Annotated in this window: 99 protein-coding genes and 2 pseudogenes (2 of these 101 running past the window's edge); 23 read left to right on the plus strand and 78 right to left on the minus strand. The window is 73.9% G+C overall.

Going from position 1 to position 115,343, the window contains the following annotated elements:
- On the plus strand, positions 1-1,005 hold the 3' portion of the coding sequence (locus KZX60_RS03045; protein ID WP_248115560.1) for a cytochrome bc complex cytochrome b subunit. 693 nt of this gene lie to the left of the window's left edge; only the last 1,005 of its 1,698 coding nucleotides appear in the window; the start codon falls outside the window, past its left edge; its stop codon occupies positions 1,003-1,005.
- Positions 1,006-1,307: 302 nt separating this feature from the next.
- Here the strand turns inward: KZX60_RS03045 and KZX60_RS03050 are convergent.
- The 6 genes and pseudogenes from KZX60_RS03050 to KZX60_RS03075 all read right to left on the minus strand — a co-directional run.
- A pseudogene (locus KZX60_RS03050) lies at positions 1,308-1,586 on the minus strand (integrase core domain-containing protein); the annotation flags it as partial.
- Positions 1,587-1,978: 392 nt separating this feature from the next.
- Complete coding sequence (locus KZX60_RS03055; RefSeq protein ID WP_248115561.1) at positions 1,979-2,380, minus strand: cytochrome c oxidase subunit 4; 402 nt, start codon at positions 2,378-2,380, stop codon at positions 1,979-1,981.
- Positions 2,377-4,089: a cytochrome c oxidase subunit I gene (gene ctaD / locus KZX60_RS03060; RefSeq protein WP_248115562.1), complete on the minus strand. Its 1,713-nt coding sequence runs from the start codon at positions 4,087-4,089 to the stop codon at positions 2,377-2,379. Before ctaD ends, KZX60_RS03055 begins: the two co-directional genes overlap by 4 nt.
- Positions 4,089-4,991, minus strand: a complete 903-nt coding sequence (gene coxB / locus KZX60_RS03065) for a cytochrome c oxidase subunit II (protein WP_248115563.1) — start codon at positions 4,989-4,991, stop codon at positions 4,089-4,091. The genes ctaD and coxB overlap by 1 nt, the downstream gene beginning before the upstream one ends.
- A gap of 300 nt (positions 4,992-5,291) precedes the next feature.
- Positions 5,292-5,684 carry an iron-sulfur cluster insertion protein ErpA gene (gene erpA / locus KZX60_RS03070; protein WP_248115564.1) on the minus strand — a complete coding sequence of 131 codons (393 nt, stop codon included), beginning with the start codon at positions 5,682-5,684 and terminating at the stop codon, positions 5,292-5,294.
- 101 nt (positions 5,685-5,785) lie between these two features.
- Complete coding sequence (locus KZX60_RS03075) at positions 5,786-7,210, minus strand: dipeptidase (RefSeq protein WP_248115565.1); 1,425 nt, start codon at positions 7,208-7,210, stop codon at positions 5,786-5,788.
- Positions 7,211-7,252: 42 nt separating this feature from the next.
- On the opposite strand from KZX60_RS03075, the gene KZX60_RS03080 reads away from it, so the two are divergent.
- Entirely contained in the window at positions 7,253-7,846 is a 594-nt protein-coding gene (locus KZX60_RS03080; RefSeq protein WP_248115566.1) for a DUF3043 domain-containing protein, read from the plus strand.
- Positions 7,847-7,970: 124 nt separating this feature from the next.
- On the opposite strand, the gene KZX60_RS03085 is transcribed toward KZX60_RS03080, so the two are convergent.
- Positions 7,971-9,098, minus strand: a complete 1,128-nt coding sequence (locus KZX60_RS03085; protein WP_248115567.1) for a quinone-dependent dihydroorotate dehydrogenase — start codon at positions 9,096-9,098, stop codon at positions 7,971-7,973.
- 79 nt (positions 9,099-9,177) lie between these two features.
- Here KZX60_RS03085 and KZX60_RS03090 point away from each other — a divergent pair, with 79 nt between their 5' ends.
- Complete coding sequence (locus KZX60_RS03090) at positions 9,178-10,242, plus strand: alpha/beta hydrolase (protein WP_282442532.1); 1,065 nt, start codon at positions 9,178-9,180, stop codon at positions 10,240-10,242.
- A 10-nt stretch (positions 10,243-10,252) separates the two neighbouring features.
- Here the strand turns inward: KZX60_RS03090 and KZX60_RS03095 are convergent, their stop codons facing one another.
- From KZX60_RS03095 to hrcA, 11 genes are all read right to left on the minus strand, one after another.
- Positions 10,253-11,074 carry an isoprenyl transferase gene (locus tag KZX60_RS03095; RefSeq protein WP_248115568.1) on the minus strand — a complete coding sequence of 274 codons (822 nt, stop codon included), beginning with the start codon at positions 11,072-11,074 and terminating at the stop codon, positions 10,253-10,255.
- A complete protein-coding gene (gene recO, locus KZX60_RS03100) occupies positions 11,071-11,910 on the minus strand; it encodes a DNA repair protein RecO (protein ID WP_248115569.1) in 840 nt (279 codons plus the stop codon). Before recO ends, KZX60_RS03095 begins: the two co-directional genes overlap by 4 nt.
- Before the next feature lie 7 nt (positions 11,911-11,917).
- Entirely contained in the window at positions 11,918-13,648 is a 1,731-nt protein-coding gene (gene leuA, locus KZX60_RS03105) for a 2-isopropylmalate synthase (protein ID WP_248115570.1), read from the minus strand.
- A 148-nt stretch (positions 13,649-13,796) separates the two neighbouring features.
- A complete protein-coding gene (locus KZX60_RS03110; protein ID WP_248115571.1) occupies positions 13,797-14,189 on the minus strand; it encodes a hypothetical protein in 393 nt (130 codons plus the stop codon).
- A 170-nt stretch (positions 14,190-14,359) separates the two neighbouring features.
- On the minus strand, positions 14,360-15,322 hold the full coding sequence (era, locus tag KZX60_RS03115) for a GTPase Era (protein ID WP_248115572.1): 963 nt from the start codon (positions 15,320-15,322) through the stop codon (positions 14,360-14,362).
- Positions 15,323-15,394: 72 nt separating this feature from the next.
- Entirely contained in the window at positions 15,395-16,729 is a 1,335-nt protein-coding gene (locus tag KZX60_RS03120) for a hemolysin family protein (protein ID WP_248115573.1), read from the minus strand.
- An 11-nt stretch (positions 16,730-16,740) separates the two neighbouring features.
- A complete protein-coding gene (gene ybeY / locus KZX60_RS03125; protein WP_248115574.1) occupies positions 16,741-17,214 on the minus strand; it encodes an rRNA maturation RNase YbeY in 474 nt (157 codons plus the stop codon).
- Entirely contained in the window at positions 17,204-18,226 is a 1,023-nt protein-coding gene (locus KZX60_RS03130) for a PhoH family protein (protein ID WP_248115575.1), read from the minus strand. The genes ybeY and KZX60_RS03130 overlap by 11 nt, the downstream gene beginning before the upstream one ends.
- 80 nt (positions 18,227-18,306) lie before the next feature.
- Positions 18,307-19,059, minus strand: coding sequence for a 16S rRNA (uracil(1498)-N(3))-methyltransferase (locus KZX60_RS03135; protein WP_248115576.1), 753 nt, complete (start codon positions 19,057-19,059; stop codon positions 18,307-18,309).
- Positions 19,056-20,183 carry a molecular chaperone DnaJ gene (gene dnaJ, locus KZX60_RS03140; protein ID WP_248115577.1) on the minus strand — a complete coding sequence of 376 codons (1,128 nt, stop codon included), beginning with the start codon at positions 20,181-20,183 and terminating at the stop codon, positions 19,056-19,058. Before dnaJ ends, KZX60_RS03135 begins: the two co-directional genes overlap by 4 nt.
- A 49-nt stretch (positions 20,184-20,232) precedes the next feature.
- Positions 20,233-21,246, minus strand: coding sequence for a heat-inducible transcriptional repressor HrcA (hrcA, locus tag KZX60_RS03145; RefSeq protein WP_248115578.1), 1,014 nt, complete (start codon positions 21,244-21,246; stop codon positions 20,233-20,235).
- 78 nt (positions 21,247-21,324) lie between these two features.
- On the opposite strand from hrcA, the gene KZX60_RS03150 reads away from it, so the two are divergent.
- Positions 21,325-22,185: a DUF3097 domain-containing protein gene (locus tag KZX60_RS03150; protein WP_248115579.1), complete on the plus strand. Its 861-nt coding sequence runs from the start codon at positions 21,325-21,327 to the stop codon at positions 22,183-22,185.
- A gap of 105 nt (positions 22,186-22,290) precedes the next feature.
- Positions 22,291-22,701: a DUF4870 domain-containing protein gene (locus KZX60_RS03155; RefSeq protein ID WP_248115580.1), complete on the plus strand. Its 411-nt coding sequence runs from the start codon at positions 22,291-22,293 to the stop codon at positions 22,699-22,701.
- Positions 22,702-22,719: 18 nt separating this feature from the next.
- On the opposite strand, the gene hemW is transcribed toward KZX60_RS03155, so the two are convergent.
- Together hemW and lepA are read right to left on the minus strand one after the other, a co-directional pair.
- Positions 22,720-24,009: a radical SAM family heme chaperone HemW gene (hemW, locus tag KZX60_RS03160; RefSeq protein WP_248115581.1), complete on the minus strand. Its 1,290-nt coding sequence runs from the start codon at positions 24,007-24,009 to the stop codon at positions 22,720-22,722.
- Positions 24,010-25,860: a translation elongation factor 4 gene (lepA, locus tag KZX60_RS03165; protein WP_248115582.1), complete on the minus strand. Its 1,851-nt coding sequence runs from the start codon at positions 25,858-25,860 to the stop codon at positions 24,010-24,012.
- A 90-nt stretch (positions 25,861-25,950) separates the two neighbouring features.
- Here lepA and KZX60_RS12065 point away from each other — a divergent pair, with 90 nt between their 5' ends.
- Positions 25,951-26,718: a type II toxin-antitoxin system PemK/MazF family toxin gene (locus KZX60_RS12065; RefSeq protein ID WP_348983731.1), complete on the plus strand. Its 768-nt coding sequence runs from the start codon at positions 25,951-25,953 to the stop codon at positions 26,716-26,718.
- A gap of 213 nt (positions 26,719-26,931) precedes the next feature.
- Positions 26,932-27,198 (plus strand): 30S ribosomal protein S20, encoded by a 267-nt coding sequence (gene rpsT, locus KZX60_RS03175; protein ID WP_248115583.1) that lies wholly within the window; start codon positions 26,932-26,934, stop codon positions 27,196-27,198.
- Between the two features lie 84 nt (positions 27,199-27,282).
- Here the strand turns inward: rpsT and holA are convergent, their stop codons facing one another.
- The 8 genes and pseudogenes from holA to KZX60_RS03215 form a co-directional block, all read right to left on the minus strand.
- Positions 27,283-28,302, minus strand: coding sequence for a DNA polymerase III subunit delta (gene holA / locus KZX60_RS03180; protein ID WP_248115584.1), 1,020 nt, complete (start codon positions 28,300-28,302; stop codon positions 27,283-27,285).
- Between the two features lie 10 nt (positions 28,303-28,312).
- The gene (locus KZX60_RS03185; RefSeq protein WP_248115585.1) at positions 28,313-30,910 is read right to left on the minus strand and encodes a ComEC/Rec2 family competence protein; all 2,598 of its coding nucleotides are present in this window, start codon (positions 30,908-30,910) and stop codon (positions 28,313-28,315) included.
- Positions 30,911-30,914: 4 nt separating this feature from the next.
- Complete coding sequence (locus KZX60_RS03190; protein ID WP_248115586.1) at positions 30,915-31,850, minus strand: ComEA family DNA-binding protein; 936 nt, start codon at positions 31,848-31,850, stop codon at positions 30,915-30,917.
- A 138-nt stretch (positions 31,851-31,988) separates the two neighbouring features.
- Positions 31,989-32,951, minus strand: coding sequence for a DegV family protein (locus tag KZX60_RS03195; protein ID WP_248115587.1), 963 nt, complete (start codon positions 32,949-32,951; stop codon positions 31,989-31,991).
- A gap of 54 nt (positions 32,952-33,005) precedes the next feature.
- Positions 33,006-35,510, minus strand: a complete 2,505-nt coding sequence (leuS, locus tag KZX60_RS03200; protein ID WP_248115588.1) for a leucine--tRNA ligase — start codon at positions 35,508-35,510, stop codon at positions 33,006-33,008.
- 126 nt (positions 35,511-35,636) lie between these two features.
- Positions 35,637-36,926 carry a hypothetical protein gene (locus tag KZX60_RS03205; protein WP_248115589.1) on the minus strand — a complete coding sequence of 430 codons (1,290 nt, stop codon included), beginning with the start codon at positions 36,924-36,926 and terminating at the stop codon, positions 35,637-35,639.
- Positions 36,927-37,059: 133 nt separating this feature from the next.
- Positions 37,060-38,413, minus strand: a pseudogene (locus KZX60_RS03210) (FGGY family carbohydrate kinase).
- Between the two features lie 66 nt (positions 38,414-38,479).
- Positions 38,480-39,739 carry an alkaline phosphatase PhoX gene (locus KZX60_RS03215; protein WP_248115590.1) on the minus strand — a complete coding sequence of 420 codons (1,260 nt, stop codon included), beginning with the start codon at positions 39,737-39,739 and terminating at the stop codon, positions 38,480-38,482.
- A 159-nt stretch (positions 39,740-39,898) separates the two neighbouring features.
- Here KZX60_RS03215 and KZX60_RS03220 point away from each other — a divergent pair, with 159 nt between their 5' ends.
- On the plus strand, positions 39,899-40,954 hold the full coding sequence (locus KZX60_RS03220; protein WP_248115591.1) for an alpha/beta hydrolase: 1,056 nt from the start codon (positions 39,899-39,901) through the stop codon (positions 40,952-40,954).
- A gap of 45 nt (positions 40,955-40,999) precedes the next feature.
- Here the strand turns inward: KZX60_RS03220 and KZX60_RS03225 are convergent, their stop codons facing one another.
- From KZX60_RS03225 to KZX60_RS03345, 25 genes are all read right to left on the minus strand, one after another.
- Entirely contained in the window at positions 41,000-43,078 is a 2,079-nt protein-coding gene (locus KZX60_RS03225) for a primosomal protein N' (protein WP_248115592.1), read from the minus strand.
- Positions 43,079-43,176: 98 nt separating this feature from the next.
- Positions 43,177-44,439, minus strand: coding sequence for a methionine adenosyltransferase (gene metK / locus KZX60_RS03230; RefSeq protein WP_248115593.1), 1,263 nt, complete (start codon positions 44,437-44,439; stop codon positions 43,177-43,179).
- A gap of 107 nt (positions 44,440-44,546) precedes the next feature.
- Positions 44,547-45,839 (minus strand): bifunctional phosphopantothenoylcysteine decarboxylase/phosphopantothenate synthase, encoded by a 1,293-nt coding sequence (locus KZX60_RS03235; protein WP_248115594.1) that lies wholly within the window; start codon positions 45,837-45,839, stop codon positions 44,547-44,549.
- Between the two features lie 7 nt (positions 45,840-45,846).
- Entirely contained in the window at positions 45,847-46,317 is a 471-nt protein-coding gene (rpoZ, locus tag KZX60_RS11945; RefSeq protein WP_348983732.1) for a DNA-directed RNA polymerase subunit omega, read from the minus strand.
- A 62-nt stretch (positions 46,318-46,379) separates the two neighbouring features.
- Positions 46,380-47,024, minus strand: a complete 645-nt coding sequence (gene gmk, locus KZX60_RS03245) for a guanylate kinase (protein ID WP_248115595.1) — start codon at positions 47,022-47,024, stop codon at positions 46,380-46,382.
- Positions 47,025-47,093: 69 nt separating this feature from the next.
- Entirely contained in the window at positions 47,094-47,408 is a 315-nt protein-coding gene (mihF, locus tag KZX60_RS03250; RefSeq protein WP_248115596.1) for an integration host factor, actinobacterial type, read from the minus strand.
- 136 nt (positions 47,409-47,544) lie between these two features.
- Complete coding sequence (pyrF, locus tag KZX60_RS03255; RefSeq protein ID WP_348983733.1) at positions 47,545-48,432, minus strand: orotidine-5'-phosphate decarboxylase; 888 nt, start codon at positions 48,430-48,432, stop codon at positions 47,545-47,547.
- Entirely contained in the window at positions 48,429-51,731 is a 3,303-nt protein-coding gene (gene carB, locus KZX60_RS03260; protein ID WP_248115597.1) for a carbamoyl-phosphate synthase large subunit, read from the minus strand. The genes pyrF and carB overlap by 4 nt, the downstream gene beginning before the upstream one ends.
- 3 nt (positions 51,732-51,734) lie before the next feature.
- Positions 51,735-52,961 (minus strand): glutamine-hydrolyzing carbamoyl-phosphate synthase small subunit, encoded by a 1,227-nt coding sequence (gene carA / locus KZX60_RS03265; RefSeq protein WP_248115598.1) that lies wholly within the window; start codon positions 52,959-52,961, stop codon positions 51,735-51,737.
- Positions 52,958-53,602, minus strand: a complete 645-nt coding sequence (locus KZX60_RS03270; RefSeq protein ID WP_248115599.1) for a hypothetical protein — start codon at positions 53,600-53,602, stop codon at positions 52,958-52,960. The genes carA and KZX60_RS03270 overlap by 4 nt, the downstream gene beginning before the upstream one ends.
- Positions 53,599-54,981, minus strand: coding sequence for a dihydroorotase (locus tag KZX60_RS03275; protein ID WP_248115600.1), 1,383 nt, complete (start codon positions 54,979-54,981; stop codon positions 53,599-53,601). The genes KZX60_RS03270 and KZX60_RS03275 overlap by 4 nt, the downstream gene beginning before the upstream one ends.
- Positions 54,978-56,000, minus strand: a complete 1,023-nt coding sequence (locus KZX60_RS03280; protein ID WP_248115601.1) for an aspartate carbamoyltransferase catalytic subunit — start codon at positions 55,998-56,000, stop codon at positions 54,978-54,980. Before KZX60_RS03280 ends, KZX60_RS03275 begins: the two co-directional genes overlap by 4 nt.
- A gap of 3 nt (positions 56,001-56,003) precedes the next feature.
- Positions 56,004-56,621 (minus strand): bifunctional pyr operon transcriptional regulator/uracil phosphoribosyltransferase PyrR, encoded by a 618-nt coding sequence (gene pyrR, locus KZX60_RS03285; RefSeq protein ID WP_248115602.1) that lies wholly within the window; start codon positions 56,619-56,621, stop codon positions 56,004-56,006.
- Positions 56,622-56,792: 171 nt separating this feature from the next.
- Entirely contained in the window at positions 56,793-57,242 is a 450-nt protein-coding gene (gene nusB / locus KZX60_RS03290) for a transcription antitermination factor NusB (protein WP_248115603.1), read from the minus strand.
- A complete protein-coding gene (gene efp / locus KZX60_RS03295; RefSeq protein ID WP_248115604.1) occupies positions 57,235-57,798 on the minus strand; it encodes an elongation factor P in 564 nt (187 codons plus the stop codon). The genes nusB and efp overlap by 8 nt, the downstream gene beginning before the upstream one ends.
- A 123-nt stretch (positions 57,799-57,921) precedes the next feature.
- Complete coding sequence (aroB, locus tag KZX60_RS03300; protein ID WP_248115605.1) at positions 57,922-59,097, minus strand: 3-dehydroquinate synthase; 1,176 nt, start codon at positions 59,095-59,097, stop codon at positions 57,922-57,924.
- 17 nt (positions 59,098-59,114) lie between these two features.
- Positions 59,115-59,687: a shikimate kinase gene (locus KZX60_RS03305; RefSeq protein ID WP_248115606.1), complete on the minus strand. Its 573-nt coding sequence runs from the start codon at positions 59,685-59,687 to the stop codon at positions 59,115-59,117.
- 76 nt (positions 59,688-59,763) lie between these two features.
- Positions 59,764-60,999 carry a chorismate synthase gene (gene aroC, locus KZX60_RS03310; RefSeq protein WP_248115607.1) on the minus strand — a complete coding sequence of 412 codons (1,236 nt, stop codon included), beginning with the start codon at positions 60,997-60,999 and terminating at the stop codon, positions 59,764-59,766.
- Between the two features lie 81 nt (positions 61,000-61,080).
- Positions 61,081-62,025: a shikimate dehydrogenase gene (locus tag KZX60_RS03315; protein ID WP_248115608.1), complete on the minus strand. Its 945-nt coding sequence runs from the start codon at positions 62,023-62,025 to the stop codon at positions 61,081-61,083.
- On the minus strand, positions 62,022-63,380 hold the full coding sequence (locus KZX60_RS03320) for an endolytic transglycosylase MltG (protein WP_248115609.1): 1,359 nt from the start codon (positions 63,378-63,380) through the stop codon (positions 62,022-62,024). Before KZX60_RS03320 ends, KZX60_RS03315 begins: the two co-directional genes overlap by 4 nt.
- Complete coding sequence (gene ruvX, locus KZX60_RS03325) at positions 63,377-63,877, minus strand: Holliday junction resolvase RuvX (RefSeq protein WP_248115610.1); 501 nt, start codon at positions 63,875-63,877, stop codon at positions 63,377-63,379. Before ruvX ends, KZX60_RS03320 begins: the two co-directional genes overlap by 4 nt.
- A complete protein-coding gene (gene alaS, locus KZX60_RS03330) occupies positions 63,874-66,585 on the minus strand; it encodes an alanine--tRNA ligase (RefSeq protein ID WP_248115611.1) in 2,712 nt (903 codons plus the stop codon). Before alaS ends, ruvX begins: the two co-directional genes overlap by 4 nt.
- Positions 66,582-66,992, minus strand: a complete 411-nt coding sequence (locus tag KZX60_RS03335; protein ID WP_248115612.1) for a hypothetical protein — start codon at positions 66,990-66,992, stop codon at positions 66,582-66,584. Before KZX60_RS03335 ends, alaS begins: the two co-directional genes overlap by 4 nt.
- A 158-nt stretch (positions 66,993-67,150) precedes the next feature.
- Positions 67,151-67,801 carry a 30S ribosomal protein S4 gene (gene rpsD, locus KZX60_RS03340; RefSeq protein ID WP_319074221.1) on the minus strand — a complete coding sequence of 217 codons (651 nt, stop codon included), beginning with the start codon at positions 67,799-67,801 and terminating at the stop codon, positions 67,151-67,153.
- A 252-nt stretch (positions 67,802-68,053) separates the two neighbouring features.
- Positions 68,054-69,520: a replication-associated recombination protein A gene (locus tag KZX60_RS03345; protein WP_248115614.1), complete on the minus strand. Its 1,467-nt coding sequence runs from the start codon at positions 69,518-69,520 to the stop codon at positions 68,054-68,056.
- A 129-nt stretch (positions 69,521-69,649) separates the two neighbouring features.
- Here KZX60_RS03345 and KZX60_RS03350 point away from each other — a divergent pair, with 129 nt between their 5' ends.
- Together KZX60_RS03350 and dtd are read left to right on the plus strand one after the other, a co-directional pair.
- Entirely contained in the window at positions 69,650-71,395 is a 1,746-nt protein-coding gene (locus KZX60_RS03350; protein ID WP_248115615.1) for a choice-of-anchor I family protein, read from the plus strand.
- 73 nt (positions 71,396-71,468) lie between these two features.
- Positions 71,469-71,939: a D-aminoacyl-tRNA deacylase gene (gene dtd / locus KZX60_RS03355; protein ID WP_248115616.1), complete on the plus strand. Its 471-nt coding sequence runs from the start codon at positions 71,469-71,471 to the stop codon at positions 71,937-71,939.
- 25 nt (positions 71,940-71,964) lie between these two features.
- Here the strand turns inward: dtd and aspS are convergent, their stop codons facing one another.
- Positions 71,965-73,791 carry an aspartate--tRNA ligase gene (gene aspS, locus KZX60_RS03360; RefSeq protein WP_248115617.1) on the minus strand — a complete coding sequence of 609 codons (1,827 nt, stop codon included), beginning with the start codon at positions 73,789-73,791 and terminating at the stop codon, positions 71,965-71,967.
- A 165-nt stretch (positions 73,792-73,956) separates the two neighbouring features.
- Between aspS and KZX60_RS03365 the strand changes: the two genes are divergently transcribed.
- Positions 73,957-75,249 carry an APC family permease gene (locus KZX60_RS03365; RefSeq protein WP_348983734.1) on the plus strand — a complete coding sequence of 431 codons (1,293 nt, stop codon included), beginning with the start codon at positions 73,957-73,959 and terminating at the stop codon, positions 75,247-75,249.
- A 12-nt stretch (positions 75,250-75,261) separates the two neighbouring features.
- On the opposite strand, the gene KZX60_RS03370 is transcribed toward KZX60_RS03365, so the two are convergent.
- Together KZX60_RS03370 and hisS are read right to left on the minus strand one after the other, a co-directional pair.
- The gene (locus tag KZX60_RS03370) at positions 75,262-75,438 is read right to left on the minus strand and encodes a hypothetical protein (protein WP_248115618.1); all 177 of its coding nucleotides are present in this window, start codon (positions 75,436-75,438) and stop codon (positions 75,262-75,264) included.
- Positions 75,439-75,500: 62 nt separating this feature from the next.
- Entirely contained in the window at positions 75,501-76,877 is a 1,377-nt protein-coding gene (hisS, locus tag KZX60_RS03375) for a histidine--tRNA ligase (RefSeq protein ID WP_248115619.1), read from the minus strand.
- A gap of 176 nt (positions 76,878-77,053) precedes the next feature.
- Between hisS and KZX60_RS03380 the strand changes: the two genes are divergently transcribed.
- A complete protein-coding gene (locus KZX60_RS03380; protein ID WP_248115620.1) occupies positions 77,054-78,727 on the plus strand; it encodes a DUF349 domain-containing protein in 1,674 nt (557 codons plus the stop codon).
- Positions 78,728-78,829: 102 nt separating this feature from the next.
- A complete protein-coding gene (locus tag KZX60_RS03385) occupies positions 78,830-79,504 on the plus strand; it encodes a hypothetical protein (RefSeq protein WP_248115621.1) in 675 nt (224 codons plus the stop codon).
- 7 nt (positions 79,505-79,511) lie between these two features.
- On the opposite strand, the gene KZX60_RS03390 is transcribed toward KZX60_RS03385, so the two are convergent.
- The 8 genes from KZX60_RS03390 to KZX60_RS03425 form a co-directional block, all read right to left on the minus strand.
- Entirely contained in the window at positions 79,512-81,749 is a 2,238-nt protein-coding gene (locus KZX60_RS03390; RefSeq protein ID WP_248115690.1) for a bifunctional (p)ppGpp synthetase/guanosine-3',5'-bis(diphosphate) 3'-pyrophosphohydrolase, read from the minus strand.
- Between the two features lie 215 nt (positions 81,750-81,964).
- Positions 81,965-82,978: a protein translocase subunit SecF gene (gene secF, locus KZX60_RS03395; RefSeq protein WP_248115622.1), complete on the minus strand. Its 1,014-nt coding sequence runs from the start codon at positions 82,976-82,978 to the stop codon at positions 81,965-81,967.
- A complete protein-coding gene (gene secD / locus KZX60_RS03400) occupies positions 82,975-84,759 on the minus strand; it encodes a protein translocase subunit SecD (RefSeq protein ID WP_248115623.1) in 1,785 nt (594 codons plus the stop codon). Before secD ends, secF begins: the two co-directional genes overlap by 4 nt.
- Before the next feature lie 58 nt (positions 84,760-84,817).
- Complete coding sequence (yajC, locus tag KZX60_RS03405; protein WP_248115624.1) at positions 84,818-85,309, minus strand: preprotein translocase subunit YajC; 492 nt, start codon at positions 85,307-85,309, stop codon at positions 84,818-84,820.
- Positions 85,310-85,375: 66 nt separating this feature from the next.
- Entirely contained in the window at positions 85,376-86,392 is a 1,017-nt protein-coding gene (gene ruvB, locus KZX60_RS03410; protein WP_248115625.1) for a Holliday junction branch migration DNA helicase RuvB, read from the minus strand.
- Positions 86,393-86,394: 2 nt separating this feature from the next.
- Complete coding sequence (ruvA, locus tag KZX60_RS03415) at positions 86,395-87,036, minus strand: Holliday junction branch migration protein RuvA (protein WP_248115626.1); 642 nt, start codon at positions 87,034-87,036, stop codon at positions 86,395-86,397.
- 95 nt (positions 87,037-87,131) lie between these two features.
- Positions 87,132-87,797 (minus strand): crossover junction endodeoxyribonuclease RuvC, encoded by a 666-nt coding sequence (gene ruvC / locus KZX60_RS03420; RefSeq protein ID WP_248115627.1) that lies wholly within the window; start codon positions 87,795-87,797, stop codon positions 87,132-87,134.
- A gap of 11 nt (positions 87,798-87,808) precedes the next feature.
- Positions 87,809-88,573 carry a YebC/PmpR family DNA-binding transcriptional regulator gene (locus KZX60_RS03425; RefSeq protein WP_248115628.1) on the minus strand — a complete coding sequence of 255 codons (765 nt, stop codon included), beginning with the start codon at positions 88,571-88,573 and terminating at the stop codon, positions 87,809-87,811.
- A 93-nt stretch (positions 88,574-88,666) separates the two neighbouring features.
- Here KZX60_RS03425 and KZX60_RS03430 point away from each other — a divergent pair, with 93 nt between their 5' ends.
- The gene (locus KZX60_RS03430; RefSeq protein ID WP_248115629.1) at positions 88,667-90,751 is read left to right on the plus strand and encodes a M3 family metallopeptidase; all 2,085 of its coding nucleotides are present in this window, start codon (positions 88,667-88,669) and stop codon (positions 90,749-90,751) included.
- Positions 90,752-90,889: 138 nt separating this feature from the next.
- On the opposite strand, the gene KZX60_RS03435 is transcribed toward KZX60_RS03430, so the two are convergent.
- Together KZX60_RS03435 and KZX60_RS03440 are read right to left on the minus strand one after the other, a co-directional pair.
- Positions 90,890-91,159, minus strand: coding sequence for a hypothetical protein (locus tag KZX60_RS03435; protein WP_248115630.1), 270 nt, complete (start codon positions 91,157-91,159; stop codon positions 90,890-90,892).
- A 228-nt stretch (positions 91,160-91,387) separates the two neighbouring features.
- Positions 91,388-92,731, minus strand: a complete 1,344-nt coding sequence (locus KZX60_RS03440; RefSeq protein WP_248115631.1) for an alpha/beta fold hydrolase — start codon at positions 92,729-92,731, stop codon at positions 91,388-91,390.
- A gap of 108 nt (positions 92,732-92,839) precedes the next feature.
- Here KZX60_RS03440 and msrB point away from each other — a divergent pair, with 108 nt between their 5' ends.
- The 5 genes from msrB to KZX60_RS03465 are packed head-to-tail and all read left to right on the plus strand — an operon-like array spanning position 92,840 to position 98,665.
- Complete coding sequence (gene msrB / locus KZX60_RS03445) at positions 92,840-93,343, plus strand: peptide-methionine (R)-S-oxide reductase MsrB (RefSeq protein WP_248115632.1); 504 nt, start codon at positions 92,840-92,842, stop codon at positions 93,341-93,343.
- Complete coding sequence (locus tag KZX60_RS03450; protein ID WP_248115633.1) at positions 93,340-94,479, plus strand: beta-eliminating lyase-related protein; 1,140 nt, start codon at positions 93,340-93,342, stop codon at positions 94,477-94,479. Before msrB ends, KZX60_RS03450 begins: the two co-directional genes overlap by 4 nt.
- A gap of 59 nt (positions 94,480-94,538) precedes the next feature.
- Positions 94,539-95,138, plus strand: coding sequence for a DUF3000 domain-containing protein (locus tag KZX60_RS03455; protein WP_248115634.1), 600 nt, complete (start codon positions 94,539-94,541; stop codon positions 95,136-95,138).
- Positions 95,139-95,161: 23 nt separating this feature from the next.
- Positions 95,162-96,439, plus strand: coding sequence for a ribonuclease D (locus KZX60_RS03460; RefSeq protein WP_248115635.1), 1,278 nt, complete (start codon positions 95,162-95,164; stop codon positions 96,437-96,439).
- Positions 96,440-96,481: 42 nt separating this feature from the next.
- Complete coding sequence (locus KZX60_RS03465) at positions 96,482-98,665, plus strand: 3-hydroxyacyl-CoA dehydrogenase NAD-binding domain-containing protein (RefSeq protein ID WP_248115636.1); 2,184 nt, start codon at positions 96,482-96,484, stop codon at positions 98,663-98,665.
- 166 nt (positions 98,666-98,831) lie between these two features.
- Here the strand turns inward: KZX60_RS03465 and KZX60_RS03470 are convergent, their stop codons facing one another.
- Entirely contained in the window at positions 98,832-99,485 is a 654-nt protein-coding gene (locus KZX60_RS03470) for a hypothetical protein (RefSeq protein WP_248115637.1), read from the minus strand.
- A gap of 136 nt (positions 99,486-99,621) precedes the next feature.
- Here KZX60_RS03470 and KZX60_RS03475 point away from each other — a divergent pair, with 136 nt between their 5' ends.
- Entirely contained in the window at positions 99,622-100,152 is a 531-nt protein-coding gene (locus tag KZX60_RS03475; RefSeq protein ID WP_248115638.1) for a Rieske (2Fe-2S) protein, read from the plus strand.
- Between the two features lie 45 nt (positions 100,153-100,197).
- Here KZX60_RS03475 and KZX60_RS03480 read toward each other — a convergent pair whose 3' ends face one another.
- The 7 genes from KZX60_RS03480 to KZX60_RS03510 form a co-directional block, all read right to left on the minus strand.
- A complete protein-coding gene (locus KZX60_RS03480) occupies positions 100,198-100,623 on the minus strand; it encodes a PLD nuclease N-terminal domain-containing protein (protein ID WP_248115639.1) in 426 nt (141 codons plus the stop codon).
- Positions 100,623-101,597: an aldo/keto reductase gene (locus KZX60_RS03485; RefSeq protein ID WP_248115640.1), complete on the minus strand. Its 975-nt coding sequence runs from the start codon at positions 101,595-101,597 to the stop codon at positions 100,623-100,625. The genes KZX60_RS03480 and KZX60_RS03485 overlap by 1 nt, the downstream gene beginning before the upstream one ends.
- Positions 101,598-101,600: 3 nt before the next feature.
- The gene (locus KZX60_RS03490) at positions 101,601-102,200 is read right to left on the minus strand and encodes a hypothetical protein (RefSeq protein ID WP_248115641.1); all 600 of its coding nucleotides are present in this window, start codon (positions 102,198-102,200) and stop codon (positions 101,601-101,603) included.
- Positions 102,201-102,258: 58 nt separating this feature from the next.
- Positions 102,259-104,325 (minus strand): 1-deoxy-D-xylulose-5-phosphate synthase, encoded by a 2,067-nt coding sequence (gene dxs / locus KZX60_RS03495; RefSeq protein ID WP_248115642.1) that lies wholly within the window; start codon positions 104,323-104,325, stop codon positions 102,259-102,261.
- 128 nt (positions 104,326-104,453) lie between these two features.
- Positions 104,454-107,156: an aconitate hydratase AcnA gene (acnA, locus tag KZX60_RS03500; protein WP_248115643.1), complete on the minus strand. Its 2,703-nt coding sequence runs from the start codon at positions 107,154-107,156 to the stop codon at positions 104,454-104,456.
- A 338-nt stretch (positions 107,157-107,494) separates the two neighbouring features.
- Positions 107,495-108,979, minus strand: coding sequence for a TRAM domain-containing protein (locus KZX60_RS03505; protein WP_248115644.1), 1,485 nt, complete (start codon positions 108,977-108,979; stop codon positions 107,495-107,497).
- Between the two features lie 60 nt (positions 108,980-109,039).
- Positions 109,040-111,022 (minus strand): amino acid permease, encoded by a 1,983-nt coding sequence (locus tag KZX60_RS03510; RefSeq protein ID WP_248115645.1) that lies wholly within the window; start codon positions 111,020-111,022, stop codon positions 109,040-109,042.
- A gap of 124 nt (positions 111,023-111,146) precedes the next feature.
- Between KZX60_RS03510 and KZX60_RS03515 the strand changes: the two genes are divergently transcribed.
- Both KZX60_RS03515 and KZX60_RS03520 read left to right on the plus strand, forming a co-directional pair.
- Positions 111,147-111,839 (plus strand): TrkA family potassium uptake protein, encoded by a 693-nt coding sequence (locus KZX60_RS03515; RefSeq protein ID WP_248115646.1) that lies wholly within the window; start codon positions 111,147-111,149, stop codon positions 111,837-111,839.
- Complete coding sequence (locus KZX60_RS03520; RefSeq protein WP_248115647.1) at positions 111,836-112,618, plus strand: TrkA family potassium uptake protein; 783 nt, start codon at positions 111,836-111,838, stop codon at positions 112,616-112,618. The genes KZX60_RS03515 and KZX60_RS03520 overlap by 4 nt, the downstream gene beginning before the upstream one ends.
- Here KZX60_RS03520 and KZX60_RS03525 read toward each other — a convergent pair.
- Genes KZX60_RS03525 through dut form a run of 4 tightly spaced genes read right to left on the minus strand, consistent with a single transcriptional unit; the run spans position 112,504 to position 114,846 of the window.
- Complete coding sequence (locus tag KZX60_RS03525; RefSeq protein ID WP_248115648.1) at positions 112,504-113,232, minus strand: DUF3159 domain-containing protein; 729 nt, start codon at positions 113,230-113,232, stop codon at positions 112,504-112,506. The two genes, KZX60_RS03520 and KZX60_RS03525, sit on opposite strands and share 115 nt — an antisense overlap.
- A gap of 14 nt (positions 113,233-113,246) precedes the next feature.
- Positions 113,247-113,570 carry a hypothetical protein gene (locus KZX60_RS03530; protein ID WP_248115649.1) on the minus strand — a complete coding sequence of 108 codons (324 nt, stop codon included), beginning with the start codon at positions 113,568-113,570 and terminating at the stop codon, positions 113,247-113,249.
- Positions 113,567-114,343, minus strand: coding sequence for a DUF3710 domain-containing protein (locus KZX60_RS03535; RefSeq protein WP_248115650.1), 777 nt, complete (start codon positions 114,341-114,343; stop codon positions 113,567-113,569). Before KZX60_RS03535 ends, KZX60_RS03530 begins: the two co-directional genes overlap by 4 nt.
- Positions 114,340-114,846, minus strand: a complete 507-nt coding sequence (gene dut / locus KZX60_RS03540; RefSeq protein ID WP_248115651.1) for a dUTP diphosphatase — start codon at positions 114,844-114,846, stop codon at positions 114,340-114,342. Before dut ends, KZX60_RS03535 begins: the two co-directional genes overlap by 4 nt.
- A 65-nt stretch (positions 114,847-114,911) precedes the next feature.
- Here dut and KZX60_RS03545 point away from each other — a divergent pair, with 65 nt between their 5' ends.
- A protein-coding gene (locus KZX60_RS03545; protein ID WP_248115652.1) for a DUF3093 domain-containing protein crosses the window boundary here: on the plus strand, positions 114,912-115,343 show its 5' portion. Its footprint extends 96 nt past the window's final position; the window shows 432 of its 528 coding nt (coding positions 1-432); it begins with the start codon at positions 114,912-114,914; its stop codon lies beyond the right edge, outside the window.

Below are 115,343 nucleotides of genomic sequence, written 5' to 3' on the forward strand. Positions count from 1 at the left end.
TTCATGGTGGTCGTGCACAAGCACACGCAGTACCCCGGCCCCGGCCGCACCGAGAACAACGTGGTCGGCTACCCCGTCGGCCCCGTGTACGCGGCCAAGGCCGGCGGCTTCTTCTTCATCGTGTTCGGCGTGCTGGCCCTCATCGCCGGCACCGTGACAATCAACGCCATCTGGACCTACGGTCCGTACGATCCCTCCCCCGTGTCCGCGGGTACCCAGCCGGACTGGTACATCGGCCCGTTCGACGGTGCCCTGCGCCTGATGCCCGGCATGCTCGGCGACTATTCGTTCCTCTGGAACGTCCCGATGCCGTGGGGCTCCTCCGTGTCCCTCCCGATGGGCGTCCTGGCGCCGCTGATCCCGGTCGGCGTGATCCTCGTGGGCCTCATCCTGTGGCCCTGGATCGAGCGCTGGATCACCCGTGACGACCGCGAGCACCACATCCTGGACCGCCCGCGCAACGCCCCGGCGCGCACCGCGTTCGGCGTCGCCGTCATGACCATGTGGTGCACGATGTGGGCCGCGGCCTCCTCGGACCTCATCGCGACGCACTTCCACCTGTCGCTGAACGACGTCGCGTACTTCCTGCGCGCGCTGTTCTTCCTCGGCCCGGTGGTCGCCTACCTCATCACGCGCCGCGTCTGCCTGTCCCTGCAGCGCAAGGACCGGGAGACCGTCCTGCACGGCCACGAGGCCGGCGTCATCGAGATGTCCCCCGACGGCGGCTTCCACGAGCGTCACCGCCAGCTGACGGACTACGAGATGTACCGCATGGTCGCGTTCGACGAGCACCGCCCGGTCCCGGCCACCCCGGGCCGCAACGGCAAGGTCTCCGGCATGGAGAAGATGCGCTCCGGCCTGAACCGCGCGTTCTACCAGGACCGCGTCGCTCCCGTCTCCCGCGCGGAGCTTGTCGAGGCCCGCCTGCACGGCGGCCACGGCGATGCGGACCAGATCGAGGGCGCCGGGCACGACGGCGGCGCCAACCCGGAGATCAGCCGCTGAGCAGTCTGAGCTGACCCCCTCAGGAGGGGCCCCGCGCACCGATCGGTGTGCGGGGCCCTTCGTCATGCCTTGCACTGCTCGCTGGCGCCTGGCGGACGACGTCAGGCGGCCTGCCGCCGCGTCTGCCCGGCTCGACGAGGGGCGCCCGTCGTGACGGACGACGCGGGCGCAGGACGGATCACCGAGGGCGCATGGATGGGCGACCGCGTCGACGGTGCGTGCCGAGGTCGACCCTCGTGCGCTGCGGACGGGCCTGAGAGGCGGCGACGTGGTCGCTCGTTGTCCTGACCGGGGCCGTTGATCAATTCTGAGAAGGGCGGATGGCTGCCGCAGGCGATGTGAGGGCGGCGGTGGTCGTACTGGCGCAGCCGTTCGGGAAGTGCGTCGCGTCGTTCTTGCACGCTGGTGCAGCAGCGGGCGTAGGCCCATCCGTCGGGCATGGTGCGGTGGAAGCGCACTGCCGTCCCGTTGGTCTGCGGACGGTACGGGCGGGTCCGCTCCGGGGTGATCGACAGGGCCCCGCAGGTGCCACGCCACAGGTGCGAGCGGTAAGCGCCGCCGTTGTACGACAGGACGCGTTGTCCGGCGACGTCCTCGGCCGCGACGACCGGTCATGCCGAGACGTCTATGCGGCATTGTCGTGCTGACCCCGTGTCATGGAGCCAGAGCCACGAGGAGCGCCGCCGCGATGAAGACGCCCAGCATCGCTGTTCGCCGCGGCAGAGGGGCGTCGGGTGAGTGTGCGGATCTGACGACCTCGCCCGCCGCGCTGCGCGCCGACGCTTCGCCTGAGTCCTCGAACAACGTGTCCCGTCAGGACAGCTGGCCGCGTGGCCTCACGGCTGGGGGTGGGAGTGCATCAGGAGGACGAACTGCAGGGGAATGCTCCCTGGTGCGACCGGGACGCGAAAAAGCCGCGGGCCGGACCTCCCTGAGGAGATCCGGCCCGCGGCCAGTGCCGGCGTCGGCGAGCTCAGTGGGCGTACTTGCCCTTGGAGAACTCGTAGACCCAGCCGTAGAGGAAGAAGATCGACAGGCCGGCGCCGATGAAGAACACCCACCAGCCGACCGCGAGGCCGGTCACGACGATCGCGCAGGCGATGCCGAGGCCCAGCGGCCACCAGCTCCAGGGGGCGAAGGTGCCGTAGGTGCCGGCGAAGTCGGCGATCTCGCCGTCCTCGTCATCCGCGGGACCCAGGCCGTACTTCCGGTCGGTGGACCGGAGGTACCAGGCGATCATCCAGCTCATCGCGCCGAGGGCGTAGAAGGCGGGGATGCCTGCCCACTCGGTCCACTCGGTCCAGAAGGCGTAGAGGGTGGCGACGGCGATCAGGAATGCGCCGATGATCCAGAAGATGTTCGCGCTGACCTTCACTGGTGTGCCCTCTCTCCGAATGCCGTGTCCGTGTCGTGCTGCGGCGAGTGCGCCGACAGCTCCGGGTGGTGCAGGTCCAGCGCCGGACGCTCCGAGCGGATGCGCGGCAGCGAGTGGAAGTTGTGGCGCGGCGGGGGGCACGAGGTCGCCCACTCGAGCGAGGCGCCGAAGCCCCACGGATCGTCCACGGTGATCTTCTTGCCGAAGCGCGAGGTGATGTACACGTTCCAGAAGAACGGGATCAGCGACGCGCCGAGGACGAAGGAGAAGACGGTCGAGAAGGCGTTCATCGCCTGGAAGCCGTCCTCCACCATGTAGTCCGCGTAGCGGCGGGGCATGCCGGTGACGCCCAGCCAGTGCTGGATGAGGAAGGTGCCGTGGAAGCCCACGAACAGCATCCAGAACTGGATCTTGCCGAGTCGCTCGTTCAGCATCTTGCCGGTGAACTTGGGCCACCAGAAGAAGAAGCCGGCGAACATCGCGAAGACCACGGTTCCGAAGATCACGTAGTGGAAGTGCGCCACCACGAAGTAGGTGTCGGAGACCTGGAAGTCCATCGGCGGGGACGCCAGGATGACGCCCGTCAGACCGCCGAAGAGGAAGGTCACCATGAAGCCGAGGGTCCACAGCATGGGGTTCTCGAAGGTGATGGAACCGCGCCACATGGTGCCGATCCAGTTCACGAACTTCACGCCGGTGGGGACCGCGATGAGCATGGTCATCACCGAGAAGAACGGGAGCAGCACGGAGCCGGTCACGTACATGTGGTGGGCCCACACGGTCACGGAGAGCGCCGCGATGGCCGTCGTCGCGAAGACGAGCGACTTGTAGCCGAAGATCGGCTTGCGGGAGAACACCGGGACGATCTCGGAGACGATGCCGAAGAACGGCAGCGCGATGATGTACACCTCGGGGTGGCCGAAGAACCAGAACAGGTGCTGCCACAGGATGGCACCGCCGTTCTCCGGGTTGAAGATGTGGCCGCCGAAGCGGCGGTCCATGCCCAGCGCGAAGAGCGCCGAGGCCAGCGGCGGGAACGCCATCAGGATCAGGATGCCCGTGATGAGGGTGTTCCAGGTGAAGATCGGCATGCGCCACATCGTCATGCCCGGGGCACGCATCGTCAGGATCGTGGTGATGAAGTTGACGCCGCCCATGATCGTGCCGAAGCCCTGGAGCGCCAGGCCGAAGACCCAGAGGTCGCCGCCCACGCCGGGCGAGAACGTGGTGTCCGAGAGCGGGGCGTAGGCGAACCAGCCGAACGAGGCCGCGCCCTGGGGGGTGAGGAAGCCGGCGGTGGCGATGAGCGAGCCGAACAGGAAGAACCAGAAGGCCAGCGCGTTCAGTCGCGGGAAGGCGACGTCAGGGGCGCCGATCTGCAGCGGCACCAGCACGTTCGCGAAGCCCACGAAGAGCGGCGTGGCGAACATGAGCAGCATCAGGGTGCCGTGCATCGTGAACAGCTGGTTGTACTGCTCCTTCGTCTGCAGGATCTGCATGCCCGGCTCGAAGAGCTCGGCGCGGATCATGAGCGCCATGACGCCGCCCACGCAGAAGAAGACGAAGGACGTGATCAGGTACATGTACCCGAGCGTCTTGTGGTCCGTGGTCGTCAGCCAGCTGACGATGATCTTGCCCAGGGAACGGGGCACCACACGAGGCTGCGCCTGCGTGCGCACCTCATCCGTTGCGTACTCGTAAGTGGTCATCAGTGGTTACCTCCACCGCGGGGGGTCTGGAGGTCGACCTCCATCTCCCGGGCGCCGTCAGGGTTGTTGTTCGGGTTGCGGTTGTACTCGTCGCCCACCAGGCCCGGCTCCATCTCGTCGAGCTTCTGCGTGAACTCCGCCTCGTCGACGACCTCCACGTTGAACATCATCTCGGAGTGGAACTCGCCACAGAGCTCGGCACACTTGCCGTCGAAGCGGCCCAGCTCCTGCGGGGTGAGGTACAGGTGGTTGGTCTTGCCGGGGATCATGTCGCGCTTCTGGAGGAACTGCGGGATCCAGAAGGAGTGCGCCACGTCGCGGGACTTCAGCTCGAAGTGCACCGGCACGTCCTTGGGCAGGTAGAGGGTCGGCAGCGTGTCCCGGACGCCCTCCTCGCCGTTGAGCTGGGCCTGCACGCCGGAGTAGTGGGCCTGCTGGCCCTCGTACTCGTAGTTGAAGTCCCAAGACCACTGCTTGCCGTACACGGTGACGGTCAGCGGCGAGTCGTCGATGGGCTCGTCCACGGAGGCCTGGACGCGGTCGCTGAAGCCCCACAGCGTGAAGACCAGCAGGACCGGGATCAGGGTGAACATGGTCTCGATCGGCACGTTGTAGGCCGTCTGCTTCGGGAACCCCTGATCGTTCTTGCGCCGCCGGTAGGCGATCATGCACCAGATCATCGCGCCCCACGCGAGCAGGCCGATGACCAGGGCGGCGATCCAGGAGTTCACCCAGAGATCGATCAGCTCGGCGTTGTGGTTGGTGGTCTCCCGGGTGCCGGGCATCCAGCCCTGCTGGACCTCGGCGGAGCAGCCGGTCAGCACCACCAGTGCGGCGGCACCGACGGCCCCGCTCTTCAGGCGGCGGCGAGTCCGACGTCCGGCGTCATTGTGTGCTCTCACAGACGGCCTTCCTCTTCATCTCGTGTGCGATGAGCGCCCCGTCCCACGGACTCCCGCGAGATTTCGCAGGTTCCCTTCAGGTGGGCCGGGTATGCCCTGATGATTCAGGAGCCAGTCTAAGCCGACCGGGCCCCAATCGCCGCACCGTGACACGGGCGGATTCCGCCGGTCTCCCCCGCGCATCGCCCCTTGGCCGCCTCATCACGACGACGTCGGGCCAGCTCCCCGGGTGGGGAGCCGGCCCGACGTCGTCCACGGGTCAGCGGGGGCCGCGTGCGCGTCCCTGGAGTCGCCCTCGGATCAGTGGAAGGAGTCTCCGCAGGCGCAGGAGCCGCCGGCGTTGGGGTTGTCGATGGTGAAGCCCTGCTTCGAGATGGTGTCCTCGAAGTCGATCGAGGCGCCCATGAGGTAGGGCACGCTCATCTTGTCCACGATGACCTCGACGCCGTCGTAGTCGCGGACGGTGTCGCCCTCGAGCACGCGCTCGTCGAAGTAGAGCTGGTAGATGAGGCCGGAGCAGCCGCCGGGCTGGACGGCCACGCGCAGGCGCAGGTCGGTGCGCCCCTCCTGCTCGAGCAGCGCGCGGACCTTGTTCGCGGCGACCTCGGTGAGCTCGACCTCGTGCGGGGGAAGGCCCGCGGCGTCCTCGGTGGCGCCGATCTCGACGCCGGTCTCCTCTGCGGACAGTGCCATCCTGACCTCCTGGTTGGGGGTGGGGGCGTCGGAGATGCCGACGCCGGTGGGGTCGTCCGGCTCAACAACGCCGGACGGCGGGGCATTCCCGCTGCGGGTTCTCAGCGGGAGAGGCCGGCGAGCCAGAGGGCCTCGGCCACGATCGCGTTGCGGAAGTCCCCGAGGTGCAGGGACTCGTTGGCGGAGTGTGCACGGGAGTCCGGGTCCTCCACGCCGGTGATGAGGATCGTCGCCTCCGGGAAGACCTCCTTGAGGTCGGCGGTGAACGGGATGGACCCGCCGAGGCCGGTCTCCTTGGGCTCCACGCCCCACGCCGCGCCGAGCGCCTCCAGCATGGCGGCCGCGTGGGGCGCGGAGGTGTCGGTGGAGAAGGGCTGGCCGAACTCGCCCGCCTCCACGGTGATCTCCGCGCCGAGCACCGCGGCGGACTGCGCCTCGAGGTGCTCCTTGAGCGCCGCGAAGGACGCCGCAGGGTCCATCCCGGGGCCGAGGCGCAGGGAGAACTTGGCGCGCGCCTGCGGCTGCATCGTGTTCGAGGACTGGGCCACACTCGGGACGTCGATCCCGATGACGCTCAGGGCCGGGGCGTTCCACAGTCGGTCGGCGAGGGCGCCCGTCCCGGCGAGGGTCACGGAGTCCAGGAGCCCGGAGTCGGCGCGGAACACGTCCTCCGGGTACTCGAGGGAGGCCGTGTGGCGCGGCTCGAGGCCGGGCACCGCCACAGCGCCGTGCTCGTCGTGCAGGGTGGCGACGAGGCGGGAGAGCAGGACGACGGCGTCCAGGACCGGGCCGCCGAACATGCCGGAGTGCACGGCGTGGTCGAGCACGCGCACGGTCACGGTGCCGTCGACGAGCCCCCGCAGCGAGGTGGTCACCGCCGGCTCCCCCACGGCCCAGTTGGAGGAGTCCGCCACCACGATCGCGTCGGCGGCGAGGCGGTCGCGGTGCTTCTCCAGGAAGGGGCGGAAGGTGGGAGAGCCGGCCTCCTCCTCCCCCTCGATGAACACGCGCACGCCGACGCCGGCGTCGGGAAGGGCCTCGTCCAGCGCGGCGAGGGCGGCCATGTGGACCATGATCCCCGCCTTGTCGTCGGCCGCGCCGCGGCCGTAGAGGCGCCCGTCCTTCTCCGTCGCCGTGAGCGGCGGGGTGTCCCAGAGCGACTCGTCACCGAGGGGCTGGACGTCGTGGTGGGCGTACAACAACACGGTGGGCTTGTCAGCGGCGGCGGGGCGCTCGCCCAGCACTGCGGGGCCGCCGGGCCGGCCGTCCTCGCGCGTCTCGGTCACGACCTCGACGCCCTGCAGCCCGGCCCCGCGGAGGAGGTCGGCGACCTCCTGGGCGGAGCGTTCGAGGTTCTCGCGGGGAGCGGAGTCCCAGGCGATGCCCGGGACGGCCACGAGGTCCTTCAGCGTCTGGAGGGTCTGCGGGAAGCGGCGGTCCACGGCGGCGCGGACGGCGGTCACGAGCTCGGCGTCGAGGGACTGCGGCACGGAGCCGGCGGAGGCGGCGGGGATCTGTTCGGTCATGCACCCAGCCTAGCGACGGCCCCGCCGCACTAGACTGGCTCGGTGTTCACTCGCAGGAAGTCCTCCCCGACCGCCGAGCCCCCGGCCCCCCACGGCTCGACCGCCCACACCGGCGCCGACCGCGCACAGGGCAAGTCCACGCCCACGCCGCGGCGCCGCGACCAGGAGGCCGCCCGCCGCCGCCCCCTCGTCCCAGCGGACCGCCAGGCCGCGAAGAAGGCGCAGCGCGACGCGACACGCCAGGAGCGCATGCGCCAGCGCGTCGCCCTCGAGACCGGGGATGAGCGCGGACTTCCGGCACGGGACCGGGGCCCTCAGAAGCGCTGGGTCCGCGACCTCGTGGACGCCCGCACCGGGGTGGGCGAGTGGCTCATGCCCATCGTCTTCCTCTACCTGCTGCTCATGCTCGTGCCGGGGCAGCAGTTCCAGATCATCCTCATGCTGAGCCTCTACGCGGTGGTGGCCCTCGTGATCGTGGACAGCGTGATCCTCTCCCGACAGGTGAAGCGGGGCCTCACGGCACGCTTCGGCACGCCCGAGCCCGGCACCCGCATGTACGGCGTCATGCGGGGGCTGCAGTTCCGCCGCCTGCGCCTGCCCAAGCCACAGGTCAAGCGCGGTCAGCACCCCGCCTGAGCCACTCCGTCAGCCACGACGACGGCGCCGCGCCCCGCGAGGGGCGCGGCGCCGTCGTCGTCCGGGTCTCGCACAGGCCGGGGCACCCCCGGGCTGCAGCGGTGCCGGCCTCGAGCCGGAGGGATCAGGCGCGCAGCGACCGGCCGAGACCGGCGGTGATCCGACCGGCCCAGAACGGCCCCTCGTAGAGGAACGCGGTGTAGCCCTGCACGAGCTGCGCCCCGGCGTCCAGGCGTTCGAGGACGTCGTCGGCGTCGGTCACGCCGCCCACGCTGATGACCGCCGTCTCCGCGGGCAGGGCTGCGCGCAGGACCCGCAACACCTCGAGGGAGCGCGCCGTGAGCGGGGCCCCGGAGAGTCCGCCCGCCCCGAGCGACTCCACGTGCGCCGCGTCCGCGGTGAGTCCCTCGCGCGTGATCGTGGTGTTGGTGGCGATCACGCCGTCGAGGCCCAGCCGGGCGGCCATGGCGGCCACCTCGCGCACGTCCTCGTCGGCGAGGTCCGGGGCGATCTTCACGGCGAGCGGCACGCGGCGCCCGGCGACGGCGCGGTCCGCCTCGTCCCGCACGGCGGCCAGCAGCGGCTCGAGCGCCGAGATCTCCTGGAGCTGCCGCAGGCCGGGTGTGTTGGGCGAGGAGACGTTCACCGCGAGGTAGTCCGCATGGGGGGCGAGCAGCCGCGTGGAGGCACGGTAGTCCTCAGCGGCGTCCTCGAGCGGCACCACCTTGGACTTGCCGATGTTCACGCCCAGGACGGGGCGCGCCTCGCCGAAGCGGCGCTCCAGCGTGGCCCGCGTGCGCGCGAGGCGGGGCGCGACGGCGGCCGCGCCGTCGTTGTTGAACCCCATGCGGTTCACGAGCGCCCGGTCCTCGGGCAGGCGGAAGAGGCGGGGACGGGGATTGCCCGGCTGCGGCTGCGCCGTGATGGTGCCGACCTCGACGTGGCCGAAGCCGAGGTCCGCGAGGGCCGCCGTGCCCCGCCCCTCCTTGTCGAACCCGGCGGCGAGGCCGAAGGGCGTGGGGAACCGCAGCCCCATGACGGTGCGGGCGAGCAGCGGATCCGGCCGGAACGCGGAGCGGAGGGCGGCCGAGGCGCCGGTCCGCTCGGCGGCGCGGATCGCTTGGAATCCGCGGTGGTGGGCGTCCTCCGCGTCCATGCCGGCGAACACGGCGCGGAAGAACGGCGGGTAGAGGCGCGGCGCGCGGGAGGTCAGGAGGGCGTCGATTCCGGTCTTCGGGTCGGGCAGCTGCATGCCGCCCATGATCGCACGGGCGGCTCCCCCCGGAGCGGCACCGACATCCCCGCCGGCCCCCCCTGCCTAGAGTGGAGCCATGTCCTCCGGCGACCCCGACTCCGCCCCTCCCACGTCGGACGACGTCGCCCTCCCCGCCGCCGGCCCGGACGCGACCCGCCCGGACGCGGCCCTGCTCGAGGATGCCCCGGGCGGCGGATGGGTGCCGGACCTGATGGAGGGCTTCGAACGCCGGACCCTGGGGCTGGAGGTGGACGAACAAGGCCAGAACCTTGTCACAGTGGTCCGCCCGGGGGGCTCTCGGGGGGACGGGCGCCGCGCCGTCCTCGCCGTGCACGGCTGGAGCGACTACTTCTACAACGCCCCGCTGGCCCACGCGTTCGAGGAGGCCGGGTACGCCTTCCACGCGGTGGACCTGCGCCACTACGGCCGATCCCTGCGACCGGGGCAGACCCCCGGCTGGACGGACGACCTCGCCCGCTATGACGCCGACCTCGACGCCGCTCTCGCGGTGCTCGCCGAGGACCACCCGCTGCCGCCCGTGCTCCTGGCCCACTCCACGGGCGGGCTGATCGCCGCGCTCTGGGCGGACCGGCACCCCGGCCGGGCCGCCGCCCTCGTGCTCAACAGCCCGTGGCTCGAGATGCAGGGCAGCACGGGCGTGCGCCTCATGGCCAGGGCGGTGGTGGACCCCGTCTCGGCCCTGCAGCCGTACGCCATGCTCAAGCTCCCCCGAATAGACCACTACTGGCGCACTCTCTCGGACGCGGCGGACGGCGAGTGGGACCTGCATCCGCTCTGGCGGCCCCGGTGGGCCTTCGACGTGCCGGCCGCCTGGCTGGGCGCCGTCCTCGCCGGCCACCGGACGGTGGCCGCAGGGCTCGACGTCCGGGAGCCGGTCCTCGTGCACGTGGCCGGGCGGGGACATCGCGGCACGCGCTACGGGGAGGCCATGCGCTCGGCGGACATCGTGCTCAATCCGGTGAGCATGGCGCGCCGGGCCCTGCGGCTGGGCGACCGGGTCATGGTGCAGCGCCACCCGGACGCGCTGCACGACGTCTTCGCCTCCCCCGCTCCCGTCCGGCGGGCCGCCGCGGCGGAGACCCTGCGCTGGCTGTCGGCCTACGCGCCGCCGCGCGCGTGAGGCCCCGGGCTCAGCCCGCGCCGGGCGCGTCCACCGCGCCGCCGTACCGCCGGTCGCGTCGGGCGTAGGCCTCGACGGCGTCCCACAGGGTGCGCCGGTCGACGTCGGGCCAGAGCACGTCCAGGAAGAGCAGCTCGGCGTAGGCCGACTGCCACAGGAGGTAGTTGGAGAGCCGCTGCTCCCCGGAGGTGCGCAGGAAGAGGTCCACGTCCGGGGTGACGTCGATCCCCCGCTCCCCCGCGCGGTAGGCCCGGTCGAGCCAGCGCGTGATGGTGTCCTCGCGGATGTCGCCGGGGCGCATCCGGCCAGCGGCGACCTCCTCGGCCAGGGCCTGGACGGCGTCGGTGATCTCCGCGCGTGAGCCGTAGTTGACGCACATGTGCAGCGTGGTGCCCGTGTTGTGCCGCGTGAGCTCCTCGGCCTCGCGCAGCTCCTTGATCACGGAGGTCCACAGCCGTGGCGCACGTCCGTTCCACCGGATCCGCACGTTCCATGAGTGCAGCGTGTCCCGCTGCCGACGCAGCACGTCCCGCGAGAACCCCATGAGGAAGCGCACCTCGTCCGGGGAGCGCTTCCAGTTCTCGGTGGAGAACGCATAGGCGGAGACGTGGCCGATCCCGAGCTCCACAGCCCCGGCGACGACGTCGAGCAACGCCGCCTCGCCGGCGCGGTGGCCATCGGTGCGCGGCAGGCCGCGCTGGTTGGCCCAGCGACCGTTGCCGTCCATCACGATCGCCACGTGGCGCGGGATGAAGCGCGGGTCGATCCGCGGGGCCGTGGCGCCCGACGGATGCGGCGGGGGCGTGAGGCAGGGGCTGGGCGGGACGGTCATGCGCTCCTCTCGGCGGGAGGCCGGGCGGGACGGGGCGGCGTCGGGCCCGTGATGCCCTGGTCCAGGACGGACAGGGAGACGAGCCGCCGCTCGGCGTGGTACTGCAGGTAAGCGGACACGATACCGGCCGCCTCCCGCTGCGCGGTCTCCCCCGCGGCGTCCACGACGTCCCAGTCCCCCTGCGCGAGCGCGCCGAGCAGGGCCAGCGTCTCCGGAGCCGGGTGGGTGGAGCCGGGAGGCCGGCAGTGCAGGCACACCGCCCCGCCGAGGCCGACGTTCACCGCGGCGTGGGGGCCGGGCCGGCCGCAGCGCGCGCACGCCGAGAACGACGGCGCCCAGCCGGCCTGGGCGAGGGACCGCAGCACGAACGAGTGGAGGATCATCCGCGGGGCGTGGGCCCGGCGTGCCAGCGCCGCCACGGCCCCGTGGAAGAGGCGGTACTGGGCCGCCCGCCCGACGTCGTCGACCGCGGCGATCCGCTGGACCGTCTCAGCGAGCGCGGCGGCGGCGGTGAAGGCGTCGTAGTCCGCGGCGAGCGCGCTGCCGTAGGGGTGGAGCAGCTGCGCCTGTGTGATCGTCTGCAGCTCGCCCCGGCCGCGCGCCATCTGGAGGGTGGAGTGCATGAAGGGCTCCACCACGGAGCCGAAGCGCGACGACGCCTTCCGCACGCCCTTGGCGACGGCGCGCACGATCCCGTGCTCGGGGGTGAGCGCCTCGACGATCCGGTCGGCCTCCCCCAGGTCCCGGGTGCGCAGCACGATGGCCTCGGTGCGATACGAGTTCGCCGCGAAGCCGCCGTGCCGCGCCCCCGAGGAGCGCCGGGTGGAGCCGGTCACCCGATCATCATGCCCGCATGGCGCGGTTGACCGCCGAGACGAGGGCCTTGAGGGAGGCCGTCGTCGTGTTGTGGTCCAGGCCGACGCCCCACAGGACGCGGTCGCCGACCGCCGCCTCGACGTACGCGGCGGCCATGGCGGAACCGCCTTCGGAGAGGGCGTGCTCGGTGTAGTCGAGCACCCGAACGTCCGTGCCGTCCTGGGCGAGGATGGCGAGGAAGGCGTCGATCGGGCCGTTGCCCGAGGCAGTGCGGGTCTCCACCCGGCCGTCGACGGCGAGCTCGACGGTCATGCGGAAGCCGCCGTCCTCGTCCGAGGCGGACTCCACGGAGCCGATCCGGTAGCGGCCCCAGCGGTCCGCGGCGTCCTCGGCGGGCAGGTACTCGTCCTGGAAGACCTTCCAGATGTCGGCGCCCGAGACCTCGCCGCCCTGGGCGTCGGCGAGCTCCTGGATGACGTGGGAGAACTCGATCTGCGCCCGGCGCGGCAGGTCCAGCTTGTGCTCGGACTTGAGCAGGTAGGCCACGCCGCCCTTGCCGGACTGCGAGTTCACGCGGATCACGGCCTCGTAGGAGCGGCCGATGTCCCGCGGGTCGATCGGCAGGTACGGGACGCCCCACTCGAGCTCGTCCACGTGGGTCCCGGCCTCGGCGGCGCGGCGCTCCATGTCCTCGAAGCCCTTCTTGATGGCGTCCTGGTGGGAGCCGGAGAAGGCGGTGAACACGAGGTCGCCGCCCCAGGGGGCACGCTCGGGGACGGGGAGCTGGTTGCAGTACTCCACGGTGCGGCGGATGTGGTCCATGTCCGAGAAGTCGATCATCGGGTCGATCCCCTGGGAGAAGAGGTTCATGCCCAGGGTCACGAGGTCCACGTTGCCCGTGCGCTCGCCGTTGCCGAAGAGGCAGCCCTCGATCCGGTCCGCGCCGGCCAGGTAGCCCAACTCGGCGGCGGCGACGCCGGTTCCGCGGTCGTTGTGGGGGTGCAGGGAGAGGATGACGGCGTCCCGGTGCTCGAGATTCCGGTGCATCCACTCGATGGAGTCCGCGTACACGTTGGGGGTGGCCATCTCCACGGTGGCGGGCAGGTTGAGGATCATCTTGCGATCCGTGGACACCTCGAGGACGGTGGCGACCTCGTCCGAGATGCGCCGGGCGAACTCCAGCTCGGTGCCCGTGTACGACTCCGGCGAGTACTCGTAGGTGATCTCGGTGCCGGAGAGCTGCTCCTCGAACTTCTTCACCAGGCGGGCGCCGGAGGTGGCGATGTCCGCGATGCCGTCCTCGTCCTGGCGGAAGACGACGCGCCGCTGCAGCACGGAGGTGGAGTTGTAGAGGTGCACGATGGCCCGGTCGGCACCTTCGAGCGACTCGAAGGTGCGCTCGATCAGGTGCTCGCGGGCCTGCGTGAGGACCTGGATGGTGACGTCATCCGGGATGTGGTCGCCCTCGATCAGGCGGCGCACGAAGTCGTAGTCGGTCTGGGACGCGGAGGGGAAGCCGACCTCGATCTCCTTGTAGCCCATCTGCACGAGAAGCTGGAACATCCGCAGCTTGCGGTCCGGGCCCATGGGGTCGATGAGCGCCTGGTTGCCGTCACGCAGGTCCACGGCGCACCAGCGGGGCGCCTCGGTGATGACCTTGTCCGGCCACGTGCGGTCCGGCAGGTGCACCTGGATCTGCTCGTGGTACGGCACGTACTTGCCGTGCTTCATGCCCGAGGGCTGCTGCAGATTGCGCATGGGCGCGTCACCTCTTCCTGTGCGACGGCGGGGATGATGGAGCCGCCGACGCGTCGACTGTCCGGGCCGGGGTGTCCAGGATGGACCGGGCTTCTCCCCTATTCCATACCCTCCCGACGCGCGGGGCGGTCAGGTGACCCGATGCGTCTCACCTGGTGGGCGCGGAGGATACGTCACCGGTTGCAGACCTCCCGCCATTGATGGCGATGCTTCCCACGGTCATGTTGTAGGACCGTGCGACATCGCTCGGGGCCGAGGGGTTCCCGTAGGTCTGCCCATTCACGACGCCCTGGGTGGTCACCGTGACGGTATAGGTCTGCCCGGTTGACGAGGTGGCGCGGAACGTGGCCTTTGTGCCGGCGGTGGAGATCAGGCTCGTCTGGGTGGGCACCGCGTTCGTGCACGCGGTGCCGGAGATCGCGTACGAAGGCGCCGCGGCAACCATGCCCACCGCTGGCGAGGACCAGGCCAGTCCCTTGGTCACGTTGCGACGGGAGACGGGGGCTGCGGACAGGGTGTGGGTGATCTCAGCAGAAGCCATGGGGTCCTCTGGTTGACGACGCCATCGGGACTGAGCTCAGTGCTCGATGCCCCACGGACCCACGCCACGCACAGGAGCACGACGATGAGAAGGCGGGACGCCTCGGTGGATTGTTGAACAACCCCGGTACTGCCAGCGGGTAACCAACACCCAACGGGAGTCTGTGACTGTCACATGCCCAGACGATGAAGATGCTTGGGATCCCTTTGCCAATCCTTTGCGACCTTTACCCGCAGGTCCAGGTGAACCGGCGTGCCCAGCATCTTCTCGATCCCCTTGCGGGCGTCGGAGCCGATCTGCCGCAGTCGGGAGCCGCCCTTGCCGATGATGATCCCCTTCTGCGAGTCGCGCTCCACGTACACGTTCGCGTAGACGTCCAGCAGTGGCCGGTCCGCCGGCCGCCCCTCGCGGGGGTTCATCTCCTCCACCACCACGGCCACCGAGTGCGGCAGTTCGTCCCGGACGTCCTCCAGGGCCGCCTCGCGGATCAGCTCGGCCACCATGATCACCTCGGGCTCGTCCGTCAGCTCGCCGTCGGGGTACAGCGGCGGCCCCTCGGGCAGCAGCTCCGCCAGGACGGTCTCCACGTCCTCCACCTGGCGGCCCGCCACCGCGGAGACCGGCACCACCGCGGCGAAGCCCTTCCCGCCGTTCTCCGGGCCGAGCACCTCGTCGCCCAGCGCGGTGACGGCCAGCAGCTGCTCGGCCACCTGCGCCGGGTCGGCCTTGTCCGTCTTCGTCACGATCGCCACGACGGGGGTGCGGCGCAGGGCGGCCAGCTGCTGGGCGATGAAGCGGTCCCCCGGGCCGATCTTCTCGTCGGCGGGCAGGCAGAAGCCCACCACGTCCACCTCGGAGAGCGTCTCCTGCACCAGGGCGTTGAGCCGCTCGCCCAGCAGGGTCCGAGGGCGGTGCAGGCCGGGGGTGTCCACCAACACGAGCTGGAAGTCCGGCCGGTGCACGATCCCGCGGATGGTGTGCCGCGTCGTCTGCGGCTTGGAGGAGGTGATGGCCACCTTCTCCCCCACGAGCGCGTTGGTGAGCGTGGACTTGCCGGCGTTCGGCCGCCCCACGAGGCAGGCGAAGCCGGAGCGGTGGCCCTCCGGGACGAGCGGGGGCAGCAGGGAGGTCATGGGGATCCTTCGGGTCGGGCCGCGCGGTCGCCCGGCCATGGCGCTCGGCCCCGTCACGCGAGGCCGAGGGGTTCAGTGGGCGGTAGGGTCCACCGCGGTGGAGCCGTGCGGCTCCTCGTCACGGCGACGTACACGCGGGGGGCGGTCCTCGGTCTCGATCACGCGCAGCCGGTCCACGCGGTTGCGGCGCGGCTCGAGCGCGGCGGCGACGATGACGAGACCCTGGACGGTGACCTGGGAGCCGCGGATCGGCACGCGGCCGAGCTCCTTGGCCAGGAGGCCGCCCACGGTGTCGACGTCGTCGTCCTCGTGATCCTCCGGCTCGGGGAGGTCGAACTCCTCGCGGAAGTCCCCGATGCCCATGCGGGCGTCCACCGAGTACACGCCGGGCTCGATCACCTCGACCTCGGGGCGGTCCGGGAGGTCGTCCTCGTCGTAGATCTCGCCGACGATCTCCTCGATGAGGTCCTCCAGGGTCACGAGCCCGGCGGTGCCGCCGTACTCGTCCACCACGATGGCCACATGTGTCGACTCGCGCTGCAGCTCCTGCAGCAGGCCGGCCACCGACTTGGAGTCCGGGACGAAGCGCACGTCCCGCATCCATCCGGTCACGGGATCGCCCGAGGCCGCGCCCTCGTGGTGGAGGGCCCGGGTGACGTCCTTGAGGTAGAGCATGCCCCGCACGTCGTCGGCGTCCTCGCCGATCACCGGCACGCGGGAGCAGCCCGAGCGCAGGAAGAGGTCCATGGACTGGGCGAGGGTGTGGTCGTCGTCGATCGTGACGACGTCGGTGCGCGGCACCATGACGGAGCGGACGATGGTGTCGTTCATGGAGAACACCGACTGGATGAGCTCGGCCTCGGAGTCGGCCAGCACGTCCGCGTCGTGAGCGCGCGCCACGACTTCCCGGAGGTGACGCTCCTCGAAGTCGTCCTCCTCGTTCACCTCGTCGTCCCCCCGGCGGCGGTCCTGGCCGAGCCGCGTGCCGATCGGACCGAGGGCTCGCCGCAGACCCCACACGAGGCCTGCGGTACGGCGGGCGACGGCGGTCTCGTTGCGGGAGCCGATCGGCCGCGGGCCCCACACGCCCAGCAGGGCGGCCGTCGCCACGAGCACGAGGGCGGCCACCCCGACGGCGGCCCACACGCCCTCCAGCACCCACACGGCAGCGGCCGTCAGGCACACGGCGCCGAGCGCCTCGGTGATGAACCGCCACACGCGCAGGGCGCCGAGGTGCGCGTCCCGTTCCGCCGTCACCTCGAGGATGCGGGACCCGGGATGCTCGCGGAGGACCTCCTCGGCCTCGCGGCGCGAGATGTACGTGAGGGCGGAGTCGGCGAGGGCGAGCACCCACGTGAAGGCGATGAAGACGACGAAGAGCGCGGCGAGTGCGACGGGGGTGAACATGGCGGGCGGGATCAGTCCTCGATGGTGGGGGCCGGGGCGGGGCGGCCGAGGAACTCGCTCACGAGCCGGTCCTGGAGCTCGAACATCTCGACGCGGTCCTCCTCGTCCATGTGGTCGTAGCCCAGCAGGTGGAGCATGCCGTGCGTCAGCAGCAGCATCAGCTCGTCGTCGCGGGTGTGCCCGCCGCGCGCGGCCTGCTCGGCTGCCACCTCGGGGCACAGCACGACGTCGCCGAGCACGCCCTCGCTCGGCGTCTCGGGGGCGCCGGGGGTGATCTCGTCCATCGGCAGGCTCATGACGTCCGTGGGCCCGGGCAGGTCCATCCACTCCTCGTGGAGCTGGGCCATCCGGTCCGCGTCCACCACGGTCACGGCGGTCTCGGCCAGCTCGTGGACGTGCAGCCGGGCGTAGACGTGGCGGGCCATGCCCAGCAGGTCCCGCTCCGGGACGTCGATCCCGGACTCGTTGACGATCTCAATGGCCACGGCCGCGGCGTCCCTTCGTCGTGGTCCGCGCGTCGGCGGCTGCCTGGTGGTCGTAGGCGTCCACGATCGCGCTGACGAGGGCGTGGCGCACGACGTCGGAGGAGTCGAACCGGACCATCTCGATCCCGTCCACCCCCTCGAGCACGTCCACGGCCTCGGCCAGGCCGGAGGTGACACCCCGGGGCAGGTCCACCTGGGAGGTGTCCCCCGTGATCACCATCCGGGCGCCGAAGCCCAGGCGGGTGAGGAACATCTTCATCTGCTCGCCCGTGGTGTTCTGCGCCTCGTCGAGGATCACGAACGCGTCGTTCAGGGTGCGGCCGCGCATGTACGCCAGCGGGGCCACCTCGATCACGCCGGACTCCATGAGCCGCGGAATCGACTCCGGCTCGATCATGTCGTGCAGCGCGTCGTAGAGCGGGCGCAGGTAGGGGTCGATCTTCTCGTTGAGTCCGCCCGGCAGGAAGCCGAGCCGCTCCCCGGCCTCGACGGCCGGGCGGGTCAGGATGATCCGCGTGACCTCCTTGGCCTGGAGGGCCTGCACGGCCTTGGCCATGGCCAGGTAGGTCTTGCCGGTGCCGGCCGGGCCGAGCCCGAACACCACGGTGGAGCGGTCGATCGCCTCGACGTAGTCCTGCTGGTGGAGCGTCTTGGCGCGGATCTTGCGGCCGCGGCCGGAGAGGATCGAGTCCAGGTGCAGGGCGCCGGCGCCCACGCGGCCTCCGCGGACGAGGTTCACCACCTGCTCCATCACCTCGGGGGTGACGGCGGCGTCACGGCGTGCGATGGAGCGCAGGTCCTCCACGACGCGGCGCACCGCGGCGACGTCCGGCGCGGGACCGGAGAGGTCGAGCCGCTGGTCCCGCACGGACAGGCCCACCGCCGGGAACACGCCGCCGAGGATGCGCAGCAGGGCGTCCTGGGGACCGAAGGCGCGGACCATGAGGTCGGCGGTCTCGAACTGGACGGACTCCTCTGCGGAGTCCGGGGGGAGGACGGCGGGAACGGTCACGAGGGGCGGATCACCTGTTCGGTCGGGGGCGGGATGCTCGGGTCCAGTCTAGGCGGACGGCCGGGCGCGGGACGGGCCCCTCACCAGCGGCCGAGCCGGTGCTCGAGCACGGCCAGTGCGGCGGGGCCGGCCGTCGAGGCGCGCAGCACGTGGGGTCCGAGCCGCACCGGGTGCGCCCCGGCGTCCCGGCACGCGTCCAGCTCGGCGGGCGAGATCCCGCCCTCCGGGCCGACCAGCACGGCGATCTCCTCGGCCCCGGCCCACGCGGCCTCCGGAAGGGCACCCAGCCCGTCCGCGGCGTCCTCGTGGAGCACGAGGAGCACGCGTCCCTCCCGCGCCAGGGACGCCGCGCCCGTGCCGGAGACGGGCTCGCGCACCTCGGGCACCCGCGCCCGGCGGGCCTGCTTGGCCGCGGCGTGGGCGGTGTCGGCCCACTTCTGCCGGGCCTTGGCGGCCTTGGGACCCTTCCACCGCACGATCGAGCGCTCCGCCTCCCACGGGACCACGGCGTGGACCCCGAGCTCGACGGCCGCCTGGACCGCCATGAGGTCGCGGTCACCCTTGGCCAGCGCCTGGACGAGCACGAGGCGCGGCGCGGGATCGGGCTCCTCGTCCACCTCGTCGAGCCGCACGTCGACGGCGTCGGGGGAGGCGGCCAGCACCGTCCCGTGGCCGCGGCGGCCGGAGCCGTCCGCGACGAGCACGGACTCCCCCGGGGCAAGGCGCATCGCGGCGGCGGCGTGCCGGGCCTCGGAGCCCGTGAGGGTCACGGTGGCCCCGGCGGCCGCTCCCTCGAGCGCCCCCGCCGCCAGGTGGAACAGCGGCGCGGTCACAGGTTCTTCAGGTTCTCCCGCAGGCGGGCGAACACGCCCCGCTGCTGCGGGGCGCCGTGGACCACGTCCTCGCCGCGGATCTCGGCCAGGCGCGTGAGGAGCTCGCGCTCCTCGCCGGTGATGTCCGTGGGGGTGGTGACGACCACGTCCACCTTGAGGTCGCCGCGACCGGAGCCGCGCAGCCGGCCCACGCCGAGGCCGTGCAGCGTCTCCACGTGCCCGGACTGGGTGCCCGGCTCCAGGGTCACGCTCTGCTTGCCGTCCAGGGTGTCGAGGGTGATGCTCGTCCCGAGGGCGGCGGCGGCCATCGGGACCGTCACGGTGGTGGCCAGGTGGTCGCCCTCGCGGCGGAAGACGGGGTCCGGGCGAACGGCGATCTCCACGTAGAGGTCGCCGTTCGGGCCGCCGGCGGGGCCGGCCTCTCCGCGGCCGGCGAGGTGGATGCGGGTGCCGTCGTCCACGCCGGCGGGGATGCGCAGGGTGAGGGGGCGCTCCGTGCGCACTCGTCCCTGGCCCGAGCACTCGGTGCAGGGGGTGGGGATCACGGTGCCGAAGCCGCGGCACGCCGGGCACGCCTCGGTGGCCATCACGGTGCCGAGCATCGAGCGCATCGGCCGCTGCACCATGCCGCGGCCGTGGCAGGTCTCGCAGGTCTCGGGGTCGGTGCCGGGCTCGCAGCACGAGCCCTCGCATCGCTCGCAGCGCACGGCCGTGTCCAGGTGGAGGGTCTGCTCGCTGCCGAACACGGCGTCCTTGAGGTCGATCTGCGCGGTGACGAGCGCGTCCTGGCCCCGGCGCGTCCGGCTCGCGGGGCCCCGGCCGGCGCCGCCCGCCGCAGACATGAAGGTCTCGAAGATGTCGGCGAAGCCGCCACCGCCGAAGCCGCCGAAGCCGCCGCCGAACCCGGCGGAGCCGTTCTCGTTGCCGGTGGTGTCGTAGCTGCGGCGCTTGTCCTCGTCCGAGAGGACCTCGTAGGCGTGGGAGATGCGCTTGAACTGCTCCGCGGCCTCCGGGCTGGGGTTCACGTCCGGGTGGTGGGTGCGCGCCAGCTTGCGGTACGCGCGGCGGATCTCCTCGGTGCTGGCGTCGCGGCTGACGCCGAGGGTCTCGTAGTGGTCGGACACGGTGGGGGCACTTCCTTCGCGGGGGTCGGGGTCGACGCGGGCGTCGAGGTCAGGGGGTGAGGATGCGGGAGAGGTAGCGGGCGATCGCGCGGACGGAGGCCATGGTGCCGGGGTAGTCCATGCGCGTGGGGCCCACCACGCCCACCTTGGCGACGGCGCCCGGCGCATAGGCGGCGGCCACCACGGAGGTGTCCGCGAGCGAGCCGGCGTTCTCGGAGCCGATCCGCACGGACACCCCGTGCGCGTCCTGCTCCATCTCCGTGAGCAGGCGCAGCAGCACCACCTGCTCCTCGAGGGCCTCCAGGATCGGTCCGATCGAGGCGCCGAAGTCCCCCCTGGAGCGGGCCAGGTTGGCGGTGCCCGCCATGACGATCCGGTCCTGTCGGCCCGCCTCCAGGAGGCTGCGCACCGCGCCGACGAGCGCGTCCGCCGTGGGACGCTGCTCCGGCGGCACACCCGTGACGGCTGCGTCCAGCAGGGCGGCGGCCTGCCCGGCCCCTCGGCCGATCATCGCCTGGAGCAGGAGCAGGCGCAGCGCGGCGAGGTCCTCCTCCGCCACGAGGCGCTCGAGTGGGACCACCCGCTGGTCCACCCGGCCGGTGGAGAGGATGAGCACGGCGAGCACGCGCGTGGGCGTCAGGGAGACGAGCTCGAGGTGGCGCACGGTCGAGCCGTCCTCGTGCGGGAACTGGGCGACGGCCACCTGGTGGGTCAGCTGGGCGAGGAGGCGCACGGTGGCCTCCATCATGTGCTCCGTGTCCTGCTCCGAGTCCAGCAGTGCCTGCACGGCTCGGCGCTCGGCCGGAGAGAGGGGCTTGACCTCGGAGATGCGGTCCACGAACACGCGGTAGCCCTTGTCCGTGGGCACCCGCCCCGCGGAGGTGTGGGGGGCCACGATCAGGCCCTCCTCCTCGAGGGCGGCCATGTCGTTGCGCACCGTGGCCGAGGAGACGCCCAGCGCGTGACGCTCGACGATGGCCTTGGAGCCCACGGGCTCGCTGAGGGCCACGTAGTCCTCCACGATGGCCTGGAGCACCTGCAGTCGGCGCGGCTGCTCCGTCATGACGGTCTCCTTCCCTCCGATGTCTGGCACTCGCCACATCCAAGTGCCAATCCTACCGCCCTTGGTACCGTGCCCGACATGGACTGGAGCACGTGGGGCCCCGCGGGCCACGATTCCCTGACCCGATCGCCGGCGCGGCGCACCCCCGAGGTGCCGGCCTCCCTCGGCATCGTGGTGGAGGACGTCGGCTCGGGGTTCACCGGCGCCGTCGTGCGCACGGAGCGCTCCGGCGGCGTGCACGTGGTGGTCCTGGAGGACCGCCGCGGCGTCCGCCGCTCCTTCCCCCTGGGCGGCGGATTCTGGATCGACGGCGAGCCCGTCACCCTCACCCCCGCGACGACGACGGCGTCGCGCGCGCCCGCCCGGACGGCGTCGGGATCCCGCCGCGTGGAGGGGGTCCGGGCGCGCACCGCCCGCGCGTCGCGGATCTGGGTGGAGGGCGTGCACGACGCCGAGCTCGTCGAGAAGGTCTGGGGCGAGGACCTGCGCCTCGAGGGGATCGTCGTGGAGCCGCTGCACGGCGTGGACGACCTGGCCGGGGCGATCCGTGAGTTCTCCCCCGGCCCCCGGCGCCGCCTGGGCATCCTCGTGGACCACCTCGTGACGGGCTCGAAGGAGGAGCGGATCGCCGCGGAGGCGATGCGGGTGCCCGGAGCGGCCGGCAACGTGCTCATCCTGGGCCACCCCTACGTGGACGTCTGGCAGGTCGTCAAGCCCGCCGTGCTCGGCATCGAGGCCTGGCCCGTGGTCCCGCGCGGCCAGGACTGGAAGACCGGCGTGCTGAAGGGCCTGGGCTGGCCCCACGGCACGAAGGAGGCCACCGGACTGGGCTGGAAGCGGCTGCTCTCGCACGTCACCACGTACGCGGACCTCGAGCCGTCCCTGCTGGGCCGGGTCGAGGAGCTCATCGACTTCCTCACCGCGGAGGACCGTGGCTGAGCGCGCCGGGGCGCCGGCTCCGCCTCCCGTCGCCGCGCTACACTGATCGGGCCCCGCGCCCGCCCCGTGCAGCCGGGACCTTGCCGCCCCTCAGGAGGATCCGCCGTGAACACCACCCCGCCGCAGACCGGCCAGCCCCGTGCCGCGGCCTGGGTGGCCTCCGCCGGCACCGAGGGCGGACCCCTCAGCGCGAAGCAGGACCGAGACCGCGCCGCCTTCGGGCACCTGAGCGTGGCGCTGGGATGTCTCGGACCGTTGCTCGTGTGGCTGCGCTACCGTGACCGCGGACCGTTCACCGCTCAGGAGGCCAAGGAGGCGCTGAACTTCGCCGTGCCGCCCACGCTGCTGGTGGTGCTCTTCCTGCTCCTGGGCGCCCTCCCGGTCATCGGGCCGATTCTCGCGATCCTCGGCGCCCTCACCTGGGTGGCCATGTCCTGCTACGGCGTCATGGGGGCCGCGAACGTGTCGAAGGGCCGCCCCTTCCGCTACCCGTTCAACCTGCGCGTCCTGCGCTGAGCCGCACCGCGCTCGTCGTCAGAAGCCGGCCAGGTCCCGGACGATCCGGTCGTTGCGCAGCCGCCCCTCGAGGGTCGGCACGATCCGCCCGGACAGGGCGGCACGGCCGTCCACGAGCCCGTCCGCGATGAGGGCGGCCACGAGGTCCCGCAGCCGGGCGCCGTCGTCGCCGGCCGCGGCGAACCCCTCCTCCACCTCGGCGAGGCCCAGGCCCGTGGACGTGCGGGCGGCGAGCATCACCCGCTCGAGCCGGCGCGCCGGCGCATCGGGGATCTCCCGGCCCACAGCCGGGGTCACGCCCGTGGCCAGGCGCTGCGCGTACGCGGCGGGGTGCTTCGCGTTCCAGAAGCGCACGCCCGCCAGGTGCGAGTGCGCGCCGGGCCCCACGCCCCACCAGTCCTGGTCCTCCCAGTAGGCCACGTTGTGCCGCGCCCGGTGGACGCCCGTCCCCTCCGGGTCCCGCGCCCAGTTGGAGACCTCGTACCAGCGGTAGCCGGCCGTGGCGAGCATCCGGTCGGCCAGGACGTACTTGTCGGCCTGGTCGTCCGGGTCGACGTCGTCCACCTCGCCGCGGGCCACCCGGGCCCCGAACTTCGTGCCCTCCTCCACGATCAGGGAGTACGCGCTCACGTGGTCCGGCGCGAGGGCGACCGCCGTCTCGAGCGTGGCGCGCCAGTCCTCGAGCGACTCCCCCGGCGTGCCGTAGATGAGGTCCAGGGAGACCTCGAGGCCGGCCGCGCGGGCCGCGGCAACGGCGGCGGGCACCGACGCGGGACGGTGCGTGCGGTCCAGTGTGGCCAGCACGTGTGGCACGGCCGACTGCATGCCGACCGAGAGCCGGGTGAATCCGCCCGCGGCGAGCGTGGCGGCGTACTCCGGGGTGATCGTGTCCGGATTCGCCTCGGTGGTGACCTCCGCGCCCGGCACGATCCCGAACCGCTCCCGCGCCGCGGCGAGGATCCGCACGAGGTGGGAGGCCGGCAGCAGCGTGGGCGTGCCGCCGCCGAAGAACACGGTGTGCAGCGGGCGGGCGGGCACGCCGGAGGCCTCGAGGGCGCGCTCGGCGAAGGCGAGCTCCGCGATGGCCGTCTCGGCGTAGTCGCCGCGGGCCGCGCCCGGGCCGAGGTCCACGGCCGTGTACGTGTTGAAGTCGCAGTAGCCGCAACGAACGGTGCAGAACGGCACGTGCACGTACAGGCTGAACGTACGCGGCGCACCGGCGGCCGCGGCCGCGCGGACCCGCGCGCCGACGTCGGCGGGCAGGGCGCCGTCGTCGGGCACCGGCATGCCCAGGGGAAGGGCGGGCACTTACTTCTTGGCCTGCTCGGCACCGTCCGAGGACAGTGCGGCGATGAAGGCCTCCTGCGGGACCTCGACTCGGCCCACCATCTTCATGCGCTTCTTGCCCTCCTTCTGCTTCTCCAGCAGCTTGCGCTTGCGGGAGATGTCGCCGCCGTAGCACTTGGAGAGCACGTCCTTGCGGATGGCCCGGATGTTCTCGCGCGCGATGATGCGCGCGCCGATCGCCGCCTGGATCGGCACCTCGAACTGCTGACGCGGGATGAGCTCCTTGAGCTTGCCCGTCATCATCACGCCGTACGCGTAGGCGTTGTCCCGGTGGGTGATCGAGGAGAACGCGTCCACCTGCTCGCCCTGCAGGAGGATGTCCACCTTGACGAGGTCGGCGACCTGGTCGCCGTCGGCCTTCCAGTCCAGGGAGGCGTAGCCCTTGGTGCGGGACTTGAGCTGGTCGAAGAAGTCGAACACGATCTCCGCGAGCGGGATCCAGTAGCGGATCTCCACGCGCTCCTCGGAGAGGTAGTCCATGCCCTTGAGATTGCCGCGCTTGGCCTGGCACAGCTCCATGACGGCGCCGATGAACTCGCTCGGCACGATGACCGTGGCCGAGGCCATCGGCTCCCGCACCGCCAGGACCTTGCCCTCGGGGTACTCGGAGGGGTTGGTCACGGTGATGACCTCCTTGTCCTCCTTCGTGACCTCGTAGACCACGTTGGGCGCGGTGGAGATCAGGTCCAGGTTGAACTCGCGCTCGAGGCGCTCCCGGATGATCTCCAGGTGCAGCAGGCCCAGGAAGCCCACGCGGAAGCCGAAGCCCAGCGCCACGGACGTCTCCGGCTCGTAGACGAGCGCGGCGTCGTTGAGCTTGAGCTTGTCGAGGGCGTCGCGCAGCACCGGGTAGTCGGAGCCGTCGATCGGGTAGAGGCCGGAGAACACCATGGGCTTGGGGTCCTCGTAGCCGCCGATCTCCGCGGCGGCGGGCTTGGCGTGATTCGTCACCGTGTCGCCCACCTTCGACTGGCGCACGTCCTTCACGCCCGTGATGAGGTAGCCCACCTCGCCCACGGACAGGCCCTGGGAGGGGTGGGGCTCCGGCGAGGACACGCCGATCTCCAGGAGCTCGTGGGCCGCGCCCGTGGACATCATCCGGATCTTCTCCCGCGGGGAGAGCCGGCCGTCCATGACGCGCACGTAGGTCACGACGCCACGGTAGGTGTCGTACACGGAGTCGAAGATCATGGCGCGGGCCGGGGCGTCGGCGTCGCCCGTGGGGGCGGGGATCCGCTCGACGACGCGGTCCAGCAGCGCCTCGACGCCCATGCCCGTCTTGCCGGACACCCGCAGCACGTCCTCCGGCTCGCACCCGATCAGGGTGGCGATCTCGGCGGCGTAGCGGTCCGGATCCGCGGCGGGCAGGTCGATCTTGTTGAGCACGGGGATGATCTCGAGCTCGTTCTCCATGGCCAGGTACAGGTTGGCCAGGGTCTGCGCCTCGATGCCCTGCGCGGCGTCCACCAGCAGGATCGCGCCCTCGCACGCGGCGAGCGAGCGGGAGACCTCGTACGTGAAGTCCACGTGCCCGGGCGTGTCGATCATGTTCAGGGCGTAGTCGGTCCCGTCCAGCGCCCACGGCATGCGCACCGCCTGAGACTTGATGGTGATGCCTCGCTCGCGCTCGATGTCCATGCGGTCCAGGTACTGGGCCTTCATGTCACGCGGCTGCACCACGCCCGTGGACTGCAGCATGCGGTCCGCCAGCGTCGACTTCCCGTGGTCGATGTGGGCGATGATGCAGAAGTTGCGGATCACCGAGGGGTCGGTGGCGGCGGGCGCCGGGGGGTGGGACGCCTGGGGCGACACGGGCACATCCTTGGAAGTCTCGGGGACGGGTGGGGTGGAACACTGACCGCCCATTCTTCCATGCCCGCCCGGCCGGATAGATTCGGGCCCATGGCCTTCGACTTCCAGCGCGCCCTCTCCCTCGGCCGGCAGGCCGCCCGCCTCCTGGAGACGCTCAGCTCCTCCTCCGACGCCGGCCCACGCCGCGGCTCGTCCCGCCGCGCCTCCGGCTCGGGGACGGGCGGCGGCGCCGGGCCCGTCTTCGACCTGGGCGTCCCGCCCCGGGATCCGGGGGCCCCGGCCTTCGACCCGACCCGGCGCACCGACGACTGGCCCACTCCCCCGGCCGGCGGCGCGCGCCGGACGGACCGGCGCCGTGTGGACGAGGTGCTGCGCCGCGCCCGGGACGCGGACCGTGCCGAGGGACCGGCGGCGTCGGGGCGCGCGGCGGGCCGGCCGGACCGGCGGTCCCCCGCCGAGCTGCTCCCCGACTTCACCGGCCGCGCGCGCGTGGATTACGCCCCCGTGCCCGGCCCCGCGGCGGGCCCGGGCGAGGTGGTGTGGACCTGGGTCCCGTTCGAGGAGATGGACGGCCGGGGCAAGGACCGCCCCGTCCTCCTCGTCGGCCGCGACGGCGCGTGCCTGCTCGGCCTCATGCTCACGAGCCGGGACCGCAACAACGCGGACCTGCGCGACGAGGACTACGTGGACGTCGGCGCCGGGCCGTGGGACCGGCGCGGCCGGGCCTCCGAGGCGAAGGTGGACCGCGTGCTGCGCGTGGACCCGGACGCCGTGCGCCGGGAGGGTGGGGTCCTGGACCCCGCGCGGTTCGAGGCCGTGGGCGACGCGCTGCGCCGCCACCAGGGCTGGGAGTGCTGACGCGCCACGCCGAGGCACTCCCCGGCCATGTCCGGGACACGCAGATGATACGATCGTGGGCATTGTGTCCGCCGGTCGACGGGCACCCCCGGACCGGGATCGCCACGGTGTCCCCACGCCACTGAAGTCCACGGATCCGGGAACCCTCCACGACCCCCCTGTTCACGCGGCGTGCGGACCACCCGTCCCGCGCCGACGACGTAAGGACCAGAGTTGGCCAACATCAAGTCTCAGAAGAAGCGCATCCTCACCAACGAGAAGGCGCGCCAGCGCAACATCGCTGTGAAGTCCGAGCTGCGCACCGCCATCCGCGCCGTGGACAAGGCCGTGGCCGCCGGCGAGGCCGAGGCCGCCGCCGCCGCGCTGCGCACCGCGAACCGCAAGCTGGACAAGGCAGCCTCCAAGGGCGTCATCCACAAGAACCAGGCCGCGAACCGCAAGTCGGGCATCGCGAACCGCGTGAAGGCCCTCTTCGCCTGATCCGCAGCGCCACACCGCCACGGCCCCCGCTCCGAGACCCTCGGACGGGGGCCGTGGTGCGTCCGGGGAGGGTCCGCGGCGTGGTCAGCGACGCACGGCCGTGGCGATCCGGATGACCGCCCGCTCGACCGCGAAGTCGGGGTTGCGGGAGGCGCCCTTGACCTCGGCGTCGGCCTGGGCGATCCACTCGACGGCCTGCGCGATCCCGGCGGGGGTCCAGTGGCGGGCGGCCTGCTGCACGTAGCGCACCTGGAACGGAGCCACCCCCAGGAGGGAGGCGAGCTCGCCCTGCTCCCGGCCGGCGTCGATGATGCGCGCGACCTGGCGGGCCTTCAGCGTGAGCGCCGAGGTGATCATCACGGGGTGCACGCCGGTGGCCAGCGCGTGGCGGACGAGGGACACGGCGCGGGAGGCCTGGCCCTCGAGAGCGGCGTCCGCGACGGCGAAGCTCGTGGCCTCGACGCGGCCGCCGTGGTAGGTGTCCACCATCTCGGCGGTGACCGTGCCGGTGGTGTCGTCGATCAGCTGACGGCACGCGGCGGCGAGCTCCGTGAGGGAGGCGCCGGTGGCGCGCACGAGGGCGCGGGCGGCGTCCTCGTCCACGCGGCGGCGTGCCTCGCGGAACTCCGCCTGGACGAGCGCCAGACGGTCCTCGTCCCGCTTGAGGGGCGCGCAGTCCACCACGGTGCCGGCCTTCGCGACGGCGTCGAGCAGCCGCTTGCCCCGGCTGCCGCCCGTGTGGCGCAGCACGAGGGTGACCTCGTCCGCGCCGGGGCCCTGCTCGACGAGGCGCAGGGCGTCGGCGAGGAAGGCGTCGTTCATGGACTCGAGCCCGTCCACGCGGATGAGGGTGGGCTCGGCGAAGAGCGAGGGGCTGGCGGCCATGGCCAGCTGCCCCGCCTGGTACTCCCCGGCGCGCAGGTCGTGCACCTCGAGGCTCTCGTGCCGGGCACGCAGCGCGGCCGTCACCCGGTCCGTGACCCAGCGGGCCACGTAGTCCTCGGGGCCCTTGAGCAGCGTGAGCGGGCCGGGCTCCGTGCGGCGCCAGGCCAGCGGATCCGTGCGCGGGGCGCGGCCGGAGCGGGGGCTGCGGGCGGCGGACATGGGCACCATCCTAGGGTGTGGAGACGGGGACGGCGGGAGGGCGGACGGTGTGCACGGCGATCCCGGGATCCCCGTCCGAGCCCGACTCCAGGGTGAGCGCGAGGGTGCCGTGCCGGTCGGTGCGGGCCACCGGGCCGAGCCGCTCGAGGGCGGCCACGGTGGCGGGGTGGGGGTGTCCGTACGTGTTCTCTGCGCCCACCGAGACGACCTGGAGCCGGGCGCGGACCGCCGCGGGGACGTCCGTGCCGCCGTTGCGCGCACCGTGGTGGGCCACCTTCAGCACGTCCGCGGAGGGCGGCGGGGGTGCGTCCGAGCGCAGTCCGGCCGCCCAGGCGGCGCTCGCCGCCTGCTCCATGTCCCCCGTGACGAGCACGGTCAGCGGGCCCACGGCGCCGCGCACAGTGAGCAGAAGCTGTGCGGAGGCGTCGTTCTCCTCGGGCGCGGCGCGATCGGCGAGGAGGACGCTCCACCGCACCGATCCGCTCTCCCCCTCCTGGCCCGTGTGGAGCGGCGTCGCTCCGGAGGGCGGCGGCATCGCGGGGTCCTCCCCCGTGCTGGCGCGGCTCCTCCCTCGTTCGAGGGGTGTGCCCGCGGCGGGGTCGCCGAGCGGCGAGCTGCCGGCCGAGCGGGTGGCGTAGTGGACCGCGCCAGGGGCGAGCTGCCCCGTGAGCCCGGCCAGCCCTCCGGCATGATCGGCGTGGAGGTGGGTGAGCAGCACCGCGTCCACCCTCTCCACGCGCAGGTCCGCGAGGCATCGTCGGGCGGCGTCGGGATCCGGTCCGACGTCGACGGCGAGGGCAGAGTCCACGCCCGTGCGGAGGACCGTCATGTCCCCCTGCCCCACGTCGCAGAACGCCGCGACCCAGCCCTCGGGGACGTCGCCGGCCGGTCGGGGGGTCAGCACCGCGCCCACGCCGCCCGTGGCCGCGGCGATCAGCGCGGCCGTCAGCACCGCGGCGGCGGACACCCGCCGGACGCGGTCCGGCGCCGAGCGACCCACGCGCCGCACGCGGGGAGGCGACTCCCGTTCCAGCACCAGGACCGCACGGAAGCCCGCGAGCGTGGCGACCGTGAGGAGGGCGCCGAGGGCGAACCCGAGGCCGCCGCCCGGCCATGGCCGCAGGGCGCCCGGCAGCGTGGCGGCCGTGGTCGCGGTCCAGCCGATGGCCGCGGCCGGCCACTGCGCGATCCAGACGAGGGCGGCCGCGATCGGCGGGGCGGGCAGGACCAGCGCGGCGGCGAGCGTGCCGAGGACGGTCACCGGTGCGACCGCGGGGGCGGCCACGATGTTGGTGAGCACGGCGTAGGCACTCACCGTGCCGGTCATGGCCAGGAGGATCGGCTGACACGCGAGGTGGGCAGCCACGGTGACGGACAGGGACGCGGAGAGCCAGCGCGCGGCGGAGTCGGGCAGCACGCGCGCCATCCGCGGATGCAGCCACCGGTCCACGGGGGCGGCGACGAGCACGATCCCCGCCGTCGCGGCCAGTGAGAGGTGGAACGCGACCTCCGTCGCGAGAGTCGGCGCGACCACGAGCAGCCCGGTGCCGCCCACCGCGAGCAGGGAGAACGCCTGCCGGCCGCGGCCGAGGAAGAGGGCCAGCGCCCCCAGCGCGCCCATCACAGCCGCCCGGAGCACGGAGGGCTCCGGTCCGACGACGACCACGAACACCCCGAGCGTGGCCAGCGCCGCGGCCACCACCGCGTGCCGGTGCACGCGCAGCGAGCGCAGGACCACGGCGACCGTGCCCAGGAGCAGCGCGCAGTTCGCCCCGGAGACGGCGCTGAGGTGGCTCAGCCCGGCATCCTTCATGGCGTCCCCGAGCTCCGCGCTCTGGGCCGTGCGGTCCCCCAGCACGAGCCCGGGGATCAGCTGGGGCGCCGTGCCGATCAGGGGAGAGGCCGCGGCCCGGAACGCCGAGCGCAGCACCTCACGCCCGGAGGGTCCCGCCACGTCCGGCGGGAGTGCTGCGCCTCCCTGTGCCGGACAGGGCCCCGGGATCGGTGCCGCGCGTGCGGTGAGGAACACCGTGTCCCCCTCGCGCCGGGGAGTGGCCACGACACAGGCCTTCCCGCCCGCCGCGACACCGCCGTCCGCCGTGCCGAGCCCGAGGGGCGGCTCCCCCTCCCCCGTGAGGCGGACCGCCTCGGGCCGCTCGAACGCTCGAGAGGGGTGGCCGAATCGCGTGGCCGTGGCCGGGGCGCCCCACCGCGGTCCGAAGGGCGACCCGGTGGCCTGGGGTGGGGCGTCCAGCACCACTTCGACCCGCACGGCCTCTTCCGCGGTCACGGCGTCATCCCAGCCGACGCGCTCCCGCGCGGACTGGTGGAGGGCCACGTGCTGGGCCATCAGCGCTCCCGCCACGCCGGCCAGCACGACGGCGGTGGCCACGCCTCGCCGAGGGCGGTCGGTGCGTCGTGCTCCGGCGGATCGGCCGCCCACGACCAGCGCGGCGGCCCCGTACAGGGCGAGGAGCCCACACGCCCCGGACGCCAGGACGGCCTCGTGCGCGGGCCGGCTCGGGAGCACGTTCCCGAGGGCCAGGCACAGCAGCAGCGCCGGAACCCATCGGACGTCCAGCGGTCCGGGGACGGCGCCGGCGCTCACGGGGTCACCAGCTCACGTGGTCACGCAGCCGCGCGAGGGCGGCCGGGCCGATCCCGGGCACCGCGTCCAGGTCCTGCAGCCCGCCGAACGGGCCCACCGACTCCCGGTGCGCGATGATCTTCTCCGCCGTCGCCGGACCCACGCCCGGGAGCGTCTCGAGGGCGGCCGCGTCGGCCGTGTTCAGGTCCACCGGCACCGCGCCCGCACCGTCGGGAGACTGCGCCCCCGAGCTGCCGGGCCCCGCCACCGCGGCCCCCGCTCGCCCGCTGGGAGCCGCCGACCCCGCTGGCGGCGCCCCACCCCCGGCCGCCGCGGCCAGCTCTGCGTCCGGCGTGCGAGCGGACGGGACCAGGACCTGCTGGCCGTCCGAGAGCGTCGCAGCGAGGTTGATCCGCTCGGTGCGCGCCTGGGACGCGGCCCCGCCGGCGGCCCGGATCGCGTCCGTGACCCGGGACCCGGCCGCCAGGGTCACGACGCCGGGCCGACGGACCTCGCCCACCACGTGCACGCGCACCTCCGCCGGTGCGGAGCCTTCGCCCGCGCCCCCGGAGTCCCCGGAAGAACCGCCGGACGGTGTCCCCGAGGACGCGCCGGGGGCCTCTCCGGCAGGCCTCACGGTCGCCCCGGGGCCAGGATCCGGGACGCTCGCGCCCGGGGCCGCGCCGGCGGCATCGCCCGAGGGCGGCGCCGGGATACCCGACACGGACCCGACCGATGCGGCCGGGGCGGGCGGAGTCGGGGCGGTCAGCCAGGTCACGGCCCACCACGCGATGGCCGCCACCAGCAGCACGAGCGCGGCCGTGCCTGCGGCGCGCCACCGGACGATCGGGGGGCGCGGCGGGACGGCCTCCCAGTCCTCACCGGGGCCGCGACCGCGGGGGTCCTGACCGTGGACGGGGCCGGGCTGCTCGGAGGGGACGTCCGGGGCTCGCGTGTGCATGGAGCCACTGTGGCCGGGCCGGCGGGTCAGGAGAGGCGCCCGCCGCGGCCTCGGGGATGGCGAGGAGCGACCCGACGCCTGTGCAGGAGCGGACTGCCCGGTCCACACATGCCCCGTCCGCCCCGGCTCGACTCGGCCTCAGTCGACCTCCACCTCGAGCGGGGTCACCACCACGCCCAGCGCGCCGAGTCCCAGGTGCGCGGCGAGGACCCCCGGCAGCTCGACGACGGGAACGGGCGTGGCCGAGTGCGGCTGCAGGCGCGCCACCAGCTCCTCGCTCCCCGCCGGGTCGCCGAAGCCGTGCACCACGATCCGGCTCGGCGTCCCGGCGGCACGCTCCAGGGCGAGCTCGACGATCCGGTCCATCGCGCGGGCCGCCGAGCGCGGGCGGTCCACCAGGGTGACCGCGCCGTCGTCGAGGGCCAGCACGGGGCGCACGTGGAGCAGGGTGCCCAGCAGGGAGGCCACGGCGCCGATCCGGCCGCCGCGGCGCAGCTGTTCGAGGCTCGGCACGGAGAACAGCACGGCGCCCGCCTGTGCGGTGGCCTCCGCCCGCGCGGTGATCTGCTCCACCGGCAGCCCCACGCCGGCGTCGATCGCCGCGTCCAGCACCGTGAGGCCGAGCGCGAAGCCGGCCGTGCCCGAGTCGAGGACCGTGACGGGGCGCGGGGCGTCCGCCGCGGCGAGCCGCGCCGCCTCCACGGTGCCGGAGAGCCGGCTCGAGAGGTGCAGGGAGAGCACCCGCGCGTACCCGGCCTGCGCGAGGTCGGCGTAGACGGCCCGGAACGCCCCCGGAGACGGCCGGGAGGTCTTCACGGGGGTGCCGGAGGCGAGGGCGACGGGCAGCTCGCACCGCAGGTCCTCCGTCCCCTCCGTGTGGATCTGCTCCCCCACCATCACGGGGAGGGTGACCTGGCGGATGCCCGCCGCCAGGGGGTGGGCGAGCAGGGCCGGCGGCAGGGCCGCGGCGGAGTCGGTCACGATCGCGGTCCGGTCCCGCCGGGGCGGCTTCAGCCCGTAGCGGGCCCGGCCCACCAGGTGGGGTCGGCGGGCGCGCAGGCGCTCCAGGACGTCGTCGCGCCACTGGTCCAGCGTCGCCATGCTCCCCTCCTCCTCCGGGCCGACGGGGCGGCCCGGCTCAGTCCGGCTCGCCGATCAGCGGATGACGAGGTTGACGAGCTTGGGCTCGCGGACGATCGCCTTGACGATCTGGGCGTCCCCGATGAACGCCATGACCTTCTCGGACGTCCGGGCGCGCGCCTCGAGCTCCTCGGCGGTGATGTCCGCGGGCACCTCGAAGCTGTCGCGCACCTTGCCCTTGACCTGCACGACGGCGGTGACCGCGTCCTCCACGAGGAGGGACTCGTCGACCTCGGGCCAGCCGGAGCGCACCACCGAGGGCTCGTGGCCCAGCAGCACCCACATGTCCTCGGCCGCGTAGGGCGCGACGAGCGAGAGCAGCTTGGCGACGGCCTCGGCGGCCTCGCGGACCGCGGGATCCGCGGCGCCGGCCCCGTTGTCGATCTCCTTGCGGGTGGCGTTCACGAGCTCCATGGTCCTGGCGATCACCACGTTGAACTTGCCGTCGTCCAGCAGCTGGGCGGCCTCGTGCACCGTCCGGTGGGTCACGCGGCGCAGGGCCGCGGAGCCGCCCTCGGCGGCGCCCGCCGCCGGGCCCGCCTCGCGGACGTCCCGGGCCAGGCGCCAGGCACGGGCGAGGAACTTGCCCGCAGCGCCGGGGGCGACGTCGGCCCAGTCCACGTCGTCCTCCGGCGGAGACGCGAAGACCATGGTGAGGCGGACGGCGTCCACGCCGAACTCGTCGAGCTGCTGTCCCAGGTCCACGCCGTTGCCGAGGGACTTGGACATCGCCTTGCCGCCGTTGAGCACCTGGCCCTGGTTGAGCAGGGCGCGGAAGGGCTCCGTGAACGGCACGAGGCCCATGCCGTGCAGCGCCTTCGTGAAGAAGCGCGCGTAGAGCAGGTGCAGGATCGCGTGCTCGACGCCGCCCACGTACTGGTCCACGGGCAGCCAGTCGCGCACCGCCTGGGGGTCGAACACCTGCGTCTCGTCCCACGGGGAGGCGTAGCGCAGGAAGTACCAGGACGAGTCCACGAAGGTGTCCATGGTGTCCGTGTCGCGCTTCGCCGGGCCGCCGCATCGCGGGCAGTCCACGTTGACCCAGTCTTCGGCGGAGGCGAGCGGAGACTGGCCCTTGGGCGCGAGCTGCTCGCCCTTGAGGTCGGTCGGCAGGGTGACGGGCAGCTGGTCCTCGGGGACGAGGACCTCGCCGCAGTCGGCGCAGTGGATCACGGGGATCGGGGTGCCCCAGAAGCGCTGGCGGGAGAGCAGCCAGTCGCGCAGGCGGTAGGTGGTGGTGCCGCGCCCGGTGCCCTTGGCCTCGACGACCTCGATCGCGCGGGCGATGGCCGCCGTCTTGTCCAGGCCGTCGAGCTCGCCGGAGTTGACCAGGACGCCCTCACCGGTGGTGGCCACCCCGGACACGGCCGGGTCCTCCTCGCCCGTGTCCACGACGGCGCGCACCGGCAGGCCCATGGCGCGGGCGAAGTCGAGGTCGCGCTGGTCGTGGGCGGGCACGGCCATGATCGCTCCGGTGCCGTAGTCGGCGAGCACGTAGTCCGAGGCCCACACGGGCAGGCGCTCCCCCGTCAGCGGGTTCACCGCGTGGCGGCCGAGGAACACGCCGGTCTTGGGACGGTCCGTGGCCTGGCGATCGATGTCGGAGACCTTCTTGAGGTCCTCGCGGTAGGCCTCGAGGTCGGCCCGGGCGTCGTCGGAGACGAGCTCGAGGGCCAGCGGGGCGTCTGCGGCCACCACCATGAAGGTGGCCCCGAACAGGGTGTCCGGGCGGGTGGTGAACACGGTGACGGAGGGGCCGTCCTCCACCTGGAAGTCCACGTGCGCGCCCTCGGAGCGGCCGATCCAGTTGCGCTGCATCGCGAGGACCCGCTCGGGCCAGTGACCGGTGAGCTGGTCCATGTCGTCCAGGAGCGCGTCCGCGAACCGCGTGATGCGGAAGTACCACTGGTTCAGCGTGCGCTTGGTGACCTCGGTGCCGCAGCGCTCGCACGTGCCGTCCACGACCTGCTCGTTGGCGAGCACGGTCTGGTCCTTCGGGCACCAGTTGACGGGCGAGTCCTTGCGGTAGGCGAGGCCCTCCTTGTGGAGCTGCTGGAAGAGCCACTGCGTCCAGCGGTAGTACTCGGGGTCGGAGGTGTGCAGCTCGCGGGTCCAGTCCACGGCGATCCCGTAGCGCTGGAACGAACGCTTCTGGGTCTCGATGTTGGCATAGGTCCACGCGGCCGGGTGCGCGTCGCGCTTGATGGCCGCGTTCTCGGCCGGGAGACCGAACGAGTCCCAGCCGATGGGGTGCAGCACGTCGTAGCCGCGCTGCAGCCAGTAGCGGGCCGCGACGTCGCCCATCGCGAACGCCTCCGCGTGGCCCATGTGCAGATCGCCCGAGGGGTAGGGGAACATGTCCACCACGGTGCGCCGCTCGGCGCCGTCCTCCCGCGGGGTGAACGTGCCCGCCTGCTCCCAGTACCCGGCCCAGCGCGCCTCCACCTCTCGGAACGAGTACTCCGCGTCCGCGGGGACCTCGGGAGTGGCGGGGGCGGGGGTCTCGGAGATCTGGCTCACGGCGGTTCGTGTCCTAACGCGGTCGGGGTGGGGGTGCGGTGGCGGCGGGGGCGGGACGTTCGCGCGACGGCCTGACGGCGGACCCGCCCGCGCGTGTGCGGGGCGGGTCCATCCTACGGCGTCGGCTCAGGCGCGGTGGGATCCCTCGGCCCGGCCCGGGTCGTCCTCGAGCTCGGCGTCGAGGTCCCGGGCGACCTGGCGCTCGATCGCGCCCGTCACGGCCGCGGGCTCGGCGACGGAGTGGGCGGCCGCCTCCTCGAGGGCGTCCGCGTGCGCGGTCGTGAAGCGCTTCTCCGGGTGCCGCTGCAGGCGGATGAGGGAGGAGAGGCGCATGCGCAGGGTCCGCTCGGCGGAGAGCTCCCCGCGGTGGGTCAGCCACCAGGCCACCAGGACCACGGTCAGGAGCAGGCCGAGGTAGCCCAGCAACGGGTAGACCACGTTCATCAGGGTGCCGAAGCCGAGGAAGCTCACCGCGAAGCCCACCAGGGTGACGGCGATGAACGCGGGGCGGTAGCGGTCGGGGCGGTCCGCCGAGATGCGCCGGCCCAGGGCGTAGAACATGCCGATGGCCGAGTTGTAGATCATGGCGTAGATGACCGCCAGCATGGCCCACCCCAGCACGGGGTGGAACGCGCCGAAGAGCTCGAGCATGGGCACGGAGGCGTGCCCGATCCGGTCGAAGTTCAGGTAGAGCAGCACGCCCGCCATGACCATGAGGACCGTGTAGAGCAGTCCGCCGGCGAGCCCGCCGAAGAACGCCTCGCGCGGGTTGGTGATGGAGCCGCCGATGACGAGGCACATGGACACGGCCATCACGAGGACGAGTCCGGTGTAGTTCAGGGCCGAGAGCCACCACGGGTTGATGGGGGTGGCGGTCTGGGCCGCCATCGCCTCGTTGGTGGTGAAGGAGCCGTCCAGGGTGAGCACCGTGGCGAGGAACGCCCCCACGACGGCGACCACGACGAACGGCGTGAGCCCGGAGATGATGGAGGAGACCTTCTCCACGTCCAGCAGGCCGGTGACGATCACGAGCGCCGTCATGATGGCGGCGCCCGCCCAGGTCGGCCACCCGAGCTGCTGGTGCATGGTCGCGCCGGCACCGGCCAGCATCACGAAGCCGATCGCGAAGAGCGTGATGGAGACGCTGACGTCCAGGATGCGGGCGATCACCGGGTGGGTCACGCTGCGGAACACGGCCTTGTGCTCGTTGGCCAGGAAGGCGCTGCCGAGCTGAAGGATCACCGCGCCGCCCACGGCCACGAGGACGCCGGCGAGGATCGCCCCCCAGATGCCGATCTCGCCGAACCCGACGAAGTACTGGATCACCTCGGCGCCGGTGGCGAAGCCCGCCCCGACGACAAGGCCGACGAAGGCGAGTGCGATCTTGGCCGATCTGAACACGGCGGAGTTCTGCATGGGGTTCCTCATCCTCGGGGGCAGGGCGCGGCACACCGAGGTCGATCCCCCGGTACGGCCTCCGCAAGGGTAGTGGCGGGCCCGGGGGTCCGCCCAGGAAGCACGGGCGCTGGGCGCCGCCCTGTGCGCGGTCTCACGCCCAGCCGAGCGAGGCCTCCACCGCCCGGTGCCACCGCTCCAGCAGGCGCTCGCGCTCGCTCGCCGCCATGGCCGGCTCCCACCGGCGGTCTTCTCGCCACAGGGAGCACAGGGCGTCCTCGTCCGGCCAGACGCCGACGGCGAGTCCGGCCGCCCACGCCGCCCCCATGACGGTGGTCTCGGCCACCGCGGGGCGCACGACCGGCAGGTCCAGGATGTCCGCCTGGAACTGGAGGAGGCCCGCGTTGACGGTCATCCCGCCGTCCACGCGCAGCTCCCGGATGCGCGTCCCCGTGTCCGCCGTCAGGGCCTCGAGCAGGTCCCGGCTCTGGTAGGCCGTCGCCTCCACCGCGGCCCGGGCGAGGTGGCCGCGATGGGCGAATCCGGTCAGGCCGGCGATGAGCCCGCGGGCGTCGGCCCGCCAGTGCGGCGCGAAGAGGCCCGCGAAGGCGGGGACGATCACCACGCCGCCGTTGTCCGGCACCGTGGCCGCGGCCGCCTCGACCTCCTCGGACGTGGAGATGATCCCGAGGCCGTCGCGAAGCCACTGCACGAGCGCCCCGGCCACGGCCACGGACCCCTCGAGGGCGTAGCGCATCGGCTCCCCCGCCCGCTGGTAGGCGACCGTGGAGACGAGGCCGTGCGCCGACGTCGGCCGCTGGGTCCCCGTGTGCTGGAGCAGGAAGCAGCCGGTCCCGTAGGTGTTCTTCGTGTCCCCGGGGCGGAAGAGCGCCTGGCCGAAGCACGCGGCCTGCTGGTCCCCCAGCACCCCGGCCACGGGGACGCCCGCCAGCGTCTCGTGGCCGGTGACCTCGCCGAGCACGCCCACCGAGGGCACGATGCGCGGCGCCATCGCCTCCCACTCCTCGGGGTCGAGCCCGAAGAGCTCGAGCATGGGGGCGCTCCATCGCCCCGTCTCGAGGTCCATCAGGAGGGTGCGCGAGGCGTTCGTCACGTCGGTGACGTGGACCCCGCCGTGGACGCCGCCCGTGAGGTTCCACACGAGCCACGAGTCCACGGTTCCGACCCGCAGCCGCCCCGCGGCCGACAGCGCGCGGGCCTCCGGGACCTCGTCCAGGATCCAGCGGATCTTGGACGCGGAGAAGTAGGAGGCCAGGGGGAGGCCGGTGCGGGCGCGGGCCGCGGTGCGCGCGCGCCAGGGCGAGCGCGGTGAGCTCCCGGACGGCCTCCCACAGCTCCGTCGGATCGTGCTCGACCCACCCCGCGTGCGGGAAGTGCTGGACGTGCTCGCGCTGCGCACTCGCCACCACGTGCCCGTCGGCGCCCACCACCGCCACCCGGGTCGAGGTGGTCCCCTGGTCGATCGCGACGACGGCGGTGCGGCTCATGGGAGTGACCCTCACGGGCGGCGCCCCCCGCCTCGAGGAGGCGGGGGGCGCCGTCGCGCGGGCCGGTCAGCGGTGGAGCTGCTTGGCCATCGGGCCGGTGATCATGTAGGTGCAGTCGCTCTGGATGTTGGCGAACAGGGCGCGACCGCCGCCGAAGCAGGGGCCGGCCCACTCGCCGCGCTCGGCGAGGTCCTTGGCCAGGGCCGAGGAGCCGGCACGCTCGGTGAACGCGACGAGGTGGTTCGGGTCCGAGCCGTCCTCGGCGATCACGACGCCGCCCCACGGGGAGACGGTGATGTTGTCCGGGGCGTCGAAGTAACTGCCCACGGCCCAGTACTCCTTGAGGGTCATGGTCTGCTCCGCGAAGGAGTAGTACATGATCATGCCCTGGTTGGCGACGGCCTCGGGGTGCTCGCCGTCCTTGACGGTGGAGAGGGTGAACCACAGGCCCTCGCCGGCGTCGTCGCTCCAGACGCCCTCGATCTTGCGGTGCGTGGTGGCGCCCGGGAACTGCTGGCGCAGGTCGGTGGTCTGCGCCTGGCGGTCGGCGCCGCCGTCGACCCAGCGGACCGGGTGGGCCACGTCAAGGTCGGCCTCGGTCAGCTGACCGTAGTGCTCGAGGGCGACGCCGTCGCGCACCAGCTGGGCGGCCTGGAGGACGCCGTCGCCCTCACCCAGCTGGGTGGCGATGCCCGGACGCAGGGTGACGCCCTGCGGTGCGGTCCAGCGGTAGAACAGGCCGCCCCTGGTGTCCTCGGTGAGGTAGGCGCTCGAGAGGTCGGCACCGATCTCGGCACCCTCCCACACGGCGCGGCCCCAGGCCTTGATGGGCAGCGGGATCTGCTGGGCCACCGGCTCGGGGAACACCTCGAAGACGTAGCCGTGGTCCTTCTGCAGGGTGTAGGCCTGGCCGTCCACGGAGCTGGTGACGGACTGCCCGGCGCGCTCGGTGGTCTCCTCACAGGCCAGCCAGGAGCCCCACGGGGTGGTGCCGCCGGCGCAGTTGCGGATGGTGCCGGAGAGGCCGACCCACTGCTGGACGAGCTCGCCCGAGCGGGAGACCTCGACGACGGTGTTGCCGCCCATGCCGGTGGGGCAGCCCGCGTCGTAGACGGTGCCGGGGACCAGTGGCACCGGGACCTTGGCGTTCGCGCGGCACTCGTGGTTGCGCACGAGGCGGGTCACGCCGGCGCGGTCGAAGGCGCCCATGCCGTCCAGGTTGGAGGGGGTGACCCCGACGACGCGGCCGCCGCGGTCGGACAGCAGGGGCTCGACGCCGATGGTGCCGATGCGGTGGGCCTTGAAGCCGCGGGGCATCGCGACCATGCCGTCCTCGGAGAGGGCGGGCAGCTGGGCGCCGGCGGCGACGGGATCAGTGCAGGTCAGCGAGGTGGCGATCCCGCGTCCACGTGCTGAACCCCGCCACACGCACCGGTGAACACGTGCGGGCGCCCCGCTGCGGAGCGTGCTCACTAGGCTGGGGGCGTGAAGCAGAACGACGACGCCGGCAGCGGCGCCCCCGTGCCGCCCGGGCACCGGGTGCGACTCTGGGACCGGGTCCGGATCCCGCGCCCGGACGACGGGCCTGGCTCGCTGACCGGATGCCCCGCGCGGATCCCCCGACGGCGCGAGGTGACCGTCCCCGACCCCGTGGCCGGGTCCGGCGTCGACGTGGCGGTGTGGGAGTACGCACCGGTGGGCCCGGCGGACGGGTCCAGGGGCGTCGATCCCGATGCCGCCCCCCGCCTGGTCTTCGTGCACGGGTTCCGCGGTGACCACCACGGGCTCGCGCTCATCGCCGACGCGCTGCCCGAGTTCGCGATCTCCTCGATCGATCTGCCCGGCTTCGGCGCGTCCGAGGCCTTCCCCGCAGCCGAGCACTCGGTGGCGCACCACGCGGATGCGGTGGCCGCCGTCGTCCACGCGCTGGCGCTCACGGAGCCTCCCGTGCTCGTCGCCCACTCGTACGGGTCGATCGTCGCGTCCCACCTCGTGGCCCGGGACCCCTCCGCGTGGCACCGGCTCGTGCTGCTCAACCCGATCGCCGAGCCCGCCCTGGAGGCGTCGGGGTCGTGGACGGCGACGGTGGCGGCCGCCGTCGCGCAGGGCTACTACGAGGTCGCGGCGCGTCTGCCCGAGCGCGCCGGGCGCGCCCTGCTGGGCGCGGCGCCCGTGGTGTGGGCCACCACCGTCGTCATGAGCCGAACCACGGACAGGCGTGTCCTGGCCTACACCCATGACCAGCACCGCCGGTACTTCTCCCGCTTCGCCTCACGGCGCATGCTCTCCGAGGCCTACCGGGCCTCCACGACGTCCACCGCCCTCGACGCCGCCGCGGGGCTCGCGCTGCCCGTGGTCCTCGTGGCGGGTGCCGAGGATCCGCTGGGATCCGTGGCCGCACAGGAGCGCCTCGCCGCCGCGATCGCCGCGGCGGGAGGGACGGCCGACCTGCAGGTGCTGCCCGGCGTGGGCCACCTGCTGCACTACGAGCGGCCGCTCGCGTGCGCGAGGCTCATCCGGGAGGCCGCGCACCCGAGGTGACCGGCCGTGGCGGGTCCTGGCCGGAGGCCGTGCGGGGCCGCCCGGCTAGAGCACCCCCGGCGGGTCCAGCCGCACGCGCACGGCCTTCTGCTCGCGGCGCGCGCTCGCCGCGGAGCGGGCCGTGCGCAGCACCGCGACCGTCTCGTCCGCGGCGGCGTAGGGGAAGAGGAGCAGCGCGCGGTGCTGGGTCTCGTCCACGGGGTCCGGCACGGGGCCGATCCACGGCAGCGGGGCTGCGTCGCCGGGACGGGCGCCCGGCTCGAGGTCGAGGGAGGGCTCGGCGTCGGGCCCCACCCGCCGCCTCTCGCGTCGCGCGGCCTCGACCAGGCCCAGGTACTCCTTCACGGCGGCGGCGTCCCCCGTCACCTCGGCGAGCCGCCCGGCGGGCGGCAGGCGCAGCTCCCGACGCTCCGCGACCTGGTGGCTCGCGAAGCCCGCGGGATCGCGCCGCACGAGGGCGCCGACGACCCCGTCGTGCTCGGCGGTCACCACCACGGTGCCCCCTTCGGACGCCGGGCGGACCAGGCACGCCGCCGCCAGCCAGCGGGCGAGCACCCGAGAGGGCACGTCGAGCCCCTCGCGCTGGAGCTGGGCGTCGCCGTCGAGGAGCAGCGCCGCCGCGTAGCCGCCGGGAGCGGTGGGCTCGGCACCCACGGTGGCCACGACGACGGCCGGCGCGTCCGTCACGGAGCCGAGGCGGTGCTGGCCGGAGGAGGCGTGGACGGGGACTCCGGGGAAGGAGCGGCCGAGCTCGTCGGCGGTCCGGTCCACACCGCGGGCGCCGGCGCGGACGTGCGTGCCGCCGCACTCGGTGCAGCGGAATGCCCGCTCGCGGGTGCCGCACCAGCGGCACGCGAGCTCACCGCGTTCGGCGGCGTGCCGGTCGCGGAACGCGAGCGGGCCGGAGCACTCCCGGCACCGGGCGGGGGTGCGGCACCGCTCGCAGACGAGCGCGGGGATGAACCCGGCGCGGGCCACCTGGACGAGCACCGGCCCGGGACGGGCACCGGTCAGGGCCTCGCGCGCGGCGGCCCACGCGGCGTGCGGCAGGCGGGCGCGCCGGGCGAACGGGTCGCGCGCGCTCTCCCACGCGTCCGCCGTGGCGACCACGCGCGGGCCGATCGCCCGCTGGAGCTCGCGGCCGGGACCGAGGTGCAGCAGCCAGCCGGCCTCCACGAGGCGCTGGACCGGCACAGAGCGGGAGGGGCCGGCGAAGAGGAGTGCGCAGCCCGAGGCCCGGGCCCGCTCGAGCACGACCTCGCGCACGTGGAAGTAGGGGCTGCGCGGCTCGGCGTAGGCGTCGTCGCCGTCGTCCCACATCACCACCAGTCGGAGATCCTTCAGCGGCGCCCAGGCGGCGGCGCGCGTGCCCGCGACGATCCGCACGGTGCCCTCGAGGGAGCGCAGGTGCGCACGGTACCGCGGGGTGTTCCCGTCCTCGGAGCCGATGCGGGCGTAGGCCCCCCCGCCCACGGCGCGGTCGAGGGCGGCACACAGCCGGTCGAGGTCGCGGTGGTCGGGCACCAGCAGCAGGACGCTCCCGCCGGAGGCCGCCACGGTGCGGGCCAGCGCGGCGAGGGCCTCGGCCTCGTCCCACTCCCCCACGCGGCTCGGGACGACGGCGGCGGCCCGGACCCCGTCCCCCGCGCACGCGGCGGCGACGAAGGCGGCGCCGCCCTGGAGCGACTCCCAGACGGTGGGCTCGGCCGCCGTCGGGGCGTCGTCGTCAGAGGTCTCGACCCGGGCGACCGGGTGGTCCGCCGCCGGCTCCGCCGTGCGCGCCGCGAGGATCTCCTTCTCGACCTGCACGACCCGCGGGGGCACCGCCGCGCGCAGCACGTCCGTGACGATGCCCGCCTGCCGGGCGGCCACGGCCCGCGCCACCGCGAGGACCTCCTCCGTCAACGGCGGGACCGCCGTGAGCACGGAGGTGAGCGCCGTCAGCTGTGCCCCCGTGACCGGCTCGGCCACCCGGGAGACGAGCCAGCCGGTCATCTCCCGGCCGCCGAAGCGCACGCCGACCCGGGAGCCGGGCACGGCCCGCGCGTCGAGCTCGGGAGGGACGAGGTAGTCGAACTCTCGGTCCAGGTGCGGGACGGGCGTGTCCAGCAGGACGCGGGCCACCGGGTCCTCCGGCCAGCCCTCCGCGCTCTCGGGCAGGCGGGGCCTCGCCTCAGAGGCGGGAAGGGCGAACAGCGCGTCCGTGATGGCTCACACCCCGCTCAGACGCCGGCGGCGCGGCGCAGCTCTTCCACCCGGTCCGTGCGCTCCCACGTGAAGTCCGCCTCTTCGCGGCCGAAGTGGCCGTGCGCCGCCGTGCGGCGGTAGATGGGGCGCAGCAGGTTGAGATGCTTCACGATGGCCGAGGGTCGCAGGTCGAAGACCGCGTTCACGGCGTCGATGATCGTCTCGTCGGAGACGGCGCCCGTGCCGAAGGTCTCCACGTAGAGCCCCACGGGACGGGCGGAGCCGATGGCATAGGCCACCTGGAACTCGGCGCGCTTCGCGAGCCCTGCGGCCACCACGTTCTTGGCCACCCAGCGCAGCGCGTAGGCCGCGGAGCGGTCCACCTTCGACGGGTCCTTGCCCGAGAAGGCCCCGCCGCCGTGGCGGGCCATGCCGCCGTAGGTGTCGACGATGATCTTGCGGCCGGTCAGGCCGGCGTCGCCCACGGGCCCGCCGATGACGAACTTGCCGCCGGGGTTCACGATGACGCGCGTGTCCGAGGCGTCGAGGCCGGAGAGGTCGATGATCGGTCGGATCACGTGCTCCTCGACGTCGCGACGCAGCTGCTCCTGGGAGACGACGTCGTGGTGCTGGGTGGAGACCACCACGGTCTCGACCGTGCGGGGCACGTGCTGCGCGTCGTACCCCACGGTGACCTGCGTCTTCCCGTCGGGCAGCAGGTACGGCATGGGCGAGTGCTCCTGCTGGCGCACCTTCGTCAGCCGCTCGGAGAGGCGGTGCGCCAGGTGGATGGGCATCGGCATGAGCGTGGGGGTCTCGTCCGTGGCGTAGCCGAACATGATGCCCTGGTCTCCCGCGCCCTGCTCGTCGTCGACGTCCGCGGAGCCGTACTCGCGCGCCTCGAGCGAGCGGGAGACCCCGGCGAAGATGTCCGAGGACTGCTGGCCGATGGAGATGCTGACGCCGCACTGGGCGCCGTCGAAGCCGTTGGCCGAGGAGTCGTAGCCGATGTCCAGGATGGTCTCGCGCACGAGCTTCGGGATCTCCACGTACGCGGACGTGTTGACCTCGCCGGCCACCTGGACGAGCCCCGTGGTGGTGAGCGTCTCCACGGCCACCTTCGCGGACGGGTCCGCGGCGAGGATGGCGTCCAGGATGGCGTCCGAGATCTGGTCGCAGATCTTGTCCGGGTGCCCGGCCGTGACGGACTCGGAGGTGAAGAGGCGGAGCTCACCGCCGCTCACCCCGCGGTACGGCTCGGTGGGTCGGGAGGGGCTCTGCTGGGCGGCATCGGTCATGCGTCCCACTCTAGAACAGCGGGCGGGCGGGGCACGGCGTCGTCCACAGCCGCGCTGCGCGCGGGCCGCGGCCGCCGCCGTGTCACAGCCGACGTCGAGGGAGCGGGTCAGGGACCCGCGGCCACCTCGGCTGCCACGGCCTCGATGACGACTCCGGCCGCCTCCACCTTGGTCCCCGCGCGGTGCAGCGGTGCGCGCCCGTCCGCGAAGAGCACCGTGACCTCCGTGAGGTCCTGGCCGAACACCTTGTCCGTCCCGACCTCGTTGACCACGAGCATCTCGCAGCCCTTGCGGGCCAGCTTCGCGCGGCCGTAGTCGAGCACGGACGACGTGGCGTCCCCGGTCTCCGCCGCGAAGCCCACGATCACGGGGGCCATGGACTCCCCCGCGGCGCGCGTGCGGACGGCCGTGGCGAGCACGTCCGGGGTGCGCTCCAGCACGATGGTCGGAGCGCCGCCGTCGTCCGTCTTCTTGATCTTGGCATCGGCCACCTGCGCCGGACGGAAGTCCGCGACGGCGGCGGCCATGATGAGCACGTCGGCGTCCGCGGCCTGCGACAGGACGGCGTCGAGCAGCTCCTGCGTGGACTCCACCCGGGTGACGTCGGCGCCCGCAGGCGGCTCGACGGACATGGCGGCGCCGATGAAGCGCACGCGCGCCCCCGCGGCCAGGGCGGCCTCGGCGAGGGCCACGCCCTGCTTGCCGGAGGAGCGGTTCCCGAGATAGCGCACGGGATCGAGCGGCTCGCGGGTGCCGCCGGCCGTGATCACGACGGTGCGCCCGGCCAGGGGGCCGTGCGGGGCCGAGTCTGCCGACGCGGCGGACGTGGACGCCGACGGGGCGGTCACGGCCGCCTCACGGTCCCTGGCGGGGGCGGCGGCGGCCGCGGCCTGGGCGGCGGCCCAGATGTCCTCGGGCTCGGGCAGGCGGCCGGGGCCGGAGTCCCGGCCGGTGAGCCGGCCGGACGCCGGCTCCACCACGGTCACGCCGCGCTCGCGCAGCAGGGCCGTGTTGGCCCGCGTGGCGGGGTGGTGCCACATCTCCGTGTGCATGGCCGGTGCCAGCACCACGGGGCAGGTGGCCGTGAGCAGCACATTCCCCAGCAGGTCCGGCGCGAGCCCGGCAGCGGTGCGCGCGAGCAGGTCGGCCGTGGCCGGGGCCACCACCACCAGGTCGGCCGAACGGCCCACCCGGACGTGGTTCACCTCGTCCACGGCCTCGAACGTGTCCGTCCGCACGGGTCGCCCCGAGAGGGCCTCCCACGTGGGGGCGCCCACGAACTTCAGCGCGCTGGGCGTAGGGACCACGGTGACGCCGTGGCCCGCCTCCGTCATGAGACGCAGCAGGAGGGCGGACTTGTACGCGGCGATGCCGCCGCCGACCCCCAGCACGATCTCCATGGCGGGATCAGGACTCCTGCGCGTCCTCGTCGGCCGGCGCGCCGGCCTCGGGCTCCGCCTGCTCGCCCTCCTCGGCGCGCATGGCCTCGCCCGCCTCGGCGATCTCGGCGGGGTCGCCCACGGGCTGGCCGGCGTCCGAGTGCTCGAGGAGCGAGAAGGGGTCGTCGTCGCCCGGGAGGGAGAAGTCGCCGAAGTCCTCGGCGGCGAGGTCGGCCGCGGGGGTGGGCTCCTGCTCCTCGCGGGAGACCAGCAGGTCCGACTCGATCTCGCGCAGCGAGATGGAGAGGGACTTCTCGTTCAGGGAGGTGTCCACGAGGGGGCCCACGTACTCGAAGAGGCCCTCGTGGAGCTGCGAGTAGTAGGCGTTGATCTGGCGAGCGCGCTTGGCGGCGAAGAGCACCAGGGCGTACTTCGAGTCCACCCGCTCCAGGAGGGAGTCGATGGGCGGGTTGACGATGCCGTCGTACTGTTCGGTCACGAGTTCTCCAGAGTCTGTCGCTGTCTTGACTGGCCCGGTTCCCGCCGGGCGGCGGCCAGGTCCTAGGCCTGGGGCGAACGGCGCTCGGGGTCCAGCCCCATGAGTCTCACCAGTTCATCGGCGGCCCGCTCGACGGTGTCGTTCACGACGACGGCGTCGAACTCGGGTTCCGCGGCGAGCTCCAGTCTAGCCGTATCCAGACGGCGCCGCTGTTCCTCGGGTCCCTCGGTGCCGCGCCCGACGAGCCGGGACACCAGCTCGTCCCAGCTCGGCGGGGCGAGGAACACGAAGGTGGCGTCCGGCATCGACCGCCGCACCTGGCGGGCACCCTGGAGGTCGATCTCGAGGAGCACGTGGCGTCCGGCCGCCACGGCCTCCTCGACGCGGTCCCGCCGCGTGCCGTAGCGGTTGAGCCCGTGCACCACGGCCCACTCGAGCATCTGGTCCCGCTCCACCAGCTCGTCGAACTCCTCGGGCGAGGTGAAGAAGTAGTGCACCCCGTCCTGCTCGCCCGGCCGGGCCGGGCGGGTGGTGGCGGAGACCGAGAGCCAGGCCTGCGGGAAGTGGTCCCGGACGTAGGCGGAGACGGTGCCCTTGCCCACGGCGGTGGGCCCGGCCAGCACGGTCACGCCGGGGCCGGGGGCGACGACGGCGGTCCGCGCGGCGGGGATGGCGGGCACCGGGCCCTGGTCGTTCAGCTCGGTCACGCGCGCTCCTGGGACGGCGGCCGGGCTCACCGCGATACGGCGCTCACCGGTCCGCGACGGGGGTGGGGGTCACCGGCCAATATAGGCGATCAGCGCCTCGCGCTGGCGCCGGCCCAGTCCCCTGAGGCGCCGCGGCGCGGAGATCTCGCACGCCTCCATGACGGCCTGGGCGCGGACCTCCCCCACGCCGGGGAGCGCCTGGAGCAGGTCCACGGTGCGCAGCCGGGCGATCGCCGGATCGGCGTCCGCGCGCTCGAAGACATCGTGGAGGGTGACCTCGCCCTCCGCGAACGAGGCCTTCAGCGCGGCACGCGCCTGCCGCGCCTCGAGTGCCTTCGAGCGCGCCTCGGCCCGCTCGGCCGTGCTGAGTTCCCGCAGTGCCATGGGCCGCCCCCTTCTCTGTCGCGCGATGCGCGGCGTCACCGAACCGTTCGATGTTCAACGGATCGGAGAATCACCGATCTGAGAGGGGAAGATACCACTTCGTGTGCCGTCGGTCACTTGGCGCGCAGGGGTCATGTCATCCACCCAGGTCAGCGCGACTCTTCTCGAGGGAGGCGATCAGGCCCGCCAGGGTCGGCCCCGCCGCGAGGATGCCGCGGGAGGACGTCGCCAGCACCTGCGGCCACGCCGGGCCGAAGCCCGCGCGCATGCCCGCGGCCGTGGCGCCCTGGGCGCCGAAGCCGGGCGCCAGCAACGGGCCGCTCACGTCCTCGAGCCGCATGCCCAGTCGCGCGGCCTCCTCGGCGACGGTCGCCCCGACGACGAGCCCCACGGGCCCCCACTCGCCGGGTGCGGCCAGCCGGGCGTTGAGCTCGGCGGCGGCCTCCGTGATCCGTCGCGCGACGGCGCCGCCCTCCTCCCCCGCGCCCACGTGCTGCACGTCGCGACCCTCGGGGTTCGAGGTGAGCGCGAGCACGAACACGCCGCGTCCGGCGGCGTGCGCGGTCTCCGCGGCGGCGGTCAGCGTCCCGAAGCCCAGATACGGGCTCAGGGTCACCGCGTCGGCGGCCAGCGGGGAGGCGTCCTCGAGCCACGCGGCGGCGTAGCCCGCCATCGTGGAGCCGATGTCCCCCCGCTTGGCGTCCGCGATGGTGAGCACGCCCGCGGCCCGGGCCTCGGAGAGGAGCCGCTCGAGGGCCGCGAAGCCGGCCGATCCGTGGCGCTCGTACAGGGCCACCTGGGGCTTCAGGGCCGCGACGCGCGGGCACTCACCGCCCGCGGCGGCCTCGAGGGCGGTGAGGGAGAAGGACTCCAGGCCCGCGGCCGTGTCCGGCAGCCCCCACGCCCGCAGCAGGACGGGATGCGGGTCCACGCCCAGGCACAGCGGCCCGGCCGCCGCCATGGCGTCGGCGAGTCGCCGCCCGAACGGCGTGCGCGAGGCCCGTGCGGCGCACTCCTCGCTCACGCGGACGCCCCGGCGCGCACGGCCTGCTGGAGGCGCTCGTCGTGCTCCTGGAGGGAGGTCACGCTCCACTCGTAGGTGCGCATCGCCTCGATCGCCTGGAGGCACGCCGCGAACTCGGCGACGGTCGTGATCACCGGCACGCCCAGCGAGGTCGCGGCCGCGCGGATCTCGTAGCCGTCCGTGCGGGCGTCGCCACCCGAGGGCGTGTTGAGCACCAGGTCCACGGTCCCGGCGTGCAGCTGCTCGAGCACCGTGCCCACGCCGTCCTCGCGTCCGGCCTCGGCGATCTTCGCCACGGTCTCCGCGGGGATCCCGTTGCGGCGCAGCACCTCGGCGGTGCCGCCCGTGGACACGACCTGGAAGCCCAGGTCCACGAGGCGCTTGGCCTGCCCGACGACGGCCCGCTTGTCCCGGTTGGCCACCGAGACGAACACGCGGCCCTGGGTGGGCAGCGGGCCGCCCGCGGCGGCCTGGGACTTGGCGAAGGCCGTGTCGAAGTACTTGTCGATGCCCATGACCTCGCCGGTCGAGCGCATCTCCGGGCCGAGCAGCGAGTCGACGACGCGCCCCTCCCTGGTCCGGAAGCGGGTGAAGGGCAGGACGGCCTCCTTGACCGCGACGGACGCACCCAGGGGGAGCGAGCCGCCGTCGTAGGCCGTGGGCAGGACGCCCGCGTCCTGGAGGTCCGCGATCGAGCGGCCCACGCCGATGAGCGCGGCGGCCTTGGCCAGCTGCACGCCCGTGGCCTTGGACACGAACGGCACCGTGCGGGACGCGCGGGGGTTCGCCTCGATGACGTAGAGGACGTCCGAGGCCAGCGCGAACTGGATGTTGATGAGGCCGCGCACGCCCACGCCCTCGGCGATCAGCCGGGTGGCGCGGTGCACGCGCTCCACCACGTCCGGGCCGAGGGTCACGGGCGGGAGCACGCACGCCGAGTCGCCGGAGTGGATGCCGGCCTCCTCGATGTGCTCCATGACGCCGCCGAGGTAGAGCTCCGTGCCGTCGAACAGCGCGTCGACGTCGATCTCGATCGCGTCCTCGAGGAAGCGGTCCACGAGCATCGGCTTGTCCGGGGTGATCTCGGTCGCGTGCGTCACGTAGTGCGCCAGCGCCTCCTCCGTGTAGACGATCTCCATGCCGCGGCCGCCGAGCACGTAGGACGGGCGGACCAGCACGGGGTAGCCGATCTCGTCCGCCACGCGCTTGGCGTCCTCGAAGGACACCGCGGTGCCGTTCTTCGGGGAGATCAGCCCGGCCGCGTCGAGCACGCGGGCGAACTCCCCGCGGTGCTCGGCGAGGTCGATCGCCGCCGGGGAGGTGCCGAGGACCGGCACGCCGGCGTCGGCGAGCTGCTGGGCGAGCTTGAGCGGGGTCTGGCCGCCGAGCTGGACGAAGACGCCCAGCACGCCGCCGGAGGCCTCCTCCGCCGCGATGACCTCGAGGACGTCCTCGAGGGTGAGCGGCTCGAAGTACAGGCGGTCCGAGATGTCGTAGTCCGTGGAGACGGTCTCGGGGTTGCAGTTGACCATGACGGTCTCGTACCCGGCCTCACGCAGCGCCATGGTGGCGTGCACGCACGAGTAGTCGAACTCGATGCCCTGGCCGATGCGGTTGGGGCCCGAGCCGAGGATGACCACGGACTTCCCCTCGTGCGGGGTCACCTCGGTCTCGAGGTCGTAGGACGAGTAGCGGTAGGGCGTGAACGCCTCGAACTCGGCGGCGCACGTGTCCACGGTCTTGAACACGGGCCGGACGCCGAGGGCGTGGCGGACGCCGCGGACCACGTCGGGGTCCATGTGGCGCAGGCGGCCGATCTGCTCGTCCGAGAAGCCGTGCCGCTTCGCGCGGCGCAGCAGGTCCTCCGTGAGCTGCTCCGCGGTGCGGACCTCGTCGGCGACCTCGTTGACCAGCATGAACTGGTCCAGGAACCACGGGTCGATCGCGGTGGCTTCGAAGGCCTCCTCGAGCGTGGCGCCGGCGTACAGGGCCTGCTGGGTCTGGGCGAGGCGCTGCGTGGTGGCGGTGCGGGCCCGCTCGAGGAGGGCCTTCGGATCCGCGTCCCGGTCGAAGGCGAGCTCGGAGCCCTTCTGCTCGAGGGAGCGCAGCGCCTTCTGGAGCGCCTCCGTGAAGTTGCGGCCGATGGCCATGGCCTCGCCTACGGACTTCATGGTGGTGGTGAGCGTGGGGTCCGCGGCGGGGAACTTCTCGAACGCGAAGCGCGGGACCTTCACCACCACGTAGTCGAGCACCGGCTCGAAGGAGGCGGGCGTCTTGCGGGTGATGTCGTTGGGGATCTCGTCCATCGTGTAGCCCAGGGCCAGCTTCGTGGCGATCTTGGCGATCGCGAAGCCGGTGGCCTTCGAGGCCAGCGCCGAGGAGCGGGACACGCGGGGGTTCATCTCGATGACGACGACGCGGCCGTCCTCCGGGTTCACGGCGAACTGGATGTTGCAGCCGCCCGTGTCCACGCCGACCTCGCGGATGACGTTGATGGAGATGTCGCGCAGCTTCTGGTACTCGCGGTCCGTGAGCGTCATGGCCGGGGCCACGGTGATCGAGTCGCCGGTGTGCACGCCCACGGGGTCGACGTTCTCGATCGAGCAGACCACCACGACGTTGTCGTTGCGGTCGCGCATCATCTCGAGCTCGTACTCCTTCCAGCCGAGGATCGACTCCTCGAGGAGCACCTCGGAGGTCGGGCTGTACTGCAGGCCCTGCCCGCAGATGCGGTGCAGGTCGGCCTCGTCGTAGGCCATGCCGGAGCCGAGCCCGCCCATCGTGAAGGACGGGCGCACCACCACGGGGTACTTCAGGTCCTCGACGGCGGCGAGGGCCTCCTCCATCGTGTGCACGATGTGCGAGCGCGCGGATTCGCCGCCGGAGCGCTCCACGACGCCCTTGAACTTCTCGCGGTTCTCGCCGAGCTCGATCGCGGCGATGTTGGCGCCGATGAGCTCCACGCCGTACCGCTCCAGCACGCCGTCCCTGTCGAGGGCGATCGCGGTGTTCAGCGCGGTCTGCCCGCCCAGGGTGGGCAGGACGGCGTCCGGACGCTCCTTCTCGATGATCTTGGCGACCACCTCGGGCGTGATGGGCTCGACGTAGGTGGCGTCGGCCAGCTCGGGGTCGGTCATGATCGTGGCCGGGTTGGAGTTGACGAGGACCACGCGGATCCCCTCCTCCTTGAGCACGCGGATGGCCTGCGTGCCGGAGTAGTCGAACTCCGCGGCCTGGCCGATCACGATGGGGCCGGAGCCGATGACCAGGACGGACTTCAGGTCGGTGCGCTTGGGCATGGATCAGGCTCCTTCGGGGGCGGCGGACGGGGTGGCCGCGGCCGGCGCGCCGGCGGAGCGGCGCTCGGCGAGCATGGCGGCGAAGCGGTCGAACAGGCCCAGCGAGTCGTGCGGACCCGCGGCGGCCTCGGGGTGGAACTGCACGGAGAACGCGGGCCGGTCGACGAGGCGCAGCCCCTCCACGACGTCGTCGTTGAGGGACCAGTGGGAGACCTCGACGCGGCCGTAGCGGGCCTCGGGGGCCTGAACGACCTCGCCGATGGGCGCGTCGACGGCGAAGCCGTGGTTCTGCGAGGTGATCTCCACGCGGCCGGTGGCCTTGTCCATGACGGGCTGGTTGGGGCCGCGGTGGCCGAACGGCAGCTTGTAGGTGCCGAAGCCCAGGGCGCGGCCGAAGATCTGGTTGCCGAAGCAGATGCCGAAGTAGGGCAGCTCCGCGTCCAGCACCCGGCGCAGGGTCTCCACCTGCGCGTCGGCGGTGGCGGGGTCGCCGGGACCGTTGGAGAGGAACACGCCGTCCGGCTCCACCGCCTGGATCTCGGCGAAGCCGGCGGTGGCGGGCAGCACGTGCACGCGGATGCCGCGAGCGGCCAGGTGGCGAGGGGTGGCGGCCTTGATGCCGAGGTCGAGGGCGGCGACCGTGGCGATCGGCTCCCCCTCCCAGCCGTGGTCGGCGGGCTCGACGACGTAGCCGGACTCCGCCGTGACCGTCTCGGCGAGACGCGCGCCCTCCATGGCCGGGGCAGCGCGGACCTCGGCGAGCAGCTCCGCCTCGGGGCGCTGCGCGTCCGCACCGGAGAAGATGCCGGCGCGCATGGCGCCCGAACTGCGCAGCAGGCGCGTGATCGCCCGGGTGTCCACGCCCTGGATGCCGACGATCCCCTGCGCCGTGAGCTCCTCGTCGAGGGAGCGCTCGGCACGCCAGTTGGAGGGGCGGCGGGCGGCGTCGCGCACCACGTAGCCGGCCACCCACATGGCGCGGGACTCGCGGTCCTCGTCGTTGACGCCGGTGTTGCCGATGTGCGGGGCGGTCTGGACCACGATCTGGCGGGCGTAGGAGGGATCGGTCAGGGTCTCCTGGTAGCCGGTCATGCCGGTGGTGAAGACGGCCTCGCCGAGGGTGGTGCCGCGCGCGCCGTAGGCCCGGCCCCGGTGCACGGAGCCGTCCTCGAGGACGAGGAGGGCGCGGTCGTCGGTGCCGGCGGCGGTGCCGGGGGTCGGGGTGCTCATCGGGGGTTCTCCTGTCCTGCGGGGTCCGCGGTGGCGGTCCGGGCGCGGTCGATGATGGTCTGGAGCGCGTCGACGACGCGGTGGCGGTCCTCGGTGCGCTGCGGGCGGAAGGCCGAGGTGAGGGCGACGTCGCCGAGGCGCCAGCCCCACGCGGCGAGCCCGCCCGGCTCGGTGAACTTGCCGGCGATCCCGGCGGAGTGCCCGACGGCGGTGAGATCGGAGGCCGGCACGAACAGGGCGTCCATCCCGGGGCGCAGGACCAGCAGGCCGGGGTGGGCGCCGGCGGCGTGCACCTCGAGGCGGGCCCTCGAGCGCAGGCCGAGGCCGTGCACGGCCACGCGGTCCAGGCGGCTCTCCTCCCGCACCGTGCCCACGTACATCCCCTCGACGGCGAGGGCCGGCTCCTGCTCGTACAGCGCGGCGGGGGCGGCGGCCGGGGCGGGGATGCCGGACTGGGCGCGGCGCCGGGAGCGCCACCCCCATGCCAGCAGCGCGAGGATCACGGCGATCGTCAGGAGCGTCGCCACGACGATGGGCAGCCACACGCCGCTGTAGTCCTTCCCCGGGGCCGTCGGGGGCACGGGACGCGCGGCGAGCACGCCCTCCAGGCGCGCGAGGGCGTCGAAGCGCGGCCCGGTCACCGGCTCGCCTCGCCGGTCTCGGCGGCCGCGGGATGGCGGTAGGGCGTGGCGGGGGCGCCGTCGGCGACCACGCGGTGCCCGCGGTAGAGGGTGTGCACGGTGGCGCCCGGCAGCTCCATGCCGCGGTACGGGCTGTTGCGCGAGCGCGTCAGGTGGGCCTCGGGGTCCACGGTGCGGCGCACCGAGGGGTCCCACACCACCAGGCTCGCGACCGCGCCGACGCGCGGGGCGCCGTCGTCCTCGGCCTGGCCCTGGTCGGTGAGGCCCGCGATGCGGGCCGGGTTCACGGAGAGCACGCGGGCCACGCCGGCCCAGTCGAGCAGCCCCGTCTCCACCATGGCCTGCTGCACCACGGGCAGGGCGGTCTCCAGGCCCGTCATGCCCATCGCGGCGACCGTCCACTCGCACTGCTTCGTCTCGGGCGTGTGCGGGGCGTGGTCGGTGCCGACGGTGTCGATCGTGCCGTCGGCCAGGGCCTCGCGCAGCGCCATGACGTCGGCCTCGCGGCGCAGCGGCGGGTTCACCTTGTACACCGGGTCGTACGAGCGCACGAGCTCCTCCGTGAGGAGGAGGTGGTGCGGGGTGACCTCCGCGGTGACACGCACGCCCTGCTCCTTGGCCCAGCGGATGAGGCGCACGGAGCCCTCGGTGGAGACGTGGCAGACGTGCAGGCGGGAGTCCACGTGCTGGGCGAGCAGCACGTCGCGGGCGATGATCGCCTCCTCGGCCACGGCGGGCCAGCCGGGCAGGCCGAGGATCCCGGAGAGCTCGGACTCGTTCATCTGGGCGCCGGCGGTGAGCTTGGGCTCCTGGGCGTGCTGGGCCACGAACCCGCCGAAGGACTTCACGTACTCGAGCGCGCGGCGCATGAGCACGGCGTCGTGCACGCACATGCCGTCGTCCGAGAACATCCGCACGCGGGCCTGGGAGTCGGCCATCGCGCCGAGGTCGGCGAGGGCCTCGCCGGCCAGGCCCACGGTCACGGCGCCCACGGGGTGCACGTCGCACCAGCCGGCGTCGCGGCCCAGGCGCCAGACCTGCTCGACGACGCCCGCGGTGTCCGCGGTGGGGGTCGAGTTGGCCATGGCGTGCACGGAGGTGAAGCCGCCCATCGCGGCGGCGCGGGTGCCGGTCTCCACGGTCTCCGCGTCCTCCTTGCCGGGCTGACGCAGGTGGGTGTGGAGGTCCACGAGCCCGGGCAGGACGATCAGGCCGGTGCAGTCGAGCACCTCGGCGGCGCCGGCGGCCGGGTGGGCGGACGCGTCCGGGCCGACGGCGGCGACCAGGCCGTCCGCCACGAGGACGTCGGCGCTCTCCCCGGAGGCGAGGGCGGCGCCGCGCAGCAGCACGGGGGCGGGGCGGGTGACGGGAGCGCTCACGGGCGGACCTCCTGGAGGGGCTGGGCGGGCGCGGCGGAGGGCCGGCCGGGATCGTCGTGGTTGAGGACCAGGTGCAGGACGGCCATGCGCACGGACACGCCGTTGGCCACCTGCTCGAGGGCCGTGTTGCGGGGCGAGTCGGCCGCCGCGGGGCAGATCTCGAGGCCCCGGTTCATCGGCCCCGGGTGCATCACGAGCGGCTGCGCGAGGCGGCCGCCGCGCTGGGCGGAGAGCCGCGCGAACCGGTCCGCGGTCAGGCCCCACGAACGGGTGTACTCCCCCGCGGACGGGAAGAACGCGCCGCCCATGCGCTCGGCCTGCACGCGCAGCATCATGACGGCGTCGGGGGCGGCGGCGAGGGCCTCGTCCAGCGAGTAGGTGACGCGGCACGGCCACGCGTCCACGCCGACGGGCAGGAGGGTGGGCGGCGCGGCGAGGGTGACCTCCGCCCCCAGCGTCGTCAGGAGCCAGACGTTGGAGCGGGCCACGCGGGAGTGCAGGATGTCCCCCACGATCACCACGTGCATGCCGGCCAGGTCGGTGCCCGTGGGCGCCGCGCCGGTCTCGGCGGCCAGGTGGCGGCGCAGCGTGAAGGCGTCCAGCAGCGCCTGCGTGGGGTGCTCGTGGGTGCCGTCGCCGGCGTTCACCACGGCCGAGCCGACCCAGCCGGAGTCGGCCAGCTGACGGGCCGCGCCGGAGGACCAGTGGCGCATGACGATCGCGTCCGCGCCGATCGCCTCGAGCGTCTGGACGGTGTCCTTGAGGGATTCGCCCTTGGAGACGGAGGAGCCCTTCGCGGAGAAGTTGATCACGTCCGCCGAGAGGCGCTTGGCGGCCGCCTCGAAGGAGATGCGCGTCCGGGTGGAGTCCTCGAAGAAGAGGTTCACCACGGTGCGGCCGCGCAGGGCGGGCAGCTTCTTGACCTCGCGCTCGTTGACGGCCGCCATCTCCTCGGCGGTGTCCAGCACGGCGAGGGCGTCTGCGCGGCTGAGGTCGGCGGTGGAGAGCAGGTGGCGCACGGCTCAGGCCTCCTTGCCGGCGGGCGCGGACGGGGCGTCGGCGATGCTCACGGTGTCTTCGACGACCTCCCCGGTGCCCGCGGGACCGTCCACCTCCGTGAGGCGGACCTGCACGCGCTCGGCGGTGGAGGTCGGAAGGTTCTTTCCCACGAAGTCCGCCCGGATCGGCAGCTCGCGGTGCCCGCGGTCCACGAGGACGGCGAGCCGGACGGCGGCGGGGCGGCCCAGGTCGGCGATCGCGTCGAGCGCGGCGCGGACGGTGCGCCCGGAGAAGAGGACGTCGTCCACGAGCACGACGACGGCGTCGTCGAGGGGGTGGGCGGGCAGGCGCGTGGGGGCCGGGGTGCGGGCGGCGCTGCGGCGCAGGTCGTCCCGGTACAGGGTGACGTCCACCTCGCCGACGCAGGCCTCGGGGTCGAAGCCCGGGTCGATGCGGTGCAGCACCGCGCCCAGGCGGTGCGCCAGCGGGACGCCGCGGCGCGGGATCCCCATCAGCACGAGGGAGTCCGCGCCCTTGTTGGACTCGAGGATCTCATGGGCGATCCGGGTCAGGGCCCGGTCGATCTCGGCCGCGGTCAGCACGGTCCGGGCAGCACGAGGTGCGGTGGGAGCTCGTCCCATCCGGCGCCTCCTTCCCCGCCTCACAGGACGGTCGTTAAAGGATGCGAAAGGGGTGTGTCCGACGGTCGGGGGCACCGTCCGCGGGCGAGCCCGACTCTACCAGTGGGGCCCGCGCGGGACGCCCGATGACGTCCCGCGTGGGCCTCGCGTCGGGTGTGATCCGCGTCCCGCTCAGGCGAGCAGCGTCGGCTTCACCTGCTGGAGACGGCCGAGGAGGCCGTTGACGAACTCCGGGGAGTCGTCCGTGGAGAGCTGCGCGGCCAGGGCCACGGCCTCGGACACGGCGACGGCGTCCGGCACGTCGTCCTGGAACAGCAGCTCCCACGCGCCCACGCGCAGGATCGCGCGGTCCACGGCGGGCATGCGGTCCAGGCTCCAGCCGCGGGAGTACGAGGTCAGGGCCTCGTCCAGGCGCTCCTGGTCGGCGATGACGCCCTCGACGAGCAGCTGCGTGTAGGCGTTCACCTGCAGGTCGGTCTGGGAGCGCCGGGTCTCGATGCCCTGGAGCACGGTGGTCCCGCGCTGCTCGGCCTCGAAGAGGATCTCCACCGCCCGCTGCCGGGAGCGGCTGCGCGCCGTGGTCCCCCGCTTGGCGCCGGGGGCGGAGGCGGCATCAGTCATTGACGCGGCCCAGGTAGTCGCCGTTGCGGGTGTCCACCTTGACGCGGGTGCCCTGCTCCACGAACAGCGGGACCTGGATCTCGGCACCGGTCTCCACGGTGGCGGGCTTGGTGCCCGCGGAGGAGCGGTCGCCCTGCAGGCCCGGCTCGGTGTAGGTGATCTCCAGGACCACGGACGCCGGCATCTCGAGGTACAGCGGGGTGCCCTCGTTGAGGGCGATGACCACCTGGGTGTTCTCGAGCATGTACTTCGCGGCGTCGCCCACCACGGCGGCCGGGACCGTGATCTGGTCGTAGGTCTTCGTGTCCATGAACACGTAGTCCGCGCCGTCCTGGTACAGGTACTGGTAGTCCGAGCGGTCCACGATGGCGAACTCCACCTTGGTGCCCGCGTTGAAGGTCTTGTCCACGACCTTGCCGCTGGTGATGTTGCGCATCTTGGTGCGCACGAACGCCCCGCCCTTGCCGGGCTTCACGTGCTGGAACTCGATGACGTTCCAGAGCTGGCCCTCCAGCTTCAGGACGGAGCCGTTCTTGATGTCATTGGTCGTTGCCACGAAGGTCTCCCGGTGCCTGGGGCGGGCGCGCAGCGGCCCGCCGGTCTTCTCAGTCGTTGATTGCGCGTGCCAGTCTACGCAGTGCACGCCCCCGGCCCGTCCTGCAGGAGGGGCGGGGCCGCCTCACTCCGCGATCTCCTGGTACGCCGCGAAGAGCAGCGAGGCGTCCGGGACGTCCACCGTCACGGGGCTGGCCAGCCCGTCGAGCAGGACGAAGCGCAGCTGGTCCCCGCGGTTCTTCTTGTCCCGGCGGATGCCCTCGAGGAGGGTCTGCCAGCGGTCGCCGCGGTAGGACACCGGCAGGCCCAGGGACTGGAGCACGGCCCAGTGGCGGTCCGCGGTGGCGTCGTCCAGCCGGCCCAGGGAGCGGGCCAGCTCGGCCGCGAACACGAGGCCGACGGACACGGCTGCGCCGTGGCGCCACTGGTAGCGCTCGGCGTGCTCGATCGCGTGGCCCATGGTGTGCCCGTAGTTGAGGGCCTCCCGCGGACCGGACTCGCGCAGGTCCCGGGAGACCACCTCGGCCTTGACCCGGATGGCGCGCTCGATCAGCTCCCGCAGGCGCGGCGAGTGGGGGTTCTGCGCCTGGGCCGGGTCCTCCTCGATCAGCTCGAGGATCGCCGGGTCCGCGATGAACCCGCACTTGACCACCTCCGCCAGGCCCGAGATGAGCTCGTTGGCCGGCAGCGTCAGGAGGGTGTCGAGGTCCGCCAGCACGCCGGCGGGCGAGTGGAACGCGCCCACGAGGTTCTTGCCCTCGGCGGTGTTGATGCCGGTCTTGCCGCCCACGGCGGCGTCCACCATGCCCAGCAGGGTGGTGGGCATGTGCACCACGCGCACGCCGCGTAGCCACGTCGCGGCCACGAAGCCCGCCAGGTCGGAGACGGCGCCGCCGCCCACGGAGACGATCGCGTCCGAGCGGGTGAAGTCGTTCTGGCCCAGGACCTGCCAGCAGAAGCCCGCCACCTGGAGGTGCTTGCCCTCCTCGGCGTCCGGGATCTCGGCGGTCAGGGCCGTGAGGCCGCTGGCCTCGAGGTCCGTCTTCACGACGTCGCCCGTCGCCCGCAGGGCGCGGGGGTGGACCACCAGCACCCGCTGCACGCCGGGGCCCAGGATGTCGGGCAGGCGAGCGAGCAGGCCACGGCCCACGACGACGTCGTAGCCGCCCTGGGCGGCGTTCTCGTGGCCGCCGCCCACCGGGATGACGGTGGCGTCCTCGGGGCGGTCGGCGCCGGGCGCGTCGGCCCCCGGCTCACCGGCGGGATCGAGCTCGGACGGGTCCGGATGTCGCTCGGTCATGGGTGGGTCTCATTCCTTCAGCGGGGGCAGATCCCCTCTACGATACGCCAGGCGAGCTCGCGGGCCGGATCTGACGTGGTGTCCACCACGAGGTCGGCGACCTCGTGGTAGAGGGGATCGCGCTCCGCGAGGATCCGGCTCCACGTGCCGGCCGGGTCCCCCGCGAGCACGGGGCGCCCGGCACCGCTGTCGAGCCGGCGCAGCGCCTCGGCCTCCGTCACGCGCAGGTACACGACCGCGACCTCGGGGCGGGAGAGCAGAGACCGCGTCCCGGGCGAGAGCACGGCGCCGCCGCCGCTGGCCAGGACGCACGGCACGGCGCGGCTCAGGACGTGCTCGATCACCCGTGCCTCCTCGGCCCGGAACGCCCGCTCGCCGTGCTCGGCGAAGAAGGCGGGGATGGGTCCGTGGACCTGCACGAGGAGGTCGTCGGAGTCCACGAACGCCAGCCCCGTGGCCTCGGCCAGGGCGCGCCCGACGGTGGTCTTCCCCGCGCCCATGGGCCCCACGAGCACGAGGCCGCGCCGCGTGCCGGCGTCCTCCCCCGCCCTGGCCGACGCGGCGAGCCGCGCCTCGAGGGCGCCGGCCATCGCGTCCCACGGCCGAGCCGTGCAGGGCCCCGGGACGGGGTGGGTCGCCGGGCAGGCGGCCGTCACGGCGCGGGCCTCACGGCAGGGGGTCGCCCATGGGGCCGTCGGCGGGGGCGTCCCCCGCAGGCTCGGGCAGCGCGGGGATCGCGGCCGTGAAGGCCTCCAGGTTGCGCCGGGTCTCCCCGAGCGAGTCGCCGCCGAACTTCTCCATCACGGCATCGGCCAGCACGAGCGCGACCATGGCCTCGGCGACGATGCCCGCGGCGGGCACCGCCGCGACGTCCGAGCGCTGGTGGTGCGCCGTGGTCTCGGCGCCGGTGGCCACGTCCACGGTCGGCAGCGCGCGCGGGACGGTGGCGATGGGCTTCATCGCCGCGCTCACGCGCAGCACCTCGCCCGTGGACATGCCGGCCTCGATGCCGCCGGCGCGGTCGCTCGTGCGACGCGGTCGGCCGCCGTCGCCGCGGGCGATCCCGTCATGGGCCGCCGAGCCGCGGCGGGAGGCGGTGGCGAAGCCGTCGCCCACCTGGACGCCCTTGATGGCCTGGATGCCCATGAGGGCGCCGGCCAGACGCGCGTCGAGCCGGCGGTCCCCGTGCACGTGCGAGCCGAGGCCGATCGGCACGCCGTAGGCGAGGACCTCCACGACGCCGCCGAGGGTCTCCCCCTCCTTGTGCGCCGCGTCCACCTCGGCCACCATCGCGGCCGAGGTCTCCGGGTCGAGGCAGCGGACGGGGTCGGCGTCGAGCCGGGCCACGTCCTCGGGCACGGGGAAGGCGTGGTCCGCGGGCAGGGTGGCCGCTCCGAACGCGACGGTGTGCGAGACGATCCGCACGCCGAGCTCGGCGAGGAACGAGCGGGCCACGGTGCCGAGGGCCACGCGCGCGGCGGTCTCGCGGGCCGAGGCGCGCTCCAGCAGGGGGCGGGCGTCGTCGAAGCCGTACTTCTGCATGCCGGTGAGGTCGGCGTGGCCGGGACGCGGGCGGGTCAGCTTCGCGTTGCGCGCGAGCCCCGCGAGCTCCTCGGCCGGCACGGGATCGGCCGCCATCACCTTCTCCCACTTGGGCCACTCGGTGTTGGCCACCTGGATCGCCACGGGCGAGCCCAGCGTCAGGCCGTGCCGCACGCCGCCGAGCACGGTGACGGCGTCCTGCTCGAACGACATCCGCGCGCCGCGGCCGTAGCCGAGGCGACGGCGCGCGAGCGCGTCCGCGATCGCCTCCGTCGTCACCGGGATCCCGGCGGGGAGACCTTCGAGGATTCCTGTCAGGGCGGGGCCGTGAGACTCTCCCGCTGTCAACCAGCGCACCATGCCGACGATCCTCTCACGCAGGCGGGGCGCCGCCGCCGGATGTGACCGGCGGCGTCGCCCGCGGGCCGTGCCGGCGGCGGGTCAGGCCCCGGCCACGCCGAGTGCCCGGGCGGCCGCGGCCGTCACCGCGGCCCAGTCCGGCTCCGGCGCACCGGCCTCCCGGCGGGGCCGAGCGGTGAAGAGGCGCACCTGCTCCACGCCCTGGTGCAGCAGCATCGCGACGCCGGACACGACCGCCCCTCCGTGGCCGGACCACGCGTGGGCGAGGGCGGAGGGCCACGGGTCGTACGCGGCGTCCAGCAGGGGCGGCAGCGCCCCGCCCTCGGGGAGGCACGGGGCGAGGGGGTCGGCGGCGCGGGGCGGCAGGGTGGCGACGAGCGCGCGCAGGTCCGGGGCCAGGGCCAGGAGCTCGGCCTGTGCCATGACCTCCACCCGGAGCCCGAGCCCGGCCGCGAGGTCTGCGACGTCCGCGGCGCGGGACGGCTCCCGCACGCCGAACGCGACGGCGTCGGCGCCGAGCTGCCACGCGGCCAGCACCGCGGCGGCCGCGGTGCCGCCGTTGCCGAGCACACCCATGGCACCGCCGCGGGCGGCGGGGTCCAGCCCTGCGGTGCGCAGGGCACCGACCACGCCGTCGACGTCCGTGTTGTGGGCCAGCAGGGCGCCCGGATGGTCCGGGTGGTCGCGCACGAGCGTGTTCGCCACGCCCAGCAGGCGCACCCGGTCCGTCAGGACGTCGGCCTCGGAGACCACCGCCGCCTTGAGCGGCATGGTGACGGAGACGCCCAGCCAGTCCTCCCCGGGGTCGGCGGCGCCGGATCCCGTCGCCCCGGAGGCCCTCCCGAGGCGGTCCCGCACGAAGGCGGGCAGCTCGTCCGGGCCGAGGTCGTGGCGGTCGTAGACCACGGGCAGGCCGAGGGCCGCGTAGGCGGCCCCGTGCAGCGTCGGGGAGAGCGAGTGCGCGATCGGGCGGCCGAGCACGCCGGCGCGCAGGCGGACCCCCGGGGGCGCCGGGGCGGCGCTCACCCGCACACGTCCGGGTTGGAGGCGCAGTACTTCTGGAACTCGCGCTGGTGGGCGCGGTGCTCCTCGTACGTCTTCGAGAACTCGGTGTGCCCCGTGGCGATGTCGGTGGTCACCCAGTAGTAGTCCTCGGACGGCTCGGGGTGCACGGCGGCCTCCACCGCGGCGTCGGAGGGCATGCCGATCGGCCCCGGCGGCAGGCCCCGGTGCTGGTAGGTGTTGTAGGGGTTGGACTCGTCGGCGCGCTGGGCCTTGGTGAACTGGAGGCTGCGCGCCTCAAGCCCGTAGTTGACGGCCGAGTCGATCTGCAGCAGGCCGTGGGTCTCCGTGTTGTCCGGCGCGAGCCGGTTCTCGATGATGCCCGCGACCCGCGCGTAGTCCCGTGGCAGGGCCTCGGCCTCGAGGAGGGAGGCCAGGGTGACCACGCGCATCCGCTCGTCGGGGTCGCTCACCCCCTGCTCGTCGAGGAACTCGAGGCGCGGGCGCACGAGCCTGTCCAGGATCTGCTCCGGGGTCGAGTCCACGGAGATCCGGTACTCCCCCGGGTCGAGCCACCCCTCGAGCGAGTCGGCCCCCTCGGGGACGCCGTACCGCTGCGGATCGCTGGCCGCGGCGTCGAACTCCTCGCGGGAGTGGCCCGTGGACTCCACGAGGGCGTCCAGCGTCTCCGTGAGCCACTGGCCGCGGTTGACGAGCACGTAGTGCACGGCGCCCTGGTCCCGGCCCTGCAGCACGGCGAGGGCGTCGGCGGCGGGCATGCGCTCGCGCAGCACGAAGTCGCCGGCACCGATGGGCCGTTCGCCCGACTCCTCGGCCTCGCGCCGCAGCGCCGAGGCCGAGCCGACGATGCCCTTCTCGTCCAGGCGCTCGGCCACGGACTGCAGGGACTCCCCCGGGCGGACGGTGAACGTGACCTCCTCGCCCGAGGCCTCGGCGTGGTCCGCCCCGGCGAGCATGGAGCGCAGCGCCAGTGCGGCCACGACCACGAGGGCCGCCGCCACGGCGAGTAGGACCACCCGACCGCGGCGCCGCCGGTCCCCCCGTCCCGTGCCGGCCGCGCGGGCCGAGCCGGTCATGACGGGGCGCCGTGCGGTGCCGCCGACGACGGACGGGCCCGCGGCGCGCGACCCCCGCCCGCGATCCACGGCTCCAGCCCGGCGCGGGGAGCGTCCGGCGCGCAACCGTCCCAGCGTGCCCGCGAGGGCGCCGACGCGGACCGGCGGCGGGGCGGGCTCCGGCTCGCCGGGCTCCTCGGCGTCCGAGAGGTCCGCGGTGAGGTCCTCGTGCTCCACGAAGCCGAACACGTCGAGGTCGTCGTCCTCGGGGTCGTGGTCGTAGCCCCGGCGTGTCTCGTTCACGGCGTCTCCTCCGTCGTGGCCGGCTGCCCGGCCCAGGCGCCCGTGCGGCGCTGCTCGTCGATGGCCGCCTGCAGGATGGCGACGGCCGCCGCCTGGTCGATCACCGACCGGCTGTCCTTCACGGTGCGGCCGGCGCTGCGCAGGCCCGCCTGGGCCGTGACCGTGGAGAGGCGCTCGTCCACGAGGTGGACGGGGACCGGACGGCCCGCGGCGCCGAGGGCGCGCTCGAGGCGCGCCGCGTAGTCGAGGGCGTCCTGCGTGGACGGCGTGTGCTCCCCGCGCAGGTTGACCGGCAGCCCCACGTACACCACCACGGCCTCGTGCTCGTCCACGTGGCGCACGAGCTCGCCGAGGTCACGGCCGTGCCTCGCGTCTCGCCGCAGCGTGGCCACGGGGGTGGCGAGGAGGCCGTCCGGGTCGGACGAGGCGACGCCGACGCGCGCGCGGCCGACGTCCACCCCGATCGCGCGCCCGCGGCGCACCTCCCACGAGCTCACGCCGCGGCCACCGCCGCCCGCACGGCGTCGAGGGCCGCGGCCACGGCGGAGGCGTCCTGACCGCCGCCCTGGGCCACGTCGTCCTTGCCGCCGCCCCCGCCGCCGAGCACGCGCGTGGCGGTCTTGACCATGGCGCCGGCCTTGAGGCCCGCTGCGCGGGCGGCCTCGTTGGTGGCGACGACGACGAGCGGGCGTCCCTTCGCCTCACCGGTGAGCGCCACGAGCACGGGGGTGCCGGCCGCGTTGCCGCCGGCGGACTCGATGCGCGAGCGCAGGTCGAGCACGAGGGTGCGCAGCTGGTCGCCCGCCACCTCGCCGGCGTGGTGGGTGAGGACCCGCACCGCCGTGCCGGCCGTCGTCGTGACGTCCTGCGCGCCCGCGGCGAGCTGGCCCGCCTGCGCCTGCAGCTGCTTCGCCTGGAGGTCGGCGATCTGCTTCTCGGCCGCCTTGAGGCGGTCCATCGTGGCGGAGATGCGGTCCTTGAGCTGGTCGGCCGGGGCCTTGAACATCTCCGAGAGGTCCGAGACGAGGGTGCGCTCGGTGGCCAGGTGGCGGAAGGAGTCCAGGCCCACGAGCGCCTCGACGCGGCGGTTGCCCGAGCCGACCGACTGCTCGCCGAGCAGGGTCAGGGAGCCGATCTGCGCGGTGCGGCCCACGTGGGTGCCGCCGCACAGCTCGCGGGACCAGGCGCCGTCGATCTCGACGACGCGCACGCGGTCCCCGTACTTCTCGCCGAAGAGGCTCATGGCGCCGAGCGCGCGGGCCTCCTCGATGCCCATCTCCTGGGTGAGGACCTGGTGGTCGTCCCGGATGGCGATGTTGACGACGTCCTCGATCTCCGAGCGTGCGCCCGCCGAGACGGACTCCGCCCAGCGGAAGTCGAAGCGCAGGTAGCCCTCCTTGTTGAAGGAGCCGGACTGCGTGGCGTCGGGGCCCAGGACCTGGTGCAGGGCGGCGTGCACGAGGTGCGTGCCCGAGTGCGCCTTCTCGCCGTCGAGGCGGCGCTGCAGGTCGATCTGGCCGAGCGCCTCGGCGCCCACGGGCACCTCGCCCTCGAGCACCCTGACCCTGTGCACCGAGAGGCCCTTGACGGGCGCCTGGACGTCGAGGACCTCGAGGCGGAAGCCGTCGCCGGTGATGAGGCCGGTGTCGGCCGCCTGGCCGCCGGACTCGGCGTAGAACGGGGTGGCGTCCAGGACCAGCTCGAGCTCGGTGCCCGCTGCCGCCGAGGGGACCTCGGCCCCGTCGGAGAGCAGCCCGCGGATCACGGACTCGGTGGTGTGCTCGGTGTAGCCCGTGAAGTGGGTCTGGCCCTCGGAGCGCAGGCGCTGGTACACGGCGGTGTCCGTGTGGCCGGACTTCTTGGCCTTGGCGTCCGCGCGGGCGCGGTCGCGCTGCTCGGTCATCAGGGTGCGGAAGCCCGCCTCGTCGACGGCGACGCCGGCCTCCTCGGCGATCTCGAGGGTCAGCTCGATCGGGAAGCCGTAGGTGTCGTGCAGCTCGAAGGCGTCCGCGCCCCCGATGCCCGTCCCGCCCGTCTTCGCGGCGCCGACGGCGGCGTCCAGGCGCGCGGTGCCCGCGGCGATGGTGCGCAGGAACGCCTTCTCCTCGGCGTAGGCGATGCGCGAGATGCGGTCGAACTCGTCCGCCACCACCGGGTAGACGCCCTTCATGGCATCGCGGGAGACGGGCAGCAGCTCGGGGAACACGGGCTCGGTGACGCCCATCAGGCGCAGGGCGCGGACCACGCGGCGGATGAGGCGGCGCAGCACGTAGCCGCGGCCCTCATTGCCCGGGCGAACGCCGTCGCCGATCAGCATGAGGGAGGAGCGCACGTGGTCGGCCACCATGCGCAGGCGCACGTCGTCCTCGTAGTGCGGGTCCGCGGGATCCTCGGTGGAGGTGTAGTCCCGGCCGGCCAGCTGCGCGGCGCGGTCCAGCACGGGGCGGACCTGGTCCGTCTCGTACATGTTCTCCACGCCCTGGAGGATCATCGCGAGGCGCTCGAGGCCGAGGCCGGTGTCGATGTTCTTGTTCTGCAGCTCGCCGGCCACGTCGAAGTCGTCCTTCGAGCGCACCGCGGAGAGCCGGTACTGCATGAACACGAGGTTCCAGATCTCGATGTAGCGGGTGTCGTCCGCCGCCGGGCCGCCCTCGGCGCCGTACGCGGGGCCGCGGTCGTAGAAGATCTCGGAGCACGGGCCGCCGGGGCCGGGCTGGCCCGTGTTCCAGTAGTTGTCGTCCTTGCCCATGCGCTGGATGCGCTCGGCGGGGACACCGACCTCCTCGCGCCAGATGCGGGCGGCCTCGTCGTCCTCCTCGTACACCGTGACCCACAGCCGGTCCGGGTCCAGGCCGAAGCCGCCCTCGTCCACGGAGGAGGTCAGGAGCTCCCAGGCCAGGGGGATGGCCTTCTCCTTGAAGTAGTCGCCGAAGGAGAAGTTGCCGCACATCTGGAAGAACGTGCCGTGGCGGACGGTCTTGCCGACCTCCTCGATGTCCGCGGTGCGGATGCACTTCTGCACGGACACGGCGCGCGGCGCCGGCGGGGTCTGCTCGCCCAGGAAGTAGGGGATGAAGGGCACCATGCCGGCCACGGTGAAGAGCAGCGACGGGTCCGGGGACACCAGCGAGGCCGAGGGCACCGGGCGGTGGCCCTGCTGCTCGAAGTAGGCCGTCCAGCGGCGTGCGATCTCCTGCGACTTCATGCGGTGGGGTCCTTCGGGATGGTGGTGGACGGGGAGGGGGTGGTGCGGGGCGCACGTGCGGGCGGTGCGGACGACGACGGCGTGTCCAGCGTCTCCCCCGCGATGACGGTGGCGCGCGTGGCGAGGGCGGAGACCCACGGCGGGGCGTCCGTCTTGAGGCGCTCGGTGAAGCGGTTCATGCCCTCGGCGAGGGCCGTGGCCGCGGCGTCGCCGGCCGCCTGGCCGAGGTCCTGGGCGATCGTGTCCGGGTCGATCCCGGCGCGCTGGGCGAAGCGGCGCCCCAGGTCGGGGGCGCCGTGCGCGGCGGAGGGGCGGGCGGCGTCGGGCTCGACGAGCGGGCCGAACGCGCGGTGGGCGTACCACCCCGCGGCGGAGCCGGCGGTCAACAGCAGCAGCGAGCGGAGCATGGCTGGCCCTCCTTCGGGAGCGTGCGGATACCGGGTTCACCCTACCGGGACGCGCGGACGGAGCCGGGGACGCCGCAGGCCCGGCACCTCGACGAGGTGACCGGGCCTGCGGGACGCGCGTGGCGTCGTCGTCCGGGACGGGTCCCGGAGGAGAGGGATCAGCGCGCGTAGTACTCGACCACGAGCTGCTCCTCGCAGGTCACGGGGACCTCGGAGCGCTTGGGGCGACGGGAGAGGGTGGCCTGGAGCTTCTCGATCTCAACGGTCAGGTAGCCCGGGGTGGTGGGCAGGACCTGCTGGTGGGCGCCGGCGGCGGCCAGCTGGAAGGGGACCATCTTCTCGGAGCGCTCGTGCACGTGGATCATCTGGCCCGGCTTCACGCGGAAGGAGGGGATGTCGACGCGCTTGCCGTCCACCATGATGTGGCGGTGCACGACGAGCTGGCGGGCGGCCTGGATGGTGCGGGCGAAGCCGGAGCGCAGCACGAGGGCGTCGAGGCGCATCTCGAGGAGCTCGACCAGGTTCTCACCGGTCAGGCCGGCGGTGCGCTTGGCCTCCTCGAAGTAGCGGCGCATCTGGGCCTCGCGGATGTTGTACTGCGCGCGCAGACGCTGCTTCTCCTTCAGGCGCACCGCGTAGTCGGAGTCCTGCTTCTTGCGGGCGCGGCCGTGCTGACCGGGGCCGTACGGACGGCGCTCCATGTACTTCTCGGCCTTGGGGGTCAGGGCGATGCCCAGAGCGCGGGAGTGCCGCACGGTGCGGCGGGTGCGCAGGTTGCCACTCATGGTGGTTCCTTCTTTCCTTGACATGCGACACGGTTCGGGTTTGTCTCCGCGCCCCGTCAAGCACCCGCGCGGGGGCGGGCGACGGTGAGGGCGTGGAACCTGGCCTCCGCGTGATCCTCCGGAGAGCTGAGGGGCGTGCCGCCGCCCGTCATCCACTGATGCGCTGCGCGGTCCGCGCCGGAGCGCAGGCACACGGGGTGCCCGCCGATCGGCGCGGGGGGATCAGTCTGCGGCGCAGCGCCTGCCAGACCGATCAACCCTACCAGAGCCGCGGGCTCAGTCCTGCCCGCGGACGATGCGCCGCAGGGCCGCCACCTGGTCCACGAGCCGCTTCTCATGGCCGATGGGCTTGGGCCGGTAGTAGTCCTTGCCCACGAGCGGGTCCGGCGGGTACTGCTGGCGGGCGACGGCGTGCGGCTCATCGTGGCTGTACACGTACCCCTTCCCGTGGCCGAGGTCCGCCGCGCCGGCGTAGTGGGCGTCCCGCAGCGGCGGCGGAACGAGCCCGCCGTGGCCCGCGCGCACGTCCGCGATCGCCTCGTTGATCGCCGTGTAGGAGGCGTTCGACTTCGGCGCCGTGGCCAGGTGCGTCACGGCCTGCGCGAGGATGATCCGCCCCTCCGGCATGCCGATCAGCTGCACCGCCTGGGCGGCGGCCACGGCGGTCTGCAGCGCGGTGGGGTCGGCCATCCCGACGTCCTCGGAGGCGGAGATCACGAGCCGCCGGGCGATGAACCGCGGGTCCTCCCCCGCCTCGAGCATCCGCGCGAGGTAGTGCAGCGCCGCGTCCACGTCCGAGCCGCGGATCGACTTGATGAACGCGGAGATCACGTCGTAGTGCTGGTCGCCGTCCTTGTCATAGCGCTGGACCGCGTGGTCCATCGCCTGCGCGGCGTCCTCCGCGGTCACGGTCACGGGCGTCCCGGCCTCGGCGCCCTCTCCCCCGGTGGACGGGTCGCCGTCCGCCTCCGCGGGATCCGCCCCCTCGGCCGCAGGGCGGTCGTCGCGCGCCCGGTCCAGTCCGACGCCGGCGGCCGCCTCCAGCACCGTGAGGGCCCGTCGGGCGTCGCCGGCGGCCATGCGCACGATGTACTCCCGGGCCTCGTCCGTGAGGGCGACCGCGCCGTTGAGCCCGCGCTCGTCCGCCACCGCCCGGTCCACGAGCCCCACGATGTCCTCCGCGGTGAGCGGCCGCAGCGTCAGCAGGAGCGACCGCGAGAGCAGCGGCGCGATCACCGAGAAGCTCGGGTTCTCCGTGGTGGCGGCCACGAGCACGACCCAGCGGTTCTCCACACCGGGCAGCAGCGCGTCCTGCTGCGCCTTCGTGAACCGGTGGATCTCGTCCAGGAACAGGACGGTGGTGCGGCCGTAGAGGTCGCGCTCGCGCAGGGCCTGCTCCATCACCTGGCGCACGTCCTTCACGCCCGCGGTGATGGCGGAGAGCTCCGTGAAGGTGCGCCCCTCGCCGCGCGCGATCACGTGCGCGAGCGTCGTCTTCCCGATCCCGGGCGGCCCGTACAGGATCACCGAGCTCGGGCCCGCGGCCTGCGAGGCGGGGTCCGGCTGGGCGAGCTTGCGCAGCGGCGAGCCGGCGTGGAGCAGGTGACGCTGGCCCAGGACCTCGTCGAGGGAGCGCGGCCGCATGCGCACCGCCAGCGGCGCGGACGGGTGCGTCCCGGCGACCGTCCCGGCGGGGCCGGGGTCGTCGTCGGGGGTGAGCGCGGCGGAGAAGAGGTCGTCCATCCCCTCCAGCGTAGGCCTCCCCCGTGCCGGTCACCCCGTGGAGAGGTGGGCGTCAGCGCGGGGTCACCCGCGGTTCACCCGCATGGCATAGATCTCAGGGGTACCCCCGCACCCCAGCACAGGATCCCCATGCGCACCCTGCACCGCCTCGCCGCGGCGACCTCCGTCGTCGCCCTGTCCGCCGCCGTCGTCGCCCCGATGACCGCCGCCGCCCCGCCCGCCCACGCGAAGGCCCACGGGCGCTCCGCGGCCGTCGCGTCCGGCGACGCGGCCGGCAGGTCCGTCGAGCTGACCCCCGCCGGCACGCACGAGACCGGTGTGTTCGGCGAGTCCGCCGCCGAGATCCCGGCCTTCGACCCCACCACCGGCCGCCTGTTCGTGGTCAACGCGGAGAAGGGCGCGATCGACGTGCTGCGCGTCGGCGCCGACGGCGCCCCGACCGCGGAGACCGTCCTCTCCGCCGAGGGCCTGGCCACCGCCGACGGCTCCATCACGGACGAGGGTGCCACGGTGAACTCCGTGGCCGTGTCCGGCGGCGTGATGGCCATGGCCGTGGAGGCCGCGGACAAGACCGGCCTCGGCTGGGTCGTGTTCTTCGACACCGAGACCCTGGAGTACCTCGGCGGCGTCCGCGCGGGCGCCCTGCCGGACTCCATCGCCTTCTCCCCGAACGGCGAGTACGCCGTGGTCGCCAACGAGGGCGAGCCCGCCGACGACTTCTCCGTGGACCCGGAGGGCACGATCTCCGTGATCTCCGTGCCGAAGAACGTCCAGCAGTTCTCCCGCCTGTCCCAGGACGACGTGCGCACCGTGGACTTCCGCGCCTACGACGAGGGCACCGCGCTGCCCGAGGGCGTCCGCGTGTTCGGCCCGGACGTGCAGGTTCCGGAGGGCCAGGAGGAGGCCGGCTACGTGGCCCGCAACCTCGAGCCCGAGTACGTCACCATCGGCGACACCGGACGCACCGCCTACGTCTCGATCCAGGAGGCCAATGCGATCGTCGCGATCGACCTGAAGTCCGCGTCCATCGAGGACTTCTGGGCCCTCCAGCTCACCGACTGGTCCCAGGACGGCGTCCTCGACGTCTCCAACGAGGACGACGCGATCACCCTGCAGAACTGGCCCGTGATGGGCGTGCCGATGCCCGACGGCATCGGCTCCTACCGCTGGCGCGGCCAGGACCTCGTGGTCTCCGCCAACGAGGGCGACTCCCGCGAGTGGGGCGACTTCGTGGACGCCGAGCGGGTGAAGGACCTCGAGCTGTGCAAGGCCGAGTACCCGGACGCGAAGGCCCTGCAGAAGAAGGGCGCCCTGGGCCGCCTCAACGTCATCACGGACCTCGGCTACGACGCCGAGCGCGAGTGCTACTCCCAGCTGCACGCCTACGGCGGCCGCTCCTTCTCCATCTACACCGCGGACGGCGAGCGGCTCTTCGACTCCGCCGGCATGATCGAGGAGCAGATCGCGGCGCTCATCGAGGCCGGCGAGCTGCCCGAGTGGGCGTTCAACGCGAACAACGACGAGACCCCCTCGTTCGACTCCCGCTCCGACGACAAGGGCGTCGAGCCCGAGTCCGTCGTCGTGGGCCGGATCCAGGGCCGCACCTACGCGTTCGTGGGCCTGGAGCGCATCGGCGGCGTGATGGTCTTCGACATCACGGACCCGACGCAGGCCACCTACGTGGACTACGTCAACGAGCGCAACTGGGACGCCGAGGGCGACGACGCCGGGGCCGGCCTGGGCGACATGGGTGCTGAGGGCCTGACCTTCGTGCCCGCGCACGAGTCCCCCTCGGGCGTGGCGCTGCTGATCGTGGCCAACGAGGTCTCCGGCTCCACCACCGTGTACGAGGTGAACCCCACCCGCGTGAAGTGATGCGCTGACGGGGCATGGCCCCGACGCGACCCGGACGGGCGCGCCGCGGAACGGCACGGGGCACAATGGCCCCATGAGAGCCGTCCTGCAGCGCGCCCGTTCCGCGTCCGTGACCGTGGTCGACGCCGAGGCCGGCACCCGCGAGGTGGTCGGCGGGCTCGCGGCGCCCGGGCTCATGGTCCTGCTGGGAGTGAGCACCGAGGACGGACCCGCCGAGGCGGACGCCCTCGCCGCGAAGGTGGCGCACCTGCGCATGCTCGACGGCGAGGAGTCCCTGGTGTCCGCCGCCGCGCCGGCCCTCGTGGTCAGCCAGTTCACCCTCCACGGGGACGTCCGCAAGGGCCGCCGCCCGTCCTGGACGAGGGCGGCGCGCGGCGATCAGGCGGAACCGCTGTACGAGCGCTTCCTGGCCGGGCTGGAGGCGGAGGGCGTGCACGTGGAGCGCGGTGTGTTCGGCGCGCAGATGGACGTGGCCCTCGTGAACGACGGGCCCTTCACGCTGATCGTGGACACCGACGACCTGGCGGGGCCGCGGCGAGGCTGACGACGCCCCTGCCGCGGCCCGAGGGTCAGGCCTGGGGCGCCTCGGCCCTCTCGCCCTCGGCCCTCTTCGGCTCCGGCTTCGCGTCCACACCGGCCTCCTTGCGCTGCTGCGGCGTGATCGGCGCCGGGGCGGCGGTCAGCGGGTCGAAGCCGCCACCGGTCTTCGGGAAGGCGATGACCTCGCGGATCGACTCGGTGCCGGCCAGCAGCGCCACCACGCGGTCCCAGCCGAAGGCGATGCCGCCGTGCGGCGGGGCTCCGTACTTGAAGCCCTCGAGCAGGAAGCCGAACTTCTCGTTCGCCTCCTCCTGGGACAGGCCCATGACCTTGAACACGCGCTCCTGCATCTCCTGGCGGTGGATGCGGATGGAGCCGCCGCCGATCTCGTTGCCGTTGCACACGATGTCGTACGCGTAGGCCAGGGCCGAGCCCGGATCGGTGTCGAAGGTGTCGGCGAACTCGGGCTTGGGCGAGGTGAACGCGTGGTGCACGGCGGTCCACGTGCCGGAGCCCACGGCCACGTCGCCCGAGGCGACCGCGTCGGCGGCGGGCTCGAACATGGGGGCGTCGACGACCCACACGAACGCCCAGTCGGCGTCCTTGGCCTCGACGCCGTTGCCGGCGTCCGTGAAGAGCTCGCAGCGGCGGCCGATCTCCACGCGGGCCGCGCCGAGCAGCGCGCGGGCCTCCTTGGCGGAGCCGGCGGCGAAGAACACGCAGTCGCCGGGCTCGGCCCCGACGGCGGCGGCAAGGCCGGCCTTCTCCTCGTCGGTGATGTTCTTGGAGACGGGGCCGGTGAGGGAGCCGTCCTCCTGGACCAGCACGTAGGCCAGGCCCTTGGCGCCGCGCTGCTTGGCCCACTCCTGCCAGGCGTCCAGGGTGCGGCGCGGCTGGGAGGCCCCGCCCGGCATGACGACGGCGCCCACGTACTCGTTCTGGAACACGCGGAAGGGCGTGTCCTTGAAGTACGCGGTGAGGTCGGTCAGCTCGAGGCCGAAGCGCAGGTCCGGCTTGTCCGAGCCGTACTTCTCCATGGCCTCGGCGTAGGTCATGCGACGGATCGGGGTCTCGACCTCGACGCCCACGAGGCCCCACAGGGCCTGCACGATCTTCTCGCCGAGGGCGATGACGTCGTCCTGCTCCACGAACGAGGCCTCGATGTCCAGCTGGGTGAACTCGGGCTGGCGGTCGGCGCGGAAGTCCTCGTCGCGGTAGCAGCGCGCGATCTGGTAGTACTTCTCGATCCCGCCGACCTGCAGCAGCTGCTTGAACAGCTGCGGGGACTGGGGCAGGGCGTACCAGGAGCCGGGCGCGAGGCGGGCGGGGACGAGGAAGTCGCGGGCGCCCTCCGGCGTCGAGCGGGTCAGCGTGGGGGTCTCCACCTCGGTGAAGCCCTCGCCGTGCAGCAGCTCGCGGGCCGTGCGGTTGGCCTCGGAGCGCAGGCGCATGATGCGGCTCGGCTGCGGGCGGCGCAGGTCGAGGTAGCGGTGGCGCAGGCGCGCCTCCTCGCCGACCTCCACGTGCTCGTCCACCTGGAACGGCAGGGCGGCCGCGGTGTTGAGCACGGTGACGTCCTCGGCGATCAGCTCGACCTCGCCCGAGGCGAGGTTCGCGTTCTCGTTGCCCTCGGGGCGGCGCTCCACGGTGCCGGTGACCTGCAGGACCCACTCGTTGCGCAGCGGGTCGAAGTCGGCCTCGTCGCGGACGACCACCTGGGCGCGGCCCGACGCGTCGCGCAGGTCCACGAAGGCGACGCCGCCGTGGTCGCGCCGCTTCGCCACCCAGCCGGTGACGGTGACGGTCTGGCCGATGAGCGAGGCGTTGAGCTCGCCGAGGTGGTGGGTGCGCAGCACGGGGTGTCCTCTCCGTCCGGTGTCCGCCGGACGAGGTGCGGGGTTCATGTGATGGTCGGTCCGCCGTGGTATCCCTGGGGGACACGCGCGCGGACCGTCGCACGCGAGTCTACTGGCCGCCCGACGGCGCCAGGCCACCACCGTCCCCTCTGACCAGGAGGCCCCGTGCTGCAGCGCCGCCTGACCCTGCCCCACGCCATCGCCATCGGTCTCGGCTCCATGATCGGTGCGGGCGTCTTCACCGCCATCGGCCTCGCGGCCGCCCTCACGGGCGGGCATCCGGGGCTGCTCTTCGCGGCACTCGGCCTGGCCGTGCTCACCGCGCTGTGCAACGCGCTCTCCACCGCCCAGCTGGCCACGGTGCACCCCGAGTCCGGCGGCACCTACGTGTACGGCCGCCGGCAGCTGCACCCCCTCGCCGGATTCCTCGCCGGCTGGGGCTTCGTCACGGGCAAGACGGCCTCGGTGGCCGCCATGGCGACGACGGTCGGCCTCTACCTCTTCCCGGACCAGCCCCTGGCCGCGCGCCTGGCGGGCGTGGCCGCCGTCGTCGTCCTCACGGGCGTGGCCATGGCGGGCGTGACCCGCACCGCGCAGGCCACCATGGCCATCCTCGTGCCCGTGGTGGCGGTGCTCGCCCTCACGACGGCGGCCGGGCTGGCCCTCGGCGATCGCGGCGCGGGCGACGTGGCGGGCGGCCTCGGGGACGCCCCCATGGCGGGCGCGCTCATGGGCGCGGGCGTGCTGTTCTTCGCGTTCGCCGGCTACGCCCGCGTGGCGACGATGGGAGAGGAGGTCATCGACCCGCGGCGGACCATCCCGCGGGCCATCCTGATCGCCCTGGGCCTGACCGTCGGCCTCTACACGCTCGTGACGCTCGGGCTCCTCGCCGCGCTCGGCCCGAGGGGCCTGGCGCTCTCCCCGGCGCCCGTGCGCGAGGCACTCGAGGTCACCCTGGGCTCCGGATGGGGCTGGCTCGCCCTCGTCGCCGCCGGCCTGGCCAGCGCGGGCGCGATGCTCAACCTGCTCACCGGCATCTCGCGCACGGCCCTGGCGATGGCCCGGGAGTCCGACCTGCCGCGGCCCCTGGCCCGCGTGCACGAGCGCACCGGCACGCCGTGGGTCGGCCAGCTGGCCGTCGCGGTGGCCGTGATCCTGCTCGTGCTCACCACCGACATCCTCACCGTGGTGGGCTTCAGCTCCTTCGGCGTGCTGGTCTACTACGCCGTGGCCAACCTCGCGGCGCTCACCCTGCGCGGCGGCGAGGACGGCAGGGACGCCGCGCTCCCCCGCCCGCTGCGGGTCCCGCGGGCCGTGAACGTGCTGGGCCTCGTGCTGTGCCTGGTCCTGGCGTTCACCCTGCCGCCTCTGTCCGTGGTGGCGATGCTCGCGGTCTTCCTCATCGGCGTGGGCGGACGCGCCTTCGTGCTGGCCGGGCGGGACCGGCCCCCGCGCTGAGGCCGGAGGCCGTCAGGCCGATGCGGGCCGTCGGCGACGACGCTCCTGGCGAGCCGCGGCGATGCCGGCCACCGCCAGGGCCACCAGCAGCCCGCCGAGCACCAGCACGGTGATCTCGTACGGCTGCGGGACCAGCGGGTTCGGCTCCCCGGCGGTGAGGAGGGTCAGGACGGCGGTGGGCAGCTCCATGGTGGCATCCTCGGCGTCGGCCATGACCCGCCTCACGGACAGGCGGGTCGGACGGGCATCGGTCAGGCGGGGTCGACGTCCTCCGCGCGCGTGATCTGCGGCAGCAGGTCCTCGGCGGACGGGGTCCAGTCGGCCGGGTCGGCCGCGGTCTGCTCGCCGGAGCGGATGTCCTTGACCTCGTGGGTGCGGGTGCCGGCGTCGTCGCGACCCATGAACCACACGTAGGGGATGCCGCGGCGGTCGGCGTACTTGATCTGCTTGCCGAACTTCTCCGCGCTCACGGCGACCTCGGCCGGGATGCCCCGCTCGCGCAGCAGCGCGGCCACGTCCTGCGCCTCCGACCAGTCCGCGTCCTGGGTGAGTGCGACGTACACGGCAGTCGGCACGGAGCGTGAGGCCACGGCCATCTCCTGCGAGAGCATGCGCATCACGAGGCGCGTCACGCCGATGGAGAGGCCCACGCCCGGGAAGACGCGGTTGCCCTTCGACGCCAGCGCGTCGTAGCGGCCGCCCGAGCAGATCGAGCCGAGCTGCTCGTGGCCCACGAGCACGGTCTCGTAGACGGTGCCGGTGTAGTAGTCGAGGCCGCGCGCGATCGAGAGGTCCGCGACGGCGCGCCCGGGGGCGCGGCGGTGCAGCGTGCCCACGACGTCGGCCAGCTCGGCCAGGCCCTCCTCGAGCAGCTCGTCCTCCACGCCGAGGGCGCGGACCTGCTCGACGAAGGAGGTGTCCTCGGTACGGATCGCGGCCAGCTCGAGGGCCTGGCGCGCCTGCTCCTCGGTGGCGCCGAGCTCCTCCTGCAGCAGGCGGGCGACCTCGTCGGGGCCGATCTTCTCCAGCTTGTCGATGGAGCGGAGCACGCCCGCGGCGTCGGTGAGCCCGATGCCGCGGTAGAAGCCCTCGGCGAGCTTGCGGTTGTTCACGCGGATGAGGAAGTCGCCGATCGGCAGGGCCCCGAGCGCCTCGGCCATCACGAGCGCGACGTCGGCGTCGTAGCGCGGGGAGAGCTCGCCGTCGCCCACGACGTCGATGTCCGCCTGCGTGAACTCGCGGGCGCGACCCTCCTGGGGGCGCTCGCCGCGCCAGACCTTCTGCATCTGGAAGCGGCGGAACGGGAAGGCGAGGTGGCCGGCGTTCTCCACCACGTAGCGCGCGAACGGAACGGTGAGGTCGAAGTGCAGCGCCAGGCGCTTCGGGTCGTTCGGATCCTTGGCCGAGGTGCCCTCGGCGTCCTCGGCGAGGCGGGAGACGGCGTAGACCTCCTTGTCGATCTCGCCCTTGCGCAGCAGCTGGCCCAGGGTCTCGACGGCGCGGGTCTCGATGCCGGCGAACCCGTGGAGCTCGAAGGTCCGGCGCAGGGTGTCCAGCACGTGCTGCTCCACGAGGCGCTCGGCGGGGAGCCACTCGTGGAAACCGGAGAGGGAGGCCTTGCGGGACATGGGAATCCTTCGCGACGACGGTGAGGAGCGGTGGCGGGAACGGAGCACCGAAGCCCGAGCACCGGCCCATTCTAGTCGGGGCCGCCGACGCGGCCGGTACGCTGGGGACGTTCGTGTCCATCCCGACCGGCCCGCGCCCCGCGTGCGCGTCGGCGCATCCAGGGAGAGTTCCAGCGGTGACCCACCAGCAGCAGCCCGACGACCAGCAGTCCCCCGCCCTCGAGGACGAGGCCGAGGCGACCGCCGCCCTGCCCGAGCAGGACGCCCCCCAGACCCCCGAGCAGGACGCTCCGAACCAGGACGCCGTTCCTGCCGAGGACGCCGGCGCCGAGGAGCCCCCCGTGCCCGCGGAGGCCCAGCCGCTGGCCGTGGTGGTGCCCGACGCCTCCGAGCACGGCACCGCGCCGGCCGAGGACACCGCGGAGGCCCCGGCGGAGTCGTCCGCCGAGCAGGCCGCGCCCGCCGCCCGCCCCGGTCCGGCCTCCCCCGCCGCGATGCGCCCCGCGGCGCCCAAGGCCCCCGCCACTCCCGCCGCCGTGAAGCCGGCGCGTGCCGCCAAGGCCCCGGCCGTCGTCGCGCCCGCCGTGCCCCCCACGCCGATCGCCGAGGCCGCCCGCTTCGCCCGCGTGAGCGAGGACGGCCACGTCACGCTGCTGGACGGCGAGGACGAGGTCGCGGTCGGCCAGGTGCCGGAGGCCTCCACCGAGGACGCGCTCAGCTACTTCGTGCGCAAGTACGACGACGTGCGCGCGCAGATGGCCCTGTTCCAGCAGCGCATCGCCGCCGGGGCCCCCTCGGGCGAGCTGGGCAAGGCCCTGGGCCAGATGACCTCCGCCGTGGACGAGCGCCACATGGTGGGCGACATGGCCGCGCTGCGCACCCGCCTCGCCGCCCTCGACACCCTCCTGGGCGACTACCGCGCCGCGGAGCAGGAGGCCCGCCAGGCCGCCCAGGCGGAGCAGCTGGCCGCCCGCGAGGCGATCGTGGCCGAGGCCGAGGGCTACGCCGGCACCGCCGCGGAGCGGATGCCGTGGAAGCAGGCCTCCGCGCGCATGGCCGAGCTGTTCGACGAGTGGAAGGCCGCGCAGAAGGCCGGCCCGCGCCTGTCCAAGCCGGTGGAGGACGGCCTGTGGAAGCGCTTCCGTGCCGCCCGCACCACGTTCGACAAGACCCGCCGCGCCCACTTCTCTCGCCTCGACGCGGCGAGCTCCGAGGCCAAGCAGGTCAAGGAGAAGCTGATCACCCGCGCGGAGGAGCTCTCCTCCTCCACGGACTGGGGCGTGACGGCCGGCAAGTACCGCGACCTCATGGACGAGTGGAAGAAGGCCCCCCGCGCCTCCCGCAAGGAGGACGACGCCCTGTGGGCCCGCTTCCGCGCCGCACAGGACGTGTTCTTCGCGGCCCGCAAGGCCGTGGACGCCGAGGTCGACCGTGAATACGCCGCCAACCTGAAGGTCAAGGAGCAGATCCTGGCCGACGGCCAGAAGATGCTCCCCGTCACCGACCTCAAGGCGGGCCGCGCCGCGCTCAATGCGCTGCGGGGCCGCTGGGAGGAGGCCGGCAAGGTGCCGCGGGGCGACATGCGCCGCATGGAGGAGGGCTTCCGCAAGCTCGAGGACGCCGTCAAGGAGGCCGAGTCCGAGCACTGGCGCCGCACCGATCCGGAGACCAAGGCCCGCACCAGCTCGGCCCTGACGCAGCTCGAGGAGACCATCGCCGGCCTCGAGGCGGACCTGGAGAAGGCCAAGGCCAAGGGCGACCAGCGCGGCATTGCGAAGGCCCAGGAGGCCCTCGACGCCCGCCTGCAGTGGAAGCAGGCCCTCGAGGCCGCGGCCTCCGAGCTGCGCTGACCCCTCCGCGGCGTCCCCCGAACGCCGGCTCCCGCACCCCCGTTCGGCACCTGTCCACAGGTGCCGAACGGAGGTGCGGCGTCTCTGGCACGCTTCGGTGCCATGAGCACCTCCCCCGCCCCTGCGCCCGCCGCGCCGCCGACGGCCGCACCGCCGGCCACTGCCCTCCCGACGTCGGCCCGCCGCGGGCTCGCGACGGACCTCGTTGTGGCCGGGGAGCACTTCACCGACGCGGAGCTGCAGGCGCTCGTGCACCGCGGCGCCATCGATCGGGTCCTCCCGGGCGTCTACTGCCGGTCCCGCGCGGCCCGCGACGCGGAGACACGGGCCGCCGCCCTCTGGCTCCTGGCCGGCCCCGTCCTGGCGGCCGGCTGGACGGCGGTGGGCCCGTCAGCGGCGTGGGTGCTCGCGGGCGGGCCGGCGCCCCCGCGGATCCACGCGGCCGTGGCGCACTACCACCGCCTGCCCGCCGGCGGCACGGTCCTGCCGTGGGCGCTCGTGCAGTCGGACGTGGCCGCGGGGCCGCAGGGGCACGCCGAGGCCGAGGCGGACGTGATGCGGGTCGGGCCGGCGCGCGTGACGACGCCGGCCCGCACCGTGGAGGACCTCCTGCTCACCGGGGACCCGGACCACGCGCGGCGCGCCGCGCACGTGATGGCCCGCCACGGGACGGCGGGGCTGACGGAGCGACTGGCTCGGCCCACGCGGCGGGCGGGCGTCGTCGCCGCCCGGGCCCGCCTCGCGGCGCTGCTCACTGCGCTGGAGGCGCCCGGGTGAGGGGCGCTCAGGTGCGGTGGACGTCGAACACGCCGTCGATCCGGCGCACCGCGTTGACCACGTGGCTCAGGTACATGGGATCGCCCATCTCGAAGACGAACCGGCTCATGGCCACGCGGTCGCGCGTGGTGTTCACGGACGCCGAGAGGATGTTCACGTGGTTCTCCGCGAGCACACGCGTGACGTCCGAGAGCAGGGACGTGCGGTCGAGCGCCTCCACCTGGATCTCCACGAGGTAGACGGTGTCCCGCGAAGGCGCCCACTCCACGGGCACGCGGCGCTCGGGCTCCTGCCCCAGCATGGTCGCCAGGTTGCGGCAGTCGGCCCGGTGCACGGAGACGCCAGAGCCACGCGTGACGAATCCGTCCACCTCGTCCGGGGGAACGGGGTTGCAGCACCGCGCCAGCTTTGCCAGCACCCCGCCGTCGCCGGCCACGAGCACGCCGGCGTCGTTGGTGGCACGCTGCGGGGTGCGGCGCGTCTGCGCGGGGACGAGCGCTGCGAGGTCGACCTCGCCCACGGGGAGCTCCGCGGTCGGCTCCGCGGCGGGGGGCGTGGGCGGGGCCAGGCGCTCCTCGAGCCGCTCGCACACGGCCTGCGCGGAGACATGCCCGTCGCCCACCGCGGCGAAGAGGCCGTCCAGGTCGGCGTAGCCCATCTCCTCCGCGACCCCGACGATCTCCTCGCCGCCGAGCACCTTCTGCACGGCAAGGCCGGCCCGGCGCATGCGTCGGGTGAGGGCCTCGCGGCCGCGCTCGGCCTGCTCGTCGCGGCGCTGGGTGGCGAAGTGGTGGCGGATCTTGGACCTGGCCCGCGGCGAGACCACGAACCCCATCCAATCCCGGCTCGGGCCGGCGTCCTCGGCCTTGGAGGTGAACACCTCCACGGTGTCCCCGTGGCTGAGCGGGGTGGAGAGCGGCACGAGCTTGCCGTTCACGCGCGCGCCGATGGTGCGGTGGCCGACGTCGGTGTGGATGGCGTACGCGAAGTCCACCGGCGTGGACCCGGCCGGGAGGGAGCGGATCTCGCCCTTGGGCGTGAACACGTAGACCTCGTCGGCGCCGATCTGGGTGCGCAGCGCGGAGAGGAACTCGTCCGGGTCCCGCGTGTCCTTCTGCCAGTCCATGACGGAGCGCAGCCACGCGGGCGTGGCCTGCGCGGGGGCCTGGGCAGCCGCAGCCGCCCCGGCCTTGTACCGCCAGTGCGCGGCCACGCCGTACTCGGCCTGGCGATGCATCTCCAGCGTGCGGATCTGGATCTCCACGGGCTTGCCGTCGGGGCCGATGACGGTGGTGTGGAGGGAGCGGTACATGTTGAGCTTCGGGACGGCGATGTAGTCCTTGAACCGGCCCGGGATCGGGTTCCACCGCGCATGGATCACGCCCAGCACCGCGTAGCAGTCCCGCACGGTGTCCACGATGATGCGGATGCCCGTGAGGTCGTGGATCTGGTCGAAGTCCTTCCCGCGCGTGATCATCTTCTGGTAGATCGAGTAGTAGTGCTTGGGGCGCCCGGTGACGGTGGCCCGGATGCGCTGCTCGCGCAGCTGCTCCTCGATCACGCCGCGCAGGGACTGGAGATGCTTCTCCCGCTCCGGATTGCGGTCGCCCACGAGGCGCACGAGCTCCGCGTAGACCTTGGGCTTCAGAGCCGCGAACGCGAGGTCCTCGAGCTCCCACTTCATCGTGTTCATGCCGAGCCGGTGCGCGAGCGGGGCGTAGATGTCCAGGGTCTCCCGCGCCTTCTTGGCACTCGAGGCGGGTGAGACGTAGCGCCACGTGCGGGCGTTGTGCAGGCGGTCCGCGAGCTTGATGAGCAGCACGTTCACGTCCTGCGCCATGGCGATGACCATCTTGCGGACGGTCTCGGCCTGCGCGGCGGCCCCGTAGGTCACCTTGTCCAGCTTCGTGACGCCGTCCACGAGCAGCGCGACCTCGGGGCCGAAGTCCCGGCGCAGCTGATCGAGCGAGTAGTCGGTGTCCTCCACGGTGTCGTGCAGCAGGGCCGCCAGGAGCGTGGGGCCGGTGACGCCGATCTCGGCGAGGATGGTGGCCACGGCCACGGGGTGCGTGATGTAGGGGTCCCCCGAACGGCGCATCTGCCCCGCATGGCAGCGCTGCGCGACCTCGAAGGCGCGCACGATCTCCATGAGCTCGGCGCGGGTGGCGCGCTGGCGCACGGTGCGCATGAGCGGCTCGAGCAGCGGCGAGTACTCGGTGGCGTGGCGGCCGGTGAGGCGGGCCATGCGGCCGCGGGGCCGCGCCGCGGCGGGCGGTGTCTGCGGCGCCGGGGGCGGGCCGGCCGGGGCGGGGTGCTGGTGCTGCTCGCTCATGGCGGCGACTCCTTCGGATACCGGGCCCGGCCCGCGGATGATGGGCGAGTCTACCCCGGGCGAAGGGACGGGGGCGGGAGGGCACGTCGCCGTGCCCGCCCGCCCCCGCCCGGGTCGTCGTCAGCGGATCAGACCGCCGGGACGCGCCCCTCGCCGTCCGCGCCGCGGGCGGCGGAGAGCTCGCCCACCCGCGCGTCGTGCGCCCGCACGTCCGCGTCGCCGCGGCGCAGGAGCGCGTACAGCGGGGCCTGGATGAAGAGCGTGGAGAGCGTGCCCACGATGATGCCCACGAACAGGGCCAGGGCGATGTCCCGCAACGTGCCGGCCCCGAGCAGTCCGGCGCCGATGAACAGGATGGAGCCCACGGGCAGGATGCCGACGATCGAGGTGGTGATGGAGCGGACGAGCGTCTGGTTCACGGCCAGGTTCACGTTCTGCGCGAACGTGCGGCGGGGGTCCTCGTGGTCCGTGGCCGTGTTCTCGCGGATCTTGTCGAAGACCACCACGGTGTCGTAGAGCGCGTAGGAGAGGATCGTGAGGAAGCCGATGATCGCCGAGGGCGTCACCTCGAACCCCGTCGCCCCGTAGATCCCGGCGGTCAGGGCCACCACGTACAGCATGCCCAGCACGGCGGCGAGCGACATCTTCCACGTGCGGAAGTACAGGGCCATGAACAGGGTCACCAACACCACGAACACGATCAGGCCGATGAGCGCCTGCTGGGAGACCGCCTGGCCCCAAGTCGGGCCGACGAACGTGGAGGTGACCTGGTCCTGTCCCACCCCGTAGGCGCCCTGGAGGTTCTCGGCCACCTGGCGGGTCTGCGCGTCGTCGAGCTGTTCGGTCTGCACGCGCATGGTGCCGGGCGCGATGTCGGTGACCGTGGGGTCCGAGTCCGGCACCACGTCGGCGACGGCCTGCCGTCCGGGCTCCACGTCCGTGGACTGGGCGGAGGAGACGGTGAACTCCGAGCCGCCCTTGAACTCGATGCCGAGGTTGTACCCGCCGCGCAGCGCGGTCAGGCCCGCGGCGAGGGCCAGGAGGATCCCGGCGAGGGCGAACCAGCGCCCCCAGCGCTGGACGAAGGGGTAGGAGGTCCGCCCCGAGTAGAGGTCGTTGCCCCAGGCTGCGAAGCGGTTCACGGCGTGTCCTCCTGTGCGGCGGCGCGCTCGGCGCGCCGGCGTTCGGCGATGGTCATGGGGGCCGCCCCGCGGCGCCCGCGGGACGGGCCGGCGAGGACGGACGCGGCGGCGTGCGCGCCCGAGGCGGGGGCGCCGTCCTCCTCGGCGGGGGTTCCCGGCGCGGCGACCCGGGGCTCCCGGAGGCGGCCCGCGCCCTGGTACAGCGCCGGCTCCTCCCCCAGCAGCGAGGGGTCCAGCCCGGACATGCGGTGCCCGCCGCCGACGAAGCGGGTCTGCGCGAGCAGCTGCATGATCGGGTGGGTGAACCAGAAGACCACGATGAGGTCGGCGATCGCGGTGAGGCCCAGGGTGAAGGCGAAGCCGCGGACGTTGCCCACGGCCACGAAGTAGAGCACGACGGCGGCGAGCAGGTTCACGGCCTTCGACGCGGCGATGGTGCGCTTGGCGCGCTTCCAGCCCTCGTGGACGGCGACGTCCACGGTGCGGCCCGCGCGCAGCTCGTCCTTGATGCGCTCGAAGTAGACGATGAACGAGTCGGCCGTGAGGCCGATCGCCACGATCAGGCCCGCGATGCCGGCCAGGGAGAGGCGGTAGTTGTCCGTCCAGCCGAGGATGGCGATGGCGAGGTAGGTCAGGAGTCCGGCCACCACGATCGAGGCGAACGTCAGCAGGCCGAGGGCGCGGTACTGGAAGAGCTGGTAGACGGCCACCAGGGCGAGGCCGATGAGGCCCGCGATCAGGCCCCAGAACAGCTGGTCCTGGCCGAGGGTGGCGGAGATCTGCTGTTCGGACTCGATGGAGAAGGAGATGGGCAGCGAGCCGTAGCTGAGCTGCTCGGCGAGCTGAGCGGTGGACTCCTCCGTCATGCTGCCGCCGCTGATCTGCGCGCTGCCGTTGGTGATGACACCGTTGGACTGCGGCGCGGAGATGACCTCGCCGTCCAGGACCATGGCGAACTGCTTGCGCGGGTCGCCCTCCGGGTACGGGGTCAGGCGCTGCGTGACCTCGGCGAAGGTCTTGGCGCCCTCGGCGTCGAAGTCGATGTTCACGACCCACTGGTTCGTGGACACGCCGCCCGTCGCCTGGGCCATGCCGTTGGTGGCGCCGTCGATCTGGGTGCCGGGGATGACCACGGGGCCCAGGAGGTACTTCACGGACGGGGAGACGATGCCGCCGTCCGTCTCCTCCGCCGGCTGGCACGCCACGATCGCCTGGTCCGCGGGCTGGGCCGGGGCGGAGGGATCGCGGGGCACGGTGCAGTCCGCGCGCTGGAACTCGTCGGCGAGCTCGGGCGTCAGCCGGTTCGGGTCGTAGGCGTCCTTCGGCTCCGCGGTGGGCTTCGGGAACTGGTCAGCGGGAATGAGCTGGTCCTCGGGGGTGGCCTCGCCGGGGGCGGCCTGCAGCACGGGGCGGAACACCATGTCCGCAGAGGCCTGGATGAGGCGGCGCGTCTCGTCGTCGGGCACGCCGGGGAGGGAGACCACGACGTTCTCGGCGCCCTGGGTGGCCACCTCGGCCTCGGCCACGCCGGAGCCGTCCACGCGCTGGCGGATGATCTCCACCGCCTGCTGGAGCTGCTCGGGGGTGGCCTCCTCACCGGAGGCGGTCTGCGGGGCCAGCACCATCTGCGTGCCGCCCTCGAGGTCCAGGGCCAGCTTCGGGGCCCAGCTCGCCTGGCCGGAGGCCACGCCGAAGCCGAGGATCGCCGTGAGCGCCACGATCAGGGCGGCCAGCCAGGCCAGGGTGCGCGCGGCTGAGCCGGTGGGGGATGTCTTCGCCATGCTTCAGGTGCTTCCGTCCGCGTCGGGGGCGGCCCGTGTCCGGGCCGCCGGGTGGGTCTCAGGGGCGGTCGGTCCGCGGGGCGGTGCCCTCATGGCCGGGGTCCACGACGTCGGCCGCCGTGGAGCCGGACGCAGCACTCTCCGGAGCGACGCGCGGGTCGGTGGTCGGCGCGGCGGTCGGCTCGGCGAGGACGGGACCGTCGGCCGCGGCGTCGACGCCGGTGGGCTCCACGACGCTGGCGATGCCCTGGAGGTGGAAGTCCATGCGGATCCCGGGGGCGACCTCGAGGGTCGCGCGCTGCTCGGACTCGTCGAGGCGCACCACGCGGCCGAAGATGCCGGAGGTGGTCATGACCTCCTGGCCCGGGGTGAGGCCGCGGCGCATCTCCGCCTGCTGCGTCTGCACCTTCTTCGCGCGGCGCATGGAGATGAACATGAGCACGGCCAGGGCCGCGAACATGAGCAGCATGAACATGCTGGAGCCGCCGCCGGCGGGCTGTGCGGCCGCCGCGGGGGCGAGGGCGGGGAGGGCGTGGTCGAGCGAGGACATGCGTCGGGCTCCGTCAGTCGAGGTCGGGGTCCGGGCCAGTCTAGGGGCCGTCCCCGCCCGGGCCGCTCAGGCGGAGCCGGGGGCTGCCGGCGCCGTCAGCCCCAGGTGCTCCCACGCTCCAGCCAGCGCGACGCGGCCACGCGGCGTGCGGGCCACCATCCCCTCGCGGATGAGGAAGGGCTCGGCCACCGTCTCCACGGTCTCCATCTCCTCGCCCACCGCGGTGGCCAGGGTGGACAGGCCCACCGGCCCCCCGCCGAACGTGGTGCACAGCGCGGTGAGCACCGCGCGGTCGAGGCGGTCCAGCCCGCGAGCGTCCACCTCGTACATGGTGAGGGCGGCCGAGGCGGCCTCGGCGTCCACGGACTCCAGGCCCTTCACGAGCGCCCAGTCCCGCACGCGGCGCAGCAGCCGGTTGGCGATGCGCGGGGTGCCGCGCGAGCGGGAGGCGATCTGCCGGTAGCCGTCCGTGTCCACGCGCATGTCCAGCAGCAGGGCGGAGCGGCGCAGCACGCGCTCCAGCTCCTCCTCTGCGTAGAACTCGAGGTGGCCGGTGAAGCCGAACCGGTCCCGCAGGGGGCTGGGCAGCAGGCCCGCGCGGGTGGTGGCGCCCACGAGCGTGAAGGGCGGCAGCTCGAGCGGGATCGAGGTGGCGCCGGCGCCCTTGCCCACCACGATGTCCACGCGGAAGTCCTCCATGGCCATGTAGAGCATCTCCTCGGCCGGCCGGGACATCCGGTGGATCTCGTCGAGGAAGAGCACCTCCCCCTCGGTGAGCGAGGAGAGGATGGCCGCGAGGTCGCCGGCGTGCTGGATGGCCGGGCCGGAGGACAGGCGCAACGGGGCGTTCATCTCCGCCGCCACGATCATGGCCAGCGTGGTCTTGCCGAGGCCGGGCGGGCCGGAGAGGAGCACGTGGTCCGCCGCGCGGTCCCGCAGCCGGGCCGAGGCCAGCATGAGGTCCAGCTGCTCGCGCACGCGCATCTGCCCCACGAACTCGTCGAGGTGCTTCGGCCGCAGCGCCGCCTCGAGCCGGCGCTCCTCCGCGTCCGCCTCGGGGGCGGTCATGGGCCGCTCGGCCATGCTCACCGGCCCCCGCGTGCGGCGCCGGCGGTGCCGACGTCGCGCAGGGTGGCGCGCAGCAGCGCGGCGACGTCGCGGGAGTCCTCGAGCTCCGGCCGGGCGGCGACGGTGGCGGCCACGGCCTTCTCGGCCTCCTTCTCGGACCAGCCCAGGCCCGCCATGGCCGCGACGACGTCGGCGTGCCACGCGGTCGCGGCGGCCTCCTCGGCGGCGGGGGCGTCCTCCTCCGGGACCTGCTCCCCCGTGGGGGCCAGCCGACCGGAGAGCTCCACGATGATCTTGCGCGCCATCTTCGGGCCGATGCCCGGCACGCGCGTGAGGGCCTTCTCGTCCTCCTCTGTGACGGCGCGACGCACGGCCTCCGGGTGGTGCACCGCGAGGATGGCCAGGGCCAGGCGCGGGCCCACCCCGTTGGCGCCGATCAGCACCTCGAACACCTCGCGCTCATGGCGGTCGGCGAAGCCGTAGAGGGTCAGCGCGTCCTCCTTGACCACGAGGTGCGTCTGGACGTGGCCGGGGCGGCCCTCGTGCAGGGTGGCGAGGGTCTGCGGGGTGGAGTGGAAGAGCACGCCCACGCCGCCGGTCGCGATGACGGCGCGATCCAGCGCCACGTGCTCCACGGTGCCGCTCAGGGACGCGATCATGCTGGGCCTTCCGACGTCGAGGGGGACGCATTCGAACATATCATCGAACGTCCCGCGATCCCGGCATCCGCCCGGCCCCCGGCGAGGGCGCGGGGTCAGCGGCGCCTGCCGCCCGTCGAGCGCTCCGCGGCGAGCCACGCCCGCTGCGCCGCCGTCATCTCCCCGGCCCGCGTCGGCAGGGGGACCCGGGCCGCGGAGCGCGATCGTCCCGCCCGCGAGGCCATGTCGGCCGTGTCCATGCCGGTCTGCCCGGCCGCGTGGCCGAGGGCGGTGCCGCGCCAGCCGTGGGCGATGGCCAGCGCGAGGGCGTCGGCGGCGTCGGCCGGCCGCGGCGGGGCGTCGAGCCGGAGGATGCGGGTGACCATCGTGGTGACCTGCTCCTTGCCCGCGTCGCCGTGGCCGGTCACCGCCGCCTTCACCTCCGAGGGGGTGTGCAGCCCCACCGGGATCCCGGCGCGCGCCGCCGCCGCGATCGCCACGCCGGCCGCCTGGGCCGTGCCGAGCACGGTGGGCGTGTTGTTGTTGGCGAACATGCGCTCCACGGCGGCGCGGTCGGGCCGGTGGCACGCCATGATGCGGGTCACGGCCTCGTCGATCCGCAGCAGCCGCTGGTCGAGGGAGGTCCCGGGCGGGGTGCCCACGACCTCCACGTGCACGAGCGCGGCCCGACGACGGGCGTCCACGTCCACGACGGCGATCCCGCAGCGGGTGAGCCCGGGGTCCACCCCCAGGATGCGGACGACCTCGGCGGGCCGCGTCACGGCGGTGCTGCTCAGTCCTCGTCCAGCTGGGCGAGGATCTCGGGGGCGATGTCCACGTTCGAGTAGACGTTCTGCACGTCGTCGAGCTCCTCGAGCGCGTCCACGAGCCGCAGGAAGGTGCCGGCGCCCTTGGCGTCCTCCAGCTGCACCTTCATGGTGGGGATGAACTCGACCTCGTCGGTCTCGTACTCGACCGAGGCGGCGTCGAGCGCCTCGGCCACCGCGCGCAGGTCAGAGGGATCGGAGACGATCTCGAAGTCCTCCCCGGCCTCCACGACCTCCTCGGCGTCCGCGCCGCCCTCGAGGATCGCCTCGAGGAGCGAGTCCTCGGTGTTGCCCTCGGCCGGCAGGCGCACGACGCCCTTGCGCGTGAAGAGGAAGGAGACGGAGCCGGAGTCGGCCATCGTGCCGCCATTGCGGGTCACGGCCACGCGCACCTCAGAGGCGGCGCGGTTCTTGTTGTCCGTGAGGCACTCCACGAGCAGGGCGGAGCCCTGGGGGCCGCGCACCTCGTACATGATCTCGACGTAGTCGATGACCTCGCCGGTCAGGCCCGCGCCGCGCTTGATGGCGCGGTCGATGTTGTCGTTGGGGACCGAGTTCTTCTTGGCCTTGCTGACGGCCAGGTCCAGAGCCGGGTTGCCGGACATGTCCGCGCCGCCGGCGCGGGCGGCGACCTCGATGCCCTTGATGTACTTGGCGAAGGCCTTGGCGCGACGCTGGTCGATCACGGCCTTCTTGTGCTTGGTGGTGGCCCACTTGGAATGTCCGGACATGCACGCCTCCTGGCTTCGACTGCTGGCTCGACGGCCCAGTCTAGCCAGCGGGCCCGCACCCGCCGACGTCGGCCGCCGTCGTAGGGTGCCCGTATGACCTCCCTCACCGACACCCTCCCCGAGGGCCATCCCCTGCTGAGCCCCTCGGCCCTCCCCCACGAGCTGCCCGACTTCGCCGCGTGCTCCGACGCCGACCTCGCCGCCGGCATCCGCCAGGGCATGGCGGAGCAGCGCGCCGAGGTGGAGGCGATCCTCTCCTCCCCCGATGCCCCGACCTTCGAGAACACCGTGCGGGCGCTCGAGCTCTCCGGGGACCTGCTGCGCCGCGTCGCCGCCGTGTTCTTCACGCTCGTCGGCGCGGACGGCACGGACGCCCGGCAGGCCCTGGCCCAGGAGCTCTCCCCTGAGCTCGCCGCCCACGAGGACGCCCTGCTGCTGGATCCGCGGCTGGCCGAGCGGGTCGCCGCGATCGACGCCGGCTCCCTCACGGGCGAGGACGCCCGCCTGCTCGAGGTGCTCCGCCAGCGGCTCGACGTCGCCGGCGCCCACCTGGGCGGCGCGGAGCGGGAGGAGCTGCAGCGCATCAACGGCGAGCTCGCCTCCACGTCCTCCGCCTTCACGCGCCGCCTCGTCGCGGACACCGCCGCCCGTGCCGTGCTCGTCACGGACCGCGAGCGCCTCGCGGGCCTCGGCCAGGACGACGTCGACGCCGCCGCGGCCGCCGCGGTGGAGGCCGGGCACCGCGCGGCGGACGCCCCCGCGGGCGAGGGCCCGTGGCTGCTGACCCTCTCCCTGTTCACCTCCCAGCCCTGGCTGGCGGACCTCGAGGACGAGGCGCTGCGCCGGGAGGTGTTCGAGGCCTCTGTGGGCCGCGGCGCATCGGGGGAGAACGAGACCCTGACGCTGGCGATGGAGATCGTGCGGCTGCGGCTGCGCAAGGCCCGCCTGCTGGGCGCCTCGTGCTGGGCGGAGCAGGCCCTCAAGGACCGCTCGGCGCCGTCCGTGGCCGCGGTGGAGGAGCTGCTCTCCGCCATGGCTCCGCGGGCCATGGCCAACGCCCGCCGGGACGCCGCCGTCGTCGCGGGCACGGGTGACGGCGCGGCCGAGGTGGCCCCGTGGAACTGGCCGCACCTGTCCGCGCGGCACGCGCGGGAGGCGTTCGCGGTGGACACCGCGGCCCTGCGCCCGTACTTCGAGCTGGACCGCGTGCTCACGCAGGGCGTGTTCGCCGCGGCGGGGGCGCTGTACGGGCTCACGTTCACCGAGCGCCCGGAGCTGGCGCGGCACCTGTACCGCCCCGGCATGCGGGTCTGGGAGGTCGCCCGCGAGGGCGGCGAGTCCGTCGGCCTGTTCGTGGGCGACTTCTTCGCCCGGGCCACGAAGTCGGGCGGCGCGTGGATGCACACGGTGCGGGACAAGTCCGAGGCCCTCGGCGAGAAGCCGGTGGTGTTCACCACCATGAATGTGCCCGCCCCGGCGGAGGGCCGCCCGGCGCTGCTGACCCTGGACGAGACCACCACCCTGTTCCACGAGTTCGGCCACGCCCTGCACGGCCTGCTGGCTGAGGGCGAGTACCCCTCGGTGACCGGCACGGCCGTGCCGCGGGACGTCGTGGAGTTCCCGAGCCAGGTGAACGAGATGTGGATCCGCGAGCCGCAGATCCTGGCCGCGTACGCGCGCCACGAGGAGACCGGCGAGGAGCTGCCCGCCGGCACCCTGGAGAAGCTCGAGGCCGCGGACCTGTGGGGCGAGGGCTACCGCACGGTGGAGTACCTGGGCGCCACGCTGATCGACTGGGCGTGGCACACCCTCACGGAGGAGACCGTGGACGCGGCCACCGCGGATCCGGCGGCGTTCGAGCGCAGGGTCCTCACGGAGGCGGGCATCGACCCGGACCTCGTGCCCCCGCGCTACGGCACCGGCTACTTCAAGCACATCTTCGGCTCGGGCTACGCGGCGGGATACTACTCGTACGTGTGGGCCGAGGTGCTGGACGCGGACACCGTGGAGTGGTTCCGGGAGAACGGCGGCCTCACGCGGGAGAACGGCGATCGCTTCGCAGCGGAGCTGCTCGCGCGCGGCAACACGCGGGACCTGCTCGAGTCCTACCGCGCCTTCCGCGGGCGGGACGCGGAGCTGGAACCGCTGCTGCGGCGCCGGGGGCTCACCGAGGGCTGAGCGCGACCCCGTGACCGGGGACGAGCAGTCATGAGGATGGCCGGAACCGACCCGGTTCCGGCCCGGTCTCCGGCCATCTTCAGGACACCTCCGCCGTGACACGAACGCAGGTGGAGGGTGTCGCCTCGCGGGCCGGTCTCACCGGTAGGGCGCACACTCCCGGACATCGGCACGGCTCCTCCATCCTGGACGCGGCACCAGCCCGCCGTCGGGCAGCGACCACCCGCGGGACACGACAGTCGATCCGTCACGCAGTGTCAGCGTGGTCTCCGACCGCCCGGGCGCCTCCCTGATCCGCACCCGGCCGTCGACGACGGCGTCGATCACCTGCCGTGCGAAGTCCAGGTCGTCGTCGTCCACGCCGATCTCGAAGCGTGCACACCCGTCCACGGAGATCGTCAGTCCCATCACAGCGGCCCCCCGGCTCGGCGAGGTCACCGCATACCTGCATCTCCGCCGCGTCCCTCCGGTGGGGCACAAGGTCCAGCACGATCATGTCCGCGCCGGCGAGTTCAGCGAGTGAGATCCGCGCCGACCCACGACACACCTCCCGAGCGTGGCCGTACAGGTCCTCCATCCCCCCTCGTGACACCTCGAGCGGGGCCTCGACTCGCTCCCGGCGCCTCCATCACGACGTCATGCGCGGCGGGTGCCGGGCCGGCTCGCGCCGAGCACCGCGCGCAGCCAGCCGCGCACGGTGGTGTCCCACTTCTTGGGGTCCACGTTCTGCTCGCGCGTGTGGCGGGCGCGCTGGAACCGCACGAACCGCACGAGCTCGGGGTTGCGCTCGGCCAGGTCCATGGACGGGCCCACGGGCACGTACTCGTCGTCCTCGGAGTGCAGGATCAAGGTGGGCACCCGCACCTGCTCGGCGCGGGTCACCCAGTCCATCGCCTTCAGGTCCACGGGGGCCGCGAGGCCGGTGACGAACCGGCCGGCCCGATTGGAGAGCAGCCACTGGCCCAGCAGGCCGATCGCCTCCGGGATGCGGTTGAGCTTGGCCTGGTGCTCGAGCACGTCCATCCAGTCGACCACCGGGCCGGTGAGCACCACGGCCCGCACATGAGGGGCCAGCGCGGAGCGGTCCACACACTGCAGCGCCACCGCCCCGCCCATCGACCAGCCGAACAGCACGACGTCCTCGGCCCCCTGCTCCATCGCGTACCGGATGGCGGCCTCCACGTCCTCCCACTCCGTGGTGCCGAGCCCATAGCGCGCGTCCGGGGCGTCGGGGGCGTCGCCGTCGTTGCGGTAGGAGATCAGCAGGGATGTCATGCCGAGTCGCTGCGCCGTGGGCACCGCGCGGATGCCCTCGTTGCGGCGGGCGCCCCGGCCGTGCACCATCACGGCCCACCGCCCCTCGCCGGACCGGGCGTCCTGATCCGCCTCCGGGTCCACGCGCCAGGCCGGGGCGCAGCCGTTCGGCACGGGGACGAGCACCTCGGCGGCCTCGAGTCCGGCGTCGGCCGGGGTGGGGTACACGAACGCGGTGAAGCGCCCCTTCACGGCGGCCCGCAGCTCGCCGGCGTAGACCTCCTCCACGACGCGCTGTACCGTGCCGTCGCGCGGGTCGAACGAGGTGATGGCACCGATCCGCGCGCAGCCGGCGCCGCCGTCGAAGGTCAGCGAGTAGACGCCGGGGACGGTGGTGTACTCGTCGGCCGGCAGGATGACCTCGGGCCCGTCCTCCCCGTCCACGACGGCCAGGATCGCCGTCGACTCCGCGTGCTGGCGGACGGGCGTCACCACCGTGCGGGCGAAGACGCCCGCGAGCGCGGAGCTGGCCCCGGCCACGACGAACGCCCCGGAGAGGGCCACGCTGCCCAGCACCGGGGACCAGCGCGCCATGGGCGCGGCGATCGCCACGGAGCCGCGCACGGTGCCCTTCACCCCTCGGCGCACCAGGCGCTGCGCGAGGGGCACGGCTCCGCGAGCGCGGGACCGGTGGCGGCGGGGGCGACGGCGGCAGGAGGAGGCCATGAGTGCATTCTCGACCACGCACGCGCGGGCGGGCCAATCCGCACCGACCGCGCCGATCCGGCCGGCCCGGCGGGGAACAGGGCGAGCGGCGCGGGCGTTGTGCGGACCATGAGCACCCACGAGACCGCATCCCCGGACACCCCTCCGCACGCCGCCCCGCCCGCGACGCCGCACTCCGCGGCCCTCACCGAGGAGGAGTGGGCGCGCCGCCTCACCCCGGAGGAGTTCCAGGTCCTGCGCCGCGCCGGCACGGAGCGCCCCTACACGGGCGAGTACTGGGACTCCCACGTGCAGGGCGTGTACGCGTGCCGCGCGTGCGGGGCGGAGCTGTTCCGCTCGGACGAGAAGTTCGACTCCCACTGCGGCTGGCCCTCCTTCTTCGCACCCCTGGCCGAGGACCGCGTGGAGTACATCAAGGACGAGACCCTCGGCATGCAGCGGATCGAGGTGCGCTGCGCCGGGTGCGGCTCCCACATGGGCCACGTGTTCCAGGGCGAGGGCTACGGCACGCCCACGGACCTGCGCTACTGCATCAACTCGATCTCGCTGCGCCTCAGCCCGTCCGACGTGCCCTCCGCCGACGCGTCCGACACGCCGGGCGACGCGGCGTGAGCGCCCCGGGGGCGCCGACGTCGCCCGCCGACCTGCGCGCCTTCGCCTCCGACAACTACGCGGGCGTCCATCCGGACGTGTGGGCCGCCATGCTGGACGCGGACGCGGGCCACGCGCGGGCCTACGGCGAGGACCCCGTGACGGCGGCGCTGCAGGAGCGCGTCCGCGCGACCTTCGGCGAGCGGGCCTTCGCGCTGCCGGTGTTCAACGGCACGGGCGCGAACGTCGTCGCACTGCGGGCCCTGACGCCCCCGTGGGGAGCGGTGGTGTGCGCTAGCCACGCGCACATCGCCACGGATGAGGGCGGCGCCCCCGTGCAGGTCGGCGGGCTCTCCCTGCTCCCGGTCTCCACGGGCGACGACGGCAAGCTCACTCCCGCGCTCCTCACGCCCGTGCTGGGCTCCTTCGGATTCGTCCACACGGTGCAGCCGGCCGTGGTGGAGATCGCCCAGGCCACCGAGGTCGGCACCGTGTACTCGGCGCAGGAGGTGCGGGCGCTCGCCGACGCCGCCCACGCCGCCGGGCTGAGCGTCTACATGGACGGCGCCCGCCTGTGCAACGCGGCCGCCGCCCTGGGTGTGCCCCTGCGGGAGTTCACCACCGACGCCGGCGTGGACGCGGTCTCCTTCGGCGGCACGAAGAACGGTGCGCTGGGCGCGGAGGCCGTGGTCGTGCTGAACCCGGAGGCCGTGGCCACCGCGGCCATGGTCACCGACCGCGACGTGCCGGGCCGCGAGCGCGACGCGGACTCCGCGGCGCAGATGTCCCTGGGGTACCTGCGCAAGTCCTCGATGCAGCTGGCCTCGAAGCAGCGCTACCTCTCCGCGCAGCTGCTGGCCCTGCTCACCGACGACCTCGGCGTGCGCCTGGCGGACCACGCCAACGCCATGGCCCGCCTGCTGGCCGAGCGCGTGTCCGCGCTCGAGGGGGTGGAGCTCTCCCGTCAGCCCGAGGCCAACGCGGTGTTCGCCGTCCTGGACCCGGCCGCCGCCGACGCGGTGCGCGCCCGTTACCCGTTCTACGACTGGAACCCCGCCACCGGCGAGGTGCGCTGGATGACCTCGTGGGACACCTCCCGCGAGGACGTCGCCGGGTTCACGGACGCGCTCGGCCAGGCCCTGGCGGCCCGGCGCTGAGGACCGCCGACGGCGCGCCCTGCGCCGCGACGCGCACCGGCCCGCCTACGCTGTCGGGCATGACCGTCACCGGGGCGCCCCACGCCGCGCGCGCCGAGGTGCCCGCGGAGTTCCGCCGGGCGCTCGCGGAACTGCGCGACGCCCGGCCCCGCACCCCCGTGCGCCTGCGCGAGATCCCGGCCCCGCCCGGTCTCGCCCCGCACGCCGTGGCCCTGGCCGCGGACGTGTGCGAGGACGTCGCCGCGGAGAACCCGGCCAGCCCCGTGCTGGCCACGGGCCGCTTCGTGCTCCTGCACGATCCGGCCGGCTCGCCGCAGTGGCGGGGCCGGTTCCGCGCGGTCACGTACATCCGGGCGAGCCTGGAGCCCGACGTCGCCACGGACCACCTCGCCGGCGCCGTCGCCTGGACCTGGCTCGTGGAGGCCCTGGAGACCCGGCACGCCGAGCACACCGAGGCCGGAGGCGTGGCCACGCGCCAGCTCGCGGAGAGCTTCGGCACCCTGGCCGGCGAGCCGGACGTGACGGACATCGAGCTGCGCGCCTCCTGGACCCCGAGCGGGCGGGATCTCGGGGCGCACCTGGAGGCGTGGTCGGACATGATCTGCGCCTTCGCCGGCCTGCCGCCCGAGTCCGCCGCTCTCCCCCACCCCACCCACTGACGACCCACCAGCAGGAGCACTCCATGACCCAGGCCGCGTCCGCACCGGGACAGCCGTCCCCCGACGAGGCCGCCGGGGAGGCCCCCGCGCCCCGGCTCATCACCGAGCCCGAGGGCGGGACCCCGCATGTGACCGACACCCCCGCCGGGCTCGAGGCCTGCGCCCGCGCCATCGCGGCGGGCACCGGACCGGTGGCCGTGGACGCCGAGCGCGCCTCCGGCATCCGCTACGGCCAGCGCGCGATGCTCGTGCAGCTCAAGCGCGCGGGCGCGGGCATCTGGCTCGTGGACCCGGAGGCCTTCGACGGCCTGGAGCCGCTGGCCGAGGCCCTGAGCGGGGTCGAGTGGGTCCTCCACGCGGCCAGCCAGGACCTGCCCTGCCTGGCCGAGCAGGGGCTGCGCCCGGACGCCCTGTTCGACACGGAGCTGGCCGCCCGCCTGGCCGGGCTGCCCCGCGTGGGCCTGGCCGCCGTCCTGGAGGCGATGCTCGGGGTCACCCTGGCCAAGGAGCACTCGGCGGCGGACTGGTCCACCCGGCCGCTGCCCGAGGGCTGGCTGGCCTACGCGGCCCTCGACGTCGAGCTGCTCGTGCCGCTGAGGGACGCGCTCGCCGCGCTGCTGGAGGAGCAGGGCAAGACGGAGTGGGCGCGCCAGGAGTTCGAGACCGCCCGGCTGGCGCCCCCGCCCGCCCCGCGCACGGACCCGTGGCGCCGCACCTCCGGCTCGCACAGCCTGCGCCGACCCGCACAGCTGGCCGTGCTGCGCCGCCTGTGGGAGGCCCGCGAGGAGCTGGCCCGACACCGGGACGTCGCCCCCGGCCGGCTCATCCCCGACCGCTCGCTCGTGGCCGCCGCCACCGCGCAGCCCCGCACGGTCCCCGCGCTGCGGGACACCTCCGGCTTCCATGGCCGCTCCGCGTCCCGGGAGGCGCCCCGCTGGATCGCCGCGATCCGCGCCGGGCTCGAGGACACCGCCGACGGCGCAGCCCCGCCCCTGCACGTGCGCGGCGGGGACGCCCCGCCGCCGCCGCGGGCGTGGCGCGATCGCGACCCGCTCGCCGACCGGAGGCTCAAGACCGCGAAGGCGCGCGTGGCCCGCCGCGCGGAGCAGCTCGACATGCCCACCGAGAACCTGCTCACCCCGGACACGCTGCGCCGGATCTGCTGGGAGCCGCCCACGCCGCTCACCCCCGAGTCCGTGGAGGACGCCCTCCGCGAGCGCGGGGCGCGGCCGTGGCAGGTGGAGAACGTGGCCGCGGTCCTGACCGTGGCCCTGCTGGATCCGGACCCCGTGGAGGACTGAGCGGCGTTCCTGGGACGGCGCGTCACGGTTAGAGTGAGAGCCATGACACAACGCCCCGCTCCCCTGGACGCCTTCGGCCACCTGCCCGGAATCACCCCGGACGAGGTCGTCACCCACATCGAGGTCACCGACCACGCGCTGCCCGGCGGCGTGGGCACCCTCGCCCTCCTCACCCTGGACAACGGCCAGGGCCCGAAGCGGCCGGCGACGCTGGGCCCGGCCTCGCTGCTGGGGCTCGCCCGCGCCCTGGACGCCCAGGCCGCGCGGGCCGAGGCCGGCGAGATCCAGGCCCTGGCGGTCACCGGCACGGAGGGCACCTTCGCCGCCGGCGCCGACCTCTCGCTGATCGCGGGCATCGAGGACGCCGGGGACCCGCAGGCGGGCATCGGCCGCGACCTGGCCCGGCTCGGCCACGCCGCCTACGACCGGCTCGACGCGTTCCCCGCCCGGACCTTCGCCTTCGTCAACGGGACGGCGCTCGGCGGCGGGCTCGAGCTCGCCCTCGCGGCCGAGCACCGCGTGGTGGCCGCGGGCGCCAAGGGCTTCGGACTGCCCGAGGTCCGGCTGGGCCTCGTGCCCGGCTGGTCCGGCGTGTGGCGCATGCCGCACCTGATCGGCCCCGAGGCCGCCGTCGGCGTCCTGGTGAAGAACCCGCTGGACAACAACCGGACCCTGGACGCGAAGGCCGCGTACGAGCTGGGGCTCATGGACGCGGTGGCCGAGGGCGACCTGCTGGAGGCCGGCCTGGCGTTCGCCGCGCGCATCCTCACGGGCGAGGGCCAGACCGAGGAGGCGCAGTCCGAGCACCACGGCCGCGACGTCTCCGACGCAGCGTGGGAGCGCGCGCTCGCGGCGCTCGAGCAGCTCCAGGCCGCGCGCCCGGGGCGCCACCTCCCGGCGCGCCGCCACGTCGAGGAGCTGTTCGTCGGTGCCCGCACGCGCACGCGCGAGGAGTCGGCCGAGCACGAGGCCGAGGCGCTCCAGGAGCTCATCGGCTCCCCCGAGTTCCGCCGCACCGTGTACGCGTTCCTGGACGTCGTCCAGCGCCGTGCGAAGAGGCCGGCGGGCGATCCCGGGGCGGACCAGGCCCGCGAGGTCCGCAAGGTCGGCGTGGTCGGTGCGGGCCTGATGGCCGGTCAGCTGGCCCTGGTGTTCGCCCAGCAGCTCGGGGTGCCCGTCGTGATGACGGACATGGACGCCGAGCGTGTCGAGCGCGGCCTCGCCGGCGTGCAGGGGCAGATCGAGAAGCAGGTGGCCAAGGGCCGGATGAGCGCGGAGCAGGGCGAGGCGCTCGCCGGGCTCATCACCGCGGACACGGACAAGTCCGTCTACGCGGACGCCGACGTCGTCATCGAGGCCGTGTTCGAGGAGCTCGAGGTCAAGCGCGCGGTGTTCCGCGAGCTGGAGGGCATCGTGCGCCCGGACGCGATCCTGGCGACCAACACCTCCAGCCTGTCCGTGGCCGCGATGGCCGAGGTGCTCCAGAACCCGGAGCGCCTCGTCGGCTTCCACTTCTTCAACCCGGTGGCCCAGATGCCGCTCATCGAGATCGTCCGCGTGGCCGAGACCTCGGACGAGGCCGTGGCCACCGCGTTCGAGCTGGCCCGCCGCCTCCGCAAGACCGGCGTGCTCGTCAACGACGCGGCGGCCTTCGTGGTCAACCGCGTGCTGCTGCGCATGATGGGCGAGGTGCAGAACTCCTTCGACGAGGGCACCGACGCGCACACCGCCGACCACGCCCTGGACGAGCTGGCCCTGCCGATGACCCCGTTCACGCTCCTGGCGATGGTGGGCATCCCCGTGGCGCAGCACGTCTCCGAATCGCTGCAGGCCGCCTTCGGGGCCGAGCGCTTCCCGGTGTCCGCGAACCTCCAGCGCCTCATCGACGCCGGCAAGACCGCGATCTGGGCCAAGGACGTGCGCGGCGGCGCCGAGAGCGAGGAGGCCGCCGGCGCGACGGGCGAGGAGATCCCGGCCGCGACCGCCGCGCTGCTCGAGCAGGGCGACGCCCCGCAGACGGCCGAGGAGCTGCTGCACCGCGTGGAGGACGCCCTGGCCGAGGAGATCGGCCTGCTGCTGGAGGAGGAGGTGGTGGCCGCCCCCGAGGACGTGGACCTGTGCATGATCCTGGGCGCCGGCTGGCCGCTGCACCTGGGCGGCATCACGGGGTACCTCGACGACTCCGGCGCGTCCGAGCGGGTCAACGGGACGCGCTTCCACGGCTGAGGCCGGCATCCCGGCGCCGGCGGCCCCGTCACCGCGGAAGGGTGGCGGGGCCGCCGGCGTACCGCTCCCACGGCAGCGGCGGCACGAGGGCGCGCACGTTCGGCGTCGGATGGGCGCTGGCCGGGTGGCAGGTCATGTCCCTGGCGGCGCTGGTGCCCGCCCCGCCTCACTCCACCGGCAGTCCGGCGAACGTCACCAGCTGCGCGCCCAGCCCGGCGAGCGCCTCGTCCCTGCCGGCCACCGGCGCGGACGCCGTCCCGCCACCCCAGTCCGAGGCCGTCACGGCGCCCTCGCGCACGTGATGCGAGCCGATCACCACGCCCTCGCTCACCACGTCCACCCGCACGCCGCCCTCGGCCCCCGCACCGGCATCGCCGCCGGCCGGCCGCAGCGTCGCCTCCGGCATGCGCACCGGCCCCTGCAGCGGGGATGCCTCCTCGAGCCGCACGAACGTGAGCGCCGCCTCGGCCGCGGGTCCCATCAGCAGGTGCTCCGCGTAGGAGGGCACGACGTCCTCCCCCAGCCCCGCGCGCTCGCGCTCGATCCGCACGCGCTGCTCCGTGGCGGAGTCCTCATAGGACGTCCAAACCCACGTCGCCCCGTCGTCGGTGAAGGCCACCTGGCTCTGCGCGAAGAACCGATCCGGCAGGTCCGGGGTCGCCGCGCGCTGCACCGCGGTGGGGGCGAAGCCCATGCGGGAGGTGAGCACGCCCTCGGCGAGCCGCCGGAACAGGAAGCCCACGTGCTCCCCGCGCAGGGTCACGGCCTCCCAGCGCTCGAACGGGGTCAGGTCGAAGGCGGGGCGGGCGGTGTCGGCCACGGCGGGTCTCCTGGTCTCGGTCGGTCTCGCCGCGCTCTCACGCACGACGACGGCGGGTCGGCTCACGATCCTCTCACCCTCCCCCGCGCACCGCACGCGGGGAGGCGCCCGGTCCGCCGAGTGGAACAATGGGGGTATGACCACGCAGGACACCCGCTCTTCCCAGCCCGCCCCCGCCGCCGAGACCGGCTGCTGCGGCCACTGCGCCCCCCAGGACGCCCAGCCCGGCACCACCCGCCGCACCGTGCTCGGCCGCGGCGCCGCCGTCGCCGCCGTGGGTGCCGGCTCCCTCGTCCTCTCCGGCTGCACGGATGAGATCCGCGCGGAGGACACGGCGCAGGACCACTACGTCGGCGCCGCCAGGACGCCCGCCCTCGCCGTCTCGGAGCTGCCCGTGGGCGCCACGACGTCCGTGGAGGTGGAGGGCCGCACGCTGCTGATGCACCGCGTGGACGAGTCCACGGTGACCGCGTACTCGAACGTGTGCACGCACCAGGGCTGCCTGCTCCAGGTGGTGGACCGCCCCGAGGGGACGGCCTACGCGTGCCCGTGCCACGGCTCCCACTTCGACGTGGAGACCGGCAAGCCCTTCGGCGGCCCCGCGCGCCAGCCCCTCATGGACTACGAGGCCGCCATCGACGGCGACCAGGTGGTCGTCAAGCTCTGAGCCCGCGCACGCCCGGAACCGAGCGGCGCGGCGAGTCCTGGGAGATCAGACGTCGTCGCCGCGCTCCCGCCCGGGGCCTGCCGGCGCGGCGAACTCCTCCATGCCGAAGCGCCGGCGCGGCAGCAGTCCCTCCGGGGCGGCGTGACCGGCGTACGGATCGGGCCGGCCCCGCCGGCTGGGCGCGGGCGTGCGGCTGCCCCGCGACGGCGGCAGCGCCGCGACCTCGCGCCGGTTGGGGTCCCAGCCGGGCTGCTCACGCCGCCGCGCCGGGTAGTAGCGGTGCCGCCACCAGAACCAGATGAGCGCCCCGAGCACCGGCAGGATCAGCATGGACACGACCCACGGCAGGCGGGCCCGGTGGTCGAGGGGGCCGCGCGCGAGCGAGACGAGCCCGCCCACCCAGATCGCCCCCGCGGTCAGGGACACGCTCCACCCCAGGGCCATCTCGGCCGGCGAGGGCACGAGGGGCATCAGAACAGCGCCACCTTCTCCGGGCCCGGGAAGAGCGCGTCGAGCTCCGCGAGGTCCTCGGCCGTGGGCTCCCAGTCGGAGGCCTTCGCGTTCTCGGCGACCTGCTCGGGACGCGTGGCCCCCGCGATCACGGACGCCACCGGCCCCTGCGCGGCGAGCCAGCCGACGGCCGCCTGCACCTCGGTGATGCCGCGCTCGCGCGCGAACGCCCCGAACGCGGCCAGCTGCTCCAGGTCCGCCTCGTCCACCATGTGCTGCCGCACGTGGGAGAGCCGTGAGCCCTCGGGCGCCGCACCCTGCGAGTACTTCCCCGTCAGCAGGCCGTTGGCCAGCGGGAAGTAGGGCAGCACGCCCAGGCCGAACTCCGCGGCCGCGGGGACGACCTCCAGCTCGGCGCGGCGGTCCAGGAGGTTGTAGTGGTTCTGCGCCGAGACGAACCGCTCGGTGCCGAGCTCGCGCGCCACGTACTCGGCCTGCGCGATCTGCCAGCCGGTGCGGTTCGAGTGCCCGACGTAGCGGACCTTGCCCGCCCGCACGAGGTCGTCGAGCGCCCGCAGCGTCTCGTCGATCGGCGTGCCGGGATCGGGCGTGTGGAACTGGTACAGGTCGATCCACTCGGTGCCGAGCCGGCGCAGCGACGCCTCCACCGCCCTGACGATGTACGCGCGCGAACCGCGGGCGCCGCCGTCGGGCCCGTTCGCCCCGCCCATCTCCATGCCGAACTTGGTGCCCAGCACCACCTCGTCGCGGCGGGAGCCCAGGGCGGTGCCGAGGCGCTCCTCGGAGAGGCCGGGCTCGGCGCCGTAGATGTCCGCGACGTCGAAGAAGGTGATGCCCGCATCCAGCGCGGCGCCGACGACGGCGTCGGTGCCCGCCTGCTCCATCGTGGCGGTGCCGGGACGGCCCAGGTTGTTGCAGCCCAGCCCGACCACGGAGACGGTGAGGCCGGAGCGGCCCAGTCGCACGGTGCGCATCGCTCAGGCCTCCCGGGTCTCGGCCGCAGCGTCCACGACGTCGGCGTCCGCCTCCGCGTCCGCCGCACCATGGGCCGAGGCGTCCGCCGGGCGCAGGTCCCCGCGGTGCACCTCCACCTTGTTCGGCTGGACGCCGTGCGCGCGCTTGGCGGCGGCCGGGATCTCCGCCTCGGCCTTGGCAGCGTGGGGCGTGCGGACGATGAGCACGAGCCGGCCCTCCTCCTCCGCGACGTCCTCGACGTCGCCGAGACCGCGCCACGCGAGCTGGTGGGTGATCTCCGAGCGCAGGGCGTCCGCGTGCTGAGCCTCGATCGGCGTGCTCGTCCGCCCCCGCAGGCGGTAGGTCACGGACAGCGTGGTCAGGGCGTCGTCGGCGAGCTCGGCGAAGCCCTCCTCGCGGCCCTGCGCCACGAAGGCGGCCAGCAGCTCCTCGCCCTCGGCGTCGTCGGCCACGGGCTGGTCCCCCACCGTGCCGACCGCGCCGACGCGGCCGTGGTGCACGGTGAACTGCCCGGAGCCGGGCTCGCACCACGCCTCGCGGTACTCGAAGCGGCGCGTGCCGTCCTCGGCGGTGACGTCGCGGTACAGGCGGACGATGCTCATGGGGTGCTCCTGGCGTCGGGGGTCAGTGGGTGGGGAGGGCGACGACGGCGGCCGGCGCTCAGCGATCGGACGTGCGCCGCGCGTCCTCGGGGCTGGACGGGGCCACGCCGGGCATGCCGGACTCCGGCACGGCGCCGGACACGGGCCGCGCGTACGGCACCTTGGCGCCCAGCACCTGGGCCACGGTGTCCTGCGCGATGCGCTGGGCGGTCAGGCCGACGCGGTCCAGCACCTCGGCGCGCGTGCCGTGGGCGAGGAACTCGACGGGCAGGCCGACCTCGTTCAGGGCGGTGTCCACGCCCGCGGCACGCATCTCCTGGCGGATGCGGGAGCCCACGCCGCCGGCGCGGACGCCGTCCTCGAGGCACACCACGATCCGGTGGCGCGCGGCCAGGCGGATCACGGACCCGGCCACCGGCAGGACCCACCGGGGATCCACGACGGTGGCGGTGATGCCCTGGCGGCTCAGGCGCTGCGCGACGTCGAGCCCGAGCTCGGCCATCGCGCCGACGGCCACGATCAGCACGTCGCGGTCGGCGTCGTCCTCGTGGGCGGCCGGGCCGATCCGGGAGAGCACGTCCGTGCCGTCCTCGAGGCGCTCGAGGGCGCGCACGGGCTCGCCCACCGAGCCCTTCGCGAAGCGCACCACGGTGGGCGCGTCGGTCACCGCCACGGCCTCGCGCAGCTCCTCGCGCAGGGTCTCGGCGTCGCGCGGGGCCGCGATCCGCAGCCCCGGCACGGTCTGGAGCAGGGCGAGGTCCCACATGCCGTGGTGGCTCGGGCCGTCCGGGCCGGTCACGCCGGCGCGGTCCAGCACGAACGTCACCCCGGCGCGGTGCAGGCCCACGTCCATGAGCACCTGGTCGAACGCGCGGTTGAGGAACGTGGCGTACACGGCCACCACGGGGTGCAGGCCGCCGAAGGCCATGCCCGCCGCGGAGGTGACGGCGTGCTGCTCCGCGATGCCGACGTCGAACACGCGGTCCGGGAACTCCAGGGCCATGGGCGCCAGGCCCACCGGGTTCATCATGGCGGCCGTGATGGCCACGACGTCCGGGCGCTCGCGGGCGATGTCCACCATCTCCTCGCCGAACACGTTGGTCCAGGACTGCGCCGTGTCGGACGTGACGGGCTCGCCCGTGGACGGGTCGATCCGGCCGATCGCGTGGAACTGGTCCGCCTCGTTCGCCACGGCCGGTGCATAGCCGTGGCCCTTCTCGGTCATGGCGTGCACGATCACGGGTCCGCCGTAGGCGCGGGCGTCGTCGAGGGCCTCCTCCATGGCCTCCACGTCGTGCCCGTCGACGGGGCCGATGTACTTCATGCCCAGGTCCTCGAACAGGCCCTGCGGCGCCCAGAGGTCCTTGAGGCCCTTCTTCGCCGCGTGCAGCGGGCGGTAGAGGAGGTGGCCCGCCGTGCCGCCCTCCTGCAGGCGGCGCTTCATGTAGTCCAGGGTCTGCTCGTAGCGCCGGTGCGTGCGGACCTTGTCCAGCACTCCGCGGCGCAGCCCGCCGAGGTGGTCGGCCAGGCCGCCCACGGTGGGGGCGTACGAGCGGCCGTTGTCGTTCACCACGATCACCACGCGCCGGTTGCGATCGCCGGCGATGTTGTTGATCGCCTCCCAGGCCATGCCGCCGGTGAGGGCGCCGTCCCCGATCACCGCGACCACGGTGCGGTCCCGCTGGCACGTCTGCCACCACGCACGGGCGATCCCGTCGGCCCAGGAGAGGGAGGAGGAGGCGTGCGAGGACTCGACGACGTCGTGCTCAGACTCGGCGCGGTCGCCGTAGCCGGACAGGCCGCCCTGCTGCCGCAGCGTGGTGAAGTCCTGGCGCCCCGTGAGCAGCTTGTGCACGTAGGACTGGTGGCCCGTGTCGAAGATGACCGCGTCCCGCGGGGAGGAGAACACGCGGTGCACGGCGAGCGTCAGCTCCACCACGCCGAGGTTGGGGCCGAGGTGGCCGCCCGTCTGGGAGACGTGGGCGATGAGGAACGCGCGGATCTCCGCCGCCAGCCGCGTCAGCTCCTCCTCGGAGAGGCCCTCGAGGGCCTCCGGAGACGTGATCTGGGGCAGCAGGGGTGCACCGGTGTCCTGGGGGCGGCTGGCGCGGGACGGTTCGTTCATAGTCCGTCCAGGGTACTCCGCTCCCCGCGCGCGGGCGCGGAGGCCGAGGACGACGCCGGCCCGCCGCCTCCGCGTGGGAGGCGACGGGCCGGCGTCGGGCGGCCCCGCGAACGGGGCCCGTGCGCGGATCAGGCCTTGGCGACCATCTGGCGCAGCACGTACTGCAGGATGCCGCCGTTGCGGTAGTAGTCGGCCTCACCGGGGGTGTCGATGCGCAGGACCGCGTCGAACTCGGTGACCTTGCCGTCCTCGCCGGTGGCGGTGACCTTCAGGGTCTTCGGCGTGCGGCCCTCGTTGAGCTCCGTCACCCCGGCGATGTCGAAGGTCTCGGTGCCGGAGAGGCCCAGGGAGTCCGCGGACTCGCCGGACGGGAACTGCAGCGGGAGCACGCCCATGCCGATGAGGTTCGAGCGGTGGATGCGCTCGAAGGACTCCGCGATGACGGCCTTCACGCCCAGGAGCGCGGTGCCCTTCGCGGCCCAGTCACGGGACGAGCCGGAGCCGTACTCCTTGCCGCCCAGCACCACCAGCGGGGTGCCCGCGGCGGCGTAGTTCTGCGCCGCGTCGTACACGTAGGCCTGCGGGGCGCCGTCCTGGGAGAAGTCGCGGGTGAAGCCGCCCTCGATGCCGTCCAGGAGCTGGTTCTTGATGCGGATGTTCGCGAAGGTGCCGCGGATCATCACCTCGTGGTTGCCGCGGCGCGAGCCGTACGAGTTGAAGTCCTTGCGCTCCACGCCGTTCTCCAGCAGGTAGCGGCCCGCCGGGGTGTCCGACTTGAACGAGCCCGCCGGGGAGATGTGGTCGGTGGTGACCGAGTCGCCCAGCTTCAGCAGCACGCGGGCACCGGCGATGTCCGCCACCGGCTCCGGCTGCGCCTGCATGCCCTCGAAGTACGGGGGCTTGCGGACGTAGGTGGAGTCCGCGTCCCAGGCGAACGTGTCGCCGGTGGGGGTCTCGAGGGACTGCCAGCGCTCGTCGCCGTCGAAGATGGTGCCGTACTGGTTCGTGAACATCTCGGTGTCGATCGACTCGTCGATGATCTTCTGGACCTCGGTGGGGTCCGGCCAGATGTCCTTCAGGAACACGTCGTTGCCGTCCGCGTCCTGGCCCAGGGCCTCGTTCTCGAAGTCGAAGTCCATGGTGCCGGCCAGCGCGTAGGCCACCACGAGCGGCGGGGACGCGAGGTAGTTCATCTTCACGTCCGGGTTGATGCGGCCCTCGAAGTTGCGGTTGCCGGAGAGCACCGCGGTCACGGAGAGGTCGTTCTCCTGGATCGCCTCGGAGATCTCCTGCTCGAGCGGGCCCGAGTTGCCGATGCAGGTGGTGCAGCCGTAGCCGACCACGTTGAAGCCGAGGCCGTTGAGGGACTCGCGCAGGCCCGACTTCTCGTAGTAGTCGGTCACGACGCGGGAGCCCGGGGCCACGGAGGTCTTCACCCACGGCTTGGAGGTCAGGCCCTTGGCCAGCGCGTTGCGGGCCAGCACGCCCGCGGCCATCATCACGGAGGGGTTCGAGGTGTTGGTGCACGAGGTGATCGAGGCGATCGACACGGCGCCGTGGTCCAGCTGGAACCGGCGGCCGTCCTCCATGGCCACGTCCACGAGCTTGGAGGGACGGCCCTCGCCGGCCTCGTCGTCCGTGGCGTAGTTGTGCAGGTCCTTGCGGAACGTCTCCTTGGAGTCGGAGAGGACGATGCGGTCCTGCGGGCGCTTGGGGCCGGAGATCGAGGGGACCACCGTGGAGAGGTCCAGCTCGAGGTACTCCGAGTAGGCGACCTCGGTGGAGGGGTCGTGCCACATCCCCTGCTCCTTGGTGTAGGCCCCCACGAGGGCGACCTGCTCCTCGGAGCGGCCGGTGAGGCGCAGGTACTCGAGCGTCACGTCGTCGATCGGGAAGATCGCGGCCGTGGAGCCGAACTCCGGGGACATGTTGCCGATGGTGGCGCGGTTGGCCAGCGGCACGGAGCCGACGCCCTCGCCGTAGAACTCCACGAACTTGCCCACCACGCCGTGCTGCCGCAGCATCTCGGTGATCGTCAGCACCACGTCGGTGGCGGTAGCGCCGGCCGGGATGGAGCCGGTCAGCTTGAAGCCCACGACGCGCGGGATGAGCATGGAGACCGGCTGGCCGAGCATCGCGGCCTCGGCCTCGATGCCGCCCACGCCCCAGCCCAGCACGCCCAGGCCGTTGACCATGGTGGTGTGCGAGTCGGTGCCGACGCAGGAGTCGGGGTAGGCGCGCAGCACGCCGTCGACCTCGCGGGTCATGACGGTGCGGGCCAGGTGCTCGATGTTGACCTGGTGGACGATGCCCATGCCCGGGGGGACGACCTTGAAGTCGTCGAACGCGGTCTGGCCCCAGCGCAGGAACTTGTAGCGCTCGCCGTTGCGCTCGTACTCGATCTCCATGTTGCGCTCGACCGCCTGGTCGTTGCCGAACACGTCGATCTGCACCGAGTGGTCGATGACCAGCTCGGCCGGGGAGAGCGGGTTCACGCGGGCGGGGTCGCCGCCGAGGTCCTTGATGGCCTCGCGCATGGTGGCCAGGTCCACGACGCAGGGCACGCCGGTGAAGTCCTGCATGATGACGCGGGCGGGGGTGAACTGGATCTCGGTGTCCGGCTGCGCGGAGGGATCCCACGAGGCCAGGGCCCTGATCTGCTCGGCGGTGACGTTGGCACCGTCCTCGGTGCGCAGCAGGTTCTCCAGCAGCACCTTGAGGGAGTAGGGCAGCTTCTCAGCGCCCTCCACCGCGTTGAGGCGGAAGATCTCGTACTCGGCGCCGGCGACGTCGAGGACGCCCTTCGACCCGAAGCTGTCAACAGTGGTCACGGGAGGACTCCTATTCCCGCCCGGGTTCGTCCCGGGCACTCGTCCAGTGGGGGTCGGCACCGGGTCCTCGTCCGTGACGGTCCTCACAGGGCCGTCACCTGAGTCGCAGGCGCCGCACTGCCGCCCAGCCTACCGCGTGCCCGCCCCGCCCCGGGGCTCTCTTCCCCTGTGTGGCGACGCACTGCGGCCGCGGACGTGACGGGGGCGTGGGGCGACGGCGGCCGGCGGCGCCCCCCCCCGGGGGGGGCGGGGGGGGCCGCGGGGGGGCGGGGGGGGGGGGGGGGGCCGGCGCCCCCCCCCCCCCCCCCCCCCCCCCCCCCCCCGTGGGGTCCGGCGGGTCACTCGGCGGCGGGGGTCTCCACGACGGCCGGCGCGGCCACGAGGTCCGCGGCCGGGCGCAGCACGGTCACGGACTCCAGGTGGTGGGTGTCCGGGTAGAGGTCGAACACGCGGGCGCGCTCCACCTCGTAGCCGCCCTCGCGCAGCCACGCGAGGTCGCGCGCGAAGGAGGCCGGGTCGCACGAGACGTACACGATGCGGCCCGGGCGGAGGGCGAGGATCCGCTCCACGGCCCTGCGGCCCGCGCCGGAGCGCGGCGGGTCGAGCACCACGGTGTCCACGGCCGTGTCGGCCAGGCCGCCGTCGGCCACCGCGCGCTCCGGGTGCTTGAGCCAGCTGCCCAGGACCTTGTCCGTGGGGCCGTTGAGCACGATCGCCTGCTCGGCGCCGAGCAGGTTCCGGCGGGCGTCCTTCGACGCGCCGCGCGAGGCCTCGACGGAGTAGACGCGGCCCTCGGGGCCCACCGCGTCGGCGAGGAAGGCGCTGAACAGCCCGGCGCCGGCGTAGAGGTCGGCCACGATCTGGCCGGGCTGCGCCTGCGCGTCCTCGAGCACGGCGTCCACGAGGGTGGCCGGGGCATGCTGGTGGACCTGCCAGAAGCCGTCGCCCGTGACGCGGAAGCGGCGCTCGCCGCCGCGCTCCGTCCTCACGGTCTCCGAGACCCACGTGCGGCCCGTGATGCGCTCCACGGTGACGGGCGAGTGGCGCTTGGGACCGGGCATGGCGAGGCCGGTGGACACCTCGACGGCGGAGGCGTTCGCGGTCTGCCGGATGCGGGTGCGCAGTCGGCCGAGCTTGGCCTCGTCCGCCGCGGTCTGCGGGGTGGGCGTCACGAGCACCAGCGGCTGCGAGCCGTTGGCCGGGGTGGCCACGTCCACGCGGGCCGCCCCCGTGAAGTCCCAGTCCCACAGGGCCAGGGCGTCCAGGGCCGGCACGCCCAGCGGCATGTTGCGCACGGGAAGGAGGGTGGTGGAGCGGTGCGCATGCATCGCGATGTGGCCCTGCGGGGTCACCGCGAACGAGGTGCGCGTGCGCCAGTGCTGGCCCGTGGGCTCGTCCTCCTCGCCCGCGAAGCAGACCTCGGGGTCGAGGGTCACGCCGGCGATCCGGGCGACCGTGTCGCGGAAGACCTGGGCCTTGAGGCGGCGCTGGTGCGGCACCACGATGTGGCCGAACTCGGCGCCGCCCACGGGGGGCCGGCCCGAGGCGTGGGCGCGCATGACGTCCGCGAGCTTCCACTGGTGGATGCGGCGGAACTCGGAGGGCCGAAGGACCTCGACGGCGTCCCCGCGCCAGAACCGCGCTCCCGGGTCGCACTCGGTCAGGGCGACCCTGACCTTCTCCCCCGGCATCGCGTGCCGGACGAACACGACACGTCCCTCGTGGCGCGCGACGCAGTGGCCGCCGTGCGCCATCTGCCCGGCCTCGACCTCGATGATCCTCCCGACCTCGGTGATGTCCGTGGTGGCGTCAGTGACGGCCATGATGACTCCTCTCGCGAAGCAGCGCGCCGCAGACCTTGCACCGGGCGTCGACTGGTCCCATCATTCTCGCAGATTCGCCGCGGAACGCGGTCCCGGCTCTTCGCCCTCGCGGATCTGCCACGGCACCGAGCCCACCATCACTCCCGCCTCCCGCTGCAGGCGGTTCTTCTGCCGCGTGGCCGTGCGGTTGTGCAGCAGCGTCCGCCATCCCGGCCGCACCACGTACTCGGGGATGAACACCATGGTCAGGTCCCGCGGGGAGAGGCGCCGGCGCTCGCGCAGGTGCCGCACGAGCGGCACCACCGTGTCGCGGTAGGGAGAGGCCACCACGGTGAGCGGCAGCGGCATGCGGGCGCGGTCCCAGTCGTCGATCACCCGTTCCGTCACCGCGCGGTCCGCGTCCACCACCACGGCCTCCAGGGACGAGGGGCGGGTCGCGCGGGCGTACGCGATGGCCCGCAGCGCCGGCCTGTTCAGGGTGGAGACCACGACGACGACGTGCACCCTCGAGGGCAGGGCACGGGCGTCGTCGTGGGCGTCCGGCGTGAGCTCGCGGCCCACCGCGGCGTAGTGCCGGTGGATCCGGCCCATGACCAGCGCACCCACGACGATCGTGAGCAGCGCCACCCACGCCCCCTGCGTGAAGCGCGTCACGAGCACGACGACGCCGGCGAGCGCGGTGACGCCCAGCGCGACGGCGGTGATGCCGAGGCGCAGGCGCACCGCGGCGCGGGCGCGCGTGCCCGGGGTGTGCGCGAGCCGGCGGCGCCACAGCCGCAGCATCCCCGTCTGGGCGAGGGTGAAGGCCAGCAGGACGCCGATCACGTACAGCTGGACGAGCAGGGCGGTCTGGGCGCGGAAGACGAGCAGCAGGATCGCCGCGGCGGCGCCGAGGGCCACGACGCCCCACGTGTGGACCAGGCGGTCGCCGCGCACGCGCATCTGCCGCGGGAGGTAGCCGTCGTCGGCGAGCCGGGAGGTCAGGGCCGGGAAGGAGCGGAACGCGGACTTCGCGGCGAAGAGCAGCAGGAGCGCGGTGGCCGCGATGGTGAGCACGGCCAGCGGGCTCCCCGGTCCGAAGACGGCGGCCGCGAGCTGGGCGATCACGGGCGGTGCCGCGGCGCCCTCGGGCAGCGGCGCGCCGTCCGGGCCGCGCAGGGAGGCCGGGTCCAGGGCCACCACGGTGCCCGTGCGGTGGGCCAGGTGCATGACGCCGACCGTGAGTGCCGCCACGGCGGCGGCCATCATCGTGAGGAGCCAGCGGACGGTGGGCACGGCCGGATGCGCCACCGTGCGGGCGGCCGAGACGGGGACCTCCACGCCCGTGAGCAGGACCGAGCCCGCGCTGAAGGCGCGCAGGGCCAGCAGGGCCGTGGCCACCGCGCCGACGGGCCCGGCGCCGGACCCGTCCACCGTGTGTCCCGCGGTCACGGCCTGGCCCAGGGCGCCCCCCGCGTCCTGCCACAGGCCCGCCCCCACCATGCCCGCCAGCAGGAGCACGAAGGCGGCCACCACGAGCGGCAGGATGCGCCGGCCCCGGCCACGGTCCGATCCGCGCAGGGCCAGGAGCAGCACGAGGCCCAGGGCCGTGCACGCCACCGCCATGCGGTGCTCCGCGAGCGAGGGCACGAGGGCGGCGGCGTAGTGGGCGAAGGCCGCGAGGGACACGGCGGCGGTGAAGACGAAGTCCAGCAGGAGGGCGGCCGAGGCGAGCACCCCGGCGCGCGGTCCCAGCTTGGTGCGCGCCATGCGGTAGATGCCCCCGTGCGGCACCGCCACCACGGCAGCCCGGAACGAGGCGACGATGAGCACCATGACCGCGACGACGGCCCAGCCCACGAGGGGCCCGAGCGCGAGGGCGGCGGTGCCCGAGGCCACGAGGGTCAGGATGATCTCGTCCGGGGCGTAGGCCAGGGAGGAGAGCGCGTTGGCGGAGGTCACGGGGAGGGCGCGCCACCGGGGCATGCGCGGGGCGGCGGCGTCCGTGGAGGCCACGGGTCGTCCCAGCAGTGCCCGGCGGAGGGTCGCTGACAGCGTCGTCACCGCACCACGGTACCCCCGCCCCGCACCGCCATGCCCCGCCCGTTCCCGCGGGCGCCCGGGGCGGTGCGAGGATGGTCCCCGGGCGGGCGCCGCCCGCACCGATCCGGAAGGGGACGAACAGGCCATGGCTCACTACGTCATCGTCGGCGGCGGCCGCGTGGGTTCACGCCTCGCGGCCACCCTGGACGCCGCGGGCCACTCCGTGGCCGTGGTGGACCGGGACGCCCGCGCGGAGGACGGCCTCCCCGCGGACTTCTCGGGCGAGTTCGTGGCGGGCATCGGCTTCGACCGCGACGTGCTGCGCCGCGCCGGGACCGAGAAGGCCCAGGGCCTGGCGGCCGTGACGGCGGACGACGGCACCAACATCATCGCCGCGCGCGTGGCCCGCGAGACCTTCCACGTGGACCACGTGGTGGCGCGCATCTACGATGCCGAGCGCGCGCGGGTGTACCAGCGCCTCGGCGTGCCCACGGTGGCCTCCATCCAGTGGACCGCGGAGCAGGTGCTGCACCGCCTCCTGCCCGCCGGCGCCGCGGACGCGGAGCAGCGCGACCCCTCCGGCCGCCTGATCATCACGGAGCTCGTCCCCCACCCCTCGTGGTGGGGGCGGCGCCTGGCCGAGGTCGAGTCGATGACCGGGATCCGCGTGGCCTACCTGACCCGCTTCGGCGAGGGGATGCTCCCGGCGGGCGTCGAGCGCCTGCAGGAGGGCGACGTCGTGCACGGCGTGTACCCCGTGGACCGGCGGGACGCGGTCGAGGCCGCGCTGCAGGGCGAGGCCCGTGAGCCGGACGAGGACGAGGAGGAGCGGTCATGAGGGTCGTCATCGCAGGGGCCGGCGCCGTGGGCGCCTCGGTCGCACGGGAGCTGTGCGCCCACGGGCACGCCGTGACCGTGGTGGACCTGCGCCCGGAGGTCGTCCGGCGCGCCGACGTCGGCCGTGCCCGCTCCCTCGTGGGGGACGCGACCGACCTCGTCATGCTCGGCGAGGCCGGGGCGCTCGAGGCGGACGTCCTCGTGGCCGCCACGGGCGACGACCGCGCCAACCTCGTGGTCTCCCTGCTCGGCCGCAGCGAGTTCGGGGTGCAGCGCACCGTCGCCCGCGTGAACAACCCCCGCAACGACTGGCTCTTCGACGAGTCCTGGGGCGTGGACGTGGCCGTGTCCACCCCGTCCATCATGACGGCGCTCGTGGAGGAGGCCGTGGAGACCGGCGACCTCGTGCGCCTGCTGCGCCTCGAGGCGGGCGGCACGGCGCTCACCGAGTTCCGCGTCCCGGCGTCGCACTGGCTCGTCGGCCGTCGCGTCGGGACGGTGTCCTGGCCGGCGGAGGCCCCGCTCGTGGCCGTCGTGCGGGACCGGACGCCGCGCGCCGCCACCCCGGATGAGGTCCTCGAGGCCGGAGACGAGCTGTTCCTGCTCGTCTCCGCCGCGGCCGAGACGGCCCTGCGGCGTCTCCTGGTCGGGGAGGCCGCGGCGCCTCAGCGTGAGGACGCCGGGTCGACGGCGGCGGCGCCGGCCGGACCGGGCTCCTCCTCGGGCGAGCCCGGCGAGGGCGCGCTCACGGACCAGGCCAGCCAGAGCCCCAGCGCGTAGAGCGGCAGACCCATCACGAGACGGGCCACGCCCAGGGACGTCGCCGCGTCCGCGAGGTAGAGCGGCACCTGCACGCCCAGCCGCAGCGCGAAGACGGCCACCATCACCCACGTGGCCGCCGCGTAGGCGCGCCGGCGGCAGGGGTCCGCACGCCATGCGGTCCCCTCCCCGCGCACGAGGCCGAGGATCAGGCCCACCACGGGCCAGCCCGCGAGGATCGAGACGAGGAACGCGAGGCCGTAGCCGGCGTTCGTGATGAAGCCCCAGAGGTAGTAGTCCCGGGCCTGCCCCGTGGTCAGGGCCACCGCCACCGAGAGCACGACGACGACGAGCCCGGCCAGGACCTGCGCGGGCGACTGGCGCTGCGCGAGCCGGACCACGCCCATGAGGACGGCCACGCCCGCGGCGGCCACGCCCGAGGGCCACACCTGCTGGGTGAGCACGTACCCGACCATGAAGACGACCGTGGACAGGGACGCCTCCACGATCCCCCGCCAGCCGCCGACGCTGGCCAGGGGGTCCAGGCGGCCGTGCTCGTCGAGCCTCGCGCCGCGGCCGAGGGCGGCGGCGGGGTCCGGCGCGCCGGGGTCGCGGCGGGTCGCGGGCCGGTTCATGGGTGCCTCCTGCGTCATCGGACGGCCGTCGGGCCGTCCACGAGGTCGAACTCGGGATTGTGCAGCGTGGGGACGCCGTCGATCTCCACGACGCGGCCGCGGATGCGCAGCCACTCCCCCGGCATCACGCCGGGCACGCGACGCCGCCCGTGCCACACCAGCCGGATGACGGCGAGCGGCTCGGCCCGTCCGGGCTCCGGGAGCCGCGTGGCGAGCTCCGCGCGGAACACGGTGGCGTCGTCGGCGCCCGGGATGGTCACGGCGACCACCACGCCGAGGCGGTCCACCATCCCGGCGGGAGGCGGCAGGACCGCCACCGGCGCGGTCGCGGGGCTCACCGGGTCTCCGTGATCTCCGGGCCGCGCTCCGGCAGGGGCGCGCCCCCGGCCGGCTGCTCGCCGGACGACGCCGTCGGTGTGGTCTCGGCGCCCTCGGCCGGACGGTGGCGGCGCTGCACGGGCTGGGCGTTGGCCGGGGCGTGCAGGGGCAGCAGCTCCCGGGGAGGCAGGGGCCCCTCGCCGCGGACCACGACGAGGTCGGAGAAGACCTGCTCGAGCGGTCCGGCGGCGTCGGGCCGGAAGGCGGCCTCGCCGTGGAACACGCCGCGCACGAACCAGCGGGGGCCGTCCACGCCCACGAAGCGGGCCACGTTCCAGCCCGGCGAGCCGTCCGGCATCTCGGCGGGGATGCGGGTGAGCAGCTCGGGGCCGAAGGCGCCGGCCTGCTCCTGCACGTGGGCGCCCGGGGAGGAGCCCAGGGCGTCCATGAGCTCCGCGCGCAGGTCGTCCCACAGTCCGGCGGCGCGCGGCGCGGAGAAGGCCTGGATCTGCAGCGCGGAGCCGCCCACGGTCACGGTGACGGCCACGATGCGCCGCGTGGCGTCCTCGAGGTCGAGCCGCAGCTTCATGCCCTGGACGGCGCGCACGCGCAGCGCGCCCAGGTCGATGTACCCGGTGGCGGACGGGCGGGCCGTCACGTCGTGGGGGCCGCGCTCGGCCTCCCGGGCGGCGTCGCCGGCGGCCGCGGCCACGGCGAGGTCGCGCTCCTCGAGCAGATGCTCGGGCAGGGTCACCTGCTCGTGGCGCGCGGTGCGGTTGCGTCCGAAGATCACGAGGTCCTCCCGGGAGTGTCGACGTCGGCGGCCGGCGCGGTGGTGCCCGCGCCGAATCCGCCCGTGGATCCGAAGCCGGCCGTGCCGCGCACGGAGTCCGGCAGGGCGTCCACCGGCTCGAAGCGTGCCTGGACCACCGCCTGGACCACGAGCTGGGCCACCCGGTCCCCGCGGTGCAGGGTGAGGGGCTCCGCCGGATCGTGGTTGATGAGCGGCACCATGATCTCGCCGCGGTACCCGGCGTCGATGGTGCCGGGGGCGTTCACGACGCCCAGGCCGTGGCGGACCGCCAGGCCGGAGCGGGGGTGCACGAAGCCGGCGTACCCCTGGGGCAGCGCGATCGCCACGCCGGTGGGGACGAGGGCCCGCTCTCCCGGGGCGAGCGTCACGTCCACCGTGGTGCGCAGGTCCGCGCCCGCGTCGCCGTCCTGGGCGTACGCGGGGGGCGGGAGGTCAGGATCGAGGACGCGCAGGGGCACGGGAAGCTCGGCGGGGTCACTCACGTGGCAGGACTCTACCCGAGCCGCGTCGGGGCCCCCGGGCGGCCGGATGTGGGAAGCTGGAGGACATGCAGGAGCCCCACGACGACGACGCCCGCCCCCTCTCCGCCGAGCCCGCCCCCGCGGTCGCCGGCGACCCTGACCCGGTGGTCTACGAGGAGCGGCTCTCCCCGTCGCCGGGCGTGTGGATCGTGGCCCTCATGCTCGCGGGTCTGGCCATCCTGGTGTTCGCGCCGATCGACATCGTCGTGGGGCTGATCGCCGCGGCCGTCTTCTTCGGGATCGAGGCACTCCTGCTGATCACCGGAACCCCCCGGATCACGGTGCGCGAGCGGACGCTGCAGGTGGGCCGCGCGAGCATCGAGCGGCGTCACATCGGTGCGGTGACGGGACATCGCGGCGAGTCGGCGCGGCAGCAGCGCGGGCCGCACCTGCACGGACTGGCCTACGTGACGGTGCGCGGGTGGATCTCCCCCGTCGTGCGCGTCCAGATCACGGAC

This window comes from Micrococcus sp. EYE_212 (genome assembly GCF_023147585.1).
Taxonomy (GTDB): domain Bacteria; phylum Actinomycetota; class Actinomycetes; order Actinomycetales; family Micrococcaceae; genus Micrococcus.

Bases quoted from the DNA above. Each gene is read 5' to 3' on its own strand.
- KZX60_RS03515 (WP_248115646.1), top strand. From the start codon at position 111,147: ATGGCTCACTACGTCATCGTCGGCGGCGGCCGCGTGGGTTCACGCCTC.
- KZX60_RS03095 (WP_248115568.1), bottom strand. From the start codon at position 11,074: ATGACCGTCCCGCCCAGCCCCTGCCTCACGCCCCCGCCGCATCCGTCG.
- KZX60_RS03110 (WP_248115571.1), bottom strand. From the start codon at position 14,189: ATGGCTTCTGCTGAGATCACCCACACCCTGTCCGCAGCCCCCGTCTCC.
- carA (WP_248115598.1), bottom strand. From the start codon at position 52,961: ATGAGCACCCCGACCCCCGGCACCGCCGCCGGCACCGACGACCGCGCC.
- KZX60_RS03345 (WP_248115614.1), bottom strand. From the start codon at position 69,520: ATGGACGACCTCTTCTCCGCCGCGCTCACCCCCGACGACGACCCCGGC.
- KZX60_RS03505 (WP_248115644.1), bottom strand. From the start codon at position 108,979: ATGGCCGTCACTGACGCCACCACGGACATCACCGAGGTCGGGAGGATC.
- carB (WP_248115597.1), bottom strand. From the start codon at position 51,731: ATGCCCAAGCGCACCGACCTGAAGTCCGTCCTGGTCATCGGCTCCGGC.
- KZX60_RS03075 (WP_248115565.1), bottom strand. From the start codon at position 7,210: ATGACCGAACAGATCCCCGCCGCCTCCGCCGGCTCCGTGCCGCAGTCC.
- KZX60_RS03235 (WP_248115594.1), bottom strand. From the start codon at position 45,839: ATGGAGATCGTGCTGGGGGTCGGCGGCGGCATCGCCGCGTACAAGTCC.
- KZX60_RS03440 (WP_248115631.1), bottom strand. From the start codon at position 92,731: ATGGCCTCCTCCTGCCGCCGTCGCCCCCGCCGCCACCGGTCCCGCGCT.
- KZX60_RS03120 (WP_248115573.1), bottom strand. From the start codon at position 16,729: ATGTTCACCCCCGTCGCACTCGCCGCGCTCTTCGTCGTCTTCATCGCC.
- mihF (WP_248115596.1), bottom strand. From the start codon at position 47,408: ATGGCACTGCGGGAACTCAGCACGGCCGAGCGGGCCGAGGCGCGCTCG.
- hrcA (WP_248115578.1), bottom strand. From the start codon at position 21,246: ATGACGGAGCAGCCGCGCCGACTGCAGGTGCTCCAGGCCATCGTGGAG.
- KZX60_RS03335 (WP_248115612.1), bottom strand. From the start codon at position 66,992: ATGCTCCGCTCGCTGCTGCTGTTGACCGCCGGCTCCGCCGCGGGGTGG.
- ctaD (WP_248115562.1), bottom strand. From the start codon at position 4,089: ATGACCACTTACGAGTACGCAACGGATGAGGTGCGCACGCAGGCGCAG.
- KZX60_RS03525 (WP_248115648.1), bottom strand. From the start codon at position 113,232: ATGAACCGGCCCGCGACCCGCCGCGACCCCGGCGCGCCGGACCCCGCC.
- KZX60_RS03485 (WP_248115640.1), bottom strand. From the start codon at position 101,597: ATGCGCACCGTGCGACTGGGCCGCTCCGGCCTCACCGTCTCCGTGGTC.
- KZX60_RS03190 (WP_248115586.1), bottom strand. From the start codon at position 31,850: ATGCACACGCGAGCCCCGGACGTCCCCTCCGAGCAGCCCGGCCCCGTC.
- erpA (WP_248115564.1), bottom strand. From the start codon at position 5,684: ATGGCACTGTCCGCAGAGGAGACCGGCGTCGAGATCGGCGCCACCGAG.
- era (WP_248115572.1), bottom strand. From the start codon at position 15,322: ATGACCTCCCTGCTGCCCCCGCTCGTCCCGGAGGGCCACCGCTCCGGC.
- KZX60_RS03435 (WP_248115630.1), bottom strand. From the start codon at position 91,159: ATGGGACTGACGATCTCCGTGGACGGGTGTGCACGCTTCGAGATCGGC.
- KZX60_RS03195 (WP_248115587.1), bottom strand. From the start codon at position 32,951: ATGGCGACGCTGGACCAGTGGCGCGACGACGTCCTGGAGCGCCTGCGC.
- yajC (WP_248115624.1), bottom strand. From the start codon at position 85,309: ATGTCCTCGCTCGACCACGCCCTCCCCGCCCTCGCCCCCGCGGCGGCC.
- pyrR (WP_248115602.1), bottom strand. From the start codon at position 56,621: ATGGGACGAGCTCCCACCGCACCTCGTGCTGCCCGGACCGTGCTGACC.
- KZX60_RS03460 (WP_248115635.1), top strand. From the start codon at position 95,162: ATGACCCAGGCCGCGTCCGCACCGGGACAGCCGTCCCCCGACGAGGCC.
- nusB (WP_248115603.1), bottom strand. From the start codon at position 57,242: ATGACTGATGCCGCCTCCGCCCCCGGCGCCAAGCGGGGGACCACGGCG.
- KZX60_RS03480 (WP_248115639.1), bottom strand. From the start codon at position 100,623: ATGCCCCTCGTGCCCTCGCCGGCCGAGATGGCCCTGGGGTGGAGCGTG.
- rpsD (WP_319074221.1), bottom strand. From the start codon at position 67,801: ATGTCAAGGAAAGAAGGAACCACCATGAGTGGCAACCTGCGCACCCGC.
- KZX60_RS03385 (WP_248115621.1), top strand. From the start codon at position 78,830: ATGAGCACCTCCCCCGCCCCTGCGCCCGCCGCGCCGCCGACGGCCGCA.
- KZX60_RS03520 (WP_248115647.1), top strand. From the start codon at position 111,836: ATGAGGGTCGTCATCGCAGGGGCCGGCGCCGTGGGCGCCTCGGTCGCA.
- KZX60_RS03475 (WP_248115638.1), top strand. From the start codon at position 99,622: ATGACCACGCAGGACACCCGCTCTTCCCAGCCCGCCCCCGCCGCCGAG.
- ruvB (WP_248115625.1), bottom strand. From the start codon at position 86,392: ATGGCCGAGCGGCCCATGACCGCCCCCGAGGCGGACGCGGAGGAGCGC.
- KZX60_RS03490 (WP_248115641.1), bottom strand. From the start codon at position 102,200: ATGAGCATCGTCCGCCTGTACCGCGACGTCACCGCCGAGGACGGCACG.
- KZX60_RS03455 (WP_248115634.1), top strand. From the start codon at position 94,539: ATGACCGTCACCGGGGCGCCCCACGCCGCGCGCGCCGAGGTGCCCGCG.
- KZX60_RS12065 (WP_348983731.1), top strand. From the start codon at position 25,951: ATGGCCTTCGACTTCCAGCGCGCCCTCTCCCTCGGCCGGCAGGCCGCC.
- holA (WP_248115584.1), bottom strand. From the start codon at position 28,302: ATGTCCGCCGCCCGCAGCCCCCGCTCCGGCCGCGCCCCGCGCACGGAT.
- KZX60_RS03390 (WP_248115690.1), bottom strand. From the start codon at position 81,749: ATGGCCCGCCTCACCGGCCGCCACGCCACCGAGTACTCGCCGCTGCTC.
- metK (WP_248115593.1), bottom strand. From the start codon at position 44,439: ATGACCGATGCCGCCCAGCAGAGCCCCTCCCGACCCACCGAGCCGTAC.
- KZX60_RS03350 (WP_248115615.1), top strand. From the start codon at position 69,650: ATGCGCACCCTGCACCGCCTCGCCGCGGCGACCTCCGTCGTCGCCCTG.
- KZX60_RS03090 (WP_282442532.1), top strand. From the start codon at position 9,178: ATGTCCTCCGGCGACCCCGACTCCGCCCCTCCCACGTCGGACGACGTC.
- KZX60_RS03370 (WP_248115618.1), bottom strand. From the start codon at position 75,438: ATGGAGCTGCCCACCGCCGTCCTGACCCTCCTCACCGCCGGGGAGCCG.
- KZX60_RS03430 (WP_248115629.1), top strand. From the start codon at position 88,667: ATGACCTCCCTCACCGACACCCTCCCCGAGGGCCATCCCCTGCTGAGC.
- aroB (WP_248115605.1), bottom strand. From the start codon at position 59,097: ATGACCGAGCGACATCCGGACCCGTCCGAGCTCGATCCCGCCGGTGAG.
- alaS (WP_248115611.1), bottom strand. From the start codon at position 66,585: ATGAAGTCGCAGGAGATCGCACGCCGCTGGACGGCCTACTTCGAGCAG.
- msrB (WP_248115632.1), top strand. From the start codon at position 92,840: ATGAGCACCCACGAGACCGCATCCCCGGACACCCCTCCGCACGCCGCC.
- secD (WP_248115623.1), bottom strand. From the start codon at position 84,759: ATGGCGAAGACATCCCCCACCGGCTCAGCCGCGCGCACCCTGGCCTGG.
- KZX60_RS03305 (WP_248115606.1), bottom strand. From the start codon at position 59,687: ATGGCCGGCGCCCTCGAGGCGCGGCTCGCCGCGTCGGCCAGGGCGGGG.
- KZX60_RS03205 (WP_248115589.1), bottom strand. From the start codon at position 36,926: ATGCAGAACTCCGCCGTGTTCAGATCGGCCAAGATCGCACTCGCCTTC.
- hisS (WP_248115619.1), bottom strand. From the start codon at position 76,877: ATGTCCCGCAAGGCCTCCCTCTCCGGTTTCCACGAGTGGCTCCCCGCC.
- KZX60_RS03085 (WP_248115567.1), bottom strand. From the start codon at position 9,098: ATGCAGCTGCCCGACCCGAAGACCGGAATCGACGCCCTCCTGACCTCC.
- dtd (WP_248115616.1), top strand. From the start codon at position 71,469: ATGAGAGCCGTCCTGCAGCGCGCCCGTTCCGCGTCCGTGACCGTGGTC.
- leuA (WP_248115570.1), bottom strand. From the start codon at position 13,648: ATGCGCAATCTGCAGCAGCCCTCGGGCATGAAGCACGGCAAGTACGTG.
- KZX60_RS03150 (WP_248115579.1), top strand. From the start codon at position 21,325: ATGGACTGGAGCACGTGGGGCCCCGCGGGCCACGATTCCCTGACCCGA.
- ruvA (WP_248115626.1), bottom strand. From the start codon at position 87,036: ATGATCGCGTCCCTGAGCGGCACCGTGGAGCACGTGGCGCTGGATCGC.
- dxs (WP_248115642.1), bottom strand. From the start codon at position 104,325: ATGAACGAACCGTCCCGCGCCAGCCGCCCCCAGGACACCGGTGCACCC.
- KZX60_RS03465 (WP_248115636.1), top strand. From the start codon at position 96,482: ATGACACAACGCCCCGCTCCCCTGGACGCCTTCGGCCACCTGCCCGGA.
- KZX60_RS03215 (WP_248115590.1), bottom strand. From the start codon at position 39,739: ATGGTCGCGATGCCCCGCGGCTTCAAGGCCCACCGCATCGGCACCATC.
- aroC (WP_248115607.1), bottom strand. From the start codon at position 60,999: ATGGTGCGCTGGTTGACAGCGGGAGAGTCTCACGGCCCCGCCCTGACA.
- KZX60_RS03425 (WP_248115628.1), bottom strand. From the start codon at position 88,573: ATGTCCGGACATTCCAAGTGGGCCACCACCAAGCACAAGAAGGCCGTG.